A 114906-nucleotide genomic window follows, 5' to 3' on the forward strand; every position below is an offset into this window, starting at 1 on the left:
ATTTAAAGTAACCGCATATAATACAAAACTTGGCAGCTGATAACCCGTCAATACCTCAACCAGTTCTCCGTTTTCAAGCTCTTTTTTGATATCCATCTCCATCATTCTCACCAAACCGTGACCTTCTTTGGCCAATGTGGTTGCCATAAAAACGTTATTGGTATAAATGCGTGAGTTCATTTTGGTGCGTGTTTTTTTACCAGTTTCTGTTTGAATCAGATCAATCTGGTTGGCGTCTTTCATGATTTCAATACAAATCAGCTGATGATCGGCCAAATCTTTAGGTGTTTGCAGTTTGGTATGCTGGCGTAGATATTGGGGTGAGGCGACAAGCATTTGACGTACATCTGTCAATGGGTGACTGCTTAAGCTAGAATCATTGATCGTTGGGCTCATCCGAATCGCAATATCAATACGCTCATCAATCATATCGATATAATGATTGTCTGCCAGATAGGTGATACTGAGGTCATCATGGGCAGCCATCCACGTAGATAGCGCGGGTAAAATGTGGTTGACGCCAAGCTCAGGAGTGGTCGCTACACGTAGACTACCAGCCAGCTCATCACGTAGCTGATTGACTTTAATTCGACCCTGCTCGGCCGCACTGACCACATCTTTTGCAGCCTCATAAAAACTTTCACCAGCTTCTGTTAAGCTCAGCTTACGAGTTGAGCGATGCAACAGCACCACGCCAAGCTCATTTTCTAATGAGCGGATTTGCTGACTGACTGCACTGGTTGTAATGCCAAGCTCACGAGCGGAGCCACTGAAAGAACCATGTCCAACCACACTGGCGAACACGGCCATACCGCGTAAATTATCCAACATATTCTCACCTAAGCTGCATTTCAATTTTTAATATAACTTAACCATTATAACGGACTTTAAATTGTCTTACAGTTACTAAATACGCGACTTTTCTTTAAGTAAGTTTATTTAATAATCCATAAAACTAAAAATATCAAGACGATACCGTAACATCGTCTTGATATTTTATATAAAAATTTTGATTGGGAACTATATAGGCTTTCTAGTAAATTTAACAACAAATTTTTTGACTGCTTAATACAGTTGCACCTTACCCATTTTTCCTTCGCCCCGCTCAGTCAGATACTGCATTACTGGTGTATTTAGCAATTTAGACTCTGCCACCGTTTTGGCTTGTAATAAACGTTTTTGTTGACGGCGTTCAGGTGTCTTATCATCAGCTTGCATGATACTACCATCAATGCGTAAATCAATCTTTGCTTGGGTAAACTGTTGTTGCAGCTTTGCAGCTAACTGCTGAAAGGTGGTTTGTAGATGCCGGCTATCCACACTCGTCACAAAGGTTGCTTGGCCATTACACAGGCCTGTCACCATACCTTGACGCGCAAGTGCCAATTCATCTTGAGCCAACACGTCAGATTCACGAGCCGTTTGTAGCCAGTAATCCCACTTCTCTGGTGTCCACTCACCTGTCAACTCTTGCGGTGGACAACGCAGCAAAGTACGAGGATCATCGTCAGTATGAGTGACTAACTGAGAATCATTTGCGTCAGGCTCAACAACTGGTTCAGGCTCAACAACTGGTTCAGGCTCAACAACTGGTTCAGGCTCAACAACTGGTTCAGGCTCAACAACTGGTTCAGGCTCAACAACTGGTTCAGGCTCAACAACTGGTTCAGGCTCATGGCTATAAATCTGATCTACACTTAATTCATTATCATCGTAGTCGTCACGTTTCAGCACTTCATTGCTTTGCCCTTGATAATCAACATCATAAGGCTGTAGTGGTGGCACTGAAGCGGCGTGCGCCTTGTCGCTTGACGACTGAGTAGAAGAGCGGCTTTCTATCGCGGGTGCTTTTGAAGAGGACTTAGGACTATCATAGGTACTACTTAACACTTCATCGACAGGCAGCGGACGGAAAGCCAATAGGCGTAAGATACACATCTCAAGCGCTTGCATGGGCGTACTGGCAAGCTTAACGCCTTCACGCGCTTGTACGACGATCTCATAATAGAGTTGCAACACGTCTGGACTGATGTGCTGAGCGAGTGCATTGATATCTTGTGCCTGCGCCTCATTCACATTTAAAGCAACTTCAGGTAATAGTTGAGTCAATGCTAATTGATGTAGTAGCTCAGCGAGGCCATCGAACATACTGGTGGCATCAACCATCTGCGCACGCATTTGCTCAACATGGGCGGCGACGGCAGATTTGTCATGATTATAGATGTCTGTGATCAAGCTAACCAAGTCAGCCGCATCAATCAAACCAAGCATCGCATTGACGGTGACATCATCAAGCGCCCCTTGACCAAAAGCGATCGCCTGATCTGTTAATGACAGAGCGTCCCGTACTGAGCCTTTGGCCGCACTTGCCAGCTGCCAAAGTGCTGGCTGAGTGTAAGTCACTTGCTCTTGGGTCAGGATATTGGCCAAATGCTCACTAAGTAGCGTTTGCGGTAGCGGACGCAGCACGAACTGCAGGCAGCGAGAGATAATGGTAATTGGCAATTTTTGTGGATCCGTCGTCGCCAGCAAAAATTTCACATGCTCAGGCGGCTCTTCTAGCGTTTTAAGTAGCGCATTAAAGCTATGGGTCGAGAGCATGTGTACCTCATCGATGAGGTACACCTTGTAACGACCTTGGCTTGGCGCATAAGGAACATTATCTAATAGCTCACGAGTGTCTTCGACTTTGGTACGGGAAGCGGCATCAATCTCAATAAGATCAATAAAGCGCCCCTGATCGATGGCCACACAGTTATCACACACCCCACAAGGGGTACTAGTAATGCCTGTATCACAGTTCAAACACTTAGATAAAATGCGCGCAATCGTCGTCTTACCCACGCCGCGCGTCCCAGTAAAGAGGTAGGCATGATGCAGACGATTATAGTCAATCGCATTGATCAACGCTTGGGAGACATGCGTTTGCCCAATCAACTCATGAAAGTTTTTGGGGCGGTATTTGCGAGCTAAAACTTGATATTGCTGCGACATAGCTATCCATTGTGCCAAGTAGTTAGAGTGCTTATTTTGAATACTATTTTTCGATATTTATTATAGCAAAAAGCCAGCGCATTCGTCTGGCTTCTTACTGTTTCGACAAGCGATTGTCTTATATTCACTAAGCGATTTTGATTAAAGCCGATGAATCATTAATCAATTTTACGGCGCATATGTGGGAATAAGATCACATCACGAATACTGGCCGAGTCAGTCAATAGCATCACTAAGCGGTCGATACCAATACCCTCACCTGCGGTTGGTGGTAAACCATAAGACAAGGCTTCGATATACTCTTCATCGAAGTGCATGGCTTCATCGTCACCAGCATCTTTTTCAGCAACCTGCCCACGGAAGCGTTCTGCTTGATCCGCTGGGTCATTAAGCTCACTAAAGCCATTGGCCAATTCGCGACCGCCGATAAATAACTCAAACCGATCGGTGATTTCAGGGTTGTCATCACTACGGCGTGCCAGTGGTGAGGTTTCTGCTGGATACTCAGTAATGAAGGTGGGCTGACGTAATTGATGTTCAGCGGTTTCTTCAAAAATAATGGTTTGTAATTTGCCCACACCAAACACATCTTTCACTTGCTGCTTAAGTGTCGTTGACGCGTATTCTGCTAGATACTCACGATCATTGATACGTGCCATATCGAAATTTTCGGCATATTTTGCAATCGCATCAGACATAGACAGACGGGCAAAAGGCGCTTTTAGACTAATGGCTTCTTCTTGATAGGTAATCTCTGTCGTGCCCAAAATATCTATCGCCAACTCATTAAATAAGCGTTCAGTCAAATCCATCAAGTCATGATAGTCAGCATACGCTTGATAAAACTCAATCATAGTAAATTCAGGGTTATGACGCGTTGACACCCCTTCATTACGGAAACTACGGTTAATCTCAAATACTTTCTCAAAACCCCCAACGACCAAACGCTTGAGATAAAGCTCAGGCGCAATACGTAAATACAGCGGCATATCTAAGGCGTTATGATGGGTCACAAACGGACGCGCCACCGCGCCACCTGGGATAGGATGCATCATTGGCGTTTCAACTTCCATGAAGCGCTCATTAAGCATAAATTTACGGATACCGCTGATGACTTGACTGCGAATCATAAACGTATCACGCGTCGTCTCATTGGTCATCAAATCCAGATGACGATTGCGATAGCGTGCTTCTACATCGGCGAGGCCATGGAACTTATTTGGCATTGGGCGTAGTGATTTGGTTAGCAGAGTGATCTCTTCAATATGTACATATAGGTCCCCTTTTCCTGAGCGACCGATATAACCTGACACCCCAACAATATCACCCAAATCTAGTGATTTAATACTGGCCCGTGTTTCATCATCCAGCTCTTTACGGGCAACATACAACTGAATGCGGCCTGTCATGTCTTGAATCACGATGAATGATCCACGGTTGAGCATGACTCGACCTGCCACATTGACCTGTGTTTTTTCCCCGTTAGCCACTTTCTCTTCAATTTCTTGTTTTGAGATGCCATCAAATGCCGTTTGCAAATCTTTTGCATAATCAGTGCGTTTAAACGTATTGGGATACGGCTGTTTACCTGAAGCACTGATATCGTCTAGCTTGGCTTGTAGCTGCGCAATCAGCTCGTTAGCGTCTTCTAGTGGGGTTTGATCTTGGTTCTGATTTTGATTGTTGTGCTTTGACATAACACTCTCAATATTATTGGGTAATTAAAGGGATAAATGAAAATAGAAAAATTAAATCAGTGCTTATTATTAGAAAAACAGCGGTAAAAACGTAGAGACCTTTGGAAAAGTACAAATTTTTGTAGGGCTAGATTCTAGTCACCACCGCCAATACTGGCCATCAAATCCGCCTGATGCTCACGCAACAACGCATCAAGAATCTCATCCAAATCGCCTTCCATAATAGAATCAAGCTTATATAAGGTGAGATTAATACGATGGTCAGTCATGCGCCCTTGTGGGAAATTATAGGTACGGATACGCTCACTACGGTCACCACTACCCACCAAATCACGACGAATGGTATCTGCCGCATCCACCTGTGCTTGCACTTTGACTTGCTGGATCTTTGAAATCAGCATTTTCATGGCTTGTGCACGGTTTTTGTGTTGGCTACGTTCTTGTTGACACTCTACCACGGTACCGGTTGGAATGTGGGTCAAACGTACGGCAGAATCCGTGGTATTGACATGCTGACCACCCGCACCGCTCGAGCGGAACGTATCAAAACGAATATCTGCTGGGTTCAAATCCACTGTGTCATCAATCTCAACCTCAGGCATGACAGCAACTGTACAGGCTGACGTATGCACGCGGCCTTGACTTTCAGTCTCTGGTACACGCTGCACACGGTGTACACCAGACTCAAACTTGAGACGACCATACACGCTGTTACCTGATACACGGGTAATAATCTCTTTATAACCGCCATGCTCACCTTCACTGGCAGATAATACTTCTACCGTCCAGCCTTGCGTCTGCGCGTACTTTTGGTACATGCGGAACAAGTCACCAGAGAAAATGGCGGCCTCATCACCGCCTGTGCCTGCGCGAATCTCTAGAAACGCTGGCACTTTGTCATTGGGGTCTTTTGGTAGCATCATAAGATTGAGCGCCTCTTCCATCTCAATGATGGTATCACGGGCATTATCAATCTCATCGATCATCATCTCTTTCATGTCAGGATCTGTGGCATCAGACAGCATCGCTTCTGCATCGGCCTGATCCGTTTCTGCACGCACATAGTTTTGCCACAAAGTAGTGATATCCATCAAGTCACTATGCTCAACAGACAATTCACGGAATTTATTATTATCACTGATGACACTAGGATCTGATAATAAGGCGGTGACCTCTTCATAACGGTCTACCATCTGGTCTAAACGCAGGCGTAAGGATTCTTTCATAAAAGGACTTTTAATTGGATGAGAGGAATAAGACGGTGATTATAGCAAATTTTTTAGCTTAAATTAAAACCTCTGAGTAAACTTGCCATTATATTGGCAAGCTATATCGATTCTGAAATACTGCCACCGTGTTCTCATCATTTAGTTTCTATACAGTAACGCACTGAAAACACAACCATAAAAACGTGGCCATAAAAAAAATAGCTAAGAATACTCTTAGCTATTTTAATGACTACAAAAAACTTAAGGTTAAACGCTACACCTTACGAACCAGCACCGAACCGATTGAGTAACCAGCACCAAATGAGCAAATAACCCCCAAGTCACCTGACGCCAGCTCATCTTTATAGCGATGGAAGACAATCATTGGACTGGCTGAGCTGGTATTGGCGAATTCAGCAATAACGCTTGGGACAATGGCTTTATCCGCTTCCTTACCAACAACAGTACGCAGGATTAAATCTAACATATTGGCGTTGGCTTGATGTAGCCACATCATCTTAACATCGGACGTTGGTATGTCGTTTTCTTGCAAATGCTCGGTGATGACTTCTGACACTTTTGGACAGACTTCACGGAATACTTTACGACCATTCTGCAAAAAAAGCTTGTCAGTCACTGGTTCTTTGATATCAGGATACATCTCGGTCTGTGCCGCCAAAAACTCAGAGCGATCCATAAAGCCATATTCGTTTTTGATGTTGGTCGAAAACTGTGTGAACAGCTTAGAGTTGAGGATCTCATAACCCTTTGGCGTGTCCAGCTCTTCGACGATAGAAGCAGTGGCGACATCACCAAAAATGAAGTGGCTGTCACGATTGCGCCAGTTAAGATGGGCTGAAGTGATCTCAACATTGACCACAGCGACACGTTTGGCAAGACCAGAGACGATAGAGCCATGTGCTTGTGAAAGTCCAAAAGTCGCCGCACTACAAGCAACATTCATGTCATAAGCAAAACCGCCAATCATACCGATTTCATTTTGAATCTCAATCGCCACTGCAGGATACGTGCGCTGAAAATTTGAGCAGGCAAGAATAATGCCATCTAAATCATTGGCCTCAAGTCCAGCATCTGCCAATGCGTCTTTTAACGCTGCAGCGCCCATTTCTGCCATGATAGACAGCTCTTCGCCCAAGTTACGGTAAGGAATAACTGGAGCCATAATCTCCGGATCTAAAATACCGTCTTTTTCCATCACGTAACGTGATTTGATACCAGATACTTTTTCGATAAAGGCCGCTGATGACGGCTCAAGGGCAGTAACCGTCTCTGCTGCTATCTCATCAGCATGCTTTGCATTATAATTCTCAACATACTGGTTGAATGAATCTACCAACTCTTCATTGCTGATGCTAAAGGGAGGGATATACAGGCCGGTGCCTGTGATACAAGTCGTCATGATAAGCTTCCTTGTCTACTACTATAGGGCTTGGGATAAGCATAAAAGTGAAAAATAACAGTCATTCTTCTTCAGTGAATAACTGTAAACTTAAAATCAGTGCCTTTATTATGCCTGAATATAATTATTTTTCTAATACTTTGTTACAAATAATCTGTTTGTTGTGAAAAATAAGTAAAGACGGCCTCATTTTGGGGCATCTACGTTATAATTAGCGGTGGTTGACAGCAGCCTGAGTTCGAACACGTAACGTTCACTAAACGTTATGATCCACAAAACATAATCAATGCTCACATTTGGACATGCTAATGGCAGAAGTTCTTAACTGGTTGTTTGGTCAATACGCGGATTACTCCACTGTATTCATCGTACTTGAATTGGTTGCCGTGGTATTTGGCGTAGCAAGTGTCTTACTCGCCAGCAAGACCAATGTTTTAGTCTTTCCCGTAGGCTTAATCAGCACCGCTATCTTTGTTTATCTGCTATGGAAATGGCAGTTGTTTGGCGACATGTTTATCAACGCTTATTACACCATCATGAGTCTCTATGGTTGGGTGAATTGGTCGCAGAATAAGAAGAATAAAACGTACAAAAAATATCAAGATCACATAAACCCCACGGGCCAGCAACAAAATGAGTCATTAAAAAGCACTGATGGCCAACACACGATTCAAGTTGAACGTTTAAGCATAAAAGATATGCCGACATTGGCTGCCCTAGCCACTGCGACTATCGCTTTTGTCGCCTCCGTTTATTACTTTCGTCCAGTGATTAATAATGGCTTTAATTTCGATGGCGCCGCACTCGGCCTGCATCTGTTTACGTGGGTTGACTATACCGATATGCTAACCACAGCGCTTTTTTTGATGGCGATGTGGCTCATGGCGAGGCGCAAAATTGAGCACTGGTTACTGTGGATCATCGCTGATGCGATCTCCGTTCCTTTGTACTTTTATAAAGGTCTGACCTTTACGGCACTACAATACGTAATTTTCACTCTCATCGCAATTTGGGCTTATTATGAATGGCAACGCCGCTATCGCACCCAACCTCATACAGCATACGCCTAAATCCGTTATTACTGTCGCGGTATTAGGGGCAGAAAGTACTGGCAAGACCACGCTATGTCGCGACTTAGCCGCATACTTCGGTAGCCTGTGGGTGCCAGAGTACATGCGTCTTTACCTACAAGCAAAGTGGGATGACAAGCAGCTCACTTGTACATGGGATGACCTTCTCCCTATCGCGCAAGGTCAGATAGCGTTAGAGAACGAACTGGCCAAACAAGTGGCTCAAATGCCAAATGAAAACCGTTATTTATTTTGTGATACCAGTTTATTTGAGCTAATGGTATATGCCAATTGGTACTACGATGATTGTCCCGACGCGTTAACCCTTGCCGCGTTAACCCATCATTATGATTTGATAATATTGACCGACGTCGATACCCCGTGGGTCGCAGATGACTTGCGTGACAGTCCCCATCAGCGTGAAGAGATCAGTGCTTTTTTTGCCAGTCAGTTAACCAATCACCAACAGTCATTTTACTGTGTTGGCGGTGATAGAAGTGAAAGGGTGCAAAAAGTTGTTGAACGGCTTTCTAAAATGAATCAGTTACCCCGTGCTAAGTAGACGCTCCACCCTTTTACCTTCAACAACTTTAAGAGATGTCCATGCTAAAAAACCTTGAACGCTATCTAGAAAAAATGATATTCAATAGTCGCTGGATACTAGCCCCTTTTTATTTGGGGCTGGTTTTAGGGATTATTTTACTGTTTATCAAATTCGTCCAAAAACTATGGTATATGTTTGCTGATATCATCGTAGCCTCTGAAGCCAGTGTTATTGTGGATATACTGGTGCTGGTCGATATCTCATTGGTTGCCAGCTTGCTGCTTATTATTATCTTCAGTGGCTACGAGATTTTTGTCTCAAAAATTGATACAGGCACTCATGATGATCGCCCTAGCTGGATGGGGAAAGTTGATTTTTCTGGCCTAAAGCTAAAAGTCATCGGTGCCATCGTCGCTATTTCTGCTATTGATCTGTTAAAGTCGTTTATGGACATAACGAGTAAAATGGGCGAAGTTGATGCTGATAAGTTGATGTGGAAAGTGATTATTCACATGACTTTCGTAATATCTGGCTTGCTGTTTGCGGTCATGGATAAAGTGGTGGGCGATACCAAAAAGCACTAAGGCGACCCGCCATTTTATGACGCATTTACTCTATTTTCTATCTCACAATCTGACTATTTAATGCCTTAGCCCAATTCTTACACTGATTCTCACAACGTACACAGAGCTGGTTGGGCTCAGAGATATGCTCGACATAGCCACAATACATGCACGCATAACAAACGCCTGTTTCTATTTTTTCTACTGCTTGATACTGTTTGGGAAACAGTGGCAGACCATAGACCGTTTTTTTAGGTGGATACAGCAGCACACTAAAATTCCCATCTGTCTCTAACAATCCAGTACGTACTTGACCTAGGTGCTCGACCCCTTGTTGGCGCATTTCAGCAAAAAACTCATCATGTGACATCTTACCCTTTTTGATCTTCTCAAGCACCAGCATGCTATCCTCGACAATGTAAAGCGACTTTCCTTCCAAAAAATTTTCAATAGGCTGAAACTTCATCATTGCCCAAGTACACAGTCGATAAAGCAAGATAACGGTACTCATAATCAGTACCGCCTGAATAATAGGTAGATCCTCAGTAAACATGGGATCGCCTGCAATCGAACCCAGTGACAAAATGATAGTCAACTCAAAGATAGACAGTTGACGAACACCGCGCTTGCCGGTAAATCGTAAAAACGAAATAATGAGCACAAACATCACGGTGACGCGTATTAAGATTTCAACGGCAAACACCCAAGTCGTGTCATAAATAAAAATACTGGCCCAATCCATACTTCTATTTCCTATTTATCATTTTTGTCTGTGCTATTGCGTTTGGTACTAGTGGTTACTTTGAGCATTCAGCCATCCCAGCCTTCTTATCAAAAACCCAGTTATGATTGGGTCAACTTAAGAGAAGATTTTTGCAGCCAATCCGGCAATGTAGGTTTTGTTGTGAGACAATCAGTCACTGAATTTTTAGCAGGACAACTACCGTTCATTAAATAAAAAAAGCACACTTATTATAATGTACTTCTAGGAACGTCTTTTTTTGCGTGCTGTGTCGTTACTAACAATTGCTAACAGAGGCTGCGAAATTTTATCCTAGCAGCACTGTATTTACTTTATAGTGGAGAAGCTATATCAGCTTTGCTCACAAGCAAGCTGCTTTGATAGCAGCAGCGCATCTGAGAGAGCAATGAGCGGTTCAAGGCCAGTTCTTGACCATTTTATTTGAAAAACTGCTTACCAATTGTAGGAATTATTTTTGAAAGCCACGTTTTATATCGTTATTGCGTTACTCGCCTTTGCCGCAAACTCTTTGTTTTGTAGGATGGCGTTGGCAGAGGGCTATATAGATGCATGGGGCTTTACTATTATTCGCCTAATGAGCGCCGCTGTTTGTTTGGGCGTTATCATGACGCTTCATGCCTACCGTTTGCGATCCCAAGCAGTAAAGTACAGTAATACCGATCGTGAGGCTCTGTTAAACGATAAAGGCAGTTGGTTGAGTAGCTTCAGCCTAGTAGTGTACGCATTGTGCTTTTCGCTTGCCTACGTGGCGCTTGATACTGGTACAGGGGCGCTGATTTTGTTTTCGGCCGTTCAGCTCACCATGATCGGCTGGGGCATCTATAAAAAAGAGCAATTAAGCACATTGCAATGGCTGGCATTTTTTGTAGCTGTGGCAGGTTTTATTTACTTAATGCTACCATCAGTGGCAGCACCTTCACTATTAGCAGCGACACTCATGGCGGTAAGCGGTGTGGCGTGGGGAGTATATAGCATACGCGGCAAGTCATGTATCTCTCCGCTACGAGCCACCGGTTTCAACTTTGTCAGAAGCCTTGTGGCCGTTCCGATCCTGCTCATCGTGGGGATATATTTAAATAACACAGGCGTGACTAACAGTCATTTAGAGAGTATAACCACCAAGGGTATCGTACTGGCGTGTGCCTCGGGGGCGATCGCATCTGGTATGGGCTATAGTATCTGGTATATGGCAATGCCGTTATTAAAAAACACACAAGCCGCGATTGTACAACTGTGCGTGCCTGTACTTGCCGCCTTACTCGGGGTGGCTTTTTTGTCTGAGCCACTCACTGTACCGTTTGTGGTGGCAAGTGCGATCATCTTAGGAGCCGTTTTGGTGTTTATTTTGAATAAAGACACACCAAAAGCATACGACCCTCGTTACTGACTCAACTCACTCATCAAACCCCGTACGGATTCAGCACTCAGTAAGTAGGGATTAAATTTGACAGTCGTCGAGTATTTAAGATAAAGCGCGGCATTTTCTTTGGTTGGAGAGGCATAATTCATCGCCCATCTAGACCACTCTCTACATCTCAATTCACGTGTTTCAATCAGCTGTAGATCATAATGCCGCTGATCGGCAATCAAAGCATCCAACAAGTGATTAATCTGTGCTCTCGATCCTTCAATGGTTTGTAAAAAATAGTTGTTATTAAAAATCAGCATGCCAGTAATGGCGTTAACCGTATTATTTGCTTGTGCCTGTTGCAAAATTGCACTGAACTCTTCCGCTGACATATCTGGGTTTGCCCGGCTAACGTAGGTCATACTGACCAAAATATGGGGCTCCAAAGTAGTGTTCGTCATATCTCATCTCTCATATAAATTGTATTCAACCCAACCGCGTTATTGAAAGCTAAGATCTGTTGTCGCAGATGTGCGCTGTTCTTGAATTTCCGATAGTGTCTCAATGAAATTCACGATTTGTGAGGTGCTCATTAGATAAGGGTTAAAATCCTTACCCGCTGAGAATTTGCGCACATGTTCTGTATCCTGCTCACTTGGGGTTAAATGTTTCATTGACCACTTACTCCAGCGCCGCTGCTCAATCTCAGTACACTCAATAACTTGCAACGAAAAGTGCCGATCGTCATTAACCAGCTTTCTTAACAGCTCGTTAATGACAGGTCTTGCCCCTTCAATGCTCTGGATAAAGAAGTCCTCATTGATGATTAAAGCGCCAGTAATTCCGTTACGCTCATTATTGCACTGCGCCTGTGCAAGGATACGCGTCACTTCGATATTCTTATTATCGGGGTTATGACGGCTAATATAGGTCAAACGTAGGATGATACGCTCGCCTTGTTGCCTGTTTGAGGTTTGTTTTTCTGAAAGCTCAGCCAGCTCCATAGGATACTCCGATTGATTGGCCACACTTTGATTGTACAATACCGCCAAAGCACAGCTGTGATCAAAAATGCGTCACTCAGCCCACATAGTAGGACGGCGCGGGTGGCGTTGTGGCCCATTGCCCAAGAAATTTTGACGCTTGATACACTAGGCATAAAATTTTTATTTGCTTCACACTGATTTAAAAAAAGTCCAAAATCGGTTTTGCCAATTTGACTTGTTAAACCAGAGGACGGCTTAACAAAGGTTATTCAATCATTTTTAATAAGTTTTTTATCTTTTTCAAGCACCTTACAGTAACACTGGTAAGTACCGTTATAGTTAGCCGCCCTGCTGACTGAGTGACTTATTGATAATTTTTATGTGTTTTTCTTCCCAAACACAACGCACGGCTACTACTGATGGTCATTAGCATACTTATCACTATCCAAATACACAGTTTTAAATAAGCTGCCAATACAGTGGCTCACCGTAAACCTGAGCGAAATAATCAATCAACGTTCTGACATTGAGAGAAACGTGGCGTGTATTAGGATAAATGGCGGCGATGTGTTGAGGCGTTGTTTTCACAGCGGCATTGTAATCAGGCAGTACCTTCACTAACGTGCCATCTTTTAGATGATCACCGATCAACCAATCCGGAAAAAGCACAATCCCCATACCTTTGAGTGCGGACACTAGCAATGATTCTGCATTATTGGACATCAGTAAAGCAGGTGCTAAGTAAGATACCCATTCTTCATCTTTTGCCTGAAAGAGCCAACGATTGGGTCCTGTTGAGCCTTTATATACCAAACACTTATGATGCATTAAATCTGCTGGTGTTTGCAGTTTACCGTTTTTGTTTATGTACTCTGAGGAAGCGGCGAGATGATAGGTTTGCGTGCCAAAAATACGCGCATGAAAAGCCGAGTCGTCCAATGTCCCGATCCGAAAAATGACGTCTGTTGCATAGTGATGCGGGTCAATAAAATCATCGGTCAACGTCAACTCTATCTGCAGTTTAGGATATTGGGTACTAAGCTGAGGTAGCCAAGGTGCGATGTGGCGTTGTCCAAAATAGACGGGTGCATTGATTCTTATTAGTCCTCCCGGTTCTAACGTTCTATCTTGAAGCGCCGTTTGGGCGGCATTCATACTCTCGGTCATGGAGTGTGCATAAATCATAAACACACGACCCGCTTCGGTAGGAATAACAGCGCGTGTATTACGATAAAAAAGCTGCTGCCCCAACGAGTCTTCCAACTGTTTGATGATACGTGACACTTTAGAAGCAGATACCCCTTCTTTTCGAGCCACCACCGAAAAGCTCTGGGCATTAAAAACGCTGATATAAAAAAGTAAGGTTTTTATGCTGATATTATCTACTGTGTTCATTTGTGCAACTTATGCAAAGGTGATTTCTACATTGTAGCGTTTTTTATGGGGAGAAGCTGTTGTAGACTACCCAGTCTTGCTTATTAGGGTTGTTTTCATGCAAATATTGTTAGTACTTATTGTTATTTTAGGAGGCATGGGATTGTCTGTGGAAGCAGGCTTACTTGGACCTTTAGGGAGTCAAGTTGGGGAGCTGTGGGCGACATTGAGTATTTTTGGTGTTGGGGCGGCTCTGACTTTCTTTTTAATGTTGTTTTTTAGTCCAAGAGACAGCCCGTCATTTTTCTCACAACCTCCCCTACTGCTAGTTGGTGGCATTTTAGGCCCTATTTACGTTGTGATATTAACGGTAGTGACACCCGTTATTGGGATCGCGATGACCATGATTGGCATTCTGGCTGGGCAAGTCTCTAAGAGCTTGATCATAGACCACTACGGGTTATTTGGAACCACTGAACGAAAAATAGACAATAAGAGGATTATTGCTTTATTTTTCATTATTGCGGCACTTTTTTTTATGGCTCAGGGGTAAAACACATGACACTTATATTGATGGTCATCCTAGCAATCATTGGCGGTGCGACCTTAAGTGTACAAGCAGCGTTAAATGGACGCCTTGGCGGCAACGTTGGCGTATTCAAAAGTGCGTTTCTCACTTTTTCTGTGGGCGCGGTAGTAACATCCTTGCTTATATTCTTCTTTGAACCTAATCATACTGTTACCTTAATGGATGTACCAAAATGGCAGCTGCTAGGGGCGCTGTGCGGCGTCCCTTATATTGTCATTATGGTGGTGGCAGTACAGCGTATCGGTACTGCTGTGGCAACCGTGGCAGTCATCTTTGGACAGCTGTGCATGAGCGTGCTAATCGATAATTTTGGCTGGTTAGGTAATGAAGCAATCCATCTATCAGGCAGTCGTATCAGTGCGTTAGTGTGTCTCGCAATTGCGCTTTACTTCATTCACTCTAGTAGTAAGTCTGTAGCACAAAACGCTCAATAGTATGGCCTACACTTACTGAGCCACTTAGTGGCAGGCTGAATAAATATTCATCGCCTTTACCTAAGAACTGTTAAGAAAGGTCACATAATCCATTTAAAATAAAATAGCGCCTATGGCTTGCACGGTTATACGGTAGCACTTGCACCTATCAATAAAAAACCATTTATTTCAACAACTTAGTCATACAACTATCAAGCATGACAGCGGTGATAATGACTGACTTTCACATTTAACCTCTTAAATATAATGTCGAAAAACTGAGCTATCGTCTCATATATTTACATTAATACACTGAATAAAAAAAGCGACTGGCTTAGTATCAAGTATCGACATCTTCCAATAAATAACATAAAGAGGGCTATAAGATATGTCAAATAATTCCCCAAATAATAACGTAGAGAATGAGTCAACAGAGACCCCTAACAACGATGCTGTAACGTCTGTAGAAGTTTTAAAAGGTGATGACGTCATTTCTGACGACGATAAATCTGACAAAAACGATAAGTCTGACAAAAACGATAAGTCTGATAAAGACAATAAGTCTGATAAAGACAATAAGTCTGATAAAGACAATAAGTCTGATAAAGACAATAAGTCTGATAAAGACAATAAGTCTGATAAAGACGATAAGTCTGATAAAGACGATAAGTCTGATAAAGACGATAAGTCTGAGAAAGACGATAAGTCTGATAAAGACGATAAGTCTGATAAAGACGATAAGTCTGAGAAAGATGATAAGTCTGATAAAGACGGTAAGTCTGATAAAGACGGTAAGTCTGATAAAGACGGTAAGTCTGATAAAGACGGTAAGTCTGATAAAGACGGTAAGTCTGATAAAGACGGTAAGTCTGATAAAGACGGTAAGTCTGATAAAGACGATAACAGCGTCACGATAGCCAACATTTACCAATGGGCGTCTAAGCTTAAAGATGAAATTATGTCAGATAAAAACGGTAAATCTGATAAAGAGGACAAATCCGGTAAAGACGATAAGTACGGGGCGATGGTAACAAATATCTATCAATGGGCTTCTAAACTTAAAGATGAATTTAAGTCTGACGCTTCTAACGTGACCCACGACGTTTCTGAAAAAGCGGTTGCCTTAATACTCAATAAACTTTTAGAGGGCGTAGATGCGGAGCTGGAAGCTTTTGACAAAAAAGTAGAAGACTCTAAAGAATCAGTAGAGAATGCTGAGGAAAAACGCCGTAAGATGACTGATAGAAAAGAAAAGTATCAAAGCATGATCGAGCAGCTAGAAAGCTAGCCCGTCATTTACCTAGTAAATTTTATAGGTTCATCGATCCCGTGTTAGAGGTTGGAGTCAAACCTCTAACACGGGGTTTTTATTTGTTTAATGGACATAGATTGGCTAAGAGCAGGGGCACCACCAAGCGAGCTAGAGAGATTATAAATAAGCTCCCCCGCTAGTGCATCTCTCATCATACGATTGGAGCAATCTCATTTATTAAGAGTTCTTGTATAACGCCTCTTCTTTTAAGGCTTGCTTTTCTTTTAAGTGCCGCTCCTCCCAATAGGAGGCATTTTTAACACCGATTTTTATGGGATCAAAAGTGTAAGTTTTTACCCCTGCTTTACGCTGCGCTTCATAATCTCTAAGCGCTTTTATAGCGGGACGTGCCATAAAGAAAATAACTAAGATGCCGACGATGTTCAACCAAGCAATAAGGCCCACTCCGATATCGCCAATCGCCCAAATATAGCCTGCTGAGTTGAGGGCGCCATAAGCAATCATTACCATCATTAGTACTTTCACAAAAAATAGACCGACTTTATTGGCTTTAGGGCCAATGAAGCGAGTCAAATAGACAACGTTGACTTCCGCAATATAGTAGTTGGCCAAAATGGTAGTAAATGCAAAGAAAAACACGGCTATAGCGATAAAAATATTGCCAAAAGCCCCATATAAGGACTCCATCGCCAGCTGCGTAAAGGCGGGTGAATTAATCTCAGTGCCAGCGACGACATTTTGTACCACATATTGCCCATCAGATAGTGTGCCTTGGACATTGTAAGTGCCCATGGTCAAAATCATAAACGCCGTTGCAGAACAGACCAATAAAGTATCAATATAGACTGAAAATGATTGAACCAAACCTTGCTGCGCTGGATGGTCAACCTCCGCCGCCGCCGCTGCGTGCGGGCTTGTACCTTGACCTGCTTCACTTGAATACACACCGCGTTTAACACCCCAACCAATTGCTGCTCCTAATCCTGCTTGCGCGGTAAAGGCATCGCTGATAATCAGTCCAAATACCTGTGGGATCATCCCAAAATTGCTTATCATAATAATCAAGGCTAACACCATGTAGCCGATCGCCATAAAAGGCACCACAAGCTCGGTCACGGTAGCAATGCGTTTAACCCCACCGAAAATAATGATGCCAAAAACCACCAAAATCATCGCTAGTGCGCTTAACCGTGTGGTACCCACCTCTTTACCTAAAATATTTATGGACGCGCCTTCTCCCACGACCTGAGTCACGGCATTGACCACGCCATTCGCCTGAATACCAGGTAAGAACATACTTAAAGCAATCAGGGCCGCAATGGCAAAAATGACGCCATACCAGCGCTGGCCGAGTACACGCTCAAAATAGTAGGCAGGCCCGCCACGGTATTGGCCCGTATTGACGTCTTTTTCTTTGTATATCTGGGCGAGTGTCGATTCGACGTAGGCGGTAGAAGCTCCTAAGAAACCCACCACCCACATCCAAAATACTGCACCTGGTCCACCAAAACCAATGGCTGCCGCTACCCCTGCGATGTTTCCCATACCGACGCGTCCAGCCAAAGATAAGGTTAAAGCTTGAAAGGACGAGATGCCATCAACACTGGCCTTCCCTTTGAATATCAAACGTAACATTTCACCAAATAGCCGCACTTGCGCAAAACGCGTCATGATGGAGTAAAACAGGCCAGCTCCTAAACATAGATAGATTAGGGCTGAGCTCCAAATAATTCCGTTTACTGTACCAACTAGTCCTTCCATAGATGTATTCCTAAAACGTTCTCAAGGCGGTATTTATACTTTTGTACTGTTGGGTCTAATGTCTTTTATATCAAAACTATAAGCGTTTAACTGTAAAGTATCACACTAAAGTTTAATAAACTTGTTGGTTTAATGGGTTATAGCCGTGTGTGTCTTTATAAAAATGATGTATTTATTATTCCTTAGGCTATTTTAAAATCGATTATAAAAATATTTTTAGACCATCAAACTGTAGGCAAACCATTTACAAAATATTTTTAGTGAAAAATAGTTGACTTAATTAATATATTCGTTATATAACATATATAGTATTTACTATTTCGAATTTATTGGATTGCTCTGCTCTCTACGTGCGATCGCAACGAGATCTGTGAGGAATGAATATGAGACATTTAAGTTATACTCTCAAGTGCTGGGCATTAGGGGTCACTTTTTTCTTAGTGTTTTACTTTACAGTTCTCGTGAGCGATCCTGGTTTTAGCAAGTACATTTACATGTTAGCGTTAAGTACCTTACTGTTCCCCATTGCCAAGCACGCAATCGATGTAGTGACCGATTTTTTTACACCAGATACCGTACTGTTTGATGGGTTGTTACCCGCGTTACTGATTAACACTGTGATCTGGATACTCACACCCTTTATTGTGATACTAACAGTGATTGCATTTATCCTTTATAGCATGGGTATACTGACTGAAAATATCAGGCAATAACGCTTTCAAATAAAAAGGGCTGGATCAGCAATCGCTAATCCAGCCCTTGTCCCATTTAGATGCTAATGGTCCTTTATCATAAGCTTAAAACAGTGTGAATAACGCCTGCTCTAACCTACCATAAAAGCACCAAAATACTTTCCTACTTTAACTGACCTTATCCCACATCTTGCTGAGGCGCTTAGGGGATACTGCCATACGAGTTTTCATTGGCTGGGCAAACAATTGAATACGATATTCCTCCACCATCCAACGATATTCACTGATGGCATCTTTGTCCGCCCGTCCTGCTAGCCGCTCCATATGTAAGTCCAGCGCATAGACACCATCAAGATCAGCATCCAGATTATGCTCAAGGCGCTCAAGACGAATCTCTAGCGCTTCAAGATAGCGTGGATATTGTTGCCAATGGCTATAATCCATCCGATAAACAAAGTTAGCCAAATGCAGATCTTCTAACTGATCTTCAATATCCTCGATAGACTCACCGAAGATCTCCCGATCAAGCATCAATAACCCTTGGCGTATACGTTGCCAACGGGTATAGACGTTTTTGAGCGTTTTTATGACACCTTGACCAGTCAATAGGAAGTTACTAGCCACCACTTCTAAAGTTTGTGCATACTCCTCAGTGGTAAACGGTAGCTCCTCCGCCAAACCCACAGCCATGCTATCGGCGCTTTCAGGCAAGTCGGTGCTATGATCAAACAACACATAGTGCTCTTCGAGCGCAGCATCTAACGTCGCATCAATGATAATAGTTTTGAGCTTGTCCATATCACCAAGTGGCGCAAACGCTAATTTGAATATCTTATCAACTTGGCTGGTCAACTGTTTTTTCTTCGCCCCAAGCTTGCCTTTGATTAAGGTTAACACCCCAACACGGTGCGCCTGTAACGCGGCATTGACATCCGTGTATTGATGAATAGACACGGCGTCCCCTGCCTCATCAGCGACTAGAGCCGCAAACTGCTTCATCACGACACCCGCGCTGTGATGATTTTTACTAAAGGCAAAATGCTCAGGGAATTCTGTATGCACGCCTTGCTGCTCATTCACTGCTTGACTGGTCTCAGACGCATGACGAATCTGGAGCGTTTGTAGATCACGGCCTTTTTCGATGATGCGATTTTTATCATCGACTACGCAGATTTGTGGCTGTAAGTAACGGTCAATACTAGCCGGATTAAAACTCTCTGGCGTCACTGACATAATACCGCGACGGTTTAGCGCTTGGCACAATTGTTTTAGCAAGCCATGACCACCAGCCGGCTGTAGCTCGTCAAACAAGCTGTCAGCCGTATCAGGAATGGGGACGATTTGACGGCGAATGTCTTTCGGTAATGATTTGAGCAGCTGCAGCACCAGCTCATAGCGCCATCCAGGCACACCCCATAACAGCTCGATAGCATCAAGCTGCGGTAACGCGGCAAGTGGCACCCGAATAGTCACGCCATCATCATCACTAGCCGGATCGAACACATAACGCAGGGGCAATTTTAAATCACCCAACTTCCATACCTCGGGAAACTCGCCCGTGGTCGGAGCTTGGCTGTTTAACACATCTTCATCGGTAAAGAATAGATGCTTAGTATCCGTCTTTTCTACCTCAGCACGCCAGTCTTCAAAGGCTTTACGGCTGGCAATATGAGCCGGAATTTTTTTATCATAAAACTGATACAGTGATTCTTCATCGACCAATAAATCACGGCGGCGCAATTTATCTTCAATGCGCTCAATGTCCGCGATTTTATCCATATTATGCTGTAAAAATGGCGCTTGACGCCCCAAATTACCCGTCACCAGACCATCACGAATAAAGATTTCTCGTGATTCACTTAGGTTGACTTGCTCATAGTTGGTCAGCTGCTTACTGACAATAATGAGACCAAACAAACTAATCTGGGCGTAAGCTTTGACACGGCCTGTCTTCTTCGACCAATGCGGCTCAAAGTAGTGATATTTTAGTAAGTTACCGGCGGCTGAGATGATCCACTCAGGTTCAATCTTAGCCACCGTACGCATAAAGACTTGTGAGGTTTCGACCATCTCAAACGCCATCACCCAAGGCGGCGTTTGTTTAAACACCGTACTGGCTGGGAATATTTTGGCTTTTTGTTGACGCGCGGCTAAATACTCACCGCGATTTTCAGTTTTATGCGCGATAATGGACAATAAACCCGTTAACAGTGCTCGGTGCAAATTAGCATACTTAACAGCCCGAAGCTCTTCATCTTCAATTGCCGTAGGATCACTCGTTGTCGCTTCAATGGAGGCATTTTTCGCATGGGCTTTATCAGTATTTTTTGCATCGCTCACATCGGTCAGCTTAAGCTCAGTCACCATTTGTACCAGCTGACGATGGGTCTGATGCCATTCGCGCACCCGCGGAAAACTCAGATAGTTTTTCTTCGCAAATTGCTTACGCTGATTGCCAGACAACTTATTGCCATCTTCATCCTTTTCAAACAGTGCTTTCCACAAACTTAAATAAAACAAGAAGTCAGAGTCATCTTGACGGAAAACCGCATGTTTTTGATCGGCCTGCGTGCGCTTATTGGCGGGGCGCTCGCGTGGGTCTTGTACGGCAAGCGCGGCAACCACAATAAGCATCTCACGAATACAGTCAAAATCAGAGCCAGCGACCAGCATACGTGCCAGCCTTGGATCGATAGGCATACGTGCCATTTGTTGACCGATACGAGTCAGACGCAAGTGATCTAAACCCTTTTTCGATTTGGGCTTGGCATTTTGATTGGCAGGCGCAGAGTCGTTTTTTACTGTAATCGCGCCCAGCTCATCAAGCAGTTTATGGCCGTCCGTGACTAAGCGGCTATCTGGCGGCTCAATAAATTCAAAATCATCAACGCTACCGAGGCGCAGATTGGCCATCTGTAGAATGACAGACGCTAAGTTGGTTCGTAGAATCTCCGGCTCTGTAAATTCAGGGCGACCACTAAAGTCTTCTTCACTATACAGACGAATACAAACGCCAGGCGCGACACGACCACAGCGACCTTTACGTTGATTGGCCGCCGCTTGTGAAATCGCTTCAATCGGCAAACGTTGCACGCGTGAGCGATACGAGTAACGTGAAATTCGCGCAAATCCCAAATCAATTACATAGCGAATACCCGGTACCGTCAACGCAGTTTCGGCCACGTTGGTGGCGATAACAATACGCCGACCACGACCTGAGGGCTGAAAAATGCGCTGCTGCTCTTCATACGTCTGCCGAGCAAACAGTGGTAGTACTTCTGTGTGTTTGGGTCCATGGCGCACCAGCACGTCTTGTAACTCGCGAATCTCAGCTTCGGTCGCCGCAAATATCAAAATATCGGCTTGATCGGCATGCCCTTTGTTTTGCGCGTCACTAAAACACTCATCGACCGCTGCCACCACTGCACGGGGTAAATTATCCTCAAAATCATCATAGCTGTCATCGTCTGAGCTGGTCACAGGCTCATCGGTGAGTGGACGATAACGAACTTCTACCGGAAAGCTGCGGCCTTCAACATTAAAGATTGGCGCAGGTATCTGACGTTTTAGCTTGGCATCATAGCAGCTAAAATATTCACTGAAACGCTTGGTATCAAGGGTGGCTGACGTAATAATGACTTTTAAATCAGGGCGCTTGGGTAGCATTTTTTTGAGATAACCCATGATAAAGTCAATGTTTAAGCTACGCTCATGGGCTTCATCAATAATGATGGTGTCATATTTACTTAAGAAACGATCGTGCCCCAACTCCGCGAGCAAGATACCATCGGTCATCAGCTTAACAACGGATTGTGCTGACCCTTGCTCATTAAAGCGAATCTTAAAGCTGACGGTATTACCTAATGGCTCGCCCAGCTCTTCTGCAATTCGGTTGGCAACACTACGCGCGGCCAATCTACGCGGCTGCGTATGCCCTATTTGTCCTGTGATCCCGCGTCCTGCCAGCATCGCAAGCTTTGGTAACTGCGTCGTTTTACCAGAGCCCGTCTCACCTGCGACAATGATGACTTGATTATCAATGATGGCTTGTACCAAATCATCGGCACGCTGACTAACAGGCAAATCAAGGTTTAATTTGGCCGGTAAGTCGCTTGGGATACTCTCAATACGTGCCTGCACCGCTTGTTGTGAGCGGGTTTTGATCTTGTCATACTGCGCGCGTTTTTTTGCAAGTATCTCATCGGTTTTATTGTTTTTCTGATCAGATTCGTGATTGGATTTTTTATTTTTGGCGACAGCACCACGCGCCAACTCGCGCTCAAGACGGCTTAGATAATAGCTGTCTTTAGCCAGCACTGGTAAATCAGTCGTATCACTTAAAGAGGTTTTTTCATCGTTTGTTGTTGCTGATTTTGCAGTATCATGATTTTCAACGACAGTAGATGTTTCTAAGTTTGTATTCTTGGAAGTATTGGGCATATTTACTTAGGCTATTTATTATTTAGAAGTGGTTAGATTATGGGGGTAATTTAGGTGTGATTCAAGTTGGTAATAGTGTTTGGTTAGAACTGAGAATGTGGTTGTAGTATCTACTAAGGTCAAAGATCACTTATTGATTTTTGCTGTTCCAGAGTTCTACAGTCATCAGAACGATGAAAGACCTGATTGCAATGCAAATACCTACATAGTTTACTATTATAAAGATGGCCTAAATGATGACATCAATCACTACTCGTATAAATAATCTGTTGGCTGGTGGCCGCTCCCATAAAAAAGGTATGTAGTTTTTGCAATGGCAGCCTAGGAAAAGGAAGATGTAGCGAAAGTATTAATTTCTCAAATGCCACTATCTCATTGGCTAACGCGCTAGCGGTTTCAGGGTGAATCTGTGGATTATCATAAAGATGGTCAATTAACCACGTCAATTGTGGAAAATTCGCATTATCATGAACCTGATAAAAGGTGGGCAATAGCTCATCAGAGATTTGGCAGCGGGTTTTGCGGATCATACCGCTTTTGTAGTACATGTTTAAAGACATATTATGATAACTCCCTTAAGTTCTTAATACTCACATATCCAAAACACTCTTTATCTTCTTCAATCTCAAGATCGCCATTTCCTATATGGCCAACAGGCGCAATCAAAAGCTGACCGTTTGAGATAAGAGCATTGATGTTACACATATCCTCTGCATCCACCTCAAGTTTGTCATCAATATGAGGGGCTGTGTTAAAAGGTGAGTCTTTATTTTAAAAAGTAACTGCTGATTTGATACATCAGTAATGAGTAAAAACAAATAAAAAACCCGATGCCTCGTAATGGTTGAGACATCGGGTTTATTTATCATAACGCTGTTAATGAGACTATATCAAGAAAAAATAAGCCCACAACCCAACCACAAAGGTAGCGATAATATTGAGAATGACACCCGTACGGATCATCTCCGTCTGTTTAATCAGGCCAGTACCAAATACAATAGCATTGGGCGGCGTGGCAACTGGAAGCATAAAGGCACAAGAAGCCCCAATACCGATGACCAATACCAGTACTTCATGCGGCAGACCCATCTGCTCAGCGATAGCCGCAAATACAGGTACAAGTAGCGCGGCAGAGGCAGTATTAGAAGCAAACTCTGTCAAAAATATAATAAACGCCGATACTGCAATCATAACCACAATCAGCGGTGCAGCAGACAGTGCATTGGCTACCGTCTCACCCAGTACCAACGACGCCCCTGATACTTTTAAAATCGTTGACAGGGCAATACCACCACCGAACAACATGAGGACACCCCAATCGGTATTATCAGAGACTTGTTTCCATGATACCAAACCCAGACTGACCACAGCCGCCGCCGCTGATAAAGCAATAACAGCATCGGTATCAGTAATGTCCAGTGCTGCGCCAATTTTTTTGGAAAATATCCAGCTCAATGCCGTGACGATAAAGACGATAATAGTCACCACACGCGGTTTGTTCCAAGCAATAGGCTCGTCTTCAACCAGTGTGATTTTACGATTTAGGTTCGGTTTAAGAAACACGTACATTGCACCCAATAATAGCGGCAATAATACCAGCATCATTGGCACACCAAACTTCATCCAATCCACAAAGGCAATGTCGAGTGCTTTTGCCGCGATGGCGTTAGGCGGTGAACCGACAATGGTACCCAATCCCCCAAGACTTGCTGAGTAAGCAATACCCAATAACACAAAAACAAAAGTACCACGATCTTTTTCACGATCAACTTGCGTCAAAATACCAAGCGCCAGCGGTAACATCATCGCCGCAGTCGCCGTATTCGATATCCACATCGATAAGAATGCCGTTACCCCAAATATCAAAAACACGGCTGTGCTTAGTTTGCCACCTGACATCGATAAAATCTTTAGCGCAATTTTTTTGTCCAACTGCTGCACATGCAAGGCCGCCGCCAACGCAAAACCACCAAAGAACAAATAAATGGTAGGATTAGCGAAACTTTGCAGACCAATTTCAGCATCGAACTCTGGTATACCAATTAAGGCCCCGACCACTACTACTAATAGTGCAGTAATCGTCACGTGTACTGCTTCTGTGAGCCACAATACCCCAATAAAAAATAGCAGGGACAGACCCTTATTGGCATTGATGTCGAATGGTAATACATTATAAATAACCATACTAACAAGCGCTGCAATAACGACAACGATCAACCCTTTGCCCGTACCCTTTGGAAAGGTATCTGTAAATAAATACTCATTGCCATCTTTAGGAAGATGGCTATCTAGTTTTTGCTCTGACATAAAATGTCCTTAGTTCCTCAAAGACAGTGGGGAAATCCCATATATAAAGACGTGTACTACTCGTCAACCTTCTTTTTCTCGTACCCCAAAAAAATACGTCGCCATCATAGCAGATATACATCAAAAAAATCCTTTGATGAAGCATGGGTTTGCTTTATATCAGCCCCTACTTCGAATTAGGCTGTAAATTTAGACACTGATGGGCATTACATTTCTATCTAATCATAAGTTCTAGCCCCGTTTCTTACTCAGTCGCCACGGGGTCTTTTGTTACACAACGTCACTAAATAAGCCCATATCCTATATGTACAACACAGAAGCCATATCTCATACTAAACTGTTGCAGTTCCACTAAAACACCAATAAATAGTTAATAACAATAGATTGAAACCATAAGTTTGTTAGAACTGAAACATTCATAAAACGTATAGGAGCACTTTATGACAGATACAAATAAAACCGACTCGACCACCAAAATGGCGCGAAAAGATATCAACCAAGATGGTCTGGCCAAAGAAGATCAACAGCGCACCGATGACTCAGCACTTGATATGATGCAAGGCATGCACGAACATGAAGATCATAAAGAAGAAGACGAAAAGTAATTTAGTGCTTTGGCACCCAAATACCCAGTGTGCGACTGTAAGATAAAACGTATAAAATGAGAGGCACTTATCTTATGATGAGTGTCTCTCGCGTTTTGGCTCTCTTTTTTCTGGCAAGCGATCTGAGGCATAGTTATATATAAATGCCGCTGTTAAAACGATCGTAATCGGTACAAATAGAGCCTCATAGCCAACTTTGGCAAACAAGTACGCCCCGACTGCACTACCCCCGCAAAAGCAATACCAAATAACAGCTTGAAAACCCAATGTCGGCTTACTAATCGCGCGACCAGCCAACCAGTTACCGATTGCAGCCCCCATGTCGGATGTTAGCCCTGTCAAATGAGTGGTACGAATAACTGCACCACTATAAGTCGCTACCATGGCATTTTGTAGGCCACATGCCATCGCTGCTGCCAGCTGCCCCAAAAAATCATGCTGCTGGTACAGCCAATAACTCACCAATAGTAATGCCGCCTCAATATACAGCGCCTGTCCATAGCGTTTGCCCAATTTCAATGCAGCTTGTCCAATGATAAAGCCACTCAATATTGCCCCTGCTAAAAAGGACAACAGTAGCGTACCGATATATAAAATACTACGAGCATCCAAATAGGCAATGGCCGCTGCAAATAAGCTCACATTACCCGTGACATGCGAGACCGATAAATTCGCGAAACCCATTAATGCTGCCGTATTAACGCAGCCTGCACTAAATGCCAGTACTGCACCGCCCCACAATATCCACCTTGGTAACTTAGTTATCATATGTATATAACGCCTAAAGGCTGCTCTCAAAATTGCCCCTAGTATAACCAAAAAAGGCAGCCAATTGGCTGCCTCTCCTATATCAAACCACTAATACCAAACCGTTATTTAGGCTCATCAAGCGTCATTAATTGCTCACTGATAGCGACCGTATTAAAGCCTGCATCTACAAACATAATCTCACCAGTAATACCTGAAGCCCATGGCGACAGTAAAAACAACGCTGCATTACCTACTTCTGTTTGGGTAATATTACGTTGTAACGGCGCAATTTTTTCACTGATATCGAGCATCTTACGGAATGATTTGATACCACTGGCAGCTAGCGTACGGATAGGACCTGCTGAGATCGCATTCACACGAATGCCTTCACCGCCCATAGAGGTGGCAAGATAGCGCACACTGGCTTCAAGACTGGCTTTGGCCATACCCATCACATTATAGTTTGGCAATACTGAGATACTACCTTCATAAGTCAATGTCAACATAGAGCCATGACGCATGGCCAGCAACTCACGAGCTTCTTTAGCCAAAGCCACAAAGCTATAGCTTGAGATATCATGGGCAATGTGACTGCCTTCACGAGTCGTGGCGCTGACAAAATCGCCGTCCAGCTGATCCATGGGTGCAAAGCCAATCGCATGTACCACACCATCAATACCATCACCCCAGTGAGCCGTGACTTGCTTAAAGCAGGCAGCAATAGACTCATCAGATGCCACATCACACTCGAGTACCAAATCCGCCTCAAAGGCTTCTGCTGCCATATCCACGCGTTTTTTGATTTTATCGTTTGGATAAGTCAGGATCAATGATGCACCCTCACGGTGTAGCGCTTCAGCAATTGCCCAAGCGATAGAAAGTTTGCTTGCGATGCCAGTTACGACAAAACGTTGTCCTTGTAGTAGCATAGTATTTCCTTTTGAATCGAACGAAATTATTTAGAAGATAAAGTTATTTAGAATAGTCAGATGTGAGAAATAACGTATAGTGACCAAATACAAATAAAAGAAGATATTATACACGAATTGATTTAAGTAAACAGTCGTAAACTGTATTCACTTTTTCTGGGGCTGAATATGGATTAAACGTACAACTGCTCACCACAGCAGTATGAAGTTAAGCAGATTTCAAGTATAATCACAGCCCTCCCAGCTTGCACAATTTTTATAAAAATCCTTTACATAATAGGATTTAGCGTTAAGCTACACCCACATTTTGGATGGCTGCCAAACTTATGAGTATCACCCCAACCATAACATCAGATTACCAAGAAAGCGTTGAGTCTTATCGTCAACTGATTCTCTCAACGGGCGAAGACTTGGAACGTCCTGGTCTTGAAGAGACCCCGATGCGGGCCGCAAAAGCGTTTGCTCATCTAACCCAAGGCTATCATCAAAGCTTAGATGAAGTCGTCAATGACGCCCTATTTCCCTCGAACAATCGCGAGCTAGTATTGGTACAAAACATCGAGTTTTATTCATTGTGCGAGCATCATATGTTGCCGTTTCATGGTATTGCACATGTGGGCTACTTACCCAACGGTCAAGTACTGGGCTTATCAAAATTTGCCCGTATTGTCGACATGTTCGCCCGCCGTTTGCAAGTCCAAGAAAACCTGAGCGATCAGATAGCACAAACCATTATGGATGTGACTGGCTGTCGCGGTGTCGCTATCGTTATGGATGCATCACACATGTGTATGATGATGCGCGGTGTGAGCAAACAGCACACCACCACTCGTACCACCTCGATGCTGGGCGAGTTTGTTCATGACAATCAGGCACGCATGGAGTTTTTGAGTGCGATTCCTAGACGTCAACCAGCGTTTTAAATTACTGGGTTAGCACGTGTTAAATCAGTACCTATCAAAAAGGACACTTACTTATGCAGTGTCCTTTTTTTTACCGCCTTTAAGTGCCTTATGAATGATTACTAGCACTCTTTATTGGTACTACTGTTTAACAGATGTACCATCTTAGCGACACTACGTTCTTTAGCAACCTTATGTTTTTAAGCCACTTTATTACCTTTAACATCAGTATCAGTATCAGTATCCACACGCTCGTCACTTGCCTGCTTAATTTTCGTTAGGATATTTTTTATTTCAGACGCTGATAAATAAGTGGGAACTGCATAAGTATCACTGACTTCTTTAGCAGCTGCTTTGGCAATATGATCAAAATCACTGGCCTGCATACCCTTAACGGTTGGATCAATGTTTAGGGTATTAATCAGGTCACGTACTTGAGTAATAAGATGGTCTGCAATATCACGATCATTACCAATAGCTTGACCATCCTTTATCATACCGGTTTTTTTGGCCAATTCAGCCAATCTTTTTTTGCTGGCCTCACGGTTCACTTCAAGTACATAAGGTAACACGATAGCATTGGCACGACCATGAGGAATACTATAATACGCTCCTAATTGGTGTGCAATGGCATGCACATAACCAAGACCCGCTTTGTTAAAGGCGATACCGCCATAATGCGCTGCTATACCCATCTCCTCTCTTGCTTTTAGATTCCCGCCCTCTTTATAAACCACTGGCAAGTAATGCATCACGGATTTAACAGCTGAAGCCGCATAATAGTCGGTTTCGACGCTGGCATTGACACTCATCCATGCTTCAAGCGCATGCGTCAACACATCAATACCAGTGTCCGCTGTGATATGTGCTGGCATGCCCTTCATAATCGTAGGGTCAATAGCCGCTGCCAATGGGACCATTCTTGGGTCGATTGACAGTGCTTTTTGATGGGTTGTATCATCTGACACAACTGCCCCAAGCGTCGCTTCTGAGCCAGTACCAGCAGTGGTAGGAATACAATAGAGCGGCACTGAAGGCTTTCTTGCCTTCAGAATGCCGATGAGTTTTTTGGGTTGACAATTATTACCTTGCGCCATCGCAATCATCTTAGCCGCATCAATCACTGAGCCGCCGCCAATGGCAAGTATCGAATCGCACTTAGCCGCAACTGATTGGCGCAGTCCTTCTTCAATCACCTTGAACGTAGGATCTGGCGTAATACCGTCATAGACTTTATAGCTGATATTTTTTGCCTTTAAATAATCGGTGACTTTAGCGGGTATGCTAAGCTTATTTAGCACCGAATCAGTGACGATAAAGACATTGGTACTACCTTCATTGATGAGCATATCACATAGCTCATCACAAGAAGTCTCACCGACAAACAACATTGGTCGTCTAACGGGTATGACGTAAGAAAATATCTTTAATACCTTGGCGCGCGTTTTGGCGACCGCCACATAACCTGCATACTGTAAACCATTGGTACTGACTAATTTGGTCATACTGTTTTGTTTTTTCATGGGCACAAAATCCTTTTTAATAATGTTAACAATAGCAATGACGATCATGCGAAACAACCATGTTGGCCGCTGTTATCATAGATAATATATAAATAGCGTGAGCGCCTACACTAAGTCAACGACTGTCCAAACTTATTGTACCACTGCCATTTTTAGTATGCCGCTATTATTGTGAACTGCTATGTGTTGCTTGCTTACAGCGTATAAAGGTATAGGTATCGTCAGTCCATCATAAAAGAGCCCCATTGTAGACAGTGTTTTATTTGTGTGAACTAACTGATACTCGCCTGCAGTAACTGCTTAGCATACGGATGTTGGGGTTTATTGAAAATATCTTCGGTACGTCCAGACTCCACACACATGCCGTCTTTGAGCACCACAACATGCTGACACAAGGCGCGCACTACCTTTAAATCATGACTGATAAACACATAGCTGATACGCTGCTTTTCTTGAATTTCACGTAATAAGCTAACCACAGTCACCTGCGTGGTACTGTCAAGCGCCGAAGTGGGTTCATCCAATATCAACAGACTGGGCTTCATAATGAGGGCACGCGCCAATGCCACGCGCTGACGCTGTCCACCTGATAGCTCGTGGGGATAACGCTGCGCAAACTCAGCTGGCAGATGCACCGTGGCCAAACTATCCATCACCGCTTGCTGACGAGTCACTTTGTCGACACCTTGTACTAGCAGTCCTTCTTCAACGATTTGCAACACAGTCATACGCGGGTTAATACTGGCAAATGGGTCTTGAAAGACCATTTGAATCTGCGAACGAAACTGACGTAAGGCTTTTTTGGATAATGCCGAGATATCTTGATCATTGACTACTATCTGACCACTCACACGCGCCTGAGTGCTAAGTAATTGACTGAGCGCAAGGGCAATCGTGGTTTTTCCAGAACCTGACTCCCCAACGACACCTAGGGCCTGCCCTTTTTGTAGCGTCATATCCACATCTTTGATCGCATTAAACCAACGCTTGGTACCGCCAAACAAGCTTTTTTCGATTGGAAACTGTACCTTAAGATGGTTCACTTTTAGTACGCTTGCTTGCTTATCTTCGTTGTTGTCTATTAGATTTAATGCTTGCCCAAAGTCTTGCTTGATAAGCGTACGCGTATATTCGGCCTTGGGATGCTCAAACACAGATGCAGTTTCGCCTTGTTCGATCGTCTGTCCTTGACGCATCACGATGACCTCATCACTATAACGCCTGACCAGATTTAGGTCATGACTGATTAGCACCATCGCCATATTGTGTTGGCGCTTGAGACGCTCTAATAGTTCAAGTATTTCATGCTGCAAAGTGATATCAAGCGCGGTCGTTGGTTCATCAGCGATTAATATGTCAGGCTGCTGTGCCAATGCCATGGCAATCATCACGCGTTGTCGCTGACCCCCTGATATCTCATGGGGATAGCGTTTTAGTTTATCAGCAGGGTCGGTGATATTGACATCTTCTAACAAAGCAATACTTTTGTCTCGCCACTGCTTTTTGGGTACGCCGCTTAGACGTAGTGATTCAGCGATTTGCTTGGCGACCGTATGCAATGGGTTTAATGCCGTCATCGGCTCTTGGAAAATCATACCGACACGCCGCCCTCGGACAGAGCGTAACGCAGCGTTACGCGCCTTGTCATTGTCTATTGACAGCGCAGTCATTCCGGTGGGACAGGCTAGCTGCACCTTTCCCGCAACCATCAAACTGTCTGGCAATAAATCCAATAGTGCAAGACTCGCAATCGATTTACCGGAGCCTGATTCACCAACGATAGCCAAGGTTTGCCCTTGTCTTAGCTCATAAGACAGCTCGTCAACCAATTGGACGCCTGTGACAGTAGTGATACTGAGCTTATCCACGCTCAGCATGAGCCTGTTTGGTGCATTACTATGGTTTTCTTTTAGACCACTATTTTTTTGTTCAGTAGCTACGGTCATATTAAGAGCGCCTCGGGTCAAACGCATCACGCAATGCTTCACCAACGAAGATCAGCAATGATAGAATAAAAGTTAAGCTAAAAAATCCTGATAGTGCCAACCACGGTGCATCAAGGTTGTTTTTCCCTTGCACCATCAGCTCACCCAATGACGGTGAACCAGGTGGCAACCCGTACCCTAAAAAGTCGAGCGCCGTTAAGGCGATGATGTTGGCGGTTAAAATAAACGGCAGTTGCGACAAACTCGACGCCAACGCATTGGGTAGAATGTGTCTTAGCATGATTTGACTGTCCGAAACGCCAAGGTTGCGAGCAGCCCGTACATAATCAAAATTACGCGCACGCAAAAACTCTGCCCGTACCAAACCAACCAACCCCATCCAACCAAATAACAGCATCATGGCAAAAAGCGTCGTGATACTAGGACTAAACAAGCTGACCAAAATAATGATCATAAACAGCTGCGGCATACCGCCCCACACTTCCATGAAGCGCTGTCCTGCCAAATCTACCCACCCACCATAATACCCTTGTATCGCACCGACGATAATACCAATCAAAGCGCCCGCAAGCGTCAAGGCCAGTCCAAATAATAAAGACACTCGCATCCCATACAGTATTCGCGCCAGCACATCACGGCCCAAATCATCGGTGCCAAGCCAGTTTTGACTGTTGGGCGCTGCTGGATATGGCACCCCCAGCTCAACATTGGGCGTCTGATCAGCAAATGGAATGGGCGGCATCACATAATAGCCCTGCTCATCAATCAGTGCTTGCACCGCAGGATCTTTGTAATTGGCTTCGGTTTCGAACACACCACCAAAGGTTGTCTCAGGATACGCTTTTAGAATGGGGAAATAATAGTCACCTTCATACTGCACAAAGAGCGGCTTATCATTAGCAATGACATTGGCTGCCATACAAATAATGAATATCACCACAAAAATAAACAGTGATATCACACCAAGTCGATTGCGGCGAAATCGAGTGAAGCGCGCCTGCCATATAGGATTTAAACGGCGTTTCTTTTTTACAAATGTAGCGGATGGGGTTAGAGATTGACTTGACATTAGCGCCCCTCAAAATCAATACGGGGATCAATTAAGTGATAACTTAAATCACTGATTAACTGTAGTAACAGCCCCACCAAAGTAAAGATAAATAGCGTGCCAAATATCACTGGATAGTCGCGTTGCTGAATGGCTTCAAAACCAAGTAGTCCCAAACCATCCAATTTAAAGATAATCTCAATAAGAAAGTTGCCCGCAAAGAAAATCCCGACGATAGCCGCTGGTATGCCCGCAATAATAATCAACATCGCATTGCGAAATACATGCCCATATAAAACCTGACGCTCCCCCAACCCTTTGGCGCGAGCGGTGAGCACATATTGCTTACCAAGCTCCTCTAAAAAACTAAACTTAGTCAAATACGTCAAGCCAGCAAAACCACCAACCGTACTTGCCAACAGCGGCAGTGCCAGATGCCAAAAGTAATCTTTAACCTTGCCAAGGGTACTTAATTGATCAAAATTCTCAGAGGTTAGCCCTTGAAGCGGAAAAATATTCCAGTAGCTACCGCCCGCAAAAAACACCAGTAGTATGACCGCAAAGACAAACACGGGGATCGCATGACCGATGGCGAGGAGCATGGCCGTGACTTTATCGATGCCTGAACCATGGTGCATGGCTTTATAAACCCCAAGCGGAATGGCTATCATATAAATGAGCAGCGTACTCCAAAGTCCAAGCGAGATGGAGACGGGTAGCTTCTCTACAATAAGCTCTGTCACTGATTGCCCTTTAAAAAACGACTCACCGAAGTCTAGCTGAGCATAATTTTTTAACATCAGCCAAAAGCGCTCAGGCGCAGATTTATCAAAACCGTACTGCGCATTAATAGCAGTAACCATCTCCTCCGATAAGCCACGCGTCCCTTGATAAGTACTGCTGTTGCCACCTGCACTACCCGCACCAATATTACCACCCAGTGCGTTATCTTTTGCCCCTTGCTCAATGAGTGCCAGCTGTTGTTCCACAGGTCCACCTGGTGCTGCTTGTACAATCACAAAATTTGCCAGCAATATCAAAAAAAGCGTCGGTAATATCAGCAATAACCTTTTTAAGATATAACGACCCATAGTGGTGGCTTCCTACAATAAATGTTTTTGACAACAGAGAAAATGAGCAGTATAGCGTTCCCAAAGCGGGGCGGTGATTAAAACATACGGGTTTAAAAGTTGTTTTTAAGCTCACGTAGCGCGGCAAACACGGTCAAAGACTTATCATCTTCAATGGTCACCTTGGATTTGACGCCTGCGATCACACTCGGCTCTTGGGTGCGTAAAAACACATTAACCGCGCGCTCATGCTCTAAGGTCACGGGTAAGGTTGGTATGCCTTGCGCTGTTTTTTCTTCTGCTTGTCTCAAAGCGTGCTGCATGGCGGCATTGTCAGGCTCAATAGATAAGCCAAAACGTAGATTGCTAGCGGTGTACTCGTGAGCAGGATACAGCAGCGTCTCGGCTGGTAGGGTGTTTAAGCGTTTAAAGCTGTCATATAACTGTTCAATCGTACCAGTAAAAACACGTCCACAACCCGCACTAAACAAGGTGTCGCCGCAAAAGCAATGCTTACCACCATCGACATCTAGTACATAGGCCACATGACTAGCAGTGTGACCAGACACGTCCCACACTTGGGCCGCACAGCCCCATGCACTCACCGTACTACCGTCCTTTATCGTCTGATCTTCATCTACATTGTGCTCAGGATGGGCGACCAAATGCGTCATGGGATAAGACTCTTGTAACCCCGCGACGCCGCCAACGTGATCATGATGATGATGCGTGGTCCAAATCGAGGTCAGCTCCAACGCATGCTCTTCTAAATAGGCGGCGACAGGCTCGGCTTGACCCGGATCAATGACAATCGCTTGCTTATTGCTTTCATTAATTAATGTCCAAATGTAATTGTCATTAAACGCTTTAATCGGGTGAATACGAATACTCATGTTAAATCCTTACCAATCGTTGTTTTTATTGCGAGTGCTTTTTGTTCAAATACTAGTAACTAAAAATTTAGTGACTAAATTAGTGACTAAAGATGACACCTGCTTATTGCTTCAAGTAATTATTAACCCGTGCCTCTGCTGCTTTATCTGTCCACCAATAGTCAATACCAACGGCGTTGGTAGGCAGTTTTTCAGTATGCCGGTATTGGTCCCAGTAAGCGACATTGGTGCCAGATTTGCCGTATAGTGGCACGACATAGTGACCTGCGCGCAATAAGCGATCCAGCACATGAGTGTAGAGCACAATCTCTTCACGGTTCTTAGCACCACCTAACTTTTCTATTACTCTATCAATCACCGGATTTTTGATACCAACGGTATTTCTATTACCCGTTTGATCAGCGGCAGCGCTGCCCCAAAAGCTGAACTGCTCTGCCCCTGGTGACAGACTTTGGGCAAAGACATCCACCACCATATCATAGTCAAAATTGCGCATGCGCTCATAATATTGTGGTCCATCAACTTGGCGCAGCGTCGCATCGAACCCTAACCGCTTTAAGTGACGAATATAAGGTAGCAACACACGTCCCATCGTTTCGCCCGTCATCAACAGCTCAATTTTCGCAAGCTGTCCATTCGGTTGATACAGTTTCATATCATCATAATAAAATCCCGCATCTAACAATAACTGCCGTGCTGCAAGCAACCCTTGTCGATTAAAACCACTACCATCACTGGTTGGCAGTTGCCATTCTGCTAACACTGCTTGACGCTGCGTCGGTTCAAGTTTGGATAATAATGGATTGAGCACTTTCATCTCGGCCACAGATGGCGTTCCTGTCGCTGCCAGCTCCGAGCCATGAAAAAAGCTTTGCAAGCGTTCATACTGACCATGAAACAAAGTCTTATTCATCCATTCAAAGTCATAAGCGGCTGTTAATGCTTGGCGCACTCGAATGTCTTGAAAAATAGGCTGGCGCATATTCATAACCAAACCTTGCATCGGTACTGGGTTTTGACTGCTTATCGTTTCTTTTTTGATCATGCCTGCTTTGACGGCAGGAAAATTATAGCCCGTTGCCCAGTTAGAAGCTTTGTTTTCGGGGCGAAAACGATACTGGCCAGACTTAAACCCTTCAAAAGCAATCTCATCACTTTGATAATACACAAACTTAATCATATCGAAGTTGTAACGACCACGATTGACCATCAGATCACGCCCCCAATAGTTGGGATCACGCACGTAGCTGACCGAACGACCTGCATCGACGCGACCAAGCTTATAAGGCCCACTACCCATCAAAGGCGTCAGAGTAATTTTTTCAAAATCAGCTTCGATAGATGACTTAGCAAATATCGGAAACTGCCCGACGGTTAATAAAATCTCTTTATTATCATCAGAGGCAAAAACAAACTTTACTTGTTGCTTGTTAATAACCTGCACTTCTTGGATATCGCCCAAATAACTGCGGATGTACATCGGTCCTTTACTTAATAGCGCATCATAGGTCGCTTTAACGTCACGACTCGTCACAGCTGAGCCATCCCAAAAGCGCGCGTTGGGGTTGATATGATAAATAATCCAGCTGGTGTCCTCTGGATCATAAGTGACCTTGCTTGCCAACTGCGGATACATGGTAAACGCTTCATTTAATGAACCAGTCATCAAGGTATCATACAGATAATCAGTCCCAATCATCGCCACACCAGTGGTCATCCATTTATTGGCGCTATTGAAGGTACCGCGTGCATCTAATGAGAGTGTGCCACCTTTTGGTGCATTTGGATTGGCGTAGGGCATATAAGCCGCGCCCATATACTCAGTAGGACTGTTGTGACCAAGCGCCGTCGTTGTCATTGGTGCAGCAAAACTGACTGGCATCCAGCTGAGGACAATGGCAAATAAGACGGTTTGTAACCTAGCATTTTTTATCATAATAAAGTTATACAAACCCCTATGCCAAACCAATGGATGTATGAGAGTTTACCTAATGACTAAAAGGTATGGTAAATGACTGCAGAATACTAAAAACGTCAGTATCGCAAAATTTTATCATAACAAACTTAGGTTTTTTAACCTAATGGTTTGCCATATTAAGACAGGCACATCATGTTTCGACACGCCAAAGGGTACACGAGAATCAATAAAAAAAGACGCAGTTCACAAGAATTGCGTCTTTTTTAGTTTAAACGACATGGGTCGTTATGCGTACTTTTTTTCAAATGCTGTCATAAAGTCAACCAACTGCTGTACCCAGTCAAGAGGCACCGCATTGTAAATGCTAGCACGCATACCACCAACATCACGGTGGCCTTTTAGATTCATCAAACCCGCGGCTTCTGACTCCTCTAAGAAGCGTTTATCAAGACTACTATCAGCGAGAGTAAACGGTACGTTCATGATAGAACGATATTGAGGGGCTACGGGGTTGCTATAAAAACTGCTACTATCAATGGTCTGATAGAGCAGCTCTGCTTTTTGCTGATTAATTTTACCCATAGCTGCCACGCCGCCCTGCTCTTCTAACCAATCAAAGACCAGTCCTGCTAGATACCAAGAGTAAGTCGCTGGCGTGTTTGACATGGATTCCTTATCAGCCTGATGTTCATAATTTAGAAGCATAGGGCACCACTCGCTTGCCTGCCCCAATAAATCTTCACGGACGATAACAATGACCAATCCTGCTGGGCCAATATTCTTTTGCGCGCCCGCATAAATCATACCAAACTTAGACACATCAATGGGCTGAGACAAGATACAAGACGACATATCAGCGATGATCGGTGCATCGACTTGAGGCGGCTCAAATATCTGCAAACCATGAATGGTCTCATTAGCGCAGTAATGGAAGTACGCTGCATCATCGCTCAAGCTCCAACCGCTTTGGGCTGGCACATCGGTAAAGTTACAGTCTTTACCCGTGGCCACCAAGTTAATCTCACCAAGACCTAAATTGGCATAACGCTGCGCTTCCTTGACTGCTTTGCCTGACCAAGTACCAGTAGTCAGATAGTCTGCGCGACCACCATTTAACAGATTTAATGGAATCGCTGAAAACTGTAAGCTGGCACCGCCTTGTAAAAACAGCACTTTATAATTATCCGGAATGTCCATCAATGAGCGTAGTTTGGTTTCCGCTTTATCAGTAATCTCCATGTATTCTTTACTACGATGGCTCACTTCCATTACCGACATGCCGCGGCCTTGCCAGTCGAGTAGCTCTGCTTGAGCACGTGATAACACCGCAGTCGGTATCGTGGCAGGTCCTGCAGAAAAATTAGGTAAACGATTAGGAGTCGCCGTATTGAAAGTTGGTGTAGACTCTGGATTGGTAGACATAGCTTTCATCCTAAATATGATGAGGTCATCGTTGTTAGTGGGATTTTAAAAACTGAACGTTAAAACACTCTAAACTGGGTCTTAAATTTTTTCACTTGGCTTAAAATAACTATATATAGCTAATGAGAGAGCGTCTCCCAAAATTGTCGTTTCAAGCTGCTATCAGCAAGCATCTCATCCAATGTCGGCACAGTAGTCATATTGGGATGCTCAAGTCCCTCAGGTAGCGCGGTCAATGCGGCTACTTGTATCTCTTCGCTTCTCCCTATTTTAAACACATAGCCTGCTAGGCTGGCATTGGCAAGCTCGGCAGTATCCATACCTTCGCAGATGGGGAACGATGTTGTCTCACAGGTTATGGACAATGCCTGCGTGATATTTTGCCACAGTTTTTGGCTATCATTATTAAGGGCTTGGATATCAACAAAAAATACCCAGTCCCCATAGCGGCCACCTTGTAAATCAAATGGCGCTATTTTAAGATTGTTAGTGTCGTGACCTCTGTCAGGAGGGTCGATTGATTCAACGGCTGTTGCTTGTGGGACAGCTGGCTCTACACGAGAGGTGGTAGCGGTGTCAGGGGTACTGGTATCAAAACTATAGATTACGGGGCTTTGTTCATGAGGGCGGCTTAAGCCAGCATCGTTATCGTCATGGTAATAAGTGCTATAAGAGTCTTCATCGACTAGAGCTGATCCAAAGTCCTCAGACGTGACATTTGACATATGACCGTTTGTATTATCAATACTTGGTTTTGCCATGTGAGGCTGTTCAACACTTATGCTCGAAGAAACAGGCTGAATGATACTATCGGCGACATTAGGAGCAGAGATGTCTGCGATATTAATGGTTCCTGAGCTTGGCTGCACCCACTGATTAATACCCATTAACGCTAAAATCTGACGCTGCTGCATACGATGTTGCAATACAACTAGCGGGTCTTGGATATCACTCATGCGGGTCTACTATCCTATTTATCACAAATGGGTTTAAAACGTCTATTTTGGACAATACCTTCATATAGGTAGCACCTTGGCAGCCAAATATTCGCTACATCAAGCCTGTTTTAAGTCAGTCAAAAATCTGCCGCACCCGAGCCCGTGCTCTAACAGTAAAAGCCGACAATCATACTCATCTTGACTGACTATCGTATCGTGTAACACCATCGTATGCAATGTACCCAGCCATTGTTGGTCATTATTATAAGTATAATAATGATTTATTAGTGGCATTATCAGTATGGCGGCTATTTTTACCGTCATTATAATCTATTTGATGACTGCCCTGTTGTTTGTCTTGATAATTATCAACCGCATGATCGGTTTTACGGATGCCGGTTAATAATGTGGCTGAAACAAATTTTTTATTTTATGCTTAGGCTATTTAACTTTTCACCATCGCCTAGTCAGCGCTGCTCGTATCGTTGTCCCACTCTTTGGTTAATTAAGATGCCAATCATTAGCAGTTTGTACAACACACAATGGTCCCCACTGATTAAAAAATCGTACGTTCAGCCAATCTAAGGTGATTAAACAGACCATGAGGCGTACTCTAAATCCGTCCCACAGTTGGCAAAGAAGAAACAACTGAGTCCCTTATTGCAGAATCAGACAAATTTAGAGCAAAAAAAAGCCCTTTATAATAAAGGACTTAATACAATATACGAGCATTTTTAGTTGTTCACAGAGACAGATGTCAAATTTTAGGCAAAAAAAAGCGACTCCAAAAGTATATCTTTATGTACTTGATTGTCTCACCTTTTCCCTACTAAGTGCCATTGATTTGTAAGGGTTACGGCTTTTTCATCTTTACTTATTGGGACAAATTGATACATACTTGGACAAAACAACTGGCTATCAAAAAGGCTATCAAGTGGCTATCAAGACCGACACCCAAATTAAGAAAATAATCAAGGCTCATGACTCTGGCAATGCGGCGCATCAGATAGAGGGATTCGCTGGACTCGACCTCTATATCAGAGAAAACAAGACTACCACGTTCCGCCATCGCTATACCAGCCCCAATACAGGCAAGCGTCCGTATTATACACTCGGTACTTATCCGTACATGACGCTTGAGCAAGCGCGTGAACGACACAGTGAAAACATGCGATTGCTGAAAAATGGTATTGATCCAAAGCTACACGATGAGAAGTTGAAAGATAGGTCATCAAGCATGCCCACGTTTGCGATTATGGCTGACGAATGGCTACAAGCTCAGGTATCATCAAACCATTTTGAGAAGCGCACTATTGACCAGAAAAGCAAGCATATCAACTATGCCAATGAGCATATCGGTCGCATGAGCATCGACAAGATAACCACGCCTGACGTATTGAGAGCCATCAAAGATATTGAGCAAACGATGATACCAACCGCTAAGCGCGTGCGTGGTGTCTGCCAAAAAGTATTCGCCCTGGCGATTGGTCGTGGTTACATCGACAATAACCCTGCGATAGCCGTGGCTGATTTAATGCTGCCTAAAAATAAGACCGAGCATCATAGCGCCATTATTAATCCTGCTGATTTTGGCCAACTGCTAAACGACATTGATAACGTGATAGGTTTTTATGGACACACCAAAAATATTATAAAGCTGCAATCCCTGCTATTTCAGCGCAATCAAGATATGTGCTCTATGCGCTGGGACGCAATCGACTTTGACGCTAAGACGTGGGCGTTTAACCCATCAAAAACAGGCAACAGGGCTGACATGGTGAGCAACTTAGTCGTGCCGCTACCTACGCAAGCCATTGAGATTTTGAAGCAGATGCACGCAGATACTGGAAAGACTGACTACGTTTTCTATAACGTTAAGCGTAGGTCGAAGCATGAGCACCCACAGCAATTGAATAAATACTTATGGCGCTTGGGGTATAAAGACATTCACACACCGCATGGCTTTCGTGCGTCTGCTCGTACCATGATGGTTGAGCAATTAGGCATACCTGAGCAGTTGATTGAGTTGCAACTAGGCCATAACGTGCGTGATGCGAATGGTCGTGCCTACAATAGAGTGACCCTTATAAAAGAAAGAGCTAACATGATGCAAGTTTACGCCGACTATTTGGATGAGTTAAAGGGCAATTAATACCTTATTAAACAGGTGTTTATGGTATAATTAAAGCTCAAACAAAAACCCCAATTACTATCAATAATTGAGGTTTTCTGATCAAACCAACTGTTCGGAGTTAGTTATGACTGACCGCAATTGTACTATTCAAAACACCCCTAAGCAAGCTAAGACCAGAAAAAAACCAACTGTCAGAAACTTTGATGACTTCATTAAGAGTGCTAGAGTAAAATTTGGCAGTAGGTTTGATTACTCTAAAGTTGATTATGTTAACACGCAAGAAAAAATAGAGATCGTTTGCAAAGAGCATGGCTCATTCTGGCAAGCCCCTTGTGACCATTTAAGAGATAGAACAAAGCATGCTTGCTTAGAGTGCAGCAATAAAAGCTTTTGCTACACTCACACCAAATTTGTTAGTAAAGCTAAAATTAAGCATGATAACTACTACACATACCCCGAATCGCCGCTATCAAAACTACATGATTTTGTTCCTGTTATTTGCCCTAAACATGGTTTGTTTGAGCAAGCTGCCTACAGTCATTTAGCGGGGTTTGGCTGTAGAATATGTGCGGATGAGAGCAATACCAAGACACAAAATGATTTTTTAGAACAGTGCGTTGATGTTCATGGTGAAAAGTACGACTACTCTAAAACTAAGTATGTCAAAGGTATAGACGATATAGATATAATTTGTAAAACTCATGGCGTGTTTTCTCAGAAAGCCGCCATTCACGTTGGTGGGTCTGGGTGTCAAAAGTGCTACCTTGAGACCAATCTATGGACGAGAACATCATTCCAAGTGAAATGTGACAAAAATAACCGTGGACTTGGCTGCTTGTATGTTATTAAGTGCAGCAGTCATAGTGAGGTTTTTTATAAAATCGGAATAACATCAAAAACCACTGGCTTGAGAATGTCTGGCAATCGCGCAATGCCGTATGATTATGAAGTTTTGTATGAGGTGATAGGCCACGGACACTATATCTGGGATTTGGAAAAGAGACTTCACAACCTACTTAGAGATAATAATTACAAGCCGTTAGTATACTTTGGTGGGCGCACTGAGTGCTTCGATAAAATCAATCCCATCAAAAAACTCTTGTGCAGATTATCATCCAGTACGCAAATACAGTTGTTAGCATGATGCAAAAATGGGCTGACTATTTAGACGATTTAAAAGCGGCGAATTCGCCATAATTAGACCAACTTAGACCAACTTAGACGTGTTTAGACCAAATTTTAGACACAAAAAAAGCCCACCAAATTAATGATGGGGCTTGCTCAACAACCGCTATACACCCACTATCATAATGGCTAACACGGTTCGAGGCTTCGAATTTTTATTATAGCAACTATTTGTAGCTAAATATAGCTAGATTATAGCTAAGCTATCCAAAAATTTAGCGGCATAACCTGCTATCAAATCATCTTTATCCGTACCATTGATGATGCGCCTAGCATTGACGAACTCAAAGTATAAGCCATACTTGATATATTTTGACAGCGATTTACCTGTAAAGCTACCCTCTAGCATACCGACAATCATAATGTCTGCTGCGTGTTTTGGATCTAGCGCCAACTCAGGACTGTTGACAAAATCCACGCCCAAACGGTTACGCATAAACACATAGTTTGTGAGCCATGTTAACTGGACGTAACCTCTGCCGTAATAGATAGGCAATGAGCTAGAGTATTGACCGCCATGAACATCAATGCGCTTGCCGTATGGTCTGCCTCCGCCCTTGCCGTACTCCTCAATGGGATGCATGGTTGCTGCTGTCTCATGCCATGCGGTTGCCAGCATGTATGCTACATAAGCAGGTTTGTTTGCTGGGCTGCCATACTCGTTAATAGCAGATAGCAGCGCATTAAAACCATCGACTTGAGATTGATTAAAGCGCCCAAAGTGCGAGCGCAGCTTATCCCAGTCATAACCTATCTTGGATTTGCGAGCAATTATTTTTAACTGCGACCCTGTGCCCCAGTAACCATCAACTACCGCGCCCACACTCTCTTGTAGTCGCTTGTTGGCTGCTATGGTCATTGCATTATAATCTGCCATTACTAGCTCCTATTTACCAAAAAATCGTAACGCAAAATACAGCATGTTGAGTGCTGTCAGCCCGCGCCTGTAGTGTTTCTCTTTAACGTATGGCCTGACAACCTCACTATTTTTAATCGCTGTGTCAGTCGCATGTTTTGCAATATTGATAGCCGCTCGTTTGTCGATTTTCATAAAATTTGCTCCAAAAAAAGCCCCAATCAAGGGGCTATTGCTCACATGTGTTTGTAATTTTTGCCGTAAAGCCCTATCAGCGCGCCAATTATCAAGATGGTCATAGCAATAAGACTATGATCCGACATACCTACAAGCGCGGCAAAGGCAATGATAATCAAACCCCTGTAGACGTGGCTGCAATTTGTGTTAATCAGTCGGTTGGGGATAAAATGCAATAATAGCGTTGCCGAAAAAACGATAACCCATATCATGACTTACCCCCTATCCCTAGTTTGTTTTTAACAATGCTTGGTACAATTTGTATGAGGTGCGGCGATACAAACGCAACGCCGCCCACCCACAGCGGCATGAGTAGATTTAACTGCCCCTCACTATTAAGCACCCATAAAAACGCAGCCAACCCGCCCATCAAGCAGATTAAGAATCTAATCCACGGCCTAATCTCAATATCTCGCAAGTCGTCGGGCGCTCGGTAGACCGTGCCTAATACTGACCCACAAAACCAAAACGCAAAGCAAGCGCCAAGTATCAAGCCGAAACTGTTTGTACGTGCTAGTTGCTCTAAGCTGTTACTGACCATCGGCTCAGTGCTCATTGCGTATGCTGATTGCGCTTGTGATGATCTGATAGCCATGACTAACGGATAACCAAAAGCTACTATGAGCCGCCATACCAGCGACCATAAAATATGCGGCATGACGCCTCCTCAAAAATTTGATAATAAAAAACCCCAGTTAAGGGGTTTTGTTTGCTATACGGTCGCGCCTAGAGCGTCTACCCAAGCAGTACCATTCCAGCTAATTGGTTTGCCAGCAGCCAACAGAGTCGTGTCATAGTACCTATCACCAAGAGCAGGGGCTGTTGGACGCTGGGCTGTAGCGCCTTTGGTTACCTTGCGAACACCTGACAGCTGCATAGTAATGTTAGTGCCATAGCTATTAAGTGATAATGGCAGCCAAAAAGCTGCTGTAACAACCCCATTGTAATCACTGAGATTGATAGTAACGCTTGATAGATTGTTAATTGTAAAGCCCGTAGGGGCATTGATAGTTAAAACAGTAGCAGCACTCGATGCTGCTGCAAAAAACAGCGTCTTGCTATTACGTTGAGTTAACTCCGCGATTTTATTATCATACGACAACGTAATCGAGGCAGTATTAGTAAAGACAACTTTATTGTGACTTTCCGATAATAAATTATACGTTTTGCTAGTAGATTCCAACGTTAGAGTCTCTGTGCCTACACTAATACTACCAGCACGTATAACAGACCAGTCGCGTCTACGCACACCACTCATGCGGTAAGCTGCTAAATTCCATATTTTGTCTTTATTGAGTGCAATGTTTTGCAAAATAGTCAGAGCGTTATAATTGTCTTGCAACCAGCCGTACACTATATCAAACGAGTTAGCTTCAAAATATGCGAGATTGACTATATTACCAATACTAGCTGTAGCACGCTCACCGACATGAAGAGCGCAACCATTATACTCAGTGATTAGATTACCTACATTTGTGCCATACAAAGAAGGCGCGTGTACACCAATACCGCAAACAATTGCTTGCACAGTATCAGCTCGTGTACATGCTGTGTTCGCTGAATTGACTGAGTAAACACCCCCAAATATATAATCTACTCGTCCTGTTGTGACCCCAGTAGGTAAATTAGGATAAATGGTTAAAGTTTTAGCGGTATAGTCGTAATCTGTGATTGCATACGGCTCACCACCGATTTTAACTAGCTGACCAGCAATACTATGCAGCTCAGGCGTATAAATCATGTCTGGTATTGTTAAGATTGAGCGTTGCTCTAAACTACCACCTACTGTAGTAGTACTAGTAAATGTATCATTAATACCTTGTAAATACGGATATGTATCATGTACTCTAGCAGACCCACAGTTACTACCCCGTGCTTGCTTAACACAGCTAAAATGGCAGTTAGCGCCAAACACATACAACATACCTAAAAGATGACTTCCCACTACTAGATTAAATTCACAGTTGGACGCATTGCCTGTTAGTTCTGTACCTTGTGCATTGTATGCACCAAAAATAATCCCATGCACAATCTTACGAGAGCGCATGTCAGGAAATGCGCTGTTGCCCTGTACATTAAATGTACCTGTACAAACGACTTGGTTAGTCGCAATGTGTAAGCAGTACGATAACTTGTTTGTGTTGGTCATCAAGGGGGCACAGACTAAACTACCGCTAATCAGCAGGGTCTTAGCTTCACGGTAGGAAACAAGCGGTTGATCTAAAAGTATCTCACAAGACCAGTCTGCGCCATCCACACGATTTGCAATCAAGTACAGTAGAAAAGCATCGAGTGCGACTCTATCAGCTAACTCATCTAGTGACACTGCATTAGGATACTGCTCCTTTGCACCATCTAGTGTGGTAAATCTATCACTAAGTTTATCTATATTTAAATTGCCAACAACTCCAAAATCATAAGGAGTTAGTCTGTCAGCGTTCTTTTCTCTTTGATTTCTTGCGACCTGCCCAATTCCGTTTGCTGTAGCCGTAACAAACGTATCAGCTAAAACACCGCCTTCAACTGCTGTGTTGTTGATAGCGTCTTGCACCGTTGTCTCGATATATGCAACCTTGCCATCAGCCTCCGCTACAGAGCTATTCAGGCTCGATAATGCCACAGAAACAGACGAGCTAAAGTCACCGTTAAGACTATTAAATCTATTTATATAAAACTGCAATGTGTCAATGGTTGGCGCTAATCGTCTTGCAACTTTAAAACCCGATGGCTTAAAAACAAAATCAGATAGCGATTGAGCATCAACCCTTGCGTCAGCCATCGTTTGCACAAATTCATTAGCCATTTTTTAAGCTCCAAAAAAAAAGCCCTCGTATTGAGGGCGTATGTTTAAATTAGTTTAGGCTATCAAGCCGTTAGTAAAGTCACTGTCATTTTGATAATAGCGGTCATCGTAGTTTGTGCATAACAGTTTGTTTGTCATGCCGTCACTCGGGTCTTTTTGAGCCACTAGATAAGCATCACGGTTGCCATCGGTTTCAGATACGATTTGATAAACAGCTTGTACTGCTTTATCCGTACCGCTTATCTCACCGCTTGGCAATCTTGCGAGCTTTACGCTGTAATCGTCACGCGCTGTCACTGCGATGGATTCCACGCCGTTATTGATGGTTTGTATAAACAGCGTATGTGCCACTGAGTCGTCGATACTCACTGGGTCTGTCGTATGCAATACAATATCTCCGCCGATGGTTTCAATGCTGTCAACGCTGCCTTGCTGTACGTCTGCACGCAATTGGTCAGCTACGGTAATGCGATTAGTGCGCACCACGATATTACTTTCATCACCTGCAACAAACTCACAAGATTTATAAGCATGACGGTCTTTGTTATACATTCGCATCATGTGTGTATGCGCTTGCACCTCGTTACGCACACCGATCAGCTTATCCTCATGCGGATTAACAATGGCATCATTTGGATAGCTCATGGTAATCACCGCGTCATCAACGGGGTCAGTATATTCGACTTTAACGCCGTCATAATCATTGGCAATGCCTAACGACTGTGGCGCTGTGAAAGTATCGGGCAATATATTGTGACTGTTAAATACAGCCACCGATGCCGGTACTTTACGCTCAAAGTCCAGCATGATTTTATTACCCTGCCTTTTGGCCTGACTAAATACCGCTTTAGCGACTATCTGCATAGTTTCCTCTGCTGATAGATTATTATCATCAAACGTACCGCAAAACTCGCTACACTTGCTTGTACCAAAATAAGCTATCTGCGCGTCTATCTCCGTTTTTATCTGTGCGATATCGACCTGCGTTAATTGCAAGTTGCCAATTTTTGGATCAGTCATGACGTGCCTGATAATGTCGTCAGCACGGTTAGAGAGCTTAGGCAGGCCGCTTGTAGCGTCAGTCACGTAGCGTTGCACTAGCAGCCGTAACTTACGCTCTTTGAGTGATAGTGCCCCCTCGGTTGCCCTTGTCTTTGTGTAAACCGTGGTTACGCCTTTTGGCATGTCAGCAGCAGTCATTACTCGGTAGCTGTAAAAATCTGCAATTTTGACTTCCTGAACCACTGATCCCTCATCTTTATAGAGCTTAGGCGTCTTGCGAGACACTCTCACCCTCATGCGCGAGCCTTTAACGTAATTAGGGTTTTCAATCCTAATGGTGTTGGCTGCTGTTTGTCTGCGCTCATCCTCGGTTGTTGGACTTGGGTTGGGTGCTTTATCTAATGCGTAAACATCACCTAGTTGCGAGTGATAAGTGCCGGCTATCGCGTTGTCGTTGCTGTCAACCAACTCTGACTCAATATTAACCTCAACTCTGCGACCGTAAACGTTGCCGCTACTGCTGGTCACATAAAGGCCACTTGGGGCAATAATATTAACCATAGCGCCATCATGAGTCCTGTCCTCTGTGTAGTACCAGCCTTGCCACAACGGACTACTCTCAGCAGACAGGACGATGGTTTTAACGTTGGTCGTGTCATTGTGCAATGCTAAGTCATCCCAAGATTGCACTTGAGTGCCTGACAACACGATTTTTACTTGTGTGCTAGTGACCTCTGCCACCTCGTAACTGCCGTCAAAATTATAGATAACTGGCGTTTCGATTGGATTTTCAGGATCGGTATTGTCAACATTTACCGCGCCAGTTGATGATGTTAAGCCGTTAGCGTTTTCTATTAATATGATCTCACCCACTTTAGCGACCGAGCGCATATCAAACTCGCCTACCGACTCGATGATGTTTGGCGATTTAAAAACCACCTCCGCTCTATGATAACTGTTAGGGTACGGCAGGGTTTGACCGTTTACCGATGTATATCGCTTGGCCGCTAATCGAGCAAAACTTGCCTCGCTTGGCGTAAATTGCTCACCAAAAATATTAGATGGCGCATCGTTGAGATTGGTATCAGGGTCATAAACAAGTACGCCTGAGCCAGCAACGTGTCTGATTGGCGTTGTATCATCGTAAGCGTCTTTAGTGTCGTACCTGCCACGCCCTACACACATATAACTATACTCAATCTCTTTTGAGTCGATGTAAACGCTATAAGTGGGCGCAATCAGGTCAGGCACAGACCAAACGGTGCCAAAAATATCAGGGACACGACCACCCAAACGCTGCTTGTTGGTACGTGCTGCTAGCGCGTTGTTAGGGCTTGGCGGTTGGTTTTGACTACCCATGTCTGGCACTGGCATTAAAAACGCCACAGCGACCGATGCTAATACCGATATGCCAATAATAGCCCATGATATAGGGTCTAAGCCCATCGGCTTAACCACCGCGTAAATACGACCATGCAAGCGCATTACTTTATCAACGTCTTGCGGCGTTTTCGGTGTGACTTCATCAAGCAAGTTGCCGTGATAAAGGCGCACACTTTCGGATAAGCCGTTACCACCAAACGCTTGCTTTAATAGCTTTTCAACATCATAACCTGTGTAGGTTTCAATGTTATTTTGCGGATTAAAAATATCACGTATTACTACTAACTCAATCGAGCGTCTAAACAGGTTCATAATACGCTACCCTCTCAAATCCTTGCATTACAATATTAAGTGATTGCCAGACCACGCCGTGAGGCTCTAAGTGCAACACACGCCCATCTAACCATAAGCCCACATGAGCCTTGCCTTTATCTCTAAATAGGATAATGGTGTGCTGTTTTGGCTCGGTAACGGGCACAAACTGGCGTAAATTACTGGCACAAAAAAAGCCGCTCGTAAGCAGCTTGTTTGATATATCTTTGCCCGTATAGTGCCTGTAAGCATCTATTAAAAAATGCTCACAGCAGTATTTGTCAGCATCGTATTTGATAGCGTCCCACATGACTTGGCCTTATTTTTGACAATAAAAAAACCCTCGCTAGGAGGGTTGTTGTATTTAGTAGTTTATAGCTGAGATTTTATGTCATCATAACGCATACTTGTTTCAAACTGCACAAGCTCACCGCTTTCATTAATAGTGTTTATCATCACCTTGCTGCCACTTTTGACGCACATATCATAAATGCTAATAATGTTATTCGTGTTAAGCAATAGGCGCTGCCCATTATCCTTAATTATCTCGATAAACTTAGTCATAAATCACTCCTTTTATTTAGCCTAATTATACCACTAAACAAAACCTCGCAGCGTTGGATAATCATCAAGATTGTACGTTTCACCAGTTTTGGTGAGGTTCATTTGCTTAGCACGGCAAACAAATACAGCGCCCTCACGCTTTGGCTCATAGTCAGTGACCTCTAAGCCTAAAATGGTTAGCTGTGGCTTTGATAAGTCGCTAAGGTTATATTCACGGTAATTCAAGGTTGGCCTGATATGCGAGTATTGACTGGCTCTAGCAGCGTCCAGCTCTTTTGGAAATGTTTCGCCTAAATCACCAACACCGATAGTTATTTCCTGATCCAAATCATCGCTATTCGTGCCTTTTTGGATTGTCAGCGGTACATACTCATAAGCGTAAGCAAAACCACCCTCGTGCGTCACTGTAACGCCGTCAGCATGGTTTTGTACGATACGATATACCTTTGACCATGCAGGGTGTGAAATCTCCACACACTGCAATCTGACGTCATCAGGATTGCCGCTAAGCCAGTAATTATAATCAGGCATTTAAACTCCCTAGCGCGTCCGGTAAATCTTCATTGACCAGTTTTTCAAGATGATTAAAGAAAGCATCTATTTGTCCGTCGGTCATCTCGTAGATTGCAATTAACGATTCATCCGCTTCTGTATTGACAGATTTTGACTTAACAACCATACTCAAGCTGACGGTAAATATCTGATCTCCTAATGCGCTAACATCAATCCTATCGCTAACTATGCGACACTCGTACCATTGATGGTTAATATCATCCAAGAGCAAGTAAGCTAAAAACGGTTTTGCCTCATAGACTCGCAAAAACGCCATAAGATACTGATATTGTGAACGTCTGCACTTATATGTTGCTTGTAGCTGGTGGATTGCGCCCACTTGTGAGCGCCGCTGTCTTGGCATACCCGCGGTATATTGAGTTGTTATGCTTGAGCGCCCCAAGCTAAAAGCGTAACCATTTCTATGCGGTTTTAGCATCATCTTTGGTAATTCAGTCATTATCCTAGATTCCTCCGCATGTTGTAGTTAGCGTTTAACCCTCGGTGCAAGTCGCTTCGGTTGTTGAAAGCCTGGCGCTTTACTTCCTCGCCTACTATCAATCGAATACGTCCATCGGGGTCACGCTCTTGTCTTACTGTGGCGTCTGTGTGATTTTCAATAGTCATGTTAATTACTGGATTACTGTCTTTTTGATAAGTGCCATCATTCATAGCCTCAAGCTCTGATCGGTATTTACTTGTAGCCGCAGCATGAGCAACAAACTCTTTACCATGTACTGGGCCAACCGGCATATTGGTCGGATAGTTGCCAGTGTAACCGCCATCCATAAAACCTTTGGGGTTCAGCGCTTGGATAGCAGCAGGAATGATACCTGTCTGCAATGTAGTGGTAGCGACCGCCGGAATATTGGCAGGGAATGGCGCAGATGACCACGCTTTAGCGATTGCTGTAAAACTTGCAGACTGAGCTTGCACAAAATCATAAGCCTTTTGCACTGCAAACATCGCCTTGTAGCCCTTGCTTGTTTCACCTAACGCCATGCCAAACATAGCAGTCACAGCGCCTACGGTTTGCGCTTGTTTCTGCATCTCAAGCTCTTGTACGCTTTGGTTAAAACCCTCTGTTAAGCTGACACGCGCATTTTCAGCTTGTACCTTCTTATCAGTGTGCATCTGCTCATAGCGATCCACGATAGCCATTTTATTTTCATAAGCCAGACGCAGTTTTTCTACTTCTGTTTGTGGCCCGTTTACGTCTAGGTTATTAAAATCGCTTGCTGCGCCCGCTTGGTCGCTTTGGAATTGATTAGCCCTGTCTGAGATTGACGCATTAATGGCGGCTCTAGCGCGCTCCTCTTTTTTCATGTTCTCAATTTTTAGCAAGTCAGCTCTATATCGCGCTCTAAGCTCTGGCGCAACATTGTCATACTTTCCTACTAGCACATCATAGTCAAACGCCGCTACCGCGCTGTCATTGCCGAACAAGGCTATCTCTTTGCGCGTGCTTTCAATACCACTCAATAGCGATTTTGCAACATCGACAGCCGCTTTGTAGGCATCGCTTTTCTTGTCTTTAACGCCTACAACCAAGCCTTCGCCAATATCATTACCTAGCGAGCGCATTAAACGCGATGGCGAGCGCACGACAAAGAAGTTTTTGACGCCTTGATACATATTGCTAGCGGTATCTTTGACCGCATTTACCGCAGCCGCCGCCCTATCTTTAATGCCATTGATTAAGCCGTTTATGATGTCACGGCCAATACTTGCCATTGCGCTTGGCAAATTGACAAAAGCGTTTTTAATGCCTGTTGCTGTGTCCGATATTTTTTGCTTTGCTGTTTGGAAGCCAATGACTAGCTTCGCAATGCCCTCACCTAAAAACACCCCTGCGTTATAAACCGCAGTGAACGCTATTTTAACAACTGGAGCCATAACCTTGACAACGGACACAATGCCGTTAATAAAAGATTTTATCTCGTCTTGGTTAGCCTTAAACCATTCAGCGGCTTGTATTAGTGCAGGTAATACCGCTTCATATATCTGCACCTTCACGCCTTGAAATGATGTTTTGAGACTGGCTAAGTCCTGATTGAGCTTTCTGGTTGAATCAAGCGTGCTTTGGCTCATAATGCCGCCCGCTTTTTGCGCTTGATCGCCCAGCTCTTTGAAGCCTTGCCCGTTGTTAGCCAGTAGCGGTTGAAGTGCGGTAGAGTCTGATGCGATAGACTCCATGTAAAAAACCATATCAGCTTGTGATAGATTGGCTTTTTCCAACGAGCTGTAAAATAATTGCAACGACTCGGGGCCGCTTAGGTTTTTAAAACTCTTAGCGGTTACGCCTACCTTTGGCGCGATGTTTTCAAAAAAGTCAGCTAGTGGACCGCCCCCTGTTTGCACAAAGTCACCAACACGGTCATTCATGTCTTTGTAAATATCGCTTAGTTTGTCTGCCTCAATGCCGTACCTTGCTGCACCTGCTGCCAACTTTTGAAACTCAACGGCAGTGGTATTCGATAATTGAGCAAAACGCTCAAACTCGGCTGCTGCTGCCATCTGCTCTTTGGCTATACCGCCAATAGCGGCGGCTGCCACACCTGCACCGGCTGCAATACCAACAGCAGCAACTTTCATCGCTTGCTTAGCGCCAACACCAAAACGACCCAAGCGTGATTGCGCGTTATCCATATCACGCCTAAAGGCTGCGGTATCAGCGTGTAGCAATATGCTCAGTCTTGATAATACACTTGCCATGATCTAAGCTCCTTTGATTTTTACGCGCTGTATATCCGCTTGCAGTTTTGCGGTTTGTCGCTCTAGTTTTTGCTTTTGCTTTTCGCGCTCGGCTTTTTCTTTCAGCTCTGCACTCATAGGCTCAGGGTCAACAACCAAAAAGTCGTTGATGCTGTGCTTCGCCTTATCACCGTACGCAAGATAAGCCATAAACGCTGTCTGCAAGTCTTGCCTGTAACCGCCGATAGGGTCTATTTGGTCATAAGCTCGCCACTCGTTAAGCTCACGATATGACATTGATTTTTCTAGCTGAGCTACTGTCATGCCAAGATGCCCAGATAGCTTGAATAAAAATTGCCGTCTTGGTCGGCTTAAGAGTTTTTTAGCGAGTCATCAACTGCGTCAAAACCTGCCACGCCATTGAGCTTGTTTGACTCATTAAAAACTTTGGTTAATAGCGTAAATTTATAACCGTTCACTTCTTCCAAATCGTCGTCGGTATAAAGCAAGTTGCCGTCTTTATCACATACTGACTTAATAAAAATAGTGGCTCGTACACGGTTGCCGATGGTGTCATCTGTAAGCTGCTCTTCAAAGCTCTCGCGATCACCCGCTGACACTTCGCGGATATAAAACTCTTTAAAGCCTTCGACATTGATTTTTTTAACCTTTAAGTCTTTGCCGTATGCGGCTATTTGCTCTCTTAGATTCATCTTGTCATCTCACTGTCAAATTTTAGATAAAAAAATACCCGCTTATTATGCGGGCATCTTGTTTGGCTTGGGTTTATGCTATGGCGTAGTCTATCATCTCGTCATTATCATCAAAGACGCACACCCCTCTATCTGTTACCTCTGCGCCAAAACTATTGGTCGCTTGAAAATTAAATACTATAACTTGTTGGCCGCTGCTAGTGTCATACTTGGCAGTCGTTGCATCGGCGTTAAAAGACTTCGGGCTTTTTAGTAGCGTCTGCACACTGCCTGCACAAGCATGGTATAAATCCATCTGTCTATCTTGTTCGATTTGCTCAGCGCTCACAGTTTTAGGTTTGTCATCTTCCGAGCTTGTGCCAAAAATAAATAGGACGGCTATTACCGCAATAATTATCAAAATTCTTTTTTTGCTAAGTTTCATGGTATTACTCCGCTTTAGTAATCGCTAATAGAGGCGCTGACAAGTGGGTAGCGTGCCCACGGTTCGGCCTGCATTGCCTAGTCAGCAAAACCACTATAGCTCTAAGCGGTGCAATACTCAACACTTATTCACTTGCTAAACCGCGACAACCGTAGTCGGCACACTGGTGATTGTAATCGTGCCATTCATGCGCGTTTTTTGTCGCGGGTCGTCAGTTGCAGGGGTTAAGTTGCTCAAGAAACCTTTAAACTCACGACTCAACGTAGGCGCATTAACAAACACAAATCGCCAATCAAGCTCGGTGTTAGCATCAAACGATGTTTGTAGTAATTGATGCTGCGTGCTATCAGGGTCGTACACGTATGTAAATTCGATAGTTGAGCTTTCTTTAAAGTCAATTACCGCGTTAATAGTAATTCGGTCATCGGTTGAAGTAACATCATCAAGCATTTTTTCCTGATCGGGAAACCCCGCTTCTGTCAAATGCTCAATCTTATCGTATGCCGTGGCATCGCTCGATACGTGCAACTGATAATAGTTATCTACTAGGTTTTCTACTGCCATGATGTTTTCGCTCCTAAAGCGTTGGTGTGGTGGTCTGCCAAAATTCGTAGTCTATGGACTGTCTAAATAGCTTAGTATCGTTTTCGTATAGTTGCTGCGACCCTGAGTGAATGGATAGGTCAATGCCGTTGCTCAATGCTTGCGTCACCTCGTTAGACAACGAAACGGTCTTGTCATAGCTTGTATCGTAAATATCTATTTGCACACGCAGCCATTGGTGATGGGTTGTGCCGTCTAGTGTGTTTTGTGGTTGTGCGCTCACAACTTGCCATACAATGTAAGGCGTGGTCGTATTTTTAGGCGCTATCATTGGATAAATGCGCTTATCAACTAAAGACCCTAGCAAGCGGTGTATGGTTTGATTTGCTAGCATTAGCTACTCCGTATATTTATCGATATTCTTAGCCAGTTTTTCACTAAATTTAGCAATCATCACGTTTATGTTGTTGTCAAAAGCGGGTCGTAGAAATGGGGTCGCTGCCATTTTTGATGTACCATTTTCGATAAAGTGCCAGTATCTCGGATATAATTTCTGTCGTCTGCCTTTGCCGATATAAACACCTACCGCAGCACCTTGCGCCAGCTCCCCCGTCATTTCACGTTTAGGCACTCGCTTTTTACGGATAGAGTCAGCGAGCAATCCAGGCTGCACCGTAACACCGCCCATCTTATGTGGCTCACTGGCGACTAGCGCGCCTTGTTTGGCTTCTTTAACTACTGGCGTTAATGCTACATTTAACGCACTGTATAAAGCCTTACCTGCTAACTCATTTGTTAAGCCTTCGAGTTTTTCCTCTAATTCTCGTAAGCCTTGAACGCCTATCGATCCTGAATCGCGTGCCATAATCAACCTCTGTGGTTCTCAACACCTGAACGTAAGTTAAAAGTGGTATAAGTCATACCATCCTCGTTATCATCAAGCCCTTGGCTATCAATGGCATAGGTTCGACCTTTCCAAATGACGCGCATACCTGTGTCAATCTCAGTGTTATAGCGCACCATCATGCGAGCTGTGACCTCTGATTGCTCGCCTTGTGCGCTTATCAAGTCTTTAGATGATAGCGGCGTGACCTTTGCCCATAGCTTTGAGTGCTCAATCCACTGTGACGGTAATTCAAAGCCGTCATCATCGCGCCCACCTGCATTGTACTTTTCGATAGTTACGCGGTGTCTTAGTTGTCCTGCTCGTACTGGCATATCAAACCCCCATAGCCCTATAAGGCTGCAATCTGTGAGTGGCTGCTATAGGTAGCTCAGCGACACTAGCCCCCACTACAACGTCCTCACGGTGCGCGTATAACGTGCCTAAAATAAGCAATATCGCTATCTCAATCGCGGGATTGACAGCAATGGCGCGTGACTGCATGACAAAGCCATAACTGTCATGCTCGTCGGCTGTCTCAAGGTCAATCATCGCTTGTGACCTTGCTGCTCTTGCCTCTGTTGCATCTGAATAAATACGCTTGCCAATGTACTGCTCAGCAATTTCTACGGCTGCATCAAGTTTTAGCTGAACGTCGGCTAAGTCGTCATCGTCAGCCCTTAGATGGTGCATTGCGGTTTCAATATCGACTATAGCCATGATTGTTTACTCAGCTTTGTTAGCGGTTTTTTTAGCCATTTTGTTTTGTGCTTTAGGCGCGGCTTTTTCTTCTTTGGTTTCAGCGATTAAGCCCATTTTAATGAGCTGATCCGCGTCTGATTTGTTCTTAACTTCGCGCTCATCACCTGCCATATACTGCTTGTCACCAAAATGCTGACGTAATACTTGATATTTCATGGTTTTAACTCCGTTTTATCAGGACAAAATTAGCTTTAAAAACTGACTTTGTGCTGATAAAAGCGCCCATTTAGGACGCTGATACCATTAATTTCTAGACTGCTGTTTTAGCTGCTAATGCACCATAAACAAACGCTTCTGGTCTAAATACCGCTAATGCTAGACGTTCTTCTGCTAGCATAGTGATTAAGTTCTTAACGAAGTCGTCTTGGTTCTCAGTAGCGATAGCAACTGCTGCTTGCTGACGGTCATACAATGTCGCGCCCATGTTAAATGCACCAGTCAAGAAGTTACCTGCTTGAATAGCTTGCGTTTCAACAACTGGCAAGCCCCACATTGTAGGATTAGCCGTACTTTGTGGCTGACCAATGATGTAACGACCTTCGTTGTCTTTTGTTAGCTCAATTCGCGCCCAGTCAATCGGGTTCAACACATGGCCTGTTGCTGGATATTCAGCCAATACCGCTTGCAACTGCGCCAAACGCAACTGGTCAATGATTGTGTAGCTAGCCATGCTTGCAGGGTCAGCAAACGCGCTTGCCTGTGGAATAATACCGTGTAAATTACCGCCAGTATTATCACCATTTAGCAACTGCTGTTCTTCAACCAGCTTCAAGCCATAAATCAAGCGGCCACGAATGTAGCTTTCAAGCTGTGGCGCATCATCTAACACCTGACGACTAGCTTTCATCCAATGAGCAATAGTTTTTACGTTGACCGTTGCTTCGTCAAACTGAATGTCTGATTGAGCCTTCAAGTCACCTTCGTTTGCTTGTGAGGCTGCTGCGTTAGTAAAACCAGTCTCACGAATGTAAGTGATGGCATTGCTGCTAGTATTGCCGCTACCTAGCAAGTCACGGATTGTCAGTTTTCGATCAGGCGTTGCTACGATGCCGTTGATATTTTGCGGCAGAATTAACGAACCTGCGCTACCTGCTGCATCTGTGGTTGCACTTGTGATGGTTGCTTTGGTGTGCATCTTGGCAGATTTACCTGCGCTCGGATTGCTAACAAAGTCTTTGTAGCTATCGCTATCCATTAACTGCTGAGTTAATGATTTTTGCTGAACCTGCTCATCAGAACCACGACGCGCTAGCTTTTGCTCAATATCAGTAAGGCTGGTTTTAAAGCCATTCATGTTGGTTAGTGCTTCATCGACTTGGCTTTTCAGGTCAGACAAACCTTGCTCACCTTTACCCATGCGACCTTTTAATTCTTCGCCCAAACCTTTTACCTGCTCAACACTCTTAGCAAATTCGGTGGCGATCTCTTTTACATTGTCAGTCATAATATTACTCACTCATTAATTGATTTTAAGATGCTCAGCACTTCACTGTAGTCATCGTTTTTATCTGCCTTTGTTTCAGGATCGCCCTGCAACAATTTACGCAAGCCATGTCCGGCAATAGCAGTGGCTTGACTCTTAGAGAATCCGGCATCACGCAGGAATTTCTCAAATTCGGGTAGTGTCGGCATATCGCCTTTTAACAAAATAGATTTAACGCTATCAATGCGGCTATCGTCATTGGCTGGGAATGTGACCACGCTGATTTCTTTTAAATCAACGGCCAGTAGCTCAAGCACTTCCTCATCTTCGTTGAATGACCACTTGTTTAGGCTATAACCGATAGATAGGCCGTCAATAGCGCCATGTTTTAGCAGCGCGTGAGCTTCACGAGCTTTTGCCACATCATCTACAAGCAATCGACCTTCACCGTATAAGCCATAGTCATCTTCATATAGTTTCGTCCATACGCCGATAACATCGCCTCGGTCATGTTGCCATAAGATAGGCGGCATTTTTCCTTTGGTTTCCCATGCTTTAATGCTGTCAGTAAACGCGCCTTTCATAACAACATCACCGTAGCTGTCAGTATTGCCAAACACGCTGCAATAGCCGCCAAACGTACCGTCATCTTTGACCTCTGTTGGTTCAAAGTTGACCGCTTTAGTTTTAAATTTGCTCATCTGTTTTCCCTAATTGGTCAATAGGCGTTAAGTTTAGCTGCACCGTTAATTGATCCGCGCCTTGATACCTCGGTAAATCCTCTAGTTCGCGTACCTCATTGCGAGTCATAACGCCATTTTGCAGCAATGTATTGTAGAAGTTGGCACGACCTGCGCTATCTGCTCGCAGCAAGCCTTCTACTGAGAATTTAGGCGTGTACCGCTTGCGTTCCTCTATGGTCAGCAGCTTGCGTGATACCATTTGTTCAATGCGTACTAGCGTTGGTCGCAAGCCATAGGTTAAGTACCCTAAATTCATTTGCTCAAGGCTTGAAGCCCACGACGACGACTTATCTAAGTGATAGATTAGCTGTGGCGGTGTTTTGAACGTCCGGCAAATTTCCTCTACGCCAAAAAAGCGGCTTTCTAATAGCTGCGCGTCTTGCGGATTCATGCGGATACTTGCTGCGCTTGCTGGCTCCATACCTGCCTCAAGCACCATCCACTTACCCGCGTTCTCAGCCTTGCCAAACATCGCTAGGTTAGTGCGTAGTGCTTTGCGCTGCTCATCGTTCAAAATCCTATCGCCAGTCTTTAAAAAACCACCTGCTTTAAGATTGTTTCTAAATTCCTGATTGGCTGCATTGTTTGCATCGATCTGAGCACCCATGACCTGAGCTTGATACTTGATAGGTGATAAGCCAACCAAGCCATCAAGTGAAAAACCCTTTAGGTGCAAAATATCTGCTTCGTTAAAAACAATCTCTTTGAACGTGCCTTTTTTATACGTGTAATCTATAGCTCCGTTTTTACTACGGCTGACCGTCATTTCTTCGGGGTCTAAAAACTCAAGCGCGATAACTTCATTTTGCGAGTTTCTAACAATCTCCGCATAACCGTTACCGTCCAGCTCTTGAGATGCGACCATCGCTTCCCAAAATTCACTGGCTGTCATGTCAGCGTTTGGCTGCTCATGCAAAATACGATACAGCGGATGATCTACCGCCATTGTTTTATCTTTGTCTCTTAGATGAAACGGCAATGAAGCAATCGTTTCGCTACGCAAGCGCACACACGCCCAAACTGTAGCGAGCTTTAGCGCTGATTGCGTATTAACAGCATTGCCTGACGCGGTACTGTCACCAGTAAACGGCTCAGCACTCTCACCTTTATCTAAGCGGCTATTGCCGCCTGTCAGCGCGTTTTTAAAGCGCGTCCACCAGTTAGTGTCATTTAAGTTACTCATGCGATAATAGTATCCATTAAAAAGTCGTTTATATTCCCGCCATTTTGGTCATGTACCATTGCACGAGCTAAGGCCATAATGAGCGCAACCACGCCATCAATTTTGTTTTCTGATCGTTCTTTATTTGGGTAAATGTTTTCTTTAACGTCCATTTTTGCCGTGACGTTTGACATCATCCACGTAAGAATAGGGCAGTCACCATGCGCTACACGTTGCTGTAGCACCAATGCCTCTAGTTGCTTCATCGGCTCTGATATGTTCTGTACGGTGTGTCTAATCTCCACCATACGAGCGCCCTTCTTCTCCATGTTCTGTGCGAGTTGCGTCGCTTGCCACGGGTCATAAGCCACCTCTTGAACATCAAAACGACCTAAAAACTCTGATAGGTCATCTTCGATTACTTCAAAGTCCACGACTTCGCCCATTGTCAGCGTTAATCGCCCCTCAACATCAAACGTCTGGTATCGCTCTGTATTAACGTCCACCTGATCTTCCAATACCCTTGCATCAGGCAGGTAGTATCGTGCGTGTACGTGGTAATTAGGGTCGCCTGCGTGTGGTGGAAACAACAAGATAGCTGCGACCATATCGATTTTAGTTGCCAAATCTAGCCCGATGTAACACGGTCTGCCTTCAAGCTCTGTCAGTGGCAATCGACTAGGTGCGTTCTGCCACCGTGTCATGTTCATCCACGCTTCTTTAGCACCTACCCATTCGTTAAGGTGTTTGGTTCTAAAGGTGTTTTGTTTACGTGCTGACTGCATAGCGTCGCGCTGTCTTGATGCTAAGAACTCACCGCCTACTGATATATCGTAGTTAGGATTTGCCTTGCGTAGCGCAACCTCGCTTGTCCAGTCATCGTCTTTGTCTTTGGTGTAGAGCATCGCCCATAAATCGGGCATATCAAGCGAGCCTTCTAGTACTTTCTCAGCGTCACGTACAAGCAGGTAGCATGGGCCGCCGATGTTACTGCCTGCTGTGGTGATGACGAGTAACACGGGCTGCTCACGGCTCCCCATGCCCGTTTCCATCGTGTCGTATAACGTGCTGTCTTTGTGCTCATGGTATTCGTCAATAATGGCGCATGATGGTGAACTACCATCGCCAGGCTTGCCAATGACAGGCTCAAAGCGGCTGCCATCGTGTGCAACGTACATATTCGACGCGTTGACCTCTACGCCGTAATATTCTTTTAGATCCGGCGTGCGCTCTACCATCAGCTTTGCAGGTCTAAACACTTCCCATGCTTGTTTCTCTGTAGTAGCGCCTGAATAGACCTCTGCACCGTACTCGTTATCAGCAACTAACATATAATTGCCGATACCGCCGCCGATGATGGACTTGCCGTTTTTACGCGGCACGAATACCACAATCTTTTGATATCGTCTTAAACCGTCACGCTTTTTTACCCAGCCAAACGGTATGCAAATGCTGAATAACTGCCACGGCTCTAGGTCGATGGTTTCACGCTTTTGCGCCCATTTGCCTTTTGTATGCGGTAGTAACTGTAAAAACTTAGCGATGCGCTCGGCTTTGGCGGCATCAAACTTGTAGGGATAATCTTTGTCTTTGCTTTTCTCTTTGTCGTCTAAGTGACGTTGACACGCTAAGATAATCCACTTGCAAGCTATTATTTTTCCGCTAACAATGTCACGCGCATACTTCTCAGCTTTAGCGACGTTGGTATTTTTAGCGGCTGCCATTTTGTTTATTCCCTGCCCGGTGGTGGTGGACGCCTAGGTGGATTGATAGGCTTTGGCTCTGAGTTTTTAGGCGTATAACCACCAACATAAACCGTGTCAATATCTCGTTCAGGCGCGTACTTACTTCGTTTGTTGGTCTGTGATTTTTGGCATTCGCACTCACCGCAAATTAATCGCTTTAGCCACTTAATCATAATCATCGCCCATTAAAAAACCGCCATTATCGGCGGTCTTGTTTTTGTTTTTTGCGCTTGGTGTAGATGGTCAGTGCAATATCAGCTAACAGTACAACAGCTCTAAGTATTCGTGATTTCTTCATGGCTATATATCCGAAAATGGGTTACTAGGCGTATTGTCTTTTGCTGCACCTGACAAGCGTTGTCTGCTTGATGGGTCTAAGCCGAGCAATGCGCCAAACTTCATCATCTGAGTAGTTGCCTCATTGACTACGGTAACGGCTGGATTTTTAATAGTCGTGTTTTCATTGGTGATCGTAACGCCATTTACTTTGATGTCATCCTCTGCTTGACGCCAACGATTGTAGGCCATACAAAACACTTCTACGTTGTGAATATCAGCAACCGTTAAAACTTTATTTCTAAGCAATTCAGGCATAACCGTTTCCCACATGATGATAGCTTTATCACTTAACCATGTAGGCGGCTCAATATCTGTAATCAAAGTAAACTCAGGCTCGTTCTCGTTGAGCTTGCGACCACCTGGATTGCCTGACAATCTCTTTAATGCAGTGGGTTTGGGTTTGCGTCCCTTCATATCTTTTTGTCCATTTTATGCTTCGGGCTAAACTTCCAATTTCGCTTGTGTTTAAAAACGTCTAGGGGGGCGGTCATTTAGGCTTTTGCTCTGAACAATTTACCCACCCCTCCCTTATTCATTCGCCGTCTTAGCTCTGTGACATCGCTTACAAAGCGACTGTAAGTTATCCAACCCATCTGTACCACCATCTGCTTTACGCTTAATGTGGTCAACGTCAGACGCTTGTACGTGCCTATTGTTAGCTGCACACATGACACACAAGTAACCATCACGAATAAGAACCTGCTCTCGCAACTTACGCCACTTGTGACCATATCCTCTTTGCGTGGTACTTCCTGACCTGTCCACTCTATGCGTCCAGTTGCTACGTTGGTCACTGTGCTTATCGCAGTAGCCTTGCATTGCTCTACTGGTGACAAGGTTAGGGCATCTATGCGCTCTGCATGGTGTTGCCATCGCTTATCACCTCATATAAAAAATGCCTGCACGTAGGGCAAACTGTTACAAATCTAAGTAACCATCAGCTATCTGCTGATCTATCGTCTCTTTTATTAATTCCCAAGCATTAGGGTCAATAGCAACTGACTCACCGTCTCTAGTGTCCTTAATGAATATCGTTTGCTTGGTCACATCAATACTTACTGTTGAGTAGTCCATCACTTGTTACCTTTGATGAAGTTCATCTCACCTAGCACAGCCTTTGAACCTTTACGCCCACACTGTGCACGCTTAACCATGAAGTCATGCCAATAATCAGCGGCTGTCTTTCTACCGCTACTGTGGCACTGTTTCCATCTGCTTAATATCTCATCGTTTGATAAGTCGCACATGAGCAATCCCTTGCCAAATTTCGGACAATAAAAAAGCCCTATCGAATTAACGATAGGGCTTGGTATAGGTCGGGCCGCATGATGGACAAGATGTGTAAACACAACGCCAAATACCAACCCTATTTAACACCGCTTTACACAAAAGTCTTAGCGTGACATAAATATAGCCTATTTTTTTGATTGGGTCAATAAATAAAAGCATTTAGCTCTAAATAATTTATTTTGCATTTATTTTTAATTATTTTACATTTAGGGGTAGACAGTGCCGCCAAATGGCACTATAATAGACTCATACCAACCAATACTACACACCCAAACGGGTGAGAGGATACCAAGATGAACAAGTCAAACCTATTTAAACTAGCCCACACACTAACTAAAGCAACCATCAAAGCTGGTGACAACTATCAAGTAACATTTGGCGCAGCAGTAAAGCACATCAACTCTATCCACAACATCACTGGTACTGACAAGCAGTTAGCATGGGCTAACACGATCATTACTAACATCATTACTACTATCAAAGCTGCTAACGACAACATTGGCGCTCATTTTGCAAACAATCGCACTGATGTACGCGCTCTGCCAGCTCTTAACGCAACACTAAACAAGGGTATTGCTCACTTTATCAACAAATATGCGAGCATGAGCTTTAACGAGCTAATCGCTTTAGCTGCAAACAAAACTTACAAAGATATGCGTCAAGAGCTAGATGCTAAGATCGTTAAAGCTGTACTACAAAACGTTAAAAAAATGGAAGCAAAAAAAGGCGTTAAATTTATCAAGTAATCAACATAAAATTAAGGATAAGACTATGTTAAATATTAATGAGTTAAAAGCAAAAGCGGCAAGCAACGATGTGTCTATCGTAGATGTGGCAGATGGCTTGTATCAAATCTATAGCGGCGATTACGCTATCGGCGTACCTCAAGACTTAGAGCACCTGCAAAACGCTGATAAGTATGGTGTGTTTGAGGAGTTTGAGGAGGGCGCAGCCGAGGTGTTTACCCCTGATATTGAGTTTTTATGCACCAATGGCGCCAACAGCAGTTTTAAAGTGATGGCGGTTAATGCTGACGTGGCGTTAATGTTAGCAGCCAAGCGGTTTGATAGTGAGTCTGATTATGTGCTACCGATTAACGTAGAGAGTGAGGGCGGATTAACTGGCGCAACGCTCAACGATCCTACCACTATATCGTACACAGATGAGGAGTTAGGGTTAAACGATGACTATATTTAAAGATCACGGTTACAGCCCTGACAACTTTGCAGCGCTAGTCGCTGCATCGGGTTGTAAATCAAACTTACAGTTTATGACTGACAATGATATGACCAAAACCACGTTTTACAGATACATGCGCGGCGACACGTCTATTGACTGGCAGACATGGCAGCTACTTGTTAAAAAATACGAGGTCAATAATGGCAAGGCATAAATCTATCTCACAGCGATTAAAGTATCGGTTGGAGCCAAGCGTCAAGCAAGACATTGTTAATGACTGGTCAAAAGGTCAGCAAGACAAGTTTTTTGATGCGTACAAACAGCTTGAGGACGCAATAGGACGCAATGACGTACATGAGACACATATTGCACTAGATGCGCTAAAAGACATCGGTATCAAGTCGTTTGATGCGATCCCCAATATCGCAAAAGCTCTGATTGACACGCCACCCGATGGTAACTATGATTAACGAGTCGCACTTAGTGCGTGGATTGAAACCGAACTAGAGTTTTTTAAATTATAGAGAGCACGGTTAACGCCGTGCTTTTTTGTGCGATCAAATCAAGATAAGTACCGCTCAATCATACGCTCAGCCTCTCTTATCATCATAGTCACATGCTGATACTTTACGTGTTTTTTGTCTTTATGATCCCAGCTTAGATGCGCTAATCTTGGGTACTCTTTGTCTGTTAGATAATACCGCGCAATCTCTTTTGGTGTGTAAGTCTCGTAGTACCTCAGCTTTACAATGTCTGCTAGCACGTTTGACTCACCGCGTAGCGTCTTGATAGCAGCATCAACAAGCATCGCCTCATCATCGCTGATATAGTAAGCCGTGGGCGCTTTACACGACTCTGCAACATTGCCTCGCATCATGAGCAAGCAGGGACTAATAAAACCTAATCCGTGATTGCACGATCTACTCCAAGCGCCCCAAGACTGTAATTTGTCTTTAATATCCATCAGTCCCTCACTCCAATCAGTCCGCTGTCTACCCAAATTTGCAATGTCTCAAAATGCGCTCTTAAAACATCCTTATAAACCGTATCGCTCTTTACTCGCCCGTCTATCGTGTCGTGACAGCTTGAGCAAGCAAAGCAGCCCATGTAATCAGGTGGCTTGATGCCTACACCACAAAACCTGTTAATCCGTATATGAGCGAGTACCACCGTTTCAAGATTGTAGTTGCAGCCTGTGAGCCGTAACGTACATTGCTGACCTCTTGCTGATTTGCGTAGCTTACTCATAAAAAACCCCTGCCTTGATCACACGTTAGATTGCCGAAAATAAAGGGCTGTAGAAAAATAAACCTTGAAATATCCGTTCCTTGATCATTCATAATAAACCCCGTCTATTGGCGGCTGTGTTAGGCGTAAACCGCGCTTGATAACAAAATGGTGGTACATAGCATCGAGATATTGCTGCATCTGCGATTTATCCATTAGCCTGGTCACTGGCAGATCAATCGGTCTTGTCATCAGTGCAACTTTTGTCTCATACGGTAGCGGCTCAACGTCTGCCATATAAACCGCCTCATATTCCGCATCTGCTGCACACAGTATCGGCACACCAAACCATAACTTGCATAACGCTCTGTACTGCTCGTAGGTGTGCTCTTTATTCTGCTCCGCTACCTCAGTTAGCCACTTGTGCTGCAAGCTGTTCTGCGGGGTGCTACGCTTCACCTTTTCGCCATCTTCTTCGGTTGCTGTGTAGGGTAATGACCGTTGAGCTAGATAAGACATATGTTTTAACCTCTCATCGTCATTACGCACTAGTCGGCTGACCTTGGTTGATTTAGTCATTAGTCCACATCCATGTTTTCTAGTCGCTGTATCTCGCACTCAATAGCTCGCTTAGCATCAGCCCACATATCCTCAAATATGTACTCCATTGCATCGCTAATATTCCCACCTCGAAACTCTGCTATTTTTATAATCTTATCGAGCAATCTAATATCGGTTATTTCTTCCATCTGCCATGCTTGCTCTGCATACCAAGCTGCCTTCTTTAAATCCTCAATCGTTGAGCCTTTCTTACCTGCCCGATAGAGATACTTAAAACAATTTCCTCCGCAAAACTGCATTTTTGAAGTCACTTCAATACATTCAATTCCGCTTGCGTCTTTGTAATGCGGCGGATGATTTACCATGTCCGCAGTTATTTTCTTTTCGAGATCGGATCTTTTAGAGCCTCCAACATAACGCTCATTACTACCCCACTTAAATCCGTTTATATCGCACGATGGAAAACCAATTTCTTCATGGTGTTTCTTCTCAATCTCACTCACAACCTACCCCTTACGATAATTGTTAATAAAACTGCTCACACTGTCCGTGCTAAGCTCATTATTTTCATCGACCGACTCAATAACCGCCTGACCTTGCGTGTTAATCCAAATCGATATGACCTCGCAATCCGTGTTGTCTTTCTTGTGTGTCGATTGGTCGCCTACTGCGATTGGTCTTTTTAGTTTGAGATTAGTCATCGCCCTTACTCCTAATAGCTCGCTCAATCAGCTTGTTTTCTCTCTCACTAGACTTGCACCTTTTGCTATCTCAAACGGCTCTACGACCCACTCACGACCGTTTAAAACCACTCTACCTGCTATATGGTTGCTGCTTCTTGTCGTCAGCATCGTTATTTTTGGGTTTAATACGCTATTCATGTTTTATCCTCAATTTCGTACAGCTCAACGTCCACTCGACCACCCTTGATGACTTCGCCGCGTTTGACTGTGATTTCATCAAACTGTTCGTCATCTAAAAATACGTGCCCTTGCATTGAGTCTAAAAGCGCCTTCAAAACGTTATCTAAGTCCCTGCGCCGCCTATCTGGTACATTGACCACAAAAACCCCTTTCAATCGCCCTGTGAGCTGTTTGCGTCCATTTAACCGCATCTTAACCATGTGCTTGTAGCTCTTACCCTCACTGCTAACCCTGACGCTGCCATTTCGGTTTCTTTGCCAGTAGCTATTCACCGATGGCGGATAGTCCAATTCAAACTTAATCACCGCTTACCCTCCCTAAAATCCAAATCCCCAAATTCATGCTTAAACGCTGATCCGTCGCTATTCCACTTGGCGTAGTCGTCAAAATACGGATCACCATCAATCACCCTCACCCTGCCTGACCAGCCGCGATAAACATTGCTTTTTGGGTGGTAGGCGGTTTGTAGTCCGAAAACTGCAAGTCCCTTGGTTGTTTTCATGCCTAAGCCCTGATTACGGCATAAGAGTTGACCAAATCCACTTTTAAATCTTCGTCATACTCTTTCTTAATCTTTGCTCGCAGCTCGTCACAAAACTCATTACCAAACCCAAAGATCACCTTTGACAAATCGCCCTGTCCGCCTCTGTCCTTGAAAACCATGCTTTGCAATCCGCGCTTGTGGCCGTCCATATCGAATATGTGCAGCGTGACTTGAAACTTGCGGTCGCGCTTCATGATCCGTTTGCGTCTTGATCTAATCCATTGACCCGTGAACTCAGCTCTGTCCACTGCCTTTTTGTAGTCGTCATCGTGTAGAAATATCTTGAAGTAACCGTCGAATACTGGTTTAAATGCTGTTTGGCTCATGCTGCTGTCTCCACTGGCTCAATATCAAAATCTAATCCGACTGCGCGTAGTTGTTGGCGCTTCTTGTATTCTTTAGTCACTGGACAATTCATAATCATCAACCAATAGCGGTGCGGCTCATCAAATGGGTCCGGCCAATTAGTTACGTTTCTCATGCTTGCTCACTCCCGTATGGCGGTATGCTGTCCGTGTGATAACTTGGCAGTAAGTTACTAAAGCGGCTGTACTCACCCTCAAACGCTAGTCTTACGGTCCCAACTGGCCCTTGACGGTTTTTGGCAACACCGACCTCAGCAATGCCTTTATGTTCTGATTTTTCGTTATAGACCTCATCGCGGTACAAGAACATAATCACGTCAGCGTTTTCTTCAATGGCCCCTGACTCTTTTAGGTCGCTCATGATGGGCCGCTTGTTTGGGCGGCTCTCTAAGCTGCGGTTAAGCTGTGACAATGCGATCACCGGACAATTAAACTCTTTACCGAACCGTTTAAGCTCTTTTGCAATCTCACCAATGGCGTTGGCCTTTTGTCCTGCATCTTTACCTTTTGCCTCACCCATGATCTGAATGTAATCAACCATGATTACGCCCACCTCACCGTGAGTATTGCGAATCTTGTTTAGCGTGGTCCGCATCTGATGAATGGTCATGGCTGGCTGTGATTCGATAAACATTGGATAGTTGTCACGATAGTTGCCGACTGTGCGCGTAAGGTTCTGCCAATCCTCTGTCTCTACGTTGGTCCCACTGCGAATCTTGTTGAGTTGAACACCTGACTTTGAGGCCATAAAGCGTTGGACCACTGACGCATCTGTCATTTCAATACTAAAGAACACACCTGCGCGTCGTTTGTAGTTGCCGTCTTTGTCTGTGTAGAAGTCATGCTCAACCATGTTTTGGACCATAGTCTGTGCAAACGTGGTTTTACCCATTGATGGACGTGCACCGACAATCACAAGGTCCCCATTTTGGATAGGGGCTTGTGCGTCCACTTCTTCAATGCCTGTTGGTTTGAATGGTAGAATCTCACCGCGCCCTGCTGCTTGCAGATTGTCAAAAAACTCATCCATCATTGAGCCGACTGTGCGTGCGCCGCCGTTTATCTTTTTAGTGTCGATAACCTTGGTCATGCTCTCGATGGCCGTGTTGACCTTATCGTCTAGCCTTAGATCGGGATTCTTTAGGTCCTCACGCGCTTGGACCAATAGACGGTCCATTGCTCTATGCTGTGATAAGTCTCTGATGCGCTCAGCGTATGCCTTGAGATTGAAAAGCGTTGAAGGGCTAGTCATTAGGATTTCAGCAATGTAACCTTCACCACCTGTTGCCTCTACTAGGTTGTTGGACTCTAACCAGTCATGGACCATTACGCTGTCATACGGTAAGCCCTGCTCATGTAGTGCGCGAACGCATCTGAACATTGTCTTGTGACGGTCCGCTGCAAAATCTTCGTGATTGATAATGGTTGCTACGTGGTCAAGCGAACCTTCGATACTAAGTAGTGATGCAATAACTGATTTTTCTAAGTCGATGTTGTGAAAGCTCATACTGGTAACCCCGCTTGCTGCATTGCTTGTTTGTTTTTCTCAATCTGCTGTTCTCTGGTCAGTTTAGGACCACTGCTTGGATTGAATGAATCACTACGGTTGCTGTGTGGTCTATTGGCTGTCTGCTGCTTCGTTTGATTTGCATGGGCATTGATATACCAATCATCATCAAAACCTTTCCAATCCCTCATTAGCCAATAACCAATGATTGTGTTTAGATCATGCTTAGTTGCTGCTTGAGCTTTTTCTAGCGAATTGAAAATTCTTGTCCATGCTGTCTGTGAGTCAGATGCTTTTTTAGATTTACGATGCTCTAGTAGGTCCATCCAAACTTGGATCGATACCGCTTCAGGCTTTACTGGTTGATATCTTCCTGTTTTTTTCTTATTTTCAGAGTCACCCTTAATATCTGTAAGTAATCTACTGGTACTCTCTGTAATGGTAGTGTCATTTTGACCTAATCCAGATTGGGTCAATCTGACCTGTTCATTGGTGCAATCTGACCCAATGACCGTGCAATCTGACCCAATGGAATTCTCAAGGGCTTGTATCTCATTAATACTTCTTTGTTTTATCTTTGCGTCAATCTCTTGGACCTTGGCATTGTTGATCGTGTAGTAGTTGATGTGATAACCAGTGTGCTTAGAGAGTTTTTTAGATTCTATTAACCCCATTTTTTTTAGGTTGGTAATAGTCCTTTTAAGTGTGCTTTCAGACATAAAGCAAAATTCTTTTTCAACCCACTCTTTTGTAGTGTTATAGACCCATCTTTTACCGTCATAAACCTTGTTTGACTTCTGAATCCAATAGTTTATTTGCTGAAGAACTATCGCTTCGTTCGTGCCAATCTCACGGGCCAAGCTGGGAATAAAAGCTATTAATCGTTCGTCTAATAAAATATTGCTCATGATTTATTACTCCCAAACTCTATGCACCAGTTCCACTCATGTGTGTCTACATCGCGCTCAAGCGTTATATTTGTGATCTTGTAGTGATGCTCTTTGTTAAATACTACGAATCTGCTCGCATCATGCTTGGTAACAAATTCTAGATTGTCGCCAATAGCCATGGTTGGATGGTCAACGCCCCACTTTGGGTACGTGCCTTTTGCTACTGGCGTTCTAAAATCTGTCAGAAAACCGCTTTTTGCTAAATCTCTAAAATTCTTATCTGTGTCGATAAGGTGTGTTCTTGGTTGACTTCCTATAACTGCCATGTGCTATACTCCAATTTCTAACTACTTATGCTTATAGTTGTTAGTAGGTAACGCTTTATCAGTTCGCCCTGATAAGGCGTTTTTTATTGCTTAATCACTTTATAAGCGATTATGTTTCCGGATTTGTCAGCGACTCTCTCCAGCTGCATTGCTCCAGTGCTGTTTAATCTCCACATCTGATTCAGTGCGTTACGACGCGCTTTGCCTGTGAAAATTGCAGCGTGACAAATGCCGTATCTCTCCAACCGACTTTTAACCACGTCAGTGACGCGCATTGCTCGTTCTGTGTGAGTTAGCGGTGTGCCCAGTGGCGCGTCTGACTTATGAGGTTTACGCGGCGTGACTGTAAAACCTTCGCCGAAGTTGTCCAGTTTTGTGATTTTCATTTAACTAACTCCTCTGGTGCCTCTATTAGTTGATAGCCTTTGATATTTCCGCGATCGCCGATACGATTAATAACAAAGCCGTTTTTTCTGAGTGCGTATATATGCTGTCTTAAAGCCGTCACATCGTCATCACTGCTCAGCATGACCTTGCCGTAACTAAGCATCCTTTTTTTGATTTGCTCGTACTTGTACCTGTGTTGCATTACCTTTGCTCCTTGCTTTACTCGCCCATTTGCTTGTCTGCGCGATCACGATCCGCTTCGTCTTTTTGCTGTAATGATTTGAGTTACAGTACAGACCTGTGTTGTCCTGATTGGTGAGCTGTTTTAAACCATGACGCTTAATGTGCTGCTCGATTTCTGTTTGACTGGTTGCCATGATTAGCTCCAAAACATAACGATTAATCGATAAGCCACTGCTAGCACTGTGACGACTGAGACAAAACTCATGACTCTGTGCCAAAAGATACGGTTCAGATCGCGTTTAAGCTCTCTTTGTGCTTCGTTGGCCTCGGCTGCTGCAAGCTGTCTTGCATCAATGCGGTCTTGCTCTGCTTGCGCTTCTAGTGCTTCGTTGGCTGCTGCTTCATTGAATCTCATTGCTGTTGTCCTTGATTGGTAGTTCGTAAGTTTTGCCACCTGAGAAAGTGACCTTTTCGCGCTGTGCTTGCATCATTTGAGAGTGTTCTAGCTCACGCTCCCATGCTTGAATGTCTTGCTCTTGCATCTTTTAGCCCCTTTTCGGTTACCGAAAATCATTTGAGTATCTTTATTGACTTCGGGTTATAAATTAATTTTCGAGCATCTTCCTTTACGCGCTTGACGTATCTATTTGCCGAATGACTTACAAGCTCCTCGACTGTCATACCCATAATTTCAGCTGCTCGCTTGATATCCTCTAGTTCATCCTCGCTAAAAGATGGTGTATCGTTATCAGGCATAAGCCCTCCTATTCTGCGGTTACCAAAAGTTTGCTAACCTGCGTCTTTAATGTTTGTGAAATCTCGGTCAAACTCTCCTTTAAGCTCAGCTTTTAATTCTTCGATGAATCTAAGTGTTGCCTGGCGCACTAAAGTGCTTTTTTGCAGACCAGTTAAGCTAGCCACGCTGTTGATCGCTTCGATCTCATCATCATTGAAACGAGCGTTAATTCTTTGGTCTTTAATGTGTTTAGGGTTGTCGTACATGGGTTAAGCCTCCTCTAGCTGTTTGTTTTGGCATAACTCTTGATGAGCTTTAACAAGTGCAGCGCCGTTAATGTATGTAAGGTTTGGTTTTGGCAAGCCGCGTTTTAGATCACTGATAACGCCTTGGTGCACACCAGTAATATCTTGCAGCTCGTTTTGCGTTCTACCTTCGAGAAGGTCTTGAACAACTTTTGTGAAGTTAATTTCAGTAGTCATAAATATCGCTCCAGCGTTTAATGTAATCATAATATCGTAATTACGTTATTTAATCAAACGTCAAAACGATATTTATTTGTATCATAATTACGATAATTAGTAAGGGGTATTAAAATGGACAATGAAAAGTTAGGCGATAGGGTTAGGAAGGCGCGGAAACACGCAGGATTCACTCAAAATCAACTCGCTAAAAAAGTCGAAACATCACAAGGCGCTATTTCTGATATTGAGAATGGCAGAAACAAAGACTCGTCTAGTTTGTACGATATTGCCAAAGTAACTGGCGTAAGTACCGATTGGTTAATCAAAAACCAAGGTGAAATGCTCGACGTAGATAAAGTGCCCTCTATTGATGAGCTGAGAGCGCAGATAGAAGCCATGCAGGGTCAGCAAGGTAGCGCTGATTTGTTCGATGCCCCTAGTGGTACTCAGCACGCGCCTATGTCTGATAGCTCTGATATGGTTCCAATACTGAGCTGGGTGGCTGCCGGTAGCTGGTCGAATGTAGAACCAGTATCAATGTCGGACGCTATAGGTAAAGCGCCTAAACCTGCTAAGTTATCAAAAAATGGGTTTGCTTTAATAGTGCGCGGCGAAAGTATGCTGCCTAAGTTTGATCCAGGTGATATTATTTACGTTGAACCACAAACTGGATTTTTAGCTTTGAAAAATGCTGACCTGATTATTGTGCAATGCAACGATGACAAAGAAGCCACTTTTAAGCAGCTTGTTCTGGGCGAAACATCAGATGATATGTATCTGCGCCCTCTTAATCCTAACTGGCATGAGCAAAGAATGGTTCCAATGGGCGAATGCAACTTAGTCGGCAAAGTGGTAGGTAAATATGTCGAATACTAATGACTGGGCTTACATTTGGGTGTGTCATCTGGTCAGGCACTCACGCCTAATTGAGCAACGTCCTTTTGGTTGGTGTGTCTATAGAGAAGCTGTAGATTTAGACTAATAACTAAAATCACCTATCAAACCGTCCTTTTGGGCGGTTTTTTTGTATCTGTGAATATCGTAATAACAATACATTTACATAATAATATCGTATATACGTTAAAAATATCGTCATAGGGGTTTACATCATATCGTAATCACGATATTATAACTACATCGCAACGAACAACGGCAGACGATGCAGCGATCACTATTTAACAGCGAGATTATAAGAATGAATATTAAAGAAGACATTGCGCGTCAAGAACAGCGCAAGAAGGATTTATCAAACGTCTTTAAAACTAAGACAGCGCCAAAAATGCGGATCAGTACAAAAGAACGTATCGAGCAAGCGGAAAAGGCGCAACTGCAAAAGATACTGCAAGCCCTACATGACGGCAAGCGAACGTTACCGAAAGACTGGGAGCGAGGTTATAACGCTGCAATGTCAGCCGTAGAGTTAGCAGTTAATTAACTAACGGTCTATGACCACAACGAGGATAGAGATATGAGTGAATTAATTATCAACCCTGAACTTAACTGGGAGAGCTTCCCTGCAAACGAAGCAGATGTCTTGTCTCGTTTTAACGGATATCAAACTATTGTTCTGGCGAAAATACCGAAAGGTATCGACGAAGACTTTAACCAAAATGGTATCTATTTTGGGAATATCAGTAACGCTGATTTGGATTACAGCGGCATGTTTTTTAGTACGTCTTACTGGAATGGTCAGCAAGACGCCTATTACTTCGCGGAAATTTTTACAGAGTCATCACCCCATCTTGTGAATATAGAAGAAGACATTTACTCAATATATAGCCCGATCACTAAGAGATTGAGGCTTGAAGATATAACCGAATTTGTCGTCGTTGAGCGAATGAAAATACAAACCAGCTAGTAAGTCATAGCCGTTCACGGACGGCTATCGCGTACTAACTAAGAGGATAAGGGTATGAGTGACCTTAACGATTTACTCAAAAAGATTTCAGGGCTGAGCGAGCAGCATAAGGCGAACGAGGTTGATAGTAACACCCTCAAGTCGTTTGCACAGATAGCGCTAGATACGGTCAAGATGGAAAACGCCTTTAACTGTAAGCACTTTACAAATGCAGCGACTGGCAACTGTAAGAAGTTTGACGCTAGAAACTGCAAGTCAAATCTAGGAGTTATGGGAACGATCAGCGAGTTTCAAATTTTTAACAAAAACGGATTAGTTTTAGCGACCGATGATGGCGGATGGAAGTTTGAGCTAACACCGCTTGGCGCAACTATCGTCCAGTTAGCTTTGGATTTAACCAAATAACACTCACAAAAAAGCCCTGCGATTGGCGGACACCAGACAGGGCTTTACTTACTAATAAGCGAGGACATTATGGCACAGCAAATAAGATTAGACAATGACGCTGACCACGAGTTAAGCGAATCAGGCACAAGCGGTACGGTTTACATCGCAATGCCAAACGACGTATCAGTTGAGATTTACTTTGAGACTGACGACAGACAAAACATCAACTTGCTAAGCGTAGGTGACTGCTACAAAGAGATTGACGGCATCAGTGAAGACTATGCTTACACGCTGCAATTTGAGCATGAGCCGATGATTAAAGCCGTTATCAACCAGTTTCTTTGGGATAACCCAGTTGATGATAGCGAGCCACAGCCTTACGACACGATGGAATCGCTAGGCTTTACTAACTCAGACTTTTTATACGGATAAGGAGAATAGTTATGAAAAACAAGCGAACGGTGGCTGGTGTGGGGTTTATCGGGCGTGGCAGCTATAACTCAGTTTCTAATGCCAATGAGTATCTAGTTTGGCGAGATATTATTTATCGCTGCTACAAGCCAAAGGTAATGAATCGCAAGACTTGTTATGTCAACTGTGAAGTTGATGAACGTTGGCACGACTTCCAGAATTTTGCTGACTGGTACGTAAAACACGAGTTCTCAGGTTTTGGGTATCAAGTAGATAAAGACCTTTTGGTAAATGGAAATAAGATTTATAGCCCTGAAAGATGCTGTTTACTACCAAAAGAGGTAAACGGAAAAATACAAACATCTAACTCTAGAACAAAACTGGTAGGGGCTACATTTCACAAGGTAAGTGGCAGATGGCAGTCACAAATAAGGATAGATGGCAAGAATTTATTTTTAGGCACTTTTGACACTCAAATGGAAGCGCATTTAGCTTATGTGGAGGCAAAAGAGTCTCATATACATGAAATTGCTGAAAAATGGAAAGGTGGTATTGAGGATAGGGCTTACAAAGCCCTTTTAAATTGGAAGGTTGGTATCGAGGGATCGCAGCCATGTTAGAGATAATCAGAATTGAAAGCAAAGACCAAAATTCGCACAACACATGCAATGTAATCCTTACGTTTGAGTGTGTTGACTACTCATGCCGTGACCCTGACTTCTACGAAAAATCGCCCTACGCTGTGCTTCATAGAGTGCAGCTAGAGCCAACGGCTGACGGTATGTTGGTTATTGATGTACCGCTAGATGACGACGATGTGAGAGAGCATTTTGAGAGCTTATTGAGTGCACATTGTCACGGTTATGACGTGCATACAGCAAGCGAGGTGGCGTGATGAAATGGATCGCCTTAGTTGAACAAAAGCCAATGATCGATGGCAAGTACCTAACTTTAAGAAAAGGCTTTACTTACGACATGGGTAATGATGCTCATCTTGAGCCTTGGGTTGGTTACTGGAATGGCGGTAGAGGTTGCTTTGATGAAGATTACAGACATAGCAGTTTTATCTACTGGATGCCAATTCCTGAACTACCAAGCGAGGTGGCGTAAATGAAACAAATCATTTTCATATCATTTTGGGCTGTATTTGGTGCGTTCGTTACGCATCAGGCACTTGCTGACACGGTTGTTATCGATGACAAGGCCTATCAGCTAGTCGAGATTGACGGTGAGCTGCTTGTGAGCAACGAGTGGGAGCCGACGACTGAGAGTGGATATACGGACGAGTATTTGCAGTCTGAGCAGTATCAAACGGTTAAGGCTGCGAACGAGAGTTTACGCAGAATCAAACAACAATAAGGAATAAGACGATGAGCAAATTAACGACAGTAAATGACAATCAGGTAGCGGTACAAGGCGATGCAGGTCAAGTCATGGCATCTAAGATTTTAGAGTTGGCTGCCGATCCAAACTTTGACGTTGATAAGCTAGAGCGCCTGATTGGTCTGCAAACAAAAGAAACTGAGCGCCAAGCAACGGTCTCATTCAGTACGGCTTTTGCTGAAATGCAATCAGAGATACCGACCATTGCAAAGGCTAAATCAGGCAATGGCTCAAACTATGCCACGCTTGAGGATGTAGTAGAAATCACGCGCCCTATCTTAAACAAGTATGGTTTTTCTCTATCGTTTGACACCAATACAGTGCTAGAGAAAAATGATGACAAGTCAGCTAATGACTATAAAGGCTATGTTGAAATTACCGCAATCCTTTTACACAAAGAAGGGCACAAAGAAAAGACAACCCTACTCGTGCCCTTTGACTATAGCGGCTCAAAGAAAAACAACCCTGCTCAAGCAATGGGGTCATCGGTCAGTTACGGCAAACGATATACATTGTGCGCCCTGCTCAACATTGCAACGCGCGATGATAACGACGCATCGGCGGCATGGCAGCACAAAAAGATAACAGCGGCTCAGGCTCGCGGTTTGACTGCTAAGCATGAAAAGCTAAACAAGGCCGACCAAGACGGCTTTAATAAGTGGCTGCTAAATGACTTCGCCCTTGATGCAATCGCTGATATACCGCAAAGCGCATACAACTACATTGACGGTCAGTTGACTGCCAAGCTAAACGCTGCAAAGGAGCTTGAAACCGCATGATTATCTTAGACGTTGAACAAGGCTCAGATGAATGGCTTGAAGCGCGTCTAGGATTGCCAACGGCTAGCGAAATGCACTGTCTGCTTGCAGATGGTCGCGTCTGCAAGCCGTTTGGTCAAGGCGCACTCACCTACGCTGACAAACTGATTTACGAGCGTTTTACTGGACAACTTGAAGGCTCGTTTGGCGGCAACGCTGCTACTGATCGCGGTCATACTATCGAGCCAATAGCGGTGCAAGCATACATTGATAGCGGTCATGCAACGGCAATGGATGTTATTGAGGCTGGCATCATGCTTGATAAAGGCGTTGGTGCAAGCCCTGATCGGTTGATTGGCGCCGATGGCGGTCTTGAGATTAAATCAAAAGACGGTAAAGGTATGGTCACGCTGTTACGCAATGGCGCGATTGATAAAGCTCACATAACGCAGATGCAAATCAATATGTGGGTGTCTGGTCGCCAATGGTGGGATTACTTTGTTTACTGTGACGGCTTACCGCCATTTTACCAACGCTTTGAGCCTGACTTGGAGCTACACGAAAAACTGGACGAGCGAGTGCCGCTATTTTTGGCACTACTCGATGAACTAGAGCAAGCATTAATCACGGGCGATATGCCTGATAAGTTTAAGGTGTGACGACATGAAAGCAATCGTACTAGATTTTGAAGCGACCGACTCAAGCGAGGACGCGCAAGCGACTGAAATTGGCATCATGGGCGTTGAATTTTATGAAGGTAATCTTGATAAGTCAGACGACCAAAAGGATGTGACAAGCAAGCGTTGCAAGCCTGACCGCCCTATTAGTTTTGGTGCAATGGCTGTGACCAATATCTTTAATGAGGACGTAGCAGACTGTGAGAGTCATACAGAGATATGCGCTAGAGCTATGCCAAAAGGCGTAACCTACATCATCGGTCACAACGTAGATTTTGATATTCGAGTAGCTGCAAATGCTGGTGTTGATGTTGGTCAGTACAAAGCGATTTGCACCCTGGCGATAATGCGTAATTTATATCCTGATGCTGACAGTCATACGCTGGGCGCTATGTCTTGTATGCTCGACTATGAGTATGCAAGAACAAACATGAAAGACGCTCACGGAGCTGCTGCTGACGTAGTGATGACCGCTAGATTGCTTTATCTAATCTGCAAGCGTCAAAACATCACAAGTATGGATCAGCTTTATGAGTTCAGCGAGTTTGCCCGAATACCGACACACTTCCCTTTTGGCAAACATAAAGGCGTGGCAATCGCAGAGCTTGCGACTAACCATGATGGGCGCGGTTATCTACAGTGGGTGGTGAATAGTATTAAAGATAACGAGTATCTAACAACCGCTTGTAAAAAAGCGCTGAGCGAATAGGTGCCAAAATGACCAAAAACGCTAACCTGCGCCTTGTCCGAAACAAGATACTTGATGATATGAGTACTAAGAAACAAGTTTTGTCTTACGAGGACTATGCAGAGCTTTGCACTCGTAAGCAGTTTAAAAGGCAGATTCAGTACATTAAAGACACGCTAGGTATTGAGATCAAATTTTTTAATAAGAGTCATTATTTTAATCACCAAGCCGCTTATAGAGTGATTTATTAGTTTTACCGAGCAGTGCGGGCTAATACACTGACGCGTATAGCTAGATGGTGGCGAACAACCGTTAGCAGCCGCGATTGACATTCCTTACGTGCTTAGCATGTGCTTTGAAAAAGCAGTCGAGGCAAGGCCGATTGGCTCACGATACGGGCACCTATTTTAATTAGAAGGATGATGATAATGAGTAATTTAAGCACAGAAAAAACAGTTTTCTACATGAGCATGGATGACGGCGAAGTCTTAAACGAAGGTCCATATAAAAGCCGTGAAGATGCGGCATTAGAAGCGCCCGAAATACGCCAACAGTATTTTGAGGACCACGATGAAATGCCATCATTCTTTACCGTTTGCAAAATCATACCATCGGTTGAAAATGCCATTCAGGAAACAATGAGGCTGCCTGAGCAAATCAAAGATTTTATCGACGACTGGATTAATGACAATGCTCAAGGCGGTACGGAAGATGGTGTTATCGAGATACAAGACGGCGCTGAAGATGTTCTACGAGCAGCGTTGATAGACGTGCTGACAAACCACAGTATATATCTTGGTAATGGTGCCGCGGTTGAGTGTATCGAAACTAAGTTTGAGGACTGACAATGACCCAAAAACTAAACTGGACGACAAACGATGTGGCTAACACTGATAGTCATAGCTATCGAGTTGAGACAATCGGCAATAGCCATCGTGTGATTTACAGCGCAAAGGGTGATTATCCTGTGTTTCAATCAAGCGACTTTGACAGCGTGGCAGCCGCTAAGCAATGGGCGCAAAACTATCATAATAAATATGGGGCAGATGATGAATAATTTACCGTTAAAGCCGTTGTTTTGGAAAGATTATGGTAATGGCACAGCGTCAGAAACTAGGTCTGCGTTGCATGAGTATGACGCATGGCAAACAGATAATGATACAGGCTGGTATGTTGGTTACTTTGACCGACGTAACCCAACTGGCATAAAAGAAGCCACTGGCTTTGCAACCATCGACGAAGCTAAACAATGGGCATGGAATCACTACAACGAGAAGATGCAGCCGTATGTTAAGCCTGATTCTATAACTGATATTCGCAACTGGTTTAAAGCTGCGAAGCCTGAGCCGACTGACAAGGATGTTTGCACTCAGATCGGTTGTCACTACGAAGAAGTCTATGAGATGGATGTGGCGTTGTACGGCTATGAACCAAGCCACAATGGAGAGATTGCAGATTGGTACAAAGGCGACAGTATTAGCGTTGTTAATGTTATTCAGCGCATGGATAAAGTCGAGCTACTAGACGCCCTATGCGACCAAATCGTAACCGCCACTGGTGTCGCATACATGATGGGCTTTGATATTGAGGGCGCACTAAAAGAAGTCATACGCTCAAACAATAGCAAGATGGTTAAGGGTAAGTTTGAGTATGACGAGAACGGCAAGATTATGAAGCCTGAGAGTTATAGCGAGCCTGATTTGACACCGTTTTTAAAACAAGGAGAGTGATGTGAGTATGAAGCGCACTTTGATCGGTATCGGCTTTGTTGGAGACGGTCCGTATAAAACTCGCATCGATGGATCTATGACGAATGCGTACATAGCGTGGAGAGATATGATTCATCGTTGCTACAACCCAAAATTGAGGGAAAAATATAACACTTACAATGATTGTATGGTTGATGATCGTTGGCATAACTTTCAAAACTTTGCAAAATGGTTTTCTAGTAGTAAGTTCTCCGAACGAGGTTATCACCTAGACAAAGACTTACTGGTTCGAGGTAATAAAACTTACGGTCCTGATAATTGCTGTTTGCTACCACCAGCATTGAATTACCTAATAAGAATCAATCGACCAAACAAACAACCTTTAGGGAAAAACCCTTTGATCGGAGCTACGATTCACCAATCTAGTGGCAGGTGGCGTTCAACTATAAGCAAAAACGGGGAAAAAGTATATTTAGGGCTTTTTGATAAAGAGATAGATGCGCACTTGCGCTATGTAGAAGAAAAAGAACAATTCGTTCGCGAGCAAGCCGAATTTTGGCGAGACAATATTGAAAATAGAGCTTATGAGGCGTTAATGAGATGGAGAGTGACAGATGATTGAACAAAACGAGCATATCGAGCGATTGCACCCTGACGGATTGACCAGCTTGTCAAAAGTAGCGGATTTGTACGATGTTAGCGCAAAAACGATACGCAGACGCTGGGAATCGGAATCAAGTGATTTTCCGAAGCCGATTAAGATTGATGGGTGTAATTATTTTAAGAATAGAGACTTGCTGGAATACAATGAAAACTTACAATATGAGACAGCTTAATGGCTGTCTTTTAAATCAGATGGCTATCAAACAGGCTATCAAATATCAGAATATTATCCGTAACCTTATACAAATCAGTATCTTACAGGCAAAAAAAAGCGACTCCAAAAGCACATCCTCGGCACACATTGTGACTACTACCGTTGCTACCTTCCGGTCCTGGCGGGATTCATAGAACAATGTTGCGAGGCTACCAATGGAGCCACCAGTTGCAAATTATACAAGAATTTTTCATTATTACAACCCCTATTGTAAAACTGTTTTTTATGGCCTAAAACAAACCGTAACCTAGGTGACAAAATTCTCACAGCAGCGCAGCTAAATTTTGCTATTTTAGTGACTGAAGCTGAGCGCTCACTGTCATCTAACAAATAAAATGAACAGCTTCTAATATGGCTATGAATTGTATTTACGTTTTATCTAAATAGAATTCATATCTGTACTATTAATATTCCCTTAGGAGATCACATGAAAACCACGTTACTTAATAAAGCGGCTCTAACGACAGGCACTGCACTTTTACTAACCACTATGATGGGCTACGCGCATGCAGAGCCAACAGGCTATGATCAGCTTACTTTTCAGACAGAAGTAAAAGAAGAAATCCAAAACGATGAAGTCAGGGCGAGCTTATATAAAAAAGCACAAGCAACGGATTCTAAGACTCTAGCCACTACCCTGAACACAGCCATTAACAATGCGATGAAAATAGCCAAGCGCTACCCCAGCGTTACGGTCAGCACCGGACAGCAGCGCACTTACCCCCGTTATGATAAAAACGACAAAATTATTGGCTGGACAGGACAGGCAAATATCGATTTAAAGAGTACAGATTTTGCAGCGACTAGCCAGCTTATTGCTGACTTGCAAGAAACCTTAGTCATGGACAATTTAAACTTTGGTGTCTCCGATACCAAAAAGGACGCTCTAGAGCAAAAGCTGATGACTGATGCTTCACGCGCCTTTCAGCAGCAAGCTAAAAATCTCACCCGTGCGTGGGACGCTCGTGGCTATCGGGTGGTGAGTGTCAACTTAAACACAGGGAGCAACTACCCACGTCCAATGTACAGCAGCATGAATATGAAAGCAGGCGTAGCAGATGAATCCGTACCAAGCCAAAATTTTGAGTCTGGCAACAGTACTATCTCAGTGACCGCTAATGGGACGATTGAGTTGAATAAATAAAGCCGCTTATCTCTAAAGTGACGTTAGCCATGCGTATCAAAAAAGGCAAGCACCATTATAGTGCTTGCCTTTTTTAATACGCTTAATGAAGACTCAGGTATGACTAGTAAACGGTTAGATTTATAAACCCTCTTAAGGCTAAGGCGTAGCGGTTTCTTTTTGACGCAATTTCAACAAGACTTTTTGGTGCCACGGCAAGTTCTGATAAGCCAAAAGCTGCTGAGCAATTTTCTTATTATTTTGTAGCGTTGTATTGTTTTGGATCACATAAACAGTACGGGTCACTTGTTGAAGTATCTGATCCTTCTCGTTTTTTACCACGGCTCTTATAGCATGTGACCCTGGCAAGAGATTTATAGTCGCAATCGAGGCACTTAAACCTTGCGCCACTTCACTCTCATCAAAATAAATACTGATACTATGACCTGCTTGTAAAGCGGGTGTCACTTGCACTCTCACATTGATGGTTTGCGCTGGACGGCGATAAGCACGTTCCTCGCTAGGCTCAGTAATAGCAAGCTGATAATTGATGGGAGCTACCGTTTTAGGGTTTGAGCTCGGCACAGCAGCAGTTTGCCGTGTAGCAATAGCAGCAGGCTGACTGTTGGTATGACTGTTATTTGGCTGATTGGTTGTATCACTGGTAGCATCAGTTGTAATAGCCATCTGACTCACTTTTTTATCAGCTTGCTGCTCATAACTTTGCGGGCGGTCAGTGAAAGTAACTTGACCCGTTTTTTCATCGATAACCTTATAGATAGGTGCGGCATTTGCGAACGTCACACACAGAGTGGTAGCGCTAATAATCATAGCCCCTAGTAAACCTACTGTGAAGCCACCTTTTAGAAATCTCGGTTTTGATAATGTAGTCATAGTCCGCCTACCTGATTCGTGTCGACTGTTAATGGGTTTTATAAAAAACCATTATGCGATAATTTTCTCATGAAATCAGTAACGACTTCTGAGAAACTTTGTCAATGAATGTGGTGGCCTTGGCAACAGGTATAAAAAAACCAGCCAAGCTCAACTTGACTGGTCCTTCTTAACTGAATGAATTAACTAGAGTAATTTTGAATCTATACGATAGATTAGCAGCTATAGTACATGTCAAATTCAACTGGATGTACAGTCACGTTCAGACGTTGTACTTCTTCTTCTTTTAACGCAATGAACGCTTCTAACATGTCTTCCGTGAACACATCACCTTTTAACAAGAACTCATGATCATCACGTAAAGCTTGTAGCGCCACATCCAAACTCTCTGCAACTGTTGGGATTTGTGCTTCTTCTTCTGGTGGCAAGTCATACAAGTTTTTGTCCGCAGCTTCGCCTGGATGCATTTTGTTCTGGATACCGTCAAGGCCAGCCATTAACAATGCAGCAAACGCTAGGTATGGGTTCGCCGTTGGATCAGGGAAGCGCGCTTCAACACGGACCGCTTTTGGGCTACTCACATGTGGAATACGAATAGATGCTGAACGGTTAGAGGCTGAGTAAGCAAGCTTGATCGGTGCTTCATAATGTGGCACTAGGCGCTTGTAGCTGTTGGTTGATGGGTTGGTAATCGCATTCAACGCACGAGCATGCTTGATCACACCGCCAATGAAATACAATGCTGTTTCAGACAAACCAGCATACTCATCACCAGAGAATGTGTTTACGCCGTCTTTTGAGATTGACATATGTACGTGCATACCTGAGCCATTGTCACCAACGATTGGCTTAGGCATAAAGGTAGCAGTTTTGCCAAACTGATGCGCGACATTGTGCACAACGTATTTTAGTTGCTGAACTTCATCCGCTTTACGCACCATGGTGTTGAATGCCACACCGATCTCAGACTGGCAAGAAGCCACTTCATGGTGATGTACTTCAACTGAGCCTTCACCAACGATTTCTTCGATGCGTTCACACATAACCGCACGCATATCGTGTGAGCTATCGATTGGTGGTACTGGGAAATAACCGCCTTTAACACGTGGGCGATGCGCCATGTTGCCCCACTCGTAACTCTCATTGGTCGACCATGCTGCTTCTTCAGCCGTGATCTTATGGCTAACGCCAGACATATCAACTGACCATTTAACATCGTCAAATACAAAGAACTCAGGCTCAGGACCGAAGTAAGCAGTATCACCGATACCTGTAGACTTCAAGTACTCTTCAGCACGGCGAGCGATAGAGCGCGGATCACGATCATAGCCTTGTAGCGTTGATGGCTCGATAATATCGCAAGTCACTACCACTGTCACCGCGTCAAAGAACGGATCGATGAAAGCGGTCTCTGGATCCGGACGCAAGATCATATCTGACGCTTCGATACCCTTCCAACCAGCGATAGATGAGCCATCAAACATTTTGCCATCTTCCATCACATCTTCGTCAACGGTAGACGCTGGAAAACTGATATGTTGCTCTTTACCGCGTGTATCTGTAAAGCGAAAGTCAACCCACTTAGCGTTAGAAGATTGGATAAGGTCTAGTAGTTTGTTCGACATGAATAGTCTCCGTTGTGTTGATCATGTTATTGCGATTTCAAGGTATTGGTGCAATTTTTTAGTTTAAGAATATGAGATATGCTTCTGAAGCTAAATAGCGCATTCAATATTATGCTTATTATTAGCACTGTCAATGTTATTAATCAATATACTCGTTTAAAACAAATCATTCATAAGACTCATAGGCATCTTAGCAGAATCACCATAAGCCAAGTCAATCCTGATATTATTCTAACAACATATGACGTATCGTGCTGAACTCTTCTGACACTGACTAATAATGAGCGTTGATCCACTCTATAGCCATAAGCAATCTTAAACGTAATAATGCAAACGCTGTGCCAACTATCTATACGGACCATTTCCTAAAGCGCCAAAAACTGGGATAATTTTTATAATTTTCAGCCACTTATAAAGCAATAAAATATATATTCATCGTGTCTTTCAGTAGCTATCTTACTGAACGCTTCTTATTGACAGCAGAAAAACGTTAAAAGACGCACCAAATTAGATCATAATCAAATGTGAGGTTATAAGCGTTGCTATTTTATGGTGCATTTATAACGTTTATCTGGATGACGACGCCTGATCGTGAACCTATCAGGCAAAAAAACATTACTTTTCTTTAGTCCTTATTGACAACGCCTATACAGCACATTTGATAGACAGCAAAATAGTGGTAAGATAACGGCGGCTTAAAAAAGCACTCAGCCCCGTTAAAACAGCTTAACGCCAAATGTTGAGAGACATTAAAACGCATGTAGATATAGAGAGCCTCCCAAAATACCTGCCCGTCAATAAGTTGAAAACCTAATGATTCTGATGATCGATAATTACGACAGTTTTACGTACAATCTTGTACAGTACTTCGGTGAGTTACAACAGGACATCACCGTCTGGCGTAACGATCAAGCCACTATCGAGCAGATTAAAACACTGGCACCTGACGTTATCGTCATTGGCCCTGGCCCATGCGATCCTGACCGTGCTGGTATATCGCTAGAAGTTATCGAAACGTTTAAGGGTCGCATTCCTATGCTAGGGATTTGCTTAGGACATCAAGCAATTGGGCAAGCATTTGGCGGACAAGTGGTTAAAGCTGGGGAAGTGATGCACGGGCGTTTATCAGCCGTTTATCATCATAACCAAGGTGCCTTTGCCGGCCTACCAAACCCCTCGCAAGTCACACGTTATCATTCACTCGTCATCGACAAGACCTGTCTACCTGAGTGTCTTGAGCTGACCGCGTGGACACAGAACACCGATGGTAGTATCGAAGAGATTATGGGTGTCCGGCATAAAACATTGGCCATCGAAGGCGTGCAATTCCATCCTGAGTCTATTTTAAGTGAAGCAGGCTACCAGCTGCTCAATAACTTTTTGCAGACGTATCATTTGGCCGTACTAACCTCCGATGAGTTACCGCAAGTCAGTTGACTGCTTACAGATGACACGTTGTTAATAACAAGATCAAAGTAACCCCTCATTTATTTAAAACCAATACATAAAAATATTAAGCGAGACAATAATGAATACCGCCAGCGTAAAGGATACTCATACCCCAGATAATATTGCTCAACTGTCTGACGAGGACACGCATAAATTACTGACGACAGCCTTAGGTAGAATCTTTCAGCATATTGATTTAACCTTTGATGAGATGTATCAAGTGATGCTTATCATTATGCAAGGAAGATGTAGTGACGCCATGATGGGAGCGATTTTGACGGGTTTGCGGATGAAAGGTGAATCAATCGATGAAATCACGGCATCTGCCAGTGCCATGCGCGCCTTGGCAGCCAACATCACGCCAAACAATTGCGATAATCTGGTCGATATTGTTGGAACAGGAGGCGATGGCGCTAATTTATTTAACGTCTCGACGGCATCCGCTTTTGTCGCCGCAGCCGCAGGAGCACAAGTTGCTAAGCATGGTAACCGCGGTGTATCGACTAAGTCTGGTAGCTCAGATTTACTCGAAGAAGCAGGTATTAGTCTTGCGCTCACGCCTGCACAAGCGCAAGATTGTATAGAAAATCAAGGGGTTGGCTTTTTGTTTGCGCCAAATCATCACAGTGCGATGCGTTATGCCAACCCAGTGCGCCGTGAATTAAAGGCACGTACTATTTTTAACATTTTAGGCCCACTAACCAACCCTGCTGGCACCCCTAATTTAGTCATTGGTGTCTTTACTGCCCAGCTTTGTGAACCCATCGCCAAAGTAATGAAGAATTTAGGCGCGCGTCATGTCATGGTCGTCGGCGCAAAAGATGGCCTAGATGAAATCAGTCTTGCGACCTCTACTACCGTCGCTGAGTTAAAAGACGGCGAAGTATCCGTTTATGAGATGATGCCAGAAGATGCGGGTATAGAATCACAGACACTTATTGGTCTGGATGTGGACTCTTCGACGCAAAGTCTTGAGCTGATTCGTGCGGCGCTATCGGGTTTAGAAACTAACGACCGCTCCGTCCTAAAAGCCCGTGACATGATTGCGTTAAATGCAGGCGCGGCTATATATACCGCAGGGCTTGCCAGCAATTATCCTAATGGCGTGAGCCGAGCACAAAAAATCATCCAAAATGGGGATGCTTTAATGAAGCTTGAGACTTTAGCCACCTACACGCAGCAGCTGGCATCTAAAGATTAAGGAATAAACACCATTAGTACACAGCCCTAGCCATCACGGTTTGTTTACATTTAACGATATTTGGATACCAGTATGACCACAACCAATACAGACATCCCCTCAGTATTACAGCGCATTGTCACCACCAAAATAGAAGAAGTGAAAGCGGCTCGTGAAGCACTACCACTTGAAGACTTGCAAGCGCAAGTCGATGCTGATAACAAGCCACGTCGAGGCTTTGCTGCTGCCCTACGTGCTGCCAGTTCTTACAAAGACGGTATCGGTATCATTGCCGAGATCAAAAAAGCGTCACCTTCTAAGGGTGTTATTAATCACAATTTTGCACCTGCCTTATTCGCACAGCAGTACGAACAAGCTGGGGCCTGCTGTTTGTCAGTATTGACTGACCGTGATTATTTCCAAGGCGATGATCGCTATCTGCTTCAAGCATCTAATGCCACAAGCCTGCCGATACTGCGTAAAGATTTTATGATTGATACCTACCAAATTTATCAATCCTATCTCATGGGCGCAGACTGTGTATTATTAATCATGGCCTGCCTAGATGACGCGCAAGTAAAAGAACTACATGCGCTCAGTATCCATTTGGGTATGGATGTATTGATCGAAGTACATACCAAGGCTGAGCTTGAGCGAGCGCTCCAATTACCTCGTTCTAAACACAACATTTACGGCATCAATAATCGTGATTTAAATACCTTTGATGTTAGCCTACAAACCACACTGGATTTAAAAAACATCTTAACAGACGCTCTAGCGGTTGACGCTGATAGCACCACACCTAAACCGCTGATTGTCACCGAGAGCGGTATCCATAGCAGCGACGACATTCGTTTGATGTTAGATCACAATATCCAACACTTTTTAATCGGTGAGCAGTTTATGAAAACCGATCACCCTGGACAAGCGTTACAATCCTTACTTGCGGGCGTTGCAGCAGACGGGTAAAGTAGCTAGACAGTCTAGACCTTAACTATGAAATCATTCATTCATTAACCAACGATACGTTAACTTTTATGTCAAACTCTCTATTTTCAAAAGAAATGCAAGACCAACTCAAAGAGCTAAAAGGCCAACTGAGCAAAGGCCGTGATACCAACTCGCCTGAAGGTGAGAATCAAAAGCCAACAGAACCTGTTGCCCTACCAACCCAAAAGCAAGTCAAAAAAACGGTAAAACAGTTAGACAGTGAACATATCGATGATGATAAAGTGCTGTTTATGCAAGCGATGCACGGTGTGAACCAGCTTGAAGACAAAAACGTTCGCCCCCCTTCAAACGCAGAAAAAGCGCGCAAACCTGATGCTGCCACCCTGTCCAAACGTGCTGCGGCTCAAGGTAGTGAGGCAAGCGATTTGGGGGCAGGCCTATCAGATATGCAAGCCCTACTGAACCCTGTCGCTAGTGAAGCATACTTGTCTTACAAACAGCCAACTTTGCAAAACAAAATTTTTGATCAACTCAAAAAAGGCAAGCTGCGTTGGTATGATGCTGTCGATATTCATGGCTGTACGATTGAAGAAGCTCGCGAGGCCATGACGCAATTACTGAGTCAAGCAAAGCAAAAAAACGAGACCATGGTAAAAATCGTTCATGGTAAAGGTAGTGAAGCCATTCTAAAAACTTGCGTCAATGGTTGGCTACGTCAGTTGCCAGAAGTATTAGCGTTTTGTTCTGCCCCACCAAAAGACGGTGGCAACGGTGCTGTACTGGTATTGCTCAAAAAGCCAAAAGTGGATGGTGAGTAAGTACTCCTGTTCTAATACAAAAAGGACTGCCCATCAGCAGTCCTTTTTTGTATCATTGAATGGTACATTGGTGCCATCACTACCCTAAAGTGCATCTTCCTACTCTCTTTGTACCCACTGTTTTAACGGTTAAGGCAAGTCCATTATGCGCCCACACATCATTGAAAACCCTCACGAGTTAGAGGAGCACATCACTGCATTGGTTGCTATCGAGCCAAAATTTGCTGCTGTCTATAACCAAGTTGGGATGCCAAGCCTGAGACACAATACCGGCGGATTTGAGCAATTGATGAGAGCAATGGTCGGTCAACAGCTCTCTGTCGCAGCGGCAGCCAGCATTTGGCAACGTTTGATTGATGCAGATATGACAGCTCCGCAGGCTATTAATAAAGCGAGTGATGAAGCTTTACGGGCACAAGGGCTCTCTAAGCAAAAGACGCGTTATATCCGCTCACTGGTAGAGCATGATATAGACTTTGGCGCATTGGTTGCCATGCCCGATGAAGACGTCATAAAAACACTGACCGCTGTTACTGGTATTGGCCGCTGGACGGCTGAGATGTACCTGTTGTTCTCATTAAAACGAGCAGATGTACTGGCTGTCGATGACTTAGCCATTAAAGTCGCAGCGATGCATTTACTAGATTTGGCTGAGCGCCCCACACCCAAACACCTAAAGCGGCTAACCCAAGACTGGTCACCACATCGTAGCGCTGCCAGTCTGTTGTTATGGTCCTACTACGGTTCGTTACGCAATAAAACGGCCATTCCCTTGTAAGGCAAACAATTCACAATCATCCTTATCTAAGACATTTGTTTAGTTGATACTTTTAAGGCTGATTCCATTTGACACACTCCCACCACTTTCGCCGCGCTCAAGTGGGGGATTCTAAAAGCATTAGCCTTTAGGCGACATTCTCACGACCGTCGCAAGTTTTCTGTTTCATCGGGCGACCTTTACTGCATCCTCCCTCCGCAGACAAAACGGCATGTCCTGCCGATAAAATATTTTTAGCTGCATTAATATCAGCGTTGGCTTTATACCCGCATTTGACGCACTCGAATTTGGACTGAGTTTGTCTGTTATCTTTAGCGATATGCTTGCATTGATAGCAGGTTTGGCTGGTGTAGCGTGGGTTTACTTTGATAAGTAAGCCGCCGCGCCACTGCTGCTTGTATTCAAGCATATCAATCATCATACCCCAGCCTTGATCTAAAATGGATTTGTTTAATCCTGACTTGGCTTTGACATGACGACCTTTATTCTCCACCGTACCGCTGGCAGATCTCGACATATTAGCGACCTTCAAATCCTCACAAGCAATCATGGCGTGGTTTTTGCTGATGCTGGTGGTGATTTTGTGCAGGTAGTCATGACGAATATTGGCAATGTGGCTGTAGAGCTTTTGAATCTTGCAGTTTTGCTTTTTCCAGTTTTGGCTAAACAGAACCTTTCTGCTTAATTAACGCTGTAATTTGGCAAGTTTGAGTTGGTTGGCTTTAAAGCTGTTCTTGGGTTTGATGTATGTACCGTTTGAGGTGGTGAGTAGTTTTGTGATACCCATGTCCAAGCCAATGGCGCTTGTGGCAGGGTGAACCGGCTTTTCGCCCAGTTCGCGCTCAGTGCCAAACGATACGTACCAGTGACCTGACTTCTTGCTAATGGTGACATTCTTGATGACACCGATGATGTCTTGAGACTTTCTAAATTTCACTAGACCAATGCCATTCGGGAGTTTGATGCGATTGCCCTCAACACGGCAGTATTTATCAAACTGAACCAAGCGAATGGAGTCACAGCCATCTGCTTTGCGCTTAAATTGTGGCATCAATGGGCGAAGTTGAATCTCTGTGCCATCAGCCAGTTTAAAGAACTTGGGCTTTTTGGGTTTCTTTTTATTTTCTTTGAGTCTGGCGTGTACTTTTGGGTCAAAGAATCGTGACCATGCTGAGGCAAGATCGCGTACCTTTTGTTGTAAGGTGACGGCATTAGAGCTTGTTTTTAAGAAAGAAAATTCAGGATTGTTCTTTAAGCCAACAATTTTATTAACCAAATTGGTGGCATTGATAAACTCATTTTTAGCAAACATCTCAAACGATATTGCCAGCATGTGATTCCAAACAAAACGCGCTGAGCCGACAAGATTATTTAAGATAATCTCCTGCTCTGCATTAGGCTCAAGCCTAAATTTGTACGCTTTGTTGATTTTCATAGTGCCGATTCACTGTGTTTTTTAAAATAATTTCTAAAATTTAGTATAGTTTATTTCAGTACATAATTTGTATGAATATATAATAAGCGCTAGGCAAAATTCACCGCCACCCTAATGTCGGGTGGCGTCCTCTTTCGCGGTTTTGATAGAGAAACCAAACTTTTCTCTTACGTGCTTAAATTTGCTTTTCTGTAACAGGCGGTGTCTATTTCTGAACGCTCTGAATGAGCTGCTTTTTTTACTTTTGGCTGACCCAGTCCCTTTCCGATTAGATTTTTCATCGTCTTTAGTGCCGTCGTGATCTTTATTTAAATCGACCGCACCATGGTCATTACCATTATGGTCATCACTGTTATTGCTGGCAAAGGCATCCGTGTCATCAGACGGCTGCCCGTCTGTCGTCTCTTCTATTGATTCAGCAACGTCATCTTCAACGCCACTTTCCCTATGATGCTCAAGCTCCGCTTGATTAACAATAAGCTGCTGCGTTGGTAGCGCGTGCTCGACCTTATATTTAGCCACTTGGTTCAATATATCGACAAATAAAACGTTTTGTTTGTCATAAAACTCAGTAATACCATTAGCATTAATGTAAGCCTGCAATTGAATGACATAGCAGTCTTGTCGCAGCTCTAAGATATTGACTTGATTCCATTCTTGGTTGGTTAAATAGTGCTCATTGATAAATTCATCTAAGTCTTTTACCATCTTGAAGACCACGTCAATATCCGCGGTACGCTTAAGATATAACTGATGAAAAAAGCGGAACATATCACGAGAAGTAAAATTCTCAATCTGCATCGATGAAAAATCACCATTTGGTACAGTGACAATAGTACGTGTCAATGTGCGCACACGCGATGAGCGAATACCAATATCAATGACAGTCCCTTCATAAGTACCAAACTTACAATAGTCCCCTATCCGTACTGGTGAGTCTGCCACTACAACGACACTACCAACAAGGTTTTCAATGGTCTTTTGTGCACCAAGTGCTAACGCCAAACCACCCACACCCAAGGCTGCAATACCCGTCGTCAAGTCAAAACCTAAATTACCAAAGATCACAATGACAGCAAATATTAACAGTAAGGCTTTGACGACCTTGCGTAGCAGTCCCAAAATTGAGACTCGCTCTGTATAGTTTTTCTTGTAGCTTAAATTGACCGCTCGCGTAAATATGGCGTCGATGACCCGAAGAAGCAGCCAAGTTAAGGCAAGCCAAGACGCAATCTCAGTAAAGCGGTTGATGGGCTCACGCAGCGTCACTGACACGCCAGCATAAACCATCACCTCAGACAATATCAGGGCCATAATAACCACAGCCAATGGCAGTATGACCTTGTCTGGTAATGGTAAGGGCACACCGCGTACGCGTGGATAGGCAATTCGCAATAGATGGTACAGTAGCCACACCATAATATACGTGAACACAAAGCTACTGACGATCATGGTTAGTGCCGCCACTAAGTCAGCCATTTGATAGCCAAAGAGCTTTTTCCCTTCTAGTGACTCAAAGGTGTAACGAGACACCAAGGTTGGTTCCGTATTTTCTATTACTTCTGGTATTGAGCTGAGCGTATCAGTCGAAAACTGCCAGTACTGCTCACCTTGGTCAGACACCACTCTTTCAAGTAGCAGTGGCACGCTTTTCTCCCCGACATTAATGACCCCAACATTCTCTTGGCTAGGTGGTAATTGGTCGGTTAGATTACCGTCAGGCGTATTGTTAATCTGCAAATCCTGCTGAAAGCGGCCGCCAGCATCCAGTGCTTGCTTAAACTGCCTTACAATGGTGGTCGGATTATCAGACTTTGATAAGTTTAGATAATTACTCGCCAACAAATAGTCATTTTCGCCCAGTGCACTGATAAACCCCTGTACCGTGTGCCGCGGTGTGTCTCGCCCAAACGAATCTGGTAACGGGGTACTTACCGACTCTTCACTGCTGCTACCCCCGATCCCAAGCGCTCCAGGTTCAGCAGCAAAGGCCGGATTAGGTAATAGCAGACTTGCTAACATCGCGAGCAAAAACACCATTACCATTAAGGGCGTTTTGATGCTTGGATATGGAGGAGACAACTCAGTGTTCAGAATCAGATTACGCTCAATAGACAAAACAAACCTCTTAATTTGATAAGTACTACAACCCAAATAGATAAAAACTGTGACTATAATAGCAATTATTTCTAACAGCAGTACTTTTGATTATGGGTTTTTATAACCGTTTATATCATCGTCCACATAGTCATGTGTGGGCTACTTTATGTCCTCATTTGTCATGGCCACCTCACCCTATTGCCAATATACAACGCTTATACTGGATAATACTTGCCTTCAAATACTCAAAAGCCATGCATCATGAAGACCCCTCAGCTTAGCGTGAAGAAACATTAGGTTAAAGTGGTTTATAAATGAAGCACTTTTATAGATAATGGCGACGTATAATTTGCTTATTACATTTTGTAATTTTTAGCTGCTCAACTCTCGCTTCTGTAATGTCTTTATTTGATTAATTTGGAATTAAACATGGTTTTATCACGTTCGTCTTCGGCCACTTATCTTCGATTGTGTATTCTAAGCGCGCTTGGGGTCTGTGCCGTTAGTGCTACAGCTGCCACTACTGATATAGAGGTTGTCAACGCTAAGGAGTTACCACAGGTTGAGCTTGATGAAATCGTCGTAACGGCCACGCGTACGCCTACCAAAACCAGTAATGTCATTGCGCAAACGCGAGTGATTGATAGTGAAGACTTAAAGCATTTCCAAGGCCAAACCGTAATGGAAGTTCTGAGGCGTCAGCCAGGTTTTAGTATTAAACAAGATGGTGGTATGGGTCAAAGCAGTAACTTTTATCTTCGTGGCTATGATAGCAAACGCGTATTGGTGCTAATAGACGGTATTCGTTATGGCTCAATGTCAACTGGACAACCCGCTTTAGGCTTATTGCCTGCTGACCAAATCGATCGTATCGAAATATTATACGGTGCTTCAGGCTCTAGTATTTACGGTTCTGACGCTATGGGCGGCGTTATTCAAATCTTCACTAAAGGTAATAATGTTGAACAAACCAACTTCTCAATTACTGCAGGTGTTGGATCGCATGACCACTATGTATATGGTGCCTCAGCACAGTTTGCAAATGAAGAAGGCGCAAAACTTAGTCTTTCTGCTAGTCGCAATCAAACCAAAGGTATTAGCGCTCTTGAAAACCGATCAGGCAATGATAAAGATGACGATGGCTTTAAAAGTGATAACTTTGCACTAAATGTAAGCATACCTTTAACTCAAAATATCAGCGTTGGCGCAACTGGGCTGTTCGCTAAGTCGACTACTGAGTTTGATAATTTTAGTTTTGGACCAGGACCAAACGCGGAGATTGATCATGAAAATGGTGTAGTATCAGCATTTTCACAATACGAAAATGATAAGTTAACAGTACGTTTATCAGCAGGTCAAAGCTTAGACAAGCTTGATAATAAAGTTGGTGATGCGTTTGATACCAAACAGAAACAAGCGAATCTAATAAGCACTTATAAATTACCTCTAGGAAAAGTACAAGCTGGTGCAGAATGGTTACAGCAGGAAGTCGACCTGACAGATAACACTCCTAGTGCCAGCGGTAAAGATAAGTATCAAATAAATGACCGTGATATTAAGGGTGCTTTTGCTGGTTATCAATTGAATGAGGATACTTACGATTTCCAAGCCAATGTCCGCTTTGATGATAACTCACAATTTGGTAACGAAACTACATTTGGTCTTGGCTACGCTGTAAAGCTAGCACCCGGTTTACGTCTAGGTACTAGCTTCGCTACTGGTTATAGAGCCCCTACTCTGAATGACTTATATATTGAAAGCTTTTACTATGTTCCAAATGCAGATTTAAAAGTTGAAAAGAGTAAAAATGTAGAAGCGTTTATTGAGACTAACACAGCCATACAGAACACACGTCTGACTGCATTTAATAGTGATGTCGACAATCTTATTGATAACAGATACGATAACAATATTAAAAAATATCAAGCACTTAACATTGATGAAGCAAGATTATCAGGTTATAGCTTTACTTCAGACTGGCAGCTAAGTAATATTTTATTTGGCGGTCAATATACTCGCACTAATGCCGAAGAGAAGTCAGGAACTAATAAAGGTAAACAATTAGTATATCGTCCTGAAAATACGGGCTTAGTATATGTAGGTTACCGAGCTGCAAACTTTGACATTCGTACTGAAGCAGAGTATGTGGGTAAAACCTATAACGTTGCAGACAATAGCACTTTTATAGATGACTATACGTTGTTCAACATTAGCGGTAATTATTATCTGAGCCCAAACCTGACATGGACAAGTCGTATTAATAACTTAACCAACGTAGACTATTCAACTAATGAGAGTTTTGGACAATATGCTTCGCGTTATAATCAAGACGGCACTAATTTCTTCACCTCACTCACTTATAATTGGTTTTAATCTTTGAATTCATAAAAGCCAATAACAGTGAAGAAGAATCAAGGTCATCAATCGATGGCCTTTATTATGGTTATCAAAATCGCAACTGCCTATCCGAGCATGGCCTATCATTTACACTATCCAATAGGTGACAAGCTCGGCCTCATCTATTACAATAACGACCTCCGAGAGGTGTTGCGCCATAAGTATGAATAGCGGTATTCATGTTCGAAGACCCACTATTTTTTCCTTATGTTAGGCTCGGTTAACTGTTAGTGGCCCTTCTTTGGTCATTCACAGCGCAAATAACGGCACCTGCGTTTTTATTCTTTTTATCATAACTCAACCACTGATAGGAGCATATTATGGACGCAGTGTCTAACACCCCATCTGCCCATACGATCGACCCCTCTTTCACTGACTATAAAGTCGCTGACATCAGCCTCGCTGATTACGGCCGCCGTGAAATCACCCTTGCCGAAGCTGAAATGCCTGCCCTGATGGGCTTGCGCCGTCGCTATGAAGCCGAGCAACCGCTTAAAGGCGCTAAAATCGCTGGCTGTATTCATATGACGATTCAGACTGCCGTACTTATCGAGACATTGGTCGCGCTAGGTGCAGAAGTACGCTGGACCTCATGTAACATTTTCTCAACCCAAGATCATGCTGCGGCGGCCATTGCTGCTGCTGGTATCTCTGTTTACGCGTGGAAAGGCGAAACGGAAGAAGAGTATGAATGGTGCCTACGCCAGCAAGTACACGTTGGCGGCGAAGCATCAGGTCAGCTTTGGGATGCCAACTTAATTTTGGATGACGGTGGTGATTTGACCGCGCTGATTCATGATGAGTATGCTGAGCTTCTTGACAACATCCATGGTATTTCAGAAGAGACCACCACTGGTGTCCACCGTCTGGTTGAGATGTTGAACAAAGGGACGCTAAAAGTACCAGCCATCAACGTCAATGATGCCGTTACCAAATCTAAAAATGACAATAAATATGGCTGCCGTCACAGCTTAAATGACGCCATCAAACGTGCGACTGATATGTTCCTTGGTGGTCGCCGTGCTTTGGTTATCGGTTATGGGGATGTGGGCAAAGGCTCTACGCAAAGCTTACGTCAAGAAGGCATGATTGTACGGGTTTCAGAAGTCGATCCTATCTGTGCGATGCAGGCTTGTATGGATGGTTTTGAAGTCGTGTCTCCTTACCTCAATGGCGACAATACGGGCGGCGCAGACAATATCAATACCCAGCTGCTCGAAAACACTGACATGATCGTCACCACGACGGGTAACTATCATGTTTGCGACAGACATATGCTAGCGGCGTTGAAGCCTGGCGCAGTGGTTTGTAACATCGGTCACTTTGATACCGAAATCGATACCCAATTTATGCGTGACAACTGGCGCTGGGTTGAGATCAAGCCACAAGTTCATCAAATCTTCCGCTCAGATGATGAAAATGACTATTTGATCTTGCTTGCTGAAGGTCGTTTGGTGAATCTCGGTAATGCGACTGGTCACCCATCACGCGTGATGGACGGCTCATTTGCCAACCAAGTATTGGCACAAATGTACTTGTTCGAAGAAAAATTCGCTGACCTGCCAGTTGATGAGCGCTTTGATAACTTATACGTCAAAGTATTGCCGAAGAAGCTTGACGAAGAAGTGGCTGCCGCTATGGTGGCAGGCTTTAATGGTACGCTGACTAAGCTGACCCAAAAACAAGCTGAGTACTTAGGTGTGCCTGTCGAGGGTCCATTCAAACCTGATGCTTATAAATACTAGTCAACGTACTGAGGAGCACGACTATGAGTAAGCCTGCTTTCTCGTTTGAGTTTTTCCCTGCAAAAACAGAGCAAGGCCACGAAAAGCTACTGAGTACTTTTGATGAGCTAAATAAGCTGTCACCGACCTACTTTTCCGTCACCTATGGTGCGGGCGGCTCTACCCGTAGCCGCACATTAAATATTGTTCAAGCCTTATGCGCGCGCGGTGACACTGACATTGCGCCGCATATGTCTTGCATCGGTGATGACAAAAGTGAAGTCGCTGAGCTACTGGAGCTTTACAAAGGTTTGGGCATTAAGCGTTTGGTAGCCCTGCGTGGTGACTTGCCATCCGGTCAAGTTGGTATGGGTGAGCTGCCATTTGCTTTAGACTTAGTTAAGTTTATTCGCGAACACTCAGGCGATCATTTTCATATCGAAGTTGCCGCTTATCCTGAGATGCATCCACAAGCGCGTAGTTTTGAGTTTGATGTAGACAATTTAGTCAATAAATATCAGGCGGGTGCGAATGCTTCTATTACGCAGTTTTTCTATAACGCCGACAGCTATCTGTACTTGCGTGACACGCTAGAGAAGCGTGGTATCGATACCACAGCCCAGCCTTTGGTCGCTGGTATTATGCCAATCACCAATTCTAGCAACCTAGTGCGTTTTGCTGATAGCTGTGGCGCTGATATTCCTCGCTATGTACGTAAACGGCTGGCTGACTTTGGTGATGACAGTAAAGCCATTCGTGAGTTTGGTTTTGACGTGGTTTACCGCTTGTGTGAGCGTTTAATCGCCGAGGGTGTACCAGCCATGCATTTTTACAGCATGAATAAAGTTGAGCCCAATAAGCGCTTAGTGGAAGCGCTGGGACTGACTGCGTAAACGACGATTCAATCATAGAGTGAATAACTGGCGTTCTTAGGAGCGCCAGTTTTTTTATTGCTGCCACTATTTATTGCTTGGACAAAACTGTTGATAAAAAATATTCGGCAACCTCTACTAGCAACAATCCCTTTACCCACGTAAATGATATTCTGCTAAGATATTTACACACACTATTCAAAATATAGGACTAAGCGACTGTGCGACGTTTTTTTTATGCCACCAGTAATGACATCAATGATGAAAAAGAACCCAGCTATCCTCAGCTGAACACTTTACCGATTGGTGCTAGCATCGAGCTGACAGAGAGCATTGTCCATCATTGGTGCCGCGTCTTACGGGCAAACACGGGTGACCAAGGTGTTTTATTTGATGGCTTTGGCGGGGAGTATCAGGTACAGCTACAAACCATCAGTAAAAAACATGCCTCTGTGAGCTTACTGGCTCATTTGGAGGATGACCGTAGCGCCTCTGTGCGCACTAAAATTGGCCTAGTGATGAGTCGCGGTGAACGAATGGACTATGCGATTCAAAAATCGACTGAGCTTGGTGTCACAGCCATTCAACTACTCAGCAGTCATCATGGCGAGGTCAATCTAAAGCCAGCACAAGTAGAAAAAAAGCTGGCTCACTGGCAACAAGTCGCTATTGCGGCGTGTGAACAATGCGGCCTCAATCGGCCGCCGCTTATTATTGCCCCTGTCTCTATTCATGAGTGGCTACAACGCCTAAATACAAGTACTGTAGAGGCGCAAATGACTGCGAAGCCTCTTGATGTCAGCTCTATTGTCTCTACACTGAGCCAAGACCCTTATTATCAAATATTGCAGCAATCATCTGACTTGCGTATGCAGCTAAGCGTGCCAGCAGTGGGACAATCTGCCATGCCAGCCTCGCTACCCGCCGTCCTAAAGCAAAAAACACCTTATATCGAGCTGTTAATTGGCCCTGAGGGCGGACTTAGTCAAGACGAATGCAAGCAAGCAGCAAGGGTTAATTTTGAGCCATGGCAAATTGGCACGAGGATCTTACGTACCGAGACTGCACCGGTGGTGGCACTGGCGACGATGCACGCTTTGAGCCACTAATAATTCTGACCCTATGTGCGTAACCCTATTTATTATTTAATGTTGACGTTATGAGCCCAATTATGACTACTTTTGCTCCTATTCCAGTCGCAGACAAACAGCAGTTGCTGGCCAAATTATGCGAGCAACTTGATGACGCCATATTTATTTTAGATGCTAACTTACGCTATTTATGGGTCAATGCCAGTTACGAGATCATGATTGGCTACCGTGAGGCGTTTATGCTTGGGCGGCCCCTTGGTATATATGCAGCAGAATTTTTATCTGAGGAAGAAAAAGCGATTTTAGCAGATATTATTAGCCACTTAGACAGTAGTGGCTTTTATGAAAACCATTTTTCGATGCCAAATCGCTATGGACAGATACTAGAATGCCATATGACGTATCGCAAGATTTGTATCGCACAGACTGTTTATTACGTCGGTATGGTGCGTGATGTGTCATCAGCCATCAAAGACCAAAGGCAGGTAGCGCATTTGCTCAACTATGACCAATTGACTGGATTACCCAATCGTAAAGTGTTTTTGAGTCAAACCAGCGACTTGCTATTGGACAGCTACCAAGAAGTCGTCATCGTGCGTTTCAATATTGACCGTTATCGTAGTCTTGCAAGCTTACTAGGGCCTGATGGCATCAACCTCTTAATACAAGACTTTGTCACACGCGTCAAAGCACTCAAACTGGATAATTTGCACTGTTTTTCTCACTTTGGTGGCGATGATTTTGCCTTCTTGTTCGAGTGCCATGACGCCAACATGACACGTCATCAGCTAGACAGTTTAATGCAAATGTGTGAACGCCCTTTCACCTTAGGGGAAAATGCGGCAACAGAAGCTAATATCTATTGTCGTATCTCCGTGGGTGTCAGTTATTTTCCTGAAAATGATGATACGTTAATAGGATTGTTAACCAAAGCCGAAAAGGCGCTACACTATGTCAAACAGCAAGGTGGAGATGATATCTGCTGGTATGATACCGCTATTGATGAAGCCACTGATGGCAGCTTACAGTTAGAATCTGAGCTTCGAGCTGCCACAACGGAAGGACAATTTGTTCCTTATTATCAACCAAAATTTGAATTAGCGACCGGGATTATTACGGGCTTTGAGGCTCTAGTGCGCTGGCAACATCCAACGCGAGGACTCCTAAAACCAGTACATTTTATCAATGCGATTCTCACACATAAGCTGTCGTTTGAGCTTTTCTCACAAATGGCCATTCAAATTGCCAAACAGCTGTCTGCTTGGCAACAGCAAGGCTTTTGTCAGCACATCTGTATCAATGCTGACGCCGCTGAGTTTAGCCACCCTGATTTTTTTGAGATGGTGAGCAAGCTATTTATACAGCATAATATTTCTGCGCATCAATTGCATATTGAGGTGACTGAATCCTCCTTAATTCAGCGCCATGCCAATGTCAAAAAACAGCTTGATTTGCTCAAAGAGCTAGGGGTCTTTCTTGCGTTGGATGACTTTGGTACTGGCTATGCCTCCTTAAGTTATCTGCAAGAATATCCGTTTGATTTTATTAAAATCGACAAAAGCTTTATCACGAATATTGAAACCGATCGTACCCAGCATGCCATTGTAAAAGCCATTTTAGACCTAGCCGTTGCGCTCGACATGCAAGTGATCGCTGAAGGCATCGAGACTGAGGAGCAGCGTGACGTGCTATTGGCAATGGATTGTCAGTATGGTCAAGGGTATTGGTTTGGCAAACCAGTAACCGCTGACGTTGCCACCAAGATGTTGATTCAGCAGGACGCTACTAAATGACCCCAAGTTCGTTGACGTTTATTTTCTCAGTATCACGAGTGTTTTCATACGGTTATTTGTCATAAGCTTTAGCGTCTAACGTTGATCGTATAACGGATGCAACATAGGTTCATGACTTATCAGTGCTGTCACCAAACTTGTATAATCGCCTACGAAAGCCTATCTTTTACAGTGAATTTGTTAGATCTTGTTAAGTCTCAAGCCGACTCTGACAATCACCATTCTTTTCAATACATATTTTGTGTAATCGATAACGTCACCAATCTGCGTTACTGCCTAGTATTTATGTAAATACATTGGTTCAGTGTGAGCAGGACTATGCGCTAAGTGATAGTGCAGACGTGTGCCTATTGTGAACTATCATCGGTTACATACTAAAAAGGACAGGAAGTTATGCAATACAAAGCACCCTTACGTGACATTCAATTCGTGATGCATGAGCTACTTGACAGCGAAAGCCACTATAAAACTTTGCCGGCCTTTCAAGAAGCGGATCGCGAGCTGATGGACAGTCTGTTTGAGATGGCTGCCAGCTTTGCGGAAAACGAGCTATCACCATTGAACCAAAGCGGTGATGCCGAAGGCTGCCAGTTTGACAATGGCAAAGTGACTACGCCAAAAGGCTTTAAGGAAGCTTATGACGCATATTGCGAACTTGGTTTCCCTGCTCTGTCGGCTGAAGAAGAGTTTGGCGGTCAAAACATGCCATTTTCATTGTCTACTGTTATCAATGAAATGGTTGGTACTGCCAACTGGTCATTCTCTATGTACCCTGGCCTATCACATGGCGCCATTCAAACCATCGAACATCACGGTACTGACGAGCAAAAACAAACGTATCTAGAAAAAATGGTGACTGGCGAATGGTCAGGCACCATGTGTCTTACTGAAGCACATGCTGGCTCTGACTTGGGTATTATCCGTACCAAAGCTGAACCTAAAGAAGATGGTAGCTATAGCATCACGGGGCAAAAAATCTTTATCTCTGCCGGTGAGCACGATTTAACAGACAATATCATTCACATTGTGTTGGCTCGCCTACCAGGCGCACCTGCTGGCACAAAAGGCATCTCACTATTTATCGTACCTAAAGTGATGGTCAATGCAGACAACAGCTTAGGCGAAAACAATAACGTCGTTTGTGGTTCTATCGAACACAAAATGGGTATCAAAGCTTCTGCGACTTGTGTGATGAACTTTGATGGCGCAACGGGTTACTTAATCGGACCTGAAAACCGTGGCCTACAGTGCATGTTTACCTTTATGAATGTTGCCCGTATCGGTACCGCTGTTCAAGGTCTAACCGCTGCAGAGTATGCGTTCCAAGGTTCATTAACTTATGCCAAAGACCGCTTAGCCATGCGTTCACTATCCGGTGCTAAAGCGCCTGATAAAGTTGCTGACCCTATTATCGTGCATCCAGCCGTTCGTAACATGCTATTGACCGAAAAAGCCTTTGCTGAAGGCGGACGCGCATTGGTTTATTACCTCGCACATTTTGCCGATACAGTGGCAAAAGGCGAAGGCGATGATCTGAAATTTGCTGACCAAATGCTGTCACTATTGACACCAATTGCTAAAGCCTTCCTAACTGAAACGGGCCTTGAAGCTGCCAATCATGGCGTACAGGTCTATGGTGGTCATGGCTTTATCAGTGAATGGGGTATGGAGCAAAACGTGCGTGATACACGTATTGCTTGCTTATATGAAGGCACCACTGAAATCCAAGCACTTGATCTGCTAGGTCGTAAAGTGTTGGGCTCACAAGGTAAGCTGCTTGCAAATTTTGTCAAAATCATCCAAAAATTCTGCAACGAGCACAAAGAAAATGACGAGATGGGCCAATTCATTCGCCCACTTGCCAAGCATCTTAAAGAATGGGGTGACCTAACGGCTCGCATTGGCATGCAAGCCACTGAAAACCCAGACGCTGTCGGCGGTGCTGCTGTTGATTACATGTACTTCAGTGGTTATGTGACCCTTGCTTACTTATGGGCTCGTATGGCGCTGGTTGCTCAAACAGCTATTAAAGACGGCAGTGGTGAAAAAGCGTTTTATGATGCCAAGATTAAAACCGCTCAATTCTACTTTGCGAAGTTGTTACCGCGCACGACCACACATGTCCAGCGCATCAGCACAGGTGTTGAGCCGTACATGAGTATGGACGTTGATCAGTTTGCCTTCTAATTAACAGGCTAAAATATTAAATACTTTATTCGCTATCGGCAACATACTTCAGTGTGTTGCCGATTTTTTTATGTACATAGGTGTGTCGCATTGTTTATAAACGCTTATAGACGTTTAGACGTTGATGGGCTCTCTTTGTGCGTGGCGGTGGTTTACATTGTGCTTAAGCACTGCAATAGTCGCTGCTAACTTTTGGTGCACGCACAATTCACGAAGAATTATCCCTGCGCGCAAGCTTATTTGTTAAACTTTGACTATGAACCGCTAATGTTATCCCTGAAGAACCGTTAACACTCTTAACAACTACAATTTTATTTATTTGAACCAAAGGAATGTTTATGGCTGTTTATAATGCCCCTCTAAATGACATGCGCTTTATCTTAAATGATGTGTTTAAAGCGCCACAATTTTGGCAAAATAACGAAAACTTAGCGCATGTCGACATGGAAACAGTCGATATGATTTTAGAAGAAATGGCAAAACTGTCAAAAAACATTCTACTACCTATCAATCGCAGCGGTGATGAAGAAGGCGCAACCTTTGAGGGTGATGGTGTCGTCACGACCCCTACTGGCTTTAAAGAGGCTTATAAGCAGTATGCGGAGTCAGGCTGGGTAGGTTTGAGTGGTAACGCTGAGTACGGTGGTCAAGGCTTCCCCAAGATGGTCACGATGCTCACTGAAGAGATGGTGTTTACGGCCAACCAATCTTTTGCCCTTTATCCGAACCTGACAGTGGGTGCAACGCTTTGCCTAAATGCAGCGGCCTCTGAAGAGCAAAAGCAGACTTACCTAGAAAAAATGTATAACGGTGAATGGTCTGGTACCATGTGTTTGACAGAGCCACATGCTGGTACTGATTTAGGTATCATCAAGACCAAAGCCGTGCCTAACGATGATGGCAGCTACAATGTTTCTGGCACCAAAATCTTTATCACTGGCGGTGAGCACGACCTCACTGAGAACATCATTCACTTAGTATTGGCAAAAACGCCAAATGCCCCAGAAGGCTCAAAAGGTATCTCACTGTTTGTGGTACCAAAATTCTTGGTCAATGAAGATGGCAGCTTAGGCGAGCGCAATACATTGGCTGTAGGTTCTATTGAGCACAAAATGGGCATCAAAGCCTCTGCTACTTGCGTCATGAACTTTGATGATGCCAAAGGCTGGATGGTCGGTGCAGAAAACACCGGTCTGTCTTCAATGTTTATTATGATGAACTATGAGCGTGTTACCATGGGTCTACAAGGCCTTGGTGGTTCTGAGCTTGCTTATCAAAACGCTGCTTTATATGCCAATGACCGTGGTCAAGGCCGTAGCGACACGCAGCTACAAAGCCCAGAAAAGCCGGCTGATGCCATTATTCATCATGCTGATGTGCGCCGTATGCTATTAAACGCCAAAGCCAATACTGAAGCGTCACGTTGCTTTGCGATGTACGTTGCCAAAAATCTTGATGAAGAAAAGTTTAGTACCGATCCTGAGTCAGCCAAAGCAGCAGCTGCTCGTGTGGCGCTACTAACGCCAGTTGCTAAAGCGTTCTTGACTGATAAAGCGCTAGAAGCAACCGTTGATTGCCAGCAGGTCTTTGGGGGTCACGGTTATATACGCGAATGGGGTATGGAACAAATCGTCCGTGACACCCGTATCGCTCAGATTTATGAAGGTACCAACGGTATTCAGGCACTTGACCTACTAGGTCGTAAAGTGGCTCGTAACAATGGTAAATATGTCACGCATTTCTTAGGTGAGATTCGTGATTTTGTCAATAACATGCAAGCAGACCATGGTATCAAACAAGCCACGCTAGATGCAGCAGACACTATTGAAGCGCTCACCACAACGGTTCTTAGCAATATTGGTGAACGTAAGAATGAAGTGAACGGCTGTGCAGTTGATTATATGCATGCCTTTGGCTACCTCGCCTATTCATACATGTTTGCATTGATGGTGGAAGCGGCAAATGGTAAAGAAGGTGACTTTTATACCAACAAAGCCAAGCTTGCGGATTATTTTGTCGGCCGCATCTTGCCACGTATTGATGCTCACGCACAAATGGTCAAAGCGGGTAGTGATCCAATGATGAACTTTGATTTAGATTACTTTGATGTACCTGCTAGCTAGGTAGTCATTGTGATTGCCCGATAAATCTCTCATAAAAAGGACAGTAATATCACTGTCCTTTTTTTTGTCAAAATAACTGCTAACAAAATAATTCACTATCCATGCACAGTTATGATTAAAATAACGCAAGATAAAGTGTCGCTCAAATTAAACTCAGGTGTGACCAAATTTTTAGCAAATGCCATTATTATTATCACTTATACGATGCACAGTATTAAATAATAAAAGCGATTGAAACAACGATAATAAAAGGTGCGACGTGTCAGAATTAAAACTCATTTTACAACAGATTACAGCGCTAAGCGATGTGCCCGACGCTGCGGTACTGAAACGCTTGATAGATGAGCTGCGAGTAAGCGACAAGGAGCCTGCGTTAGCGAATGAAAAGATTCAGTCGCTTATTGATATCCTGTATCAGCATCCAGAGTATGGAGATGGACTTTCTAGCTTTGTTTTAAGACTTATTATCCAGTATCGTCAGATCGCCCTATATACCGATACTGGCATCATGTCAGATCAGGGGTTTTTTAACAGTTTACGCCGTTTGGTTGGTCATCGATTTTTACCACTACTCCCCCAAGAAGACTCAGTCGTTGAGCTGGTCGGATATTTATTTAGCAAGCGTTCTGATGAGCGCTGGCTCGCCAATATCGAAAAAGAGAAATGGGATGAGCTGGTTGCATTAATTAAAGTAGAAGCAAAGCATTTAGACTTAGTTGCCACGGCAAAAAACAGTATTTTAAACGCTATTATCATTTTATCTTATCGTGTCAGTGGTATCGGTTTGCATCCTGACTTGATGGAGTCTTATCCACAAATTCTAAATTACTCAGCGTCTTTTGTGGCTCAAAATCAAGAAGCCGTGCTATTCGTCAACCAGTACAGGCAAGCGCATGAGCTCGATACTTTAACAGATATTACGCCTGAAGATGCAGTTGATCCAGCGCCATTACTGGTTATGATTGAGCAGTGCGAAGACATCGTGGCCACGGTCCGCAAACGCATCTATAAAACGGGTATCTCTATTCGTTTGACCAATATGATGCTGCGTTTAGATCAAAGCTTACAACGCATACGCATCTTAACTCAACTGGTGACAGACGACTATCAAAAGCGTGATCGTGCAGTGATTGAACTGATACAAACGCTAATCACCACTTCTAATCGCCGCTATAGTATTGGTTATCTGATCGATAACAATACCAAATTGCTCTCGCGTAAAGTGACTGAAAACGCCAGCCGCGTTGGTGAGCATTATATCAGTACCGATAGAGCCGGCTACAAACAGATGTTTAAAAAAGCATCTATTGGTGGCTTTGTTATCGCTTTTATGGCTACCATCAAAATATTGGCATATCAGTTGGCACTCGCACCGATGGGCCGCGCGTTTATTAACAGTATGATTTATGGTTTGGGTTTCGTATTTATTCATGTCATTCGTGGCACAGTGGCAACCAAACAGCCAGCCATGACGGCGGCGGCGATCGCCTCCACTATCTCTGACGGCTCTGGTAAAAAATCCCATCAATTGACCAAACTATCAGAGTTGGTCGTTGATATTTTACGTACTCAGTTCATTGCGATCATGGGTAACGTCATGCTCGCCATACCCGTTGCTCTTATGATTTCTTTTGCATGGCTACAGTATACGGGCACGCCGATGATTGACTCAGAAAAAGCAGGGCATCTGCTCCATGACCTTGATCCGTTTCACTCCCTAGCCCTCCCTCATGCTGCGATTGCTGGTGTTTATTTGTTTCTATCCGGTCTGATTGCAGGCTACTATGACAATCTCGCGGTTTATAACCATGTGGGCGCACGTATCCAACGCCATAGACTACTAAAGGCGATACTGCCCAAGTCATGGCTTCAGCGTTTAGGGGGGTTTGTAGAGGCCAACTTAGGCGCGATTATGGGTAACTTTCTATTCGGGGTCTTTCTTGGCAGTACGGCGACCCTTGGCTACATATTTGGCTTGCCAATTGATATTCGCCATATTGCTTTTGCCTCTGCGAACTTAGCCCATGGCTTATTCAATTTATCGGCTGATCAAATAAGCTGGAATATTATTTTAGTGTCCATACTGGGTGTGGCGCTTATTGGTATCGTCAACCTAATAGTCAGTTTTTCACTGGCATTATTTGTGGCACTGCGTTCTAAAGAAGTACGTTTCTTCGAGTGGGGACGCCTCACAAAGTTGATTTTTGGTCATATTATTAGCCATCCTTCTGATTTTTTCTGGCCCCGTGACAAACCCATGAAGTACGCACGTATCGATAGTCAAGGACACATGATATTTGACGATACTTCAATGCAAAAAGATGGAAAAGCATTGCCCAGTAATTATGTAGTGCGGCGCTTGTCTGATGTCAGAGTCCTGCCTGAATCTCGGCAAACCAGTACGCAAAGTGCACAAACAAACACAGACATATACTATGACAATCAACCCAAAGGTAATCATACACAGCCTCATGTCTCGCCGGAAAAGGTCGTGGATCTTGATGATGGTCTGGTAGATGAAGAACTAAACAGCGTGCCTTATACCGATGACATACAGTATGACAAGGCAACCAAAACGCTAAATACCTTTGACAGCGACAATAGTAACGACACTAGTGATAAGCAAGGTGGTGCTGAGCACGACAACAAAACCACGGGCGATGCCAAAACCCCACTGCCAAAACCTAAAAAACCGCCTAAGCTGCCCAGTTAAACGGACAGCTTAGGCGGTTTCTACGGCCTGACAACTTGTATGACCGCTAAAATAACAACAAGTCAGTCGTCGTTCGTCTCTGATGATGGGCTCGGACAGTGCGCACTTGACTTAATGACTTTTCCGTCACTCAATCTATAAGCTAATAGATAGTTGCCCCAAACACAGCCACCATCAAGCGCGCGAGCATGGGGCAGGTCGACCTCACCTTGCAACGCGGCCCAGTGACCAAATAATATCTTACGCGTGCGAGGTACTTGCCACTCAAACCAAGGTAAAAAGTCCTTTGGCATCGGTTCAGTTAAGCTGGCATTAAAGCTAAATTCCAGAGTCCCATCCTGCTTACATAAGCGCATACGGGTAAAGTAATTGGCAATTGCGCGCATTTTGGTAAAGCCGTTAATATCTGGGTGCCAGTCATCAGCTTGTTTGCTGTATAGGTTCGGCAATAACCGATCGAGCTGTGTTAAGCTGCTTTGTAGCTGTGCCTCCAACTCCTGCGCGTAGCTCTCTGCGGCCTTAATGCTCCAGTGCGGCGGGATACCAGCATGCACCAACACCGTATCCTCGTCAGGATAAGCCAGTAACGGCTGCTGGCGCAACCATTCAAGCAACTCATCGCAATCCTCAGCAGCAAAAATCGGTGCCGTTTTATCTTTTTTCTTGATTTTGGTCGCACCGCGCCAGACAGCAAGCAAATTGAGGTCATGGTTGCCAAGTACCGTCGCTGCTGCTCCTTGTTCACATAACGCTTTGATATCACGCAACGTACTCAATGAGTCCTCACCGCGGGCTACCAAGTCACCGGCAAACCACAGTTTGTCTTGGCTTGGATCAAAACTCAAGGTTTCAAGCAACTGAAGATAGGCCGCATAGCAGCCTTGCAGGTCACCGATGACATACTGATGGCGAAAACACATAATACCTCAATGGTTTAGATGTAAAAATGACAAGAAAACCAACATCAAAAAGCTAATACTCACTACACTTCTAGATGCCGCGCACGATTGCTTAAATTCACAAAGTCTGTAACGCTTAACGTCTCAGGGCGCGCTTGTGGATCGATACCGCAAGTAGAGAAGTCCTCCTCGCTAAGCGTCGGTAACAAAGTTGACTTCTTAAAAATAGCACGTAGCGTCTTGCGACGATGATTAAAGGTTTCGCGTACAACGATAGCAAAATGTTCTTCATCTTCTGCAACGACAGGCTTATCAACGTGCGGTGTCAATCGAAAAACAGCACTGGTCACTTTTGGCGGCGGATTAAATGCACCACGTGGCACCGTTAGCAGATAGTCAGTATCACAGTGATACTGCATGATGACCGATAAACGGCCATAGGTTTTGCTACCGACGTCAGCGGTGATACGCTCAACCACCTCTTTTTGCAACATAAAATGCATGTCTTGAATCACATCGGCATAGCTGAGCAAATGAAACAGTATCGGCGTAGAAATATTGTAAGGGAGGTTACCCACCACGCGCAGCTTACCGCGCTCCTCACTATACAGCTCACGATAATCAACATGCATGGCATTGTCTTTGATAATCGTGAAATTTGGATGACTGTTGGCACCAATGCGAATACGCAAGCTGTCTGCCAAATCGCGATCCAGCTCGACCACCGTCATCGCCTCCACTTCTGCCAATAATGGCTCAGTCAGCGCGCCCATACCTGGCCCAATCTCGATTAAATTATCATCACGTTCTAGGCGTATACTGTCAACGATTTGGCGAATGACACTGGTGTCGTGCAAAAAGTTTTGACCAAAGCGTTTACGCGGTTGGTGTTTGGCAGCTTTTAAGCTGTTGGAGATGGTTTGAGCATCAAACGTAGTTTTGGACATAAAAGAGTCTTCATGTATAAATGATAAATGGGCTAAGCGCTGTGGCAACAACGTACTTTTTCTATAATAACGAATTATAACACAGCTCATAATTAGGAGGTTTTTTCGAGACACTTTATCTATAAACCATCCGCAATGTAGCGCAACCAACACGATGGTTTTTGGTTCTCAAACGATTTGCCGTAACGTTTTTTATACACCAAACGGGAACGTATCGAATGCTCCTTCTTCCCTCTCTTTTGTCAACGCTTCAACTGCACGGGTTTTATCAAACCAGATATATTCATCAAACTGAGCTGGCAAAGAGGCGTAAAAATAATGACTTTGCCGCTCAGTTTCAGGTCTATAAATGACACCGATCGCTCGCTCTAGTCGCTCTGGGAGTAATTTTTTACGGATGTGTTCATTTAGTGGGTAACGTAAGGGTAAAAGAAAATTATCCATAGGAACATCATGAAAAATACGTTCATAACTGTCAATATGTGATGGCTGGACTTGTTTTATCTCCATCGGCCCTCCCCAGTCAGAAGCCGCGGCAACCGTACCATGATCGGTGCCAAAACCTATATTATAGACTTTTTCACCATATTTTTGCCGTGCCAATTGGCCGATGTTGAGTTCACCACGGGCGCTCATTTGGGTGGCGCGCGCATCACCAATATGAGAGTTATGTGCCCAAACAACAGCCTTTGATTTGGGGTCTTTAAAATCAAGCACCGCCTGTAAGACTTTAATCATATGCTGATCGCGCTGATTCCATGAGTTCTCTTCAGCATAATACATGGTTCGGTAATAATGTTCGGCATCGACTATCAGCTTAGCATTTTGTTCGGCGTCAAAAAATTGTTCTTCATTGGCCACAGAATACTCTAAACGCTTTTTGAGTAAATCCTGTAAATTTCTAAGCACTTCTATTTCACAGTCCTTGTGTTGCTGGGTGATCACAGCACGACCGTACAAAGAAGGCTCATCTGACCAAGGCATCAGACAACCATAACGGTCGCGAGCAGTCTTTGCCATCTTAGGATCGACTTTTTGTAAATAGTCCAACACACTGTCAATAGAGCCATATAAGCTGTATAAATCCAGACCATAGAACCCTACTTTTTGTTCTGAAGATTTGGTTTTATTGTTATAGTCATGAAGCCAATGGGTAAATTCGAGCATAGATTGATTGGCCCACATCCAAGTAGGAAATCTAGAAAAAGGTTTATTTTGAAGCGATGCTTCCTGTTGTTGTCCTTGAATATAACGATTGATATGTGCGGCATCTGGCCAGTCAGCTTCAGCGGTGACGATAGTAAAGCCTTTCTTTTCTATGAGCTCCTTGGTTATACGGGCACGCATGTCATAAAATTCAGCAGTACCATGTGACGCCTCCCCAAGCAATACAACACGGCTGTCACCGATACGCTCTAAGAGATTATCCAGATTAACGTTGTCAATACTGGTAAAAGACTCACTTGACTGACCGATCAATTCAGGCAAAGTCCTAGCCCTTGATGTGTCATCACTTTTCTCTTTCCAACCTGCAGCGCCAATCAGCGGCACAAAACGAACGTCTTCCAATTCTTCTGTTTTATATTCGTTGTTACTGATGCGCTGAATACGAACCAGTTTTTGTGACTTTAAGGAGGTGCCAACGGGAATGACCATACGCCCGCCAATGGCTAACTGCTCTTTGAGCGTTTGAGGTACTTCTGGTCCTCCTGCGGCAACGATAATGGCATTAAAAGGCGCATTTTCAGGCCATCCAAGCGTGCCATCGCCATGCCTGACCTGAACATCGGTATATCCCAGATCTTTAAGTTTGGCTTGGGCGGTATCGGCTAAAACTTTGTGGCGCTCAATCGTATAGACCTGCTCACAGATCTCCCCGAGCACGGCGGCGGCATATCCAGATCCTGTCCCAACTTCAAGTACTCGGTCATCTGATTGCAACTCAAGTGCGGCCGTCATCAATGCAACAATATAAGGCTGTGAAATGGTCTGATTTTCCTCAATAGATAAGGGTGCATCTTTATAAGCAAATTCGACGAGATCGGCAGGTATGAAAGCTTCACGTGGTACCGCATTCAGCGCATTGAGCACAGTTTGATCACGAATGCCGCGAGCCACAAGTTGGTCATTTATCATTTGCTGTCTTAGTTCTTTAAAATTATTCATGATAATTTCCTTAATTTTCATTTCGGAATATTTAATACCATAGATATATTTAGTCCTAAATAAAACAGATGAACGTACATAGTTAAGGAAAAATTATTTGCTATCTGTAAGTCTTTACATCTGTAAGTCTTTACAAAGGCTATGTAAACTATTTTCAGCTCACCTATACTCTTTTTAGAGTTAATTGACTGTATTTATTATTTAACTGACAAAGCCCCATGGCTTAGTATGATAAGTAGATTGCTAAATAAAGTTACCATTTTAGGTTATTGTTAATAATTACTTATTTCAATATATTCTTATCTAACTTTTGTCCTATTAAAGTAATATAAATAAAGGTAGGCTTGAGGTTATAAGAACAGGCAATCACACTACTTTGCATTGCCTATTATCGGTTCGCTACACAGGTATGGAGATATCAGTCAGTGACGACTGTTCTCCATTAATACTGTCTTCGCTATTTGCTCACCAATTTTCGCAATGACAGCGTTTCTTTCTTCAAACGAAGCGTCTGTCTCTGTAATGTATAGAGCGGCTACGATAGACTTGCGATTTGGAGGCCACATCACCGCAGTAATAGCACGCGTCCCATAACCACCAGCGCCTGTTCTATCTGCGACTATCCAGTCATTTGGAACGCCTTTACGAAACAGGGCATCGCCAACCTCATTACCTTTAAGCCAAGATACTAGTTGTTGACGAGATTTGATAGATAGCGTTTCGCCAACTAGTAACTTTTCAAGTGTCGTCACCATTGCAATTGGTGTTGTCGTGTCTCGTTTATCTCCAGGCACCGCTTCGTTGAGTTCTGTTTCCCAGCGATCAAGGCGCGTCGTATCATCACCAATGGAACGCAAAAATCTCGTTAGCGCCTTAGGTCCTCCAATGGCTTGTAGAATAAAATTGGCAGCTGAATTATCACTGGTTGACAGTGTAGCCTGACACAGCGCGGCAAGGGACATCCCTTTTCTGCCTACGTGTTTTTCTGTCACAGGGGAGTATGTCACAAGATTGCTCTCAGAGAATCTCACCACTCTATCCATTCTTTCTTTACCCAAAACAACTCTTTGAAGAACGTTTGCACAGGCAAGTGTTTTAAAAGTACTACTTAGAGGAAAACGTTCATTAGATTTATATTCCCAGCGTTTTCCCGTTTCCAAGTCATGCACAGCTAGACCGATTCTAGCGCCCAATTCAGTTTCAGCATTGGTAACTGCTTCGAGTATTGAGTTTGTTGCATTAACATTTAATGATAGCGTGAGACATAAAAAAGCAATGATTACCCTAAAAAAATGAGCCTTGTGTTGACGTGCGTTCATGATGAGTTAACTTTCCTTTTGGATCAAATTTTTAGACTATATGATGTGTATGTAATAGCATAGTTATATCTCATTCATGATTAACTTAGCTTATTTTAGATTAGTGATTTTAGGGTATACCCCAAAGGAAACAACCATTTCACCCTCCAAACCTATTAATAGACCACTCAAAATAGACCTCTATAATGAAACCGCTTATATTAGGTAACGTTTGATAATTTGTGAATAGGCATTACTGATATTAGAGCTATCTAATACTGCGGAACAAATCTCACTAAGCCACCGCCTTATGCAAGAGGTCTACTGACAGTGGATCTGTCTGCCATCTCATTTGCCATCACGAGTGCTTGGTACAAGCTGGTGGCACTTGCGCCGCCCCGTCCTGCCAAGTCAAGGGCAGTACCGTGATCGACTGACGTGCGAATATAAGGTAGCCCCAACGTTAAATTAACTGTATCGCCAAAACCATGCGACTTTAGTACGGGTAGCCCCTGATCGTGATACATGGCGATGACAGCATCGCAATTTGCCAAATGTCTGGGAGTAAACAAAGTGTCAGCAGGCATCGCCTCTGAAATATCTACGCCAGCCTTGATAAACTCTTTGAGCACTGGGTTGATAATATCAATCTCCTCAACGCCAAGATGGCCACCCTCGCCCGCATGCGGATTGAGACCACAGACCAAAATACGCGGCTGCATTAAGCCAAACTTTTCACGCATATCATCAACGACGATTTGTACCGTTTGTCGCACATTGTCAGCAGTGATGGCCGCAGGTATGTCTTTGAGTGGCAAATGAGTGGTCACAAGCGCGACTTTCATGGCTTGATTGGCAAGCATCATCACCACTTTTTCACAACCACTTTGTTGCATAAAAAACTCGGTATGACCACTGAACATCGTGCCATCTAACAGCTTAATACCGGCTTCTATCAATGCTGATTTTTGCAATGGACCTGTGACGATAGCCGCCGCTGTCTTGTTGGTGGCTAGTGTATGAGCAATCTCTAACTGTTTTGCTACCATCGCTGAGTTACTGATGTTGATTTGACCACAAGATACGGGCGCTGCACAAGGAATGTTCAGTAGAATAAAAGCAGGATCGGCATCCGCATTTTGTTGTGATATCTGCTTCGTTAAATGCT

Annotated in this window: 125 protein-coding genes, 1 other RNA gene and 1 pseudogene (2 of these 127 only partly in view); 48 read left to right on the top strand and 79 right to left on the bottom strand. The window is 43.9% G+C overall.

Going from position 1 to position 114906, the window contains the following annotated elements:
* The 5 genes from JFC06_RS00830 to JFC06_RS00850 all read right to left on the bottom strand — a co-directional run.
* Window positions 1-831: the 5' portion of a LysR family transcriptional regulator gene (locus JFC06_RS00830; protein ID WP_193005038.1), read on the bottom strand. It extends 69 nt beyond the left edge of the window; the window shows 831 of its 900 coding nt (coding positions 1-831); the start codon lies at window positions 829-831; its stop codon lies off the left edge, out of view.
* Between the two features lie 234 nt (window positions 832-1065).
* Window positions 1066-2994, bottom strand: a complete 1929-nt coding sequence (gene dnaX / locus JFC06_RS00835) for a DNA polymerase III subunit gamma/tau (RefSeq protein WP_198333605.1) — start codon at window positions 2992-2994, stop codon at window positions 1066-1068.
* Window positions 2995-3152: 158 nt separating this feature from the next.
* Window positions 3153-4691 carry a lysine--tRNA ligase gene (lysS, locus tag JFC06_RS00840; RefSeq protein WP_198333606.1) on the bottom strand — a complete coding sequence of 513 codons (1539 nt, stop codon included), beginning with the start codon at window positions 4689-4691 and terminating at the stop codon, window positions 3153-3155.
* 134 nt (window positions 4692-4825) lie between these two features.
* Complete coding sequence (gene prfA / locus JFC06_RS00845) at window positions 4826-5917, bottom strand: peptide chain release factor 1 (RefSeq protein WP_193004804.1); 1092 nt, start codon at window positions 5915-5917, stop codon at window positions 4826-4828.
* 256 nt (window positions 5918-6173) lie between these two features.
* Complete coding sequence (locus JFC06_RS00850) at window positions 6174-7319, bottom strand: beta-ketoacyl-ACP synthase III (protein ID WP_193004803.1); 1146 nt, start codon at window positions 7317-7319, stop codon at window positions 6174-6176.
* Between the two features lie 308 nt (window positions 7320-7627).
* Here JFC06_RS00850 and pnuC point away from each other — a divergent pair, with 308 nt between their 5' ends.
* Genes pnuC through JFC06_RS00865 form a run of 3 tightly spaced genes read left to right on the top strand, consistent with a single transcriptional unit; the run spans window position 7628 to window position 9517 of the window.
* A complete protein-coding gene (gene pnuC, locus JFC06_RS00855) occupies window positions 7628-8389 on the top strand; it encodes a nicotinamide riboside transporter PnuC (RefSeq protein ID WP_198333607.1) in 762 nt (253 codons plus the stop codon).
* A complete protein-coding gene (locus JFC06_RS00860; RefSeq protein ID WP_198333608.1) occupies window positions 8340-8951 on the top strand; it encodes an AAA family ATPase in 612 nt (203 codons plus the stop codon). Before pnuC ends, JFC06_RS00860 begins: the two co-directional genes overlap by 50 nt.
* A gap of 41 nt (window positions 8952-8992) precedes the next feature.
* Entirely contained in the window at window positions 8993-9517 is a 525-nt protein-coding gene (locus tag JFC06_RS00865; protein WP_193004800.1) for a TIGR00645 family protein, read from the top strand.
* 37 nt (window positions 9518-9554) lie between these two features.
* Here the strand turns inward: JFC06_RS00865 and JFC06_RS00870 are convergent, their stop codons facing one another.
* A complete protein-coding gene (locus JFC06_RS00870) occupies window positions 9555-10238 on the bottom strand; it encodes a DUF421 domain-containing protein (RefSeq protein ID WP_198333609.1) in 684 nt (227 codons plus the stop codon).
* Window positions 10239-10713: 475 nt separating this feature from the next.
* Here JFC06_RS00870 and JFC06_RS00875 point away from each other — a divergent pair, with 475 nt between their 5' ends.
* Window positions 10714-11646, top strand: coding sequence for a DMT family transporter (locus JFC06_RS00875; protein WP_198333610.1), 933 nt, complete (start codon window positions 10714-10716; stop codon window positions 11644-11646).
* Here the strand turns inward: JFC06_RS00875 and JFC06_RS00880 are convergent.
* The 3 genes from JFC06_RS00880 to JFC06_RS00890 all read right to left on the bottom strand — a co-directional run bounded on the left by JFC06_RS00880 (window position 11640) and on the right by JFC06_RS00890 (window position 13988).
* Complete coding sequence (locus tag JFC06_RS00880) at window positions 11640-12068, bottom strand: BLUF domain-containing protein (protein WP_198333611.1); 429 nt, start codon at window positions 12066-12068, stop codon at window positions 11640-11642. The genes JFC06_RS00875 and JFC06_RS00880 overlap by 7 nt on opposite strands.
* 39 nt (window positions 12069-12107) lie before the next feature.
* Window positions 12108-12635 carry a BLUF domain-containing protein gene (locus JFC06_RS00885; protein ID WP_227670222.1) on the bottom strand — a complete coding sequence of 176 codons (528 nt, stop codon included), beginning with the start codon at window positions 12633-12635 and terminating at the stop codon, window positions 12108-12110.
* Between the two features lie 417 nt (window positions 12636-13052).
* Window positions 13053-13988: a LysR family transcriptional regulator gene (locus JFC06_RS00890; protein ID WP_198333612.1), complete on the bottom strand. Its 936-nt coding sequence runs from the start codon at window positions 13986-13988 to the stop codon at window positions 13053-13055.
* Window positions 13989-14085: 97 nt separating this feature from the next.
* Between JFC06_RS00890 and JFC06_RS00895 the strand changes: the two genes are divergently transcribed.
* The 3 genes from JFC06_RS00895 to JFC06_RS00905 all read left to right on the top strand — a co-directional run bounded on the left by JFC06_RS00895 (window position 14086) and on the right by JFC06_RS00905 (window position 16257).
* Window positions 14086-14520, top strand: coding sequence for a DMT family transporter (locus JFC06_RS00895; protein ID WP_193004794.1), 435 nt, complete (start codon window positions 14086-14088; stop codon window positions 14518-14520).
* Window positions 14521-14525: 5 nt separating this feature from the next.
* Window positions 14526-14990 carry a DMT family transporter gene (locus tag JFC06_RS00900; protein ID WP_193004793.1) on the top strand — a complete coding sequence of 155 codons (465 nt, stop codon included), beginning with the start codon at window positions 14526-14528 and terminating at the stop codon, window positions 14988-14990.
* 367 nt (window positions 14991-15357) lie between these two features.
* Entirely contained in the window at window positions 15358-16257 is a 900-nt protein-coding gene (locus JFC06_RS00905) for a hypothetical protein (RefSeq protein ID WP_198333613.1), read from the top strand.
* A 201-nt stretch (window positions 16258-16458) separates the two neighbouring features.
* Here JFC06_RS00905 and JFC06_RS00910 read toward each other — a convergent pair whose 3' ends face one another.
* Window positions 16459-18003, bottom strand: coding sequence for an alanine/glycine:cation symporter family protein (locus tag JFC06_RS00910; protein WP_198333614.1), 1545 nt, complete (start codon window positions 18001-18003; stop codon window positions 16459-16461).
* Window positions 18004-18497: 494 nt separating this feature from the next.
* Here JFC06_RS00910 and JFC06_RS00915 point away from each other — a divergent pair, with 494 nt between their 5' ends.
* Entirely contained in the window at window positions 18498-18716 is a 219-nt protein-coding gene (locus JFC06_RS00915; RefSeq protein WP_193004790.1) for a hypothetical protein, read from the top strand.
* 147 nt (window positions 18717-18863) lie between these two features.
* Here JFC06_RS00915 and hrpA read toward each other — a convergent pair whose 3' ends face one another.
* The 3 genes from hrpA to JFC06_RS00930 all read right to left on the bottom strand — a co-directional run bounded on the left by hrpA (window position 18864) and on the right by JFC06_RS00930 (window position 25442).
* Entirely contained in the window at window positions 18864-23135 is a 4272-nt protein-coding gene (hrpA, locus tag JFC06_RS00920) for an ATP-dependent RNA helicase HrpA (protein WP_227685550.1), read from the bottom strand.
* Between the two features lie 242 nt (window positions 23136-23377).
* Window positions 23378-23695, bottom strand: a complete 318-nt coding sequence (locus JFC06_RS00925) for a hypothetical protein (RefSeq protein WP_193004789.1) — start codon at window positions 23693-23695, stop codon at window positions 23378-23380.
* A 325-nt stretch (window positions 23696-24020) separates the two neighbouring features.
* Entirely contained in the window at window positions 24021-25442 is a 1422-nt protein-coding gene (locus tag JFC06_RS00930) for an SLC13 family permease (RefSeq protein ID WP_193004788.1), read from the bottom strand.
* A gap of 440 nt (window positions 25443-25882) precedes the next feature.
* Here JFC06_RS00930 and JFC06_RS00935 point away from each other — a divergent pair, with 440 nt between their 5' ends.
* Window positions 25883-26047, top strand: a complete 165-nt coding sequence (locus JFC06_RS00935; protein WP_193004787.1) for a hypothetical protein — start codon at window positions 25883-25885, stop codon at window positions 26045-26047.
* A 72-nt stretch (window positions 26048-26119) separates the two neighbouring features.
* Here JFC06_RS00935 and JFC06_RS00940 read toward each other — a convergent pair whose 3' ends face one another.
* Complete coding sequence (locus tag JFC06_RS00940; protein ID WP_193004786.1) at window positions 26120-26815, bottom strand: YoaK family protein; 696 nt, start codon at window positions 26813-26815, stop codon at window positions 26120-26122.
* A gap of 104 nt (window positions 26816-26919) precedes the next feature.
* Window positions 26920-27726, bottom strand: a complete 807-nt coding sequence (locus tag JFC06_RS00945) for an enoyl-ACP reductase FabI (RefSeq protein ID WP_193004785.1) — start codon at window positions 27724-27726, stop codon at window positions 26920-26922.
* Between the two features lie 326 nt (window positions 27727-28052).
* Here JFC06_RS00945 and folE point away from each other — a divergent pair, with 326 nt between their 5' ends.
* Complete coding sequence (folE, locus tag JFC06_RS00950) at window positions 28053-28649, top strand: GTP cyclohydrolase I FolE (RefSeq protein WP_193004784.1); 597 nt, start codon at window positions 28053-28055, stop codon at window positions 28647-28649.
* A 179-nt stretch (window positions 28650-28828) separates the two neighbouring features.
* On the opposite strand, the gene JFC06_RS00955 is transcribed toward folE, so the two are convergent.
* From JFC06_RS00955 to JFC06_RS00990, 8 genes are all read right to left on the bottom strand, one after another.
* Complete coding sequence (locus JFC06_RS00955) at window positions 28829-30151, bottom strand: iron-containing alcohol dehydrogenase (protein ID WP_198333616.1); 1323 nt, start codon at window positions 30149-30151, stop codon at window positions 28829-28831.
* Between the two features lie 272 nt (window positions 30152-30423).
* Window positions 30424-32097, bottom strand: a complete 1674-nt coding sequence (locus tag JFC06_RS00960; RefSeq protein WP_227685551.1) for an ABC transporter ATP-binding protein — start codon at window positions 32095-32097, stop codon at window positions 30424-30426.
* 1 nt (window position 32098) lies between these two features.
* On the bottom strand, window positions 32099-33166 hold the full coding sequence (locus JFC06_RS00965; RefSeq protein ID WP_193006874.1) for an ABC transporter permease: 1068 nt from the start codon (window positions 33164-33166) through the stop codon (window positions 32099-32101).
* Window positions 33166-34236: a microcin C ABC transporter permease YejB gene (yejB, locus tag JFC06_RS00970; RefSeq protein ID WP_193006875.1), complete on the bottom strand. Its 1071-nt coding sequence runs from the start codon at window positions 34234-34236 to the stop codon at window positions 33166-33168. Before yejB ends, JFC06_RS00965 begins: the two co-directional genes overlap by 1 nt.
* A 92-nt stretch (window positions 34237-34328) precedes the next feature.
* A complete protein-coding gene (gene gloB / locus JFC06_RS00975) occupies window positions 34329-35108 on the bottom strand; it encodes a hydroxyacylglutathione hydrolase (RefSeq protein ID WP_198333618.1) in 780 nt (259 codons plus the stop codon).
* A gap of 103 nt (window positions 35109-35211) precedes the next feature.
* Window positions 35212-37044 (bottom strand): extracellular solute-binding protein, encoded by a 1833-nt coding sequence (locus JFC06_RS00980; protein ID WP_198333619.1) that lies wholly within the window; start codon window positions 37042-37044, stop codon window positions 35212-35214.
* 267 nt (window positions 37045-37311) lie between these two features.
* Window positions 37312-38448, bottom strand: a complete 1137-nt coding sequence (gene serC / locus JFC06_RS00985; protein WP_198333620.1) for a 3-phosphoserine/phosphohydroxythreonine transaminase — start codon at window positions 38446-38448, stop codon at window positions 37312-37314.
* Between the two features lie 119 nt (window positions 38449-38567).
* Complete coding sequence (locus tag JFC06_RS00990; RefSeq protein WP_198333621.1) at window positions 38568-39404, bottom strand: hypothetical protein; 837 nt, start codon at window positions 39402-39404, stop codon at window positions 38568-38570.
* 880 nt (window positions 39405-40284) lie between these two features.
* On the opposite strand from JFC06_RS00990, the gene JFC06_RS00995 reads away from it, so the two are divergent.
* Window positions 40285-41538 carry a tyrosine-type recombinase/integrase gene (locus tag JFC06_RS00995; RefSeq protein ID WP_227670225.1) on the top strand — a complete coding sequence of 418 codons (1254 nt, stop codon included), beginning with the start codon at window positions 40285-40287 and terminating at the stop codon, window positions 41536-41538.
* A 106-nt stretch (window positions 41539-41644) separates the two neighbouring features.
* Entirely contained in the window at window positions 41645-42664 is a 1020-nt protein-coding gene (locus tag JFC06_RS01000; RefSeq protein WP_198333623.1) for a GIY-YIG nuclease family protein, read from the top strand.
* Window positions 42665-42892: 228 nt separating this feature from the next.
* On the opposite strand, the gene JFC06_RS01005 is transcribed toward JFC06_RS01000, so the two are convergent.
* The 27 genes from JFC06_RS01005 to JFC06_RS01135 form a co-directional block, all read right to left on the bottom strand.
* Window positions 42893-43582, bottom strand: a complete 690-nt coding sequence (locus tag JFC06_RS01005) for a hypothetical protein (RefSeq protein WP_406947934.1) — start codon at window positions 43580-43582, stop codon at window positions 42893-42895.
* A gap of 9 nt (window positions 43583-43591) precedes the next feature.
* Window positions 43592-43756 carry a hypothetical protein gene (locus tag JFC06_RS01010; protein WP_198333624.1) on the bottom strand — a complete coding sequence of 55 codons (165 nt, stop codon included), beginning with the start codon at window positions 43754-43756 and terminating at the stop codon, window positions 43592-43594.
* A 250-nt stretch (window positions 43757-44006) separates the two neighbouring features.
* Window positions 44007-44456 carry a hypothetical protein gene (locus JFC06_RS01015; protein ID WP_198333625.1) on the bottom strand — a complete coding sequence of 150 codons (450 nt, stop codon included), beginning with the start codon at window positions 44454-44456 and terminating at the stop codon, window positions 44007-44009.
* Window positions 44457-44510: 54 nt separating this feature from the next.
* Window positions 44511-46601 (bottom strand): hypothetical protein, encoded by a 2091-nt coding sequence (locus JFC06_RS01020; RefSeq protein WP_198333626.1) that lies wholly within the window; start codon window positions 46599-46601, stop codon window positions 44511-44513.
* Window positions 46602-46655: 54 nt separating this feature from the next.
* The gene (locus JFC06_RS01025) at window positions 46656-49298 is read right to left on the bottom strand and encodes a host specificity factor TipJ family phage tail protein (protein WP_198333627.1); all 2643 of its coding nucleotides are present in this window, start codon (window positions 49296-49298) and stop codon (window positions 46656-46658) included.
* On the bottom strand, window positions 49285-49608 hold the full coding sequence (locus JFC06_RS01030; protein WP_198333628.1) for a hypothetical protein: 324 nt from the start codon (window positions 49606-49608) through the stop codon (window positions 49285-49287). Before JFC06_RS01030 ends, JFC06_RS01025 begins: the two co-directional genes overlap by 14 nt.
* Window positions 49609-49670: 62 nt before the next feature.
* On the bottom strand, window positions 49671-49862 hold the full coding sequence (locus JFC06_RS01035) for a hypothetical protein (RefSeq protein WP_198333629.1): 192 nt from the start codon (window positions 49860-49862) through the stop codon (window positions 49671-49673).
* 33 nt (window positions 49863-49895) lie between these two features.
* Window positions 49896-50393 carry a DUF1833 family protein gene (locus JFC06_RS01040; protein WP_198333630.1) on the bottom strand — a complete coding sequence of 166 codons (498 nt, stop codon included), beginning with the start codon at window positions 50391-50393 and terminating at the stop codon, window positions 49896-49898.
* Window positions 50386-50874: a hypothetical protein gene (locus JFC06_RS01045; protein WP_198333631.1), complete on the bottom strand. Its 489-nt coding sequence runs from the start codon at window positions 50872-50874 to the stop codon at window positions 50386-50388. Before JFC06_RS01045 ends, JFC06_RS01040 begins: the two co-directional genes overlap by 8 nt.
* A complete protein-coding gene (locus tag JFC06_RS01050) occupies window positions 50874-53129 on the bottom strand; it encodes a hypothetical protein (RefSeq protein ID WP_198333632.1) in 2256 nt (751 codons plus the stop codon). The genes JFC06_RS01045 and JFC06_RS01050 overlap by 1 nt, the downstream gene beginning before the upstream one ends.
* A gap of 3 nt (window positions 53130-53132) precedes the next feature.
* The gene (locus JFC06_RS01055) at window positions 53133-53432 is read right to left on the bottom strand and encodes a phage tail assembly protein T (RefSeq protein WP_198333633.1); all 300 of its coding nucleotides are present in this window, start codon (window positions 53430-53432) and stop codon (window positions 53133-53135) included.
* Between the two features lie 47 nt (window positions 53433-53479).
* On the bottom strand, window positions 53480-53821 hold the full coding sequence (locus tag JFC06_RS01060; protein ID WP_198333634.1) for a hypothetical protein: 342 nt from the start codon (window positions 53819-53821) through the stop codon (window positions 53480-53482).
* 73 nt (window positions 53822-53894) lie between these two features.
* Window positions 53895-54245: a hypothetical protein gene (locus JFC06_RS01065; protein WP_198333635.1), complete on the bottom strand. Its 351-nt coding sequence runs from the start codon at window positions 54243-54245 to the stop codon at window positions 53895-53897.
* Window positions 54246-54380: 135 nt separating this feature from the next.
* Window positions 54381-54809, bottom strand: a complete 429-nt coding sequence (locus JFC06_RS01070; protein WP_198333636.1) for a hypothetical protein — start codon at window positions 54807-54809, stop codon at window positions 54381-54383.
* A gap of 13 nt (window positions 54810-54822) precedes the next feature.
* A complete protein-coding gene (locus tag JFC06_RS01075; RefSeq protein WP_198333637.1) occupies window positions 54823-55182 on the bottom strand; it encodes a DUF3168 domain-containing protein in 360 nt (119 codons plus the stop codon).
* A 3-nt stretch (window positions 55183-55185) separates the two neighbouring features.
* The gene (locus tag JFC06_RS01080; RefSeq protein WP_198333638.1) at window positions 55186-55653 is read right to left on the bottom strand and encodes an HK97-gp10 family putative phage morphogenesis protein; all 468 of its coding nucleotides are present in this window, start codon (window positions 55651-55653) and stop codon (window positions 55186-55188) included.
* Window positions 55654-55655: 2 nt separating this feature from the next.
* Window positions 55656-56006 carry a phage head closure protein gene (locus tag JFC06_RS01085; protein WP_198333639.1) on the bottom strand — a complete coding sequence of 117 codons (351 nt, stop codon included), beginning with the start codon at window positions 56004-56006 and terminating at the stop codon, window positions 55656-55658.
* 1 nt (window position 56007) lies between these two features.
* On the bottom strand, window positions 56008-56391 hold the full coding sequence (locus tag JFC06_RS01090) for a head-tail connector protein (RefSeq protein ID WP_198333640.1): 384 nt from the start codon (window positions 56389-56391) through the stop codon (window positions 56008-56010).
* A 6-nt stretch (window positions 56392-56397) separates the two neighbouring features.
* Window positions 56398-56589, bottom strand: coding sequence for a hypothetical protein (locus JFC06_RS01095; RefSeq protein WP_198333641.1), 192 nt, complete (start codon window positions 56587-56589; stop codon window positions 56398-56400).
* Window positions 56590-56683: 94 nt separating this feature from the next.
* Complete coding sequence (locus JFC06_RS01100; protein ID WP_198333642.1) at window positions 56684-57877, bottom strand: phage major capsid protein; 1194 nt, start codon at window positions 57875-57877, stop codon at window positions 56684-56686.
* A gap of 8 nt (window positions 57878-57885) precedes the next feature.
* Window positions 57886-58557: an HK97 family phage prohead protease gene (locus JFC06_RS01105; protein ID WP_198333643.1), complete on the bottom strand. Its 672-nt coding sequence runs from the start codon at window positions 58555-58557 to the stop codon at window positions 57886-57888.
* Window positions 58544-59782 (bottom strand): phage portal protein, encoded by a 1239-nt coding sequence (locus JFC06_RS01110; RefSeq protein ID WP_198333644.1) that lies wholly within the window; start codon window positions 59780-59782, stop codon window positions 58544-58546. The genes JFC06_RS01105 and JFC06_RS01110 overlap by 14 nt, the downstream gene beginning before the upstream one ends.
* A complete protein-coding gene (locus JFC06_RS01115) occupies window positions 59779-61485 on the bottom strand; it encodes a terminase large subunit (RefSeq protein WP_198333645.1) in 1707 nt (568 codons plus the stop codon). Before JFC06_RS01115 ends, JFC06_RS01110 begins: the two co-directional genes overlap by 4 nt.
* 321 nt (window positions 61486-61806) lie before the next feature.
* Entirely contained in the window at window positions 61807-62259 is a 453-nt protein-coding gene (locus tag JFC06_RS01120; RefSeq protein WP_198333646.1) for a phage terminase small subunit P27 family, read from the bottom strand.
* Window positions 62260-62373: 114 nt separating this feature from the next.
* Entirely contained in the window at window positions 62374-62718 is a 345-nt protein-coding gene (locus JFC06_RS01125) for an HNH endonuclease (protein ID WP_198333647.1), read from the bottom strand.
* 45 nt (window positions 62719-62763) lie between these two features.
* Window positions 62764-62919, bottom strand: a complete 156-nt coding sequence (locus JFC06_RS01130) for a hypothetical protein (protein ID WP_198333648.1) — start codon at window positions 62917-62919, stop codon at window positions 62764-62766.
* Window positions 62919-63092 carry a hypothetical protein gene (locus tag JFC06_RS01135; protein WP_198333649.1) on the bottom strand — a complete coding sequence of 58 codons (174 nt, stop codon included), beginning with the start codon at window positions 63090-63092 and terminating at the stop codon, window positions 62919-62921. The genes JFC06_RS01130 and JFC06_RS01135 overlap by 1 nt, the downstream gene beginning before the upstream one ends.
* Window positions 63093-63428: 336 nt before the next feature.
* On the opposite strand from JFC06_RS01135, the gene JFC06_RS01140 reads away from it, so the two are divergent.
* From JFC06_RS01140 to JFC06_RS01155, 4 genes are read left to right on the top strand one after another with little or no spacing between them, the layout of a single operon-like run.
* Window positions 63429-63881: a hypothetical protein gene (locus tag JFC06_RS01140; RefSeq protein ID WP_198333650.1), complete on the top strand. Its 453-nt coding sequence runs from the start codon at window positions 63429-63431 to the stop codon at window positions 63879-63881.
* 25 nt (window positions 63882-63906) lie between these two features.
* Window positions 63907-64332: a hypothetical protein gene (locus JFC06_RS01145; RefSeq protein WP_198333651.1), complete on the top strand. Its 426-nt coding sequence runs from the start codon at window positions 63907-63909 to the stop codon at window positions 64330-64332.
* Window positions 64319-64528 carry a hypothetical protein gene (locus JFC06_RS01150; RefSeq protein ID WP_198333652.1) on the top strand — a complete coding sequence of 70 codons (210 nt, stop codon included), beginning with the start codon at window positions 64319-64321 and terminating at the stop codon, window positions 64526-64528. The genes JFC06_RS01145 and JFC06_RS01150 overlap by 14 nt, the downstream gene beginning before the upstream one ends.
* Window positions 64515-64784 carry a hypothetical protein gene (locus JFC06_RS01155; RefSeq protein WP_198333653.1) on the top strand — a complete coding sequence of 90 codons (270 nt, stop codon included), beginning with the start codon at window positions 64515-64517 and terminating at the stop codon, window positions 64782-64784. Before JFC06_RS01150 ends, JFC06_RS01155 begins: the two co-directional genes overlap by 14 nt.
* Window positions 64785-64876: 92 nt before the next feature.
* Here JFC06_RS01155 and JFC06_RS01160 read toward each other — a convergent pair whose 3' ends face one another.
* The 19 genes from JFC06_RS01160 to JFC06_RS01250 all read right to left on the bottom strand — a co-directional run bounded on the left by JFC06_RS01160 (window position 64877) and on the right by JFC06_RS01250 (window position 72445).
* Window positions 64877-65278 carry an antiterminator Q family protein gene (locus JFC06_RS01160; protein WP_198333654.1) on the bottom strand — a complete coding sequence of 134 codons (402 nt, stop codon included), beginning with the start codon at window positions 65276-65278 and terminating at the stop codon, window positions 64877-64879.
* Entirely contained in the window at window positions 65278-65562 is a 285-nt protein-coding gene (locus tag JFC06_RS01165) for a nuclease domain-containing protein (RefSeq protein ID WP_198333655.1), read from the bottom strand. Before JFC06_RS01165 ends, JFC06_RS01160 begins: the two co-directional genes overlap by 1 nt.
* Window positions 65563-65646: 84 nt before the next feature.
* Complete coding sequence (locus JFC06_RS01170) at window positions 65647-66060, bottom strand: hypothetical protein (protein ID WP_198333656.1); 414 nt, start codon at window positions 66058-66060, stop codon at window positions 65647-65649.
* 59 nt (window positions 66061-66119) lie between these two features.
* Window positions 66120-66605, bottom strand: a complete 486-nt coding sequence (locus tag JFC06_RS01175) for a DUF3310 domain-containing protein (protein ID WP_227670226.1) — start codon at window positions 66603-66605, stop codon at window positions 66120-66122.
* A 3-nt stretch (window positions 66606-66608) separates the two neighbouring features.
* A complete protein-coding gene (locus JFC06_RS01180) occupies window positions 66609-66803 on the bottom strand; it encodes a hypothetical protein (protein ID WP_198333657.1) in 195 nt (64 codons plus the stop codon).
* 176 nt (window positions 66804-66979) lie between these two features.
* Window positions 66980-67330 carry a RusA family crossover junction endodeoxyribonuclease gene (locus JFC06_RS01185; RefSeq protein ID WP_198333658.1) on the bottom strand — a complete coding sequence of 117 codons (351 nt, stop codon included), beginning with the start codon at window positions 67328-67330 and terminating at the stop codon, window positions 66980-66982.
* Window positions 67327-67527, bottom strand: coding sequence for a hypothetical protein (locus tag JFC06_RS01190; protein WP_198333659.1), 201 nt, complete (start codon window positions 67525-67527; stop codon window positions 67327-67329). The genes JFC06_RS01185 and JFC06_RS01190 overlap by 4 nt, the downstream gene beginning before the upstream one ends.
* Window positions 67528-67529: 2 nt before the next feature.
* The gene (locus JFC06_RS01195; RefSeq protein ID WP_198333660.1) at window positions 67530-67895 is read right to left on the bottom strand and encodes a hypothetical protein; all 366 of its coding nucleotides are present in this window, start codon (window positions 67893-67895) and stop codon (window positions 67530-67532) included.
* Window positions 67892-68050 carry a hypothetical protein gene (locus JFC06_RS01200; RefSeq protein WP_198333661.1) on the bottom strand — a complete coding sequence of 53 codons (159 nt, stop codon included), beginning with the start codon at window positions 68048-68050 and terminating at the stop codon, window positions 67892-67894. Before JFC06_RS01200 ends, JFC06_RS01195 begins: the two co-directional genes overlap by 4 nt.
* Window positions 68047-69441 carry a replicative DNA helicase gene (gene dnaB, locus JFC06_RS01205; RefSeq protein ID WP_198333662.1) on the bottom strand — a complete coding sequence of 465 codons (1395 nt, stop codon included), beginning with the start codon at window positions 69439-69441 and terminating at the stop codon, window positions 68047-68049. Before dnaB ends, JFC06_RS01200 begins: the two co-directional genes overlap by 4 nt.
* A complete protein-coding gene (locus JFC06_RS01210; RefSeq protein ID WP_198333663.1) occupies window positions 69438-70349 on the bottom strand; it encodes a hypothetical protein in 912 nt (303 codons plus the stop codon). Before JFC06_RS01210 ends, dnaB begins: the two co-directional genes overlap by 4 nt.
* Window positions 70346-70657: a hypothetical protein gene (locus JFC06_RS01215; RefSeq protein ID WP_198333664.1), complete on the bottom strand. Its 312-nt coding sequence runs from the start codon at window positions 70655-70657 to the stop codon at window positions 70346-70348. The genes JFC06_RS01210 and JFC06_RS01215 overlap by 4 nt, the downstream gene beginning before the upstream one ends.
* Window positions 70658-70740: 83 nt before the next feature.
* Window positions 70741-71043: a hypothetical protein gene (locus tag JFC06_RS01220; RefSeq protein ID WP_198333665.1), complete on the bottom strand. Its 303-nt coding sequence runs from the start codon at window positions 71041-71043 to the stop codon at window positions 70741-70743.
* Between the two features lie 156 nt (window positions 71044-71199).
* A complete protein-coding gene (locus JFC06_RS01225) occupies window positions 71200-71421 on the bottom strand; it encodes a hypothetical protein (protein ID WP_198333666.1) in 222 nt (73 codons plus the stop codon).
* Between the two features lie 2 nt (window positions 71422-71423).
* A complete protein-coding gene (locus tag JFC06_RS01230; protein WP_198333667.1) occupies window positions 71424-71642 on the bottom strand; it encodes a hypothetical protein in 219 nt (72 codons plus the stop codon).
* Window positions 71629-71769: a hypothetical protein gene (locus JFC06_RS01235; RefSeq protein WP_198333668.1), complete on the bottom strand. Its 141-nt coding sequence runs from the start codon at window positions 71767-71769 to the stop codon at window positions 71629-71631. The genes JFC06_RS01230 and JFC06_RS01235 overlap by 14 nt, the downstream gene beginning before the upstream one ends.
* 28 nt (window positions 71770-71797) lie before the next feature.
* Window positions 71798-71983, bottom strand: a complete 186-nt coding sequence (locus JFC06_RS01240) for a hypothetical protein (RefSeq protein WP_198333669.1) — start codon at window positions 71981-71983, stop codon at window positions 71798-71800.
* A gap of 33 nt (window positions 71984-72016) precedes the next feature.
* Window positions 72017-72229, bottom strand: coding sequence for a hypothetical protein (locus JFC06_RS01245; RefSeq protein WP_131401541.1), 213 nt, complete (start codon window positions 72227-72229; stop codon window positions 72017-72019).
* A gap of 3 nt (window positions 72230-72232) precedes the next feature.
* Window positions 72233-72445, bottom strand: a complete 213-nt coding sequence (locus tag JFC06_RS01250) for a hypothetical protein (protein WP_198333670.1) — start codon at window positions 72443-72445, stop codon at window positions 72233-72235.
* A 114-nt stretch (window positions 72446-72559) separates the two neighbouring features.
* On the opposite strand from JFC06_RS01250, the gene JFC06_RS01255 reads away from it, so the two are divergent.
* From JFC06_RS01255 to JFC06_RS01340, 18 genes are all read left to right on the top strand, one after another.
* Window positions 72560-73303: a helix-turn-helix domain-containing protein gene (locus tag JFC06_RS01255; RefSeq protein ID WP_198333671.1), complete on the top strand. Its 744-nt coding sequence runs from the start codon at window positions 72560-72562 to the stop codon at window positions 73301-73303.
* Between the two features lie 319 nt (window positions 73304-73622).
* A complete protein-coding gene (locus tag JFC06_RS01260; protein WP_198333672.1) occupies window positions 73623-73862 on the top strand; it encodes a hypothetical protein in 240 nt (79 codons plus the stop codon).
* Between the two features lie 33 nt (window positions 73863-73895).
* A complete protein-coding gene (locus JFC06_RS01265) occupies window positions 73896-74285 on the top strand; it encodes a hypothetical protein (RefSeq protein ID WP_198333673.1) in 390 nt (129 codons plus the stop codon).
* A 54-nt stretch (window positions 74286-74339) separates the two neighbouring features.
* On the top strand, window positions 74340-74690 hold the full coding sequence (locus tag JFC06_RS01270; protein ID WP_198333674.1) for a hypothetical protein: 351 nt from the start codon (window positions 74340-74342) through the stop codon (window positions 74688-74690).
* Between the two features lie 69 nt (window positions 74691-74759).
* Window positions 74760-75104 (top strand): hypothetical protein, encoded by a 345-nt coding sequence (locus JFC06_RS01275; protein WP_198333675.1) that lies wholly within the window; start codon window positions 74760-74762, stop codon window positions 75102-75104.
* A gap of 11 nt (window positions 75105-75115) precedes the next feature.
* Complete coding sequence (locus JFC06_RS01280) at window positions 75116-75703, top strand: AP2/ERF family transcription factor (protein ID WP_198333676.1); 588 nt, start codon at window positions 75116-75118, stop codon at window positions 75701-75703.
* The gene (locus tag JFC06_RS01285) at window positions 75697-75978 is read left to right on the top strand and encodes a hypothetical protein (protein ID WP_198333677.1); all 282 of its coding nucleotides are present in this window, start codon (window positions 75697-75699) and stop codon (window positions 75976-75978) included. The genes JFC06_RS01280 and JFC06_RS01285 overlap by 7 nt, the downstream gene beginning before the upstream one ends.
* The gene (locus JFC06_RS01290; RefSeq protein ID WP_198333678.1) at window positions 75978-76193 is read left to right on the top strand and encodes a hypothetical protein; all 216 of its coding nucleotides are present in this window, start codon (window positions 75978-75980) and stop codon (window positions 76191-76193) included. The genes JFC06_RS01285 and JFC06_RS01290 overlap by 1 nt, the downstream gene beginning before the upstream one ends.
* Window positions 76194-76442 carry a hypothetical protein gene (locus tag JFC06_RS01295; RefSeq protein WP_198333679.1) on the top strand — a complete coding sequence of 83 codons (249 nt, stop codon included), beginning with the start codon at window positions 76194-76196 and terminating at the stop codon, window positions 76440-76442.
* 11 nt (window positions 76443-76453) lie between these two features.
* Entirely contained in the window at window positions 76454-77245 is a 792-nt protein-coding gene (locus JFC06_RS01300; RefSeq protein WP_198333680.1) for an ERF family protein, read from the top strand.
* Window positions 77242-77883: a lambda exonuclease family protein gene (locus JFC06_RS01305; RefSeq protein WP_198333681.1), complete on the top strand. Its 642-nt coding sequence runs from the start codon at window positions 77242-77244 to the stop codon at window positions 77881-77883. Before JFC06_RS01300 ends, JFC06_RS01305 begins: the two co-directional genes overlap by 4 nt.
* Window positions 77884-77887: 4 nt before the next feature.
* Window positions 77888-78610, top strand: a complete 723-nt coding sequence (locus JFC06_RS01310) for a 3'-5' exonuclease (RefSeq protein ID WP_198333682.1) — start codon at window positions 77888-77890, stop codon at window positions 78608-78610.
* A gap of 8 nt (window positions 78611-78618) precedes the next feature.
* On the top strand, window positions 78619-78840 hold the full coding sequence (locus JFC06_RS01315; RefSeq protein WP_198333683.1) for a hypothetical protein: 222 nt from the start codon (window positions 78619-78621) through the stop codon (window positions 78838-78840).
* A gap of 177 nt (window positions 78841-79017) precedes the next feature.
* The gene (locus JFC06_RS01320) at window positions 79018-79434 is read left to right on the top strand and encodes a hypothetical protein (RefSeq protein ID WP_198333684.1); all 417 of its coding nucleotides are present in this window, start codon (window positions 79018-79020) and stop codon (window positions 79432-79434) included.
* Window positions 79435-79436: 2 nt separating this feature from the next.
* Window positions 79437-79646 carry a hypothetical protein gene (locus JFC06_RS01325; RefSeq protein WP_198333685.1) on the top strand — a complete coding sequence of 70 codons (210 nt, stop codon included), beginning with the start codon at window positions 79437-79439 and terminating at the stop codon, window positions 79644-79646.
* The gene (locus JFC06_RS01330; RefSeq protein WP_227670227.1) at window positions 79639-80319 is read left to right on the top strand and encodes a nucleoside triphosphate pyrophosphohydrolase family protein; all 681 of its coding nucleotides are present in this window, start codon (window positions 79639-79641) and stop codon (window positions 80317-80319) included. Before JFC06_RS01325 ends, JFC06_RS01330 begins: the two co-directional genes overlap by 8 nt.
* Before the next feature lies 1 nt (window position 80320).
* Window positions 80321-80920: a hypothetical protein gene (locus JFC06_RS01335; RefSeq protein WP_198333686.1), complete on the top strand. Its 600-nt coding sequence runs from the start codon at window positions 80321-80323 to the stop codon at window positions 80918-80920.
* Complete coding sequence (locus JFC06_RS01340) at window positions 80913-81134, top strand: hypothetical protein (protein WP_198333687.1); 222 nt, start codon at window positions 80913-80915, stop codon at window positions 81132-81134. Before JFC06_RS01335 ends, JFC06_RS01340 begins: the two co-directional genes overlap by 8 nt.
* A 102-nt stretch (window positions 81135-81236) precedes the next feature.
* On the opposite strand, the gene ffs is transcribed toward JFC06_RS01340, so the two are convergent.
* Window positions 81237-81333, bottom strand: an RNA gene (gene ffs, locus JFC06_RS01345) — signal recognition particle sRNA small type.
* A gap of 269 nt (window positions 81334-81602) precedes the next feature.
* Here ffs and JFC06_RS01350 point away from each other — a divergent pair.
* Window positions 81603-82319 carry an SIMPL domain-containing protein gene (locus JFC06_RS01350; protein ID WP_198333688.1) on the top strand — a complete coding sequence of 239 codons (717 nt, stop codon included), beginning with the start codon at window positions 81603-81605 and terminating at the stop codon, window positions 82317-82319.
* A gap of 138 nt (window positions 82320-82457) precedes the next feature.
* Here the strand turns inward: JFC06_RS01350 and JFC06_RS01355 are convergent, their stop codons facing one another.
* Window positions 82458-83192, bottom strand: a complete 735-nt coding sequence (locus JFC06_RS01355; RefSeq protein ID WP_198333689.1) for a DUF4124 domain-containing protein — start codon at window positions 83190-83192, stop codon at window positions 82458-82460.
* A 215-nt stretch (window positions 83193-83407) separates the two neighbouring features.
* Window positions 83408-84817 (bottom strand): type I glutamate--ammonia ligase, encoded by a 1410-nt coding sequence (gene glnA, locus JFC06_RS01360; RefSeq protein ID WP_193006882.1) that lies wholly within the window; start codon window positions 84815-84817, stop codon window positions 83408-83410.
* A gap of 813 nt (window positions 84818-85630) precedes the next feature.
* Here glnA and JFC06_RS01365 point away from each other — a divergent pair.
* The 5 genes from JFC06_RS01365 to JFC06_RS01385 all read left to right on the top strand — a co-directional run bounded on the left by JFC06_RS01365 (window position 85631) and on the right by JFC06_RS01385 (window position 89993).
* The gene (locus JFC06_RS01365; protein ID WP_198333690.1) at window positions 85631-86254 is read left to right on the top strand and encodes an aminodeoxychorismate/anthranilate synthase component II; all 624 of its coding nucleotides are present in this window, start codon (window positions 85631-85633) and stop codon (window positions 86252-86254) included.
* A 91-nt stretch (window positions 86255-86345) separates the two neighbouring features.
* Entirely contained in the window at window positions 86346-87467 is a 1122-nt protein-coding gene (gene trpD, locus JFC06_RS01370) for an anthranilate phosphoribosyltransferase (RefSeq protein WP_198333691.1), read from the top strand.
* A gap of 72 nt (window positions 87468-87539) precedes the next feature.
* Entirely contained in the window at window positions 87540-88415 is an 876-nt protein-coding gene (trpC, locus tag JFC06_RS01375; protein ID WP_198333692.1) for an indole-3-glycerol phosphate synthase TrpC, read from the top strand.
* A 68-nt stretch (window positions 88416-88483) separates the two neighbouring features.
* Window positions 88484-89215: a Smr/MutS family protein gene (locus JFC06_RS01380; RefSeq protein ID WP_198333693.1), complete on the top strand. Its 732-nt coding sequence runs from the start codon at window positions 88484-88486 to the stop codon at window positions 89213-89215.
* A gap of 145 nt (window positions 89216-89360) precedes the next feature.
* Complete coding sequence (locus tag JFC06_RS01385) at window positions 89361-89993, top strand: DNA-3-methyladenine glycosylase family protein (protein ID WP_198333694.1); 633 nt, start codon at window positions 89361-89363, stop codon at window positions 89991-89993.
* Between the two features lie 127 nt (window positions 89994-90120).
* Here JFC06_RS01385 and JFC06_RS01390 read toward each other — a convergent pair.
* Window positions 90121-91428, bottom strand: a pseudogene (locus JFC06_RS01390) (RNA-guided endonuclease InsQ/TnpB family protein).
* A gap of 111 nt (window positions 91429-91539) precedes the next feature.
* The gene (locus tag JFC06_RS01395) at window positions 91540-93546 is read right to left on the bottom strand and encodes a mechanosensitive ion channel family protein (protein WP_227670228.1); all 2007 of its coding nucleotides are present in this window, start codon (window positions 93544-93546) and stop codon (window positions 91540-91542) included.
* Window positions 93547-93936: 390 nt separating this feature from the next.
* Here JFC06_RS01395 and JFC06_RS01400 point away from each other — a divergent pair, with 390 nt between their 5' ends.
* The 8 genes from JFC06_RS01400 to JFC06_RS01435 all read left to right on the top strand — a co-directional run bounded on the left by JFC06_RS01400 (window position 93937) and on the right by JFC06_RS01435 (window position 108428).
* Window positions 93937-95901 carry a TonB-dependent receptor domain-containing protein gene (locus tag JFC06_RS01400; RefSeq protein ID WP_227670229.1) on the top strand — a complete coding sequence of 655 codons (1965 nt, stop codon included), beginning with the start codon at window positions 93937-93939 and terminating at the stop codon, window positions 95899-95901.
* A 344-nt stretch (window positions 95902-96245) separates the two neighbouring features.
* The gene (gene ahcY / locus JFC06_RS01405; protein WP_198333695.1) at window positions 96246-97670 is read left to right on the top strand and encodes an adenosylhomocysteinase; all 1425 of its coding nucleotides are present in this window, start codon (window positions 96246-96248) and stop codon (window positions 97668-97670) included.
* Between the two features lie 23 nt (window positions 97671-97693).
* Window positions 97694-98542, top strand: a complete 849-nt coding sequence (locus tag JFC06_RS01410; protein WP_198333696.1) for a methylenetetrahydrofolate reductase — start codon at window positions 97694-97696, stop codon at window positions 98540-98542.
* A gap of 200 nt (window positions 98543-98742) precedes the next feature.
* Window positions 98743-99630: a 16S rRNA (uracil(1498)-N(3))-methyltransferase gene (locus JFC06_RS01415; protein WP_198333697.1), complete on the top strand. Its 888-nt coding sequence runs from the start codon at window positions 98743-98745 to the stop codon at window positions 99628-99630.
* 62 nt (window positions 99631-99692) lie between these two features.
* Entirely contained in the window at window positions 99693-101405 is a 1713-nt protein-coding gene (locus JFC06_RS01420; protein ID WP_198333698.1) for a putative bifunctional diguanylate cyclase/phosphodiesterase, read from the top strand.
* Window positions 101406-101798: 393 nt separating this feature from the next.
* Complete coding sequence (locus JFC06_RS01425; RefSeq protein ID WP_198333699.1) at window positions 101799-103592, top strand: acyl-CoA dehydrogenase C-terminal domain-containing protein; 1794 nt, start codon at window positions 101799-101801, stop codon at window positions 103590-103592.
* A gap of 338 nt (window positions 103593-103930) precedes the next feature.
* Window positions 103931-105715, top strand: coding sequence for an acyl-CoA dehydrogenase C-terminal domain-containing protein (locus tag JFC06_RS01430; protein ID WP_193006894.1), 1785 nt, complete (start codon window positions 103931-103933; stop codon window positions 105713-105715).
* Window positions 105716-105974: 259 nt separating this feature from the next.
* Entirely contained in the window at window positions 105975-108428 is a 2454-nt protein-coding gene (locus tag JFC06_RS01435) for a site-specific recombinase (RefSeq protein WP_198333700.1), read from the top strand.
* Window positions 108429-108490: 62 nt separating this feature from the next.
* Here JFC06_RS01435 and JFC06_RS01440 read toward each other — a convergent pair whose 3' ends face one another.
* The 5 genes from JFC06_RS01440 to pdxA form a co-directional block, all read right to left on the bottom strand.
* Window positions 108491-109348, bottom strand: coding sequence for a symmetrical bis(5'-nucleosyl)-tetraphosphatase (locus tag JFC06_RS01440; protein ID WP_193006896.1), 858 nt, complete (start codon window positions 109346-109348; stop codon window positions 108491-108493).
* A gap of 62 nt (window positions 109349-109410) precedes the next feature.
* Entirely contained in the window at window positions 109411-110274 is an 864-nt protein-coding gene (rsmA, locus tag JFC06_RS01445; protein WP_193006897.1) for a 16S rRNA (adenine(1518)-N(6)/adenine(1519)-N(6))-dimethyltransferase RsmA, read from the bottom strand.
* Window positions 110275-110466: 192 nt separating this feature from the next.
* On the bottom strand, window positions 110467-112440 hold the full coding sequence (locus JFC06_RS01450) for a protein-L-isoaspartate(D-aspartate) O-methyltransferase (protein ID WP_198333701.1): 1974 nt from the start codon (window positions 112438-112440) through the stop codon (window positions 110467-110469).
* Window positions 112441-112862: 422 nt separating this feature from the next.
* The gene (blaRTG, locus tag JFC06_RS01455; RefSeq protein ID WP_198333702.1) at window positions 112863-113759 is read right to left on the bottom strand and encodes an RTG family carbenicillin-hydrolyzing class A beta-lactamase; all 897 of its coding nucleotides are present in this window, start codon (window positions 113757-113759) and stop codon (window positions 112863-112865) included.
* Window positions 113760-114046: 287 nt separating this feature from the next.
* Window positions 114047-114906: the 3' portion of a 4-hydroxythreonine-4-phosphate dehydrogenase PdxA gene (pdxA, locus tag JFC06_RS01460; RefSeq protein ID WP_227670230.1), read on the bottom strand. Its footprint extends 256 nt past the window's final position; 860 of the gene's 1116 nt are visible here — the last part of the coding sequence; its start codon lies off the right edge, out of view — the gene reads right to left on this strand; its stop codon occupies window positions 114047-114049.

Origin of the sequence: Psychrobacter namhaensis (assembly GCF_016107545.1) — a bacterium.
In the GTDB taxonomy this organism is placed as follows: Bacteria; Pseudomonadota; Gammaproteobacteria; order Pseudomonadales; family Moraxellaceae; genus Psychrobacter; species Psychrobacter namhaensis.

What these genes read in the sequence shown, in the direction of transcription:
- dnaX (WP_198333605.1), bottom strand. Translation starts at nt 2,994, where the DNA reads ATGTCGCAGCAATATCAAGTTTTAGCTCGCAAATACCGCCCCAAAAAC.
- lysS (WP_198333606.1), bottom strand. Translation starts at nt 4,691, where the DNA reads ATGTCAAAGCACAACAATCAAAATCAGAACCAAGATCAAACCCCACTA.
- prfA (WP_193004804.1), bottom strand. Translation starts at nt 5,917, where the DNA reads ATGAAAGAATCCTTACGCCTGCGTTTAGACCAGATGGTAGACCGTTAT.
- JFC06_RS00850 (WP_193004803.1), bottom strand. Translation starts at nt 7,319, where the DNA reads ATGACGACTTGTATCACAGGCACCGGCCTGTATATCCCTCCCTTTAGC.
- pnuC (WP_198333607.1), top strand. Translation starts at nt 7,628, where the DNA reads ATGGCAGAAGTTCTTAACTGGTTGTTTGGTCAATACGCGGATTACTCC.
- JFC06_RS00860 (WP_198333608.1), top strand. Translation starts at nt 8,340, where the DNA reads ATGAATGGCAACGCCGCTATCGCACCCAACCTCATACAGCATACGCCT.
- JFC06_RS00865 (WP_193004800.1), top strand. Translation starts at nt 8,993, where the DNA reads ATGCTAAAAAACCTTGAACGCTATCTAGAAAAAATGATATTCAATAGT.
- JFC06_RS00870 (WP_198333609.1), bottom strand. Translation starts at nt 10,238, where the DNA reads ATGGATTGGGCCAGTATTTTTATTTATGACACGACTTGGGTGTTTGCC.
- JFC06_RS00880 (WP_198333611.1), bottom strand. Translation starts at nt 12,068, where the DNA reads ATGACGAACACTACTTTGGAGCCCCATATTTTGGTCAGTATGACCTAC.
- JFC06_RS00890 (WP_198333612.1), bottom strand. Translation starts at nt 13,988, where the DNA reads ATGAACACAGTAGATAATATCAGCATAAAAACCTTACTTTTTTATATC.
- JFC06_RS00895 (WP_193004794.1), top strand. Translation starts at nt 14,086, where the DNA reads ATGCAAATATTGTTAGTACTTATTGTTATTTTAGGAGGCATGGGATTG.
- JFC06_RS00900 (WP_193004793.1), top strand. Translation starts at nt 14,526, where the DNA reads ATGACACTTATATTGATGGTCATCCTAGCAATCATTGGCGGTGCGACC.
- JFC06_RS00905 (WP_198333613.1), top strand. Translation starts at nt 15,358, where the DNA reads ATGTCAAATAATTCCCCAAATAATAACGTAGAGAATGAGTCAACAGAG.
- JFC06_RS00910 (WP_198333614.1), bottom strand. Translation starts at nt 18,003, where the DNA reads ATGGAAGGACTAGTTGGTACAGTAAACGGAATTATTTGGAGCTCAGCC.
- JFC06_RS00915 (WP_193004790.1), top strand. Translation starts at nt 18,498, where the DNA reads ATGTTAGCGTTAAGTACCTTACTGTTCCCCATTGCCAAGCACGCAATC.
- hrpA (WP_227685550.1), bottom strand. Translation starts at nt 23,135, where the DNA reads ATGCCCAATACTTCCAAGAATACAAACTTAGAAACATCTACTGTCGTT.
- JFC06_RS00925 (WP_193004789.1), bottom strand. Translation starts at nt 23,695, where the DNA reads ATGTCTTTAAACATGTACTACAAAAGCGGTATGATCCGCAAAACCCGC.
- JFC06_RS00930 (WP_193004788.1), bottom strand. Translation starts at nt 25,442, where the DNA reads ATGTCAGAGCAAAAACTAGATAGCCATCTTCCTAAAGATGGCAATGAG.
- JFC06_RS00935 (WP_193004787.1), top strand. Translation starts at nt 25,883, where the DNA reads ATGACAGATACAAATAAAACCGACTCGACCACCAAAATGGCGCGAAAA.
- JFC06_RS00940 (WP_193004786.1), bottom strand. Translation starts at nt 26,815, where the DNA reads ATGATAACTAAGTTACCAAGGTGGATATTGTGGGGCGGTGCAGTACTG.
- JFC06_RS00945 (WP_193004785.1), bottom strand. Translation starts at nt 27,726, where the DNA reads ATGCTACTACAAGGACAACGTTTTGTCGTAACTGGCATCGCAAGCAAA.
- folE (WP_193004784.1), top strand. Translation starts at nt 28,053, where the DNA reads ATGAGTATCACCCCAACCATAACATCAGATTACCAAGAAAGCGTTGAG.
- JFC06_RS00955 (WP_198333616.1), bottom strand. Translation starts at nt 30,151, where the DNA reads ATGAAAAAACAAAACAGTATGACCAAATTAGTCAGTACCAATGGTTTA.
- JFC06_RS00960 (WP_227685551.1), bottom strand. Translation starts at nt 32,097, where the DNA reads ATGACCGTAGCTACTGAACAAAAAAATAGTGGTCTAAAAGAAAACCAT.
- JFC06_RS00965 (WP_193006874.1), bottom strand. Translation starts at nt 33,166, where the DNA reads ATGTCAAGTCAATCTCTAACCCCATCCGCTACATTTGTAAAAAAGAAA.
- yejB (WP_193006875.1), bottom strand. Translation starts at nt 34,236, where the DNA reads ATGGGTCGTTATATCTTAAAAAGGTTATTGCTGATATTACCGACGCTT.
- gloB (WP_198333618.1), bottom strand. Translation starts at nt 35,108, where the DNA reads ATGAGTATTCGTATTCACCCGATTAAAGCGTTTAATGACAATTACATT.
- JFC06_RS00980 (WP_198333619.1), bottom strand. Translation starts at nt 37,044, where the DNA reads ATGATAAAAAATGCTAGGTTACAAACCGTCTTATTTGCCATTGTCCTC.
- serC (WP_198333620.1), bottom strand. Translation starts at nt 38,448, where the DNA reads ATGTCTACCAATCCAGAGTCTACACCAACTTTCAATACGGCGACTCCT.
- JFC06_RS00990 (WP_198333621.1), bottom strand. Translation starts at nt 39,404, where the DNA reads ATGAGTGATATCCAAGACCCGCTAGTTGTATTGCAACATCGTATGCAG.
- JFC06_RS01000 (WP_198333623.1), top strand. Translation starts at nt 41,645, where the DNA reads ATGACTGACCGCAATTGTACTATTCAAAACACCCCTAAGCAAGCTAAG.
- JFC06_RS01005 (WP_406947934.1), bottom strand. Translation starts at nt 43,582, where the DNA reads ATGGCAGATTATAATGCAATGACCATAGCAGCCAACAAGCGACTACAA.
- JFC06_RS01010 (WP_198333624.1), bottom strand. Translation starts at nt 43,756, where the DNA reads ATGAAAATCGACAAACGAGCGGCTATCAATATTGCAAAACATGCGACT.
- JFC06_RS01015 (WP_198333625.1), bottom strand. Translation starts at nt 44,456, where the DNA reads ATGCCGCATATTTTATGGTCGCTGGTATGGCGGCTCATAGTAGCTTTT.
- JFC06_RS01020 (WP_198333626.1), bottom strand. Translation starts at nt 46,601, where the DNA reads ATGGCTAATGAATTTGTGCAAACGATGGCTGACGCAAGGGTTGATGCT.
- JFC06_RS01025 (WP_198333627.1), bottom strand. Translation starts at nt 49,298, where the DNA reads ATGAACCTGTTTAGACGCTCGATTGAGTTAGTAGTAATACGTGATATT.
- JFC06_RS01030 (WP_198333628.1), bottom strand. Translation starts at nt 49,608, where the DNA reads ATGTGGGACGCTATCAAATACGATGCTGACAAATACTGCTGTGAGCAT.
- JFC06_RS01035 (WP_198333629.1), bottom strand. Translation starts at nt 49,862, where the DNA reads ATGACTAAGTTTATCGAGATAATTAAGGATAATGGGCAGCGCCTATTG.
- JFC06_RS01040 (WP_198333630.1), bottom strand. Translation starts at nt 50,393, where the DNA reads ATGCCTGATTATAATTACTGGCTTAGCGGCAATCCTGATGACGTCAGA.
- JFC06_RS01045 (WP_198333631.1), bottom strand. Translation starts at nt 50,874, where the DNA reads ATGACTGAATTACCAAAGATGATGCTAAAACCGCATAGAAATGGTTAC.
- JFC06_RS01050 (WP_198333632.1), bottom strand. Translation starts at nt 53,129, where the DNA reads ATGGCAAGTGTATTATCAAGACTGAGCATATTGCTACACGCTGATACC.
- JFC06_RS01055 (WP_198333633.1), bottom strand. Translation starts at nt 53,432, where the DNA reads ATGACAGTAGCTCAGCTAGAAAAATCAATGTCATATCGTGAGCTTAAC.
- JFC06_RS01060 (WP_198333634.1), bottom strand. Translation starts at nt 53,821, where the DNA reads ATGAATCTAAGAGAGCAAATAGCCGCATACGGCAAAGACTTAAAGGTT.
- JFC06_RS01065 (WP_198333635.1), bottom strand. Translation starts at nt 54,245, where the DNA reads ATGAAACTTAGCAAAAAAAGAATTTTGATAATTATTGCGGTAATAGCC.
- JFC06_RS01070 (WP_198333636.1), bottom strand. Translation starts at nt 54,809, where the DNA reads ATGGCAGTAGAAAACCTAGTAGATAACTATTATCAGTTGCACGTATCG.
- JFC06_RS01075 (WP_198333637.1), bottom strand. Translation starts at nt 55,182, where the DNA reads ATGCTAGCAAATCAAACCATACACCGCTTGCTAGGGTCTTTAGTTGAT.
- JFC06_RS01080 (WP_198333638.1), bottom strand. Translation starts at nt 55,653, where the DNA reads ATGGCACGCGATTCAGGATCGATAGGCGTTCAAGGCTTACGAGAATTA.
- JFC06_RS01085 (WP_198333639.1), bottom strand. Translation starts at nt 56,006, where the DNA reads ATGCCAGTACGAGCAGGACAACTAAGACACCGCGTAACTATCGAAAAG.
- JFC06_RS01090 (WP_198333640.1), bottom strand. Translation starts at nt 56,391, where the DNA reads ATGGCTATAGTCGATATTGAAACCGCAATGCACCATCTAAGGGCTGAC.
- JFC06_RS01095 (WP_198333641.1), bottom strand. Translation starts at nt 56,589, where the DNA reads ATGAAATATCAAGTATTACGTCAGCATTTTGGTGACAAGCAGTATATG.
- JFC06_RS01100 (WP_198333642.1), bottom strand. Translation starts at nt 57,877, where the DNA reads ATGACTGACAATGTAAAAGAGATCGCCACCGAATTTGCTAAGAGTGTT.
- JFC06_RS01105 (WP_198333643.1), bottom strand. Translation starts at nt 58,557, where the DNA reads ATGAGCAAATTTAAAACTAAAGCGGTCAACTTTGAACCAACAGAGGTC.
- JFC06_RS01110 (WP_198333644.1), bottom strand. Translation starts at nt 59,782, where the DNA reads ATGAGTAACTTAAATGACACTAACTGGTGGACGCGCTTTAAAAACGCG.
- JFC06_RS01115 (WP_198333645.1), bottom strand. Translation starts at nt 61,485, where the DNA reads ATGGCAGCCGCTAAAAATACCAACGTCGCTAAAGCTGAGAAGTATGCG.
- JFC06_RS01120 (WP_198333646.1), bottom strand. Translation starts at nt 62,259, where the DNA reads ATGAAGGGACGCAAACCCAAACCCACTGCATTAAAGAGATTGTCAGGC.
- JFC06_RS01125 (WP_198333647.1), bottom strand. Translation starts at nt 62,718, where the DNA reads ATGGCAACACCATGCAGAGCGCATAGATGCCCTAACCTTGTCACCAGT.
- JFC06_RS01130 (WP_198333648.1), bottom strand. Translation starts at nt 62,919, where the DNA reads ATGGACTACTCAACAGTAAGTATTGATGTGACCAAGCAAACGATATTC.
- JFC06_RS01135 (WP_198333649.1), bottom strand. Translation starts at nt 63,092, where the DNA reads ATGTGCGACTTATCAAACGATGAGATATTAAGCAGATGGAAACAGTGC.
- JFC06_RS01140 (WP_198333650.1), top strand. Translation starts at nt 63,429, where the DNA reads ATGAACAAGTCAAACCTATTTAAACTAGCCCACACACTAACTAAAGCA.
- JFC06_RS01145 (WP_198333651.1), top strand. Translation starts at nt 63,907, where the DNA reads ATGTTAAATATTAATGAGTTAAAAGCAAAAGCGGCAAGCAACGATGTG.
- JFC06_RS01150 (WP_198333652.1), top strand. Translation starts at nt 64,319, where the DNA reads ATGACTATATTTAAAGATCACGGTTACAGCCCTGACAACTTTGCAGCG.
- JFC06_RS01155 (WP_198333653.1), top strand. Translation starts at nt 64,515, where the DNA reads ATGGCAAGGCATAAATCTATCTCACAGCGATTAAAGTATCGGTTGGAG.
- JFC06_RS01160 (WP_198333654.1), bottom strand. Translation starts at nt 65,278, where the DNA reads ATGGATATTAAAGACAAATTACAGTCTTGGGGCGCTTGGAGTAGATCG.
- JFC06_RS01165 (WP_198333655.1), bottom strand. Translation starts at nt 65,562, where the DNA reads ATGAGTAAGCTACGCAAATCAGCAAGAGGTCAGCAATGTACGTTACGG.
- JFC06_RS01170 (WP_198333656.1), bottom strand. Translation starts at nt 66,060, where the DNA reads ATGTCTTATCTAGCTCAACGGTCATTACCCTACACAGCAACCGAAGAA.
- JFC06_RS01180 (WP_198333657.1), bottom strand. Translation starts at nt 66,803, where the DNA reads ATGACTAATCTCAAACTAAAAAGACCAATCGCAGTAGGCGACCAATCG.
- JFC06_RS01190 (WP_198333659.1), bottom strand. Translation starts at nt 67,527, where the DNA reads ATGAAAACAACCAAGGGACTTGCAGTTTTCGGACTACAAACCGCCTAC.
- JFC06_RS01195 (WP_198333660.1), bottom strand. Translation starts at nt 67,895, where the DNA reads ATGAGCCAAACAGCATTTAAACCAGTATTCGACGGTTACTTCAAGATA.
- JFC06_RS01200 (WP_198333661.1), bottom strand. Translation starts at nt 68,050, where the DNA reads ATGAGAAACGTAACTAATTGGCCGGACCCATTTGATGAGCCGCACCGC.
- dnaB (WP_198333662.1), bottom strand. Translation starts at nt 69,441, where the DNA reads ATGAGCTTTCACAACATCGACTTAGAAAAATCAGTTATTGCATCACTA.
- JFC06_RS01210 (WP_198333663.1), bottom strand. Translation starts at nt 70,349, where the DNA reads ATGAGCAATATTTTATTAGACGAACGATTAATAGCTTTTATTCCCAGC.
- JFC06_RS01215 (WP_198333664.1), bottom strand. Translation starts at nt 70,657, where the DNA reads ATGGCAGTTATAGGAAGTCAACCAAGAACACACCTTATCGACACAGAT.
- JFC06_RS01220 (WP_198333665.1), bottom strand. Translation starts at nt 71,043, where the DNA reads ATGAAAATCACAAAACTGGACAACTTCGGCGAAGGTTTTACAGTCACG.
- JFC06_RS01225 (WP_198333666.1), bottom strand. Translation starts at nt 71,421, where the DNA reads ATGGCAACCAGTCAAACAGAAATCGAGCAGCACATTAAGCGTCATGGT.
- JFC06_RS01230 (WP_198333667.1), bottom strand. Translation starts at nt 71,642, where the DNA reads ATGAGATTCAATGAAGCAGCAGCCAACGAAGCACTAGAAGCGCAAGCA.
- JFC06_RS01235 (WP_198333668.1), bottom strand. Translation starts at nt 71,769, where the DNA reads ATGCAAGAGCAAGACATTCAAGCATGGGAGCGTGAGCTAGAACACTCT.
- JFC06_RS01240 (WP_198333669.1), bottom strand. Translation starts at nt 71,983, where the DNA reads ATGCCTGATAACGATACACCATCTTTTAGCGAGGATGAACTAGAGGAT.
- JFC06_RS01245 (WP_131401541.1), bottom strand. Translation starts at nt 72,229, where the DNA reads ATGTACGACAACCCTAAACACATTAAAGACCAAAGAATTAACGCTCGT.
- JFC06_RS01250 (WP_198333670.1), bottom strand. Translation starts at nt 72,445, where the DNA reads ATGACTACTGAAATTAACTTCACAAAAGTTGTTCAAGACCTTCTCGAA.
- JFC06_RS01255 (WP_198333671.1), top strand. Translation starts at nt 72,560, where the DNA reads ATGGACAATGAAAAGTTAGGCGATAGGGTTAGGAAGGCGCGGAAACAC.
- JFC06_RS01260 (WP_198333672.1), top strand. Translation starts at nt 73,623, where the DNA reads ATGAATATTAAAGAAGACATTGCGCGTCAAGAACAGCGCAAGAAGGAT.
- JFC06_RS01265 (WP_198333673.1), top strand. Translation starts at nt 73,896, where the DNA reads ATGAGTGAATTAATTATCAACCCTGAACTTAACTGGGAGAGCTTCCCT.
- JFC06_RS01270 (WP_198333674.1), top strand. Translation starts at nt 74,340, where the DNA reads ATGAGTGACCTTAACGATTTACTCAAAAAGATTTCAGGGCTGAGCGAG.
- JFC06_RS01275 (WP_198333675.1), top strand. Translation starts at nt 74,760, where the DNA reads ATGGCACAGCAAATAAGATTAGACAATGACGCTGACCACGAGTTAAGC.
- JFC06_RS01280 (WP_198333676.1), top strand. Translation starts at nt 75,116, where the DNA reads ATGAAAAACAAGCGAACGGTGGCTGGTGTGGGGTTTATCGGGCGTGGC.
- JFC06_RS01285 (WP_198333677.1), top strand. Translation starts at nt 75,697, where the DNA reads ATGTTAGAGATAATCAGAATTGAAAGCAAAGACCAAAATTCGCACAAC.
- JFC06_RS01290 (WP_198333678.1), top strand. Translation starts at nt 75,978, where the DNA reads ATGAAATGGATCGCCTTAGTTGAACAAAAGCCAATGATCGATGGCAAG.
- JFC06_RS01295 (WP_198333679.1), top strand. Translation starts at nt 76,194, where the DNA reads ATGAAACAAATCATTTTCATATCATTTTGGGCTGTATTTGGTGCGTTC.
- JFC06_RS01300 (WP_198333680.1), top strand. Translation starts at nt 76,454, where the DNA reads ATGAGCAAATTAACGACAGTAAATGACAATCAGGTAGCGGTACAAGGC.
- JFC06_RS01305 (WP_198333681.1), top strand. Translation starts at nt 77,242, where the DNA reads ATGATTATCTTAGACGTTGAACAAGGCTCAGATGAATGGCTTGAAGCG.
- JFC06_RS01310 (WP_198333682.1), top strand. Translation starts at nt 77,888, where the DNA reads ATGAAAGCAATCGTACTAGATTTTGAAGCGACCGACTCAAGCGAGGAC.
- JFC06_RS01315 (WP_198333683.1), top strand. Translation starts at nt 78,619, where the DNA reads ATGACCAAAAACGCTAACCTGCGCCTTGTCCGAAACAAGATACTTGAT.
- JFC06_RS01320 (WP_198333684.1), top strand. Translation starts at nt 79,018, where the DNA reads ATGAGTAATTTAAGCACAGAAAAAACAGTTTTCTACATGAGCATGGAT.
- JFC06_RS01325 (WP_198333685.1), top strand. Translation starts at nt 79,437, where the DNA reads ATGACCCAAAAACTAAACTGGACGACAAACGATGTGGCTAACACTGAT.
- JFC06_RS01330 (WP_227670227.1), top strand. Translation starts at nt 79,639, where the DNA reads ATGAATAATTTACCGTTAAAGCCGTTGTTTTGGAAAGATTATGGTAAT.
- JFC06_RS01340 (WP_198333687.1), top strand. Translation starts at nt 80,913, where the DNA reads ATGATTGAACAAAACGAGCATATCGAGCGATTGCACCCTGACGGATTG.
- JFC06_RS01350 (WP_198333688.1), top strand. Translation starts at nt 81,603, where the DNA reads ATGAAAACCACGTTACTTAATAAAGCGGCTCTAACGACAGGCACTGCA.
- JFC06_RS01355 (WP_198333689.1), bottom strand. Translation starts at nt 83,192, where the DNA reads ATGACTACATTATCAAAACCGAGATTTCTAAAAGGTGGCTTCACAGTA.
- glnA (WP_193006882.1), bottom strand. Translation starts at nt 84,817, where the DNA reads ATGTCGAACAAACTACTAGACCTTATCCAATCTTCTAACGCTAAGTGG.
- JFC06_RS01365 (WP_198333690.1), top strand. Translation starts at nt 85,631, where the DNA reads ATGATTCTGATGATCGATAATTACGACAGTTTTACGTACAATCTTGTA.
- trpD (WP_198333691.1), top strand. Translation starts at nt 86,346, where the DNA reads ATGAATACCGCCAGCGTAAAGGATACTCATACCCCAGATAATATTGCT.
- trpC (WP_198333692.1), top strand. Translation starts at nt 87,540, where the DNA reads ATGACCACAACCAATACAGACATCCCCTCAGTATTACAGCGCATTGTC.
- JFC06_RS01380 (WP_198333693.1), top strand. Translation starts at nt 88,484, where the DNA reads ATGTCAAACTCTCTATTTTCAAAAGAAATGCAAGACCAACTCAAAGAG.
- JFC06_RS01385 (WP_198333694.1), top strand. Translation starts at nt 89,361, where the DNA reads ATGCGCCCACACATCATTGAAAACCCTCACGAGTTAGAGGAGCACATC.
- ahcY (WP_198333695.1), top strand. Translation starts at nt 96,246, where the DNA reads ATGGACGCAGTGTCTAACACCCCATCTGCCCATACGATCGACCCCTCT.
- JFC06_RS01410 (WP_198333696.1), top strand. Translation starts at nt 97,694, where the DNA reads ATGAGTAAGCCTGCTTTCTCGTTTGAGTTTTTCCCTGCAAAAACAGAG.
- JFC06_RS01420 (WP_198333698.1), top strand. Translation starts at nt 99,693, where the DNA reads ATGACTACTTTTGCTCCTATTCCAGTCGCAGACAAACAGCAGTTGCTG.
- JFC06_RS01425 (WP_198333699.1), top strand. Translation starts at nt 101,799, where the DNA reads ATGCAATACAAAGCACCCTTACGTGACATTCAATTCGTGATGCATGAG.
- JFC06_RS01430 (WP_193006894.1), top strand. Translation starts at nt 103,931, where the DNA reads ATGGCTGTTTATAATGCCCCTCTAAATGACATGCGCTTTATCTTAAAT.
- JFC06_RS01440 (WP_193006896.1), bottom strand. Translation starts at nt 109,348, where the DNA reads ATGTGTTTTCGCCATCAGTATGTCATCGGTGACCTGCAAGGCTGCTAT.
- rsmA (WP_193006897.1), bottom strand. Translation starts at nt 110,274, where the DNA reads ATGTCCAAAACTACGTTTGATGCTCAAACCATCTCCAACAGCTTAAAA.
- JFC06_RS01450 (WP_198333701.1), bottom strand. Translation starts at nt 112,440, where the DNA reads ATGAATAATTTTAAAGAACTAAGACAGCAAATGATAAATGACCAACTT.
- blaRTG (WP_198333702.1), bottom strand. Translation starts at nt 113,759, where the DNA reads ATGAACGCACGTCAACACAAGGCTCATTTTTTTAGGGTAATCATTGCT.